The 113075-nt window shown below is 57.1% G+C and carries 110 protein-coding genes, 6 tRNA genes, 1 other RNA gene, 2 pseudogenes and 2 riboswitches; of the genes and pseudogenes, 66 read left to right on the top strand and 53 right to left on the bottom strand.

What is annotated here, in order from left to right; translation table 11 throughout:
- Positions 1-100 precede the first annotated feature (100 nt).
- The 3 genes from A3K90_RS08045 to A3K90_RS08035 form a co-directional block, all read right to left on the bottom strand.
- Entirely contained in the window at positions 101-280 is a 180-nt protein-coding gene (locus A3K90_RS08045; protein ID WP_303682099.1) for a hypothetical protein, read from the bottom strand.
- A gap of 130 nt (positions 281-410) precedes the next feature.
- Positions 411-635: a hypothetical protein gene (locus tag A3K90_RS08040; RefSeq protein ID WP_303682097.1), complete on the bottom strand. Its 225-nt coding sequence runs from the start codon at positions 633-635 to the stop codon at positions 411-413.
- Between the two features lie 145 nt (positions 636-780).
- Positions 781-1683 (bottom strand): GvpL/GvpF family gas vesicle protein, encoded by a 903-nt coding sequence (locus tag A3K90_RS08035; protein ID WP_303682096.1) that lies wholly within the window; start codon positions 1681-1683, stop codon positions 781-783.
- Between the two features lie 309 nt (positions 1684-1992).
- Here A3K90_RS08035 and A3K90_RS08030 point away from each other — a divergent pair, with 309 nt between their 5' ends.
- The 4 genes from A3K90_RS08030 (at position 1993) to ahcY (ending at position 6511) form a co-directional block, all read left to right on the top strand.
- Complete coding sequence (locus tag A3K90_RS08030) at positions 1993-2241, top strand: hypothetical protein (RefSeq protein WP_303682094.1); 249 nt, start codon at positions 1993-1995, stop codon at positions 2239-2241.
- A 284-nt stretch (positions 2242-2525) separates the two neighbouring features.
- Positions 2526-3503 (top strand): sugar phosphate nucleotidyltransferase, encoded by a 978-nt coding sequence (locus tag A3K90_RS08025; protein ID WP_303682092.1) that lies wholly within the window; start codon positions 2526-2528, stop codon positions 3501-3503.
- A 273-nt stretch (positions 3504-3776) separates the two neighbouring features.
- Positions 3777-4991 (top strand): methionine adenosyltransferase, encoded by a 1215-nt coding sequence (gene metK / locus A3K90_RS08020; protein ID WP_303682091.1) that lies wholly within the window; start codon positions 3777-3779, stop codon positions 4989-4991.
- 104 nt (positions 4992-5095) lie between these two features.
- Entirely contained in the window at positions 5096-6511 is a 1416-nt protein-coding gene (ahcY, locus tag A3K90_RS08015; RefSeq protein ID WP_303682090.1) for an adenosylhomocysteinase, read from the top strand.
- Positions 6512-6635: 124 nt separating this feature from the next.
- Here ahcY and A3K90_RS08010 read toward each other — a convergent pair.
- Positions 6636-6707, bottom strand: a tRNA-Gln gene (locus tag A3K90_RS08010).
- Positions 6708-6869: 162 nt separating this feature from the next.
- Here A3K90_RS08010 and A3K90_RS08005 point away from each other — a divergent pair.
- A complete protein-coding gene (locus A3K90_RS08005; RefSeq protein ID WP_303682088.1) occupies positions 6870-7520 on the top strand; it encodes a phosphoribosylanthranilate isomerase in 651 nt (216 codons plus the stop codon).
- A gap of 4 nt (positions 7521-7524) precedes the next feature.
- Here A3K90_RS08005 and A3K90_RS08000 read toward each other — a convergent pair whose 3' ends face one another.
- Entirely contained in the window at positions 7525-8487 is a 963-nt protein-coding gene (locus A3K90_RS08000) for an alpha/beta fold hydrolase (RefSeq protein ID WP_303682087.1), read from the bottom strand.
- Between the two features lie 88 nt (positions 8488-8575).
- Positions 8576-10330, bottom strand: coding sequence for a cation:proton antiporter (locus A3K90_RS07995; RefSeq protein ID WP_303682086.1), 1755 nt, complete (start codon positions 10328-10330; stop codon positions 8576-8578).
- 276 nt (positions 10331-10606) lie between these two features.
- Here A3K90_RS07995 and A3K90_RS07990 point away from each other — a divergent pair, with 276 nt between their 5' ends.
- The 4 genes from A3K90_RS07990 (at position 10607) to A3K90_RS07975 (ending at position 13852) form a co-directional block, all read left to right on the top strand.
- Positions 10607-12319 (top strand): SulP family inorganic anion transporter, encoded by a 1713-nt coding sequence (locus tag A3K90_RS07990; protein ID WP_303682085.1) that lies wholly within the window; start codon positions 10607-10609, stop codon positions 12317-12319.
- A gap of 183 nt (positions 12320-12502) precedes the next feature.
- A complete protein-coding gene (locus A3K90_RS07985) occupies positions 12503-12811 on the top strand; it encodes a hypothetical protein (protein ID WP_011357419.1) in 309 nt (102 codons plus the stop codon).
- Between the two features lie 127 nt (positions 12812-12938).
- Positions 12939-13346, top strand: a complete 408-nt coding sequence (locus tag A3K90_RS07980; RefSeq protein ID WP_303682083.1) for a TspO/MBR family protein — start codon at positions 12939-12941, stop codon at positions 13344-13346.
- 62 nt (positions 13347-13408) lie between these two features.
- Entirely contained in the window at positions 13409-13852 is a 444-nt protein-coding gene (locus A3K90_RS07975; RefSeq protein WP_303682081.1) for a PPC domain-containing DNA-binding protein, read from the top strand.
- A gap of 61 nt (positions 13853-13913) precedes the next feature.
- Here A3K90_RS07975 and ald read toward each other — a convergent pair whose 3' ends face one another.
- Positions 13914-15017 carry an alanine dehydrogenase gene (gene ald, locus A3K90_RS07970; RefSeq protein WP_303682079.1) on the bottom strand — a complete coding sequence of 368 codons (1104 nt, stop codon included), beginning with the start codon at positions 15015-15017 and terminating at the stop codon, positions 13914-13916.
- Between the two features lie 160 nt (positions 15018-15177).
- Between ald and A3K90_RS07965 the strand changes: the two genes are divergently transcribed.
- Positions 15178-15462, top strand: coding sequence for a hypothetical protein (locus tag A3K90_RS07965; RefSeq protein WP_303682077.1), 285 nt, complete (start codon positions 15178-15180; stop codon positions 15460-15462).
- Between the two features lie 27 nt (positions 15463-15489).
- On the opposite strand, the gene A3K90_RS07960 is transcribed toward A3K90_RS07965, so the two are convergent.
- The gene (locus A3K90_RS07960; RefSeq protein WP_303682075.1) at positions 15490-16221 is read right to left on the bottom strand and encodes a M48 family metallopeptidase; all 732 of its coding nucleotides are present in this window, start codon (positions 16219-16221) and stop codon (positions 15490-15492) included.
- Between the two features lie 470 nt (positions 16222-16691).
- Between A3K90_RS07960 and A3K90_RS07955 the strand changes: the two genes are divergently transcribed.
- The 4 genes and pseudogenes from A3K90_RS07955 to A3K90_RS10340 form a co-directional block, all read left to right on the top strand.
- On the top strand, positions 16692-16934 hold the full coding sequence (locus A3K90_RS07955) for a type II toxin-antitoxin system RelE/ParE family toxin (protein ID WP_369690416.1): 243 nt from the start codon (positions 16692-16694) through the stop codon (positions 16932-16934).
- Positions 16935-16939: 5 nt separating this feature from the next.
- Positions 16940-17068: a type II toxin-antitoxin system RelE/ParE family toxin gene (locus A3K90_RS07950; RefSeq protein ID WP_303682073.1), complete on the top strand. Its 129-nt coding sequence runs from the start codon at positions 16940-16942 to the stop codon at positions 17066-17068.
- A complete protein-coding gene (locus tag A3K90_RS07945) occupies positions 17043-17336 on the top strand; it encodes a helix-turn-helix domain-containing protein (protein WP_011357402.1) in 294 nt (97 codons plus the stop codon). The genes A3K90_RS07950 and A3K90_RS07945 overlap by 26 nt, the downstream gene beginning before the upstream one ends.
- 715 nt (positions 17337-18051) lie before the next feature.
- Positions 18052-18153 (top strand): annotated as a pseudogene (locus A3K90_RS10340) (integrase); the annotation flags it as partial.
- A gap of 75 nt (positions 18154-18228) precedes the next feature.
- On the opposite strand, the gene A3K90_RS07940 reads toward A3K90_RS10340, so the two are convergent.
- The 3 genes from A3K90_RS07940 to A3K90_RS07930 form a co-directional block, all read right to left on the bottom strand.
- Positions 18229-18468 carry a hypothetical protein gene (locus tag A3K90_RS07940; protein ID WP_303682072.1) on the bottom strand — a complete coding sequence of 80 codons (240 nt, stop codon included), beginning with the start codon at positions 18466-18468 and terminating at the stop codon, positions 18229-18231.
- A 52-nt stretch (positions 18469-18520) separates the two neighbouring features.
- A complete protein-coding gene (locus A3K90_RS07935; protein ID WP_303682071.1) occupies positions 18521-19375 on the bottom strand; it encodes a Bro-N domain-containing protein in 855 nt (284 codons plus the stop codon).
- 73 nt (positions 19376-19448) lie between these two features.
- The gene (locus A3K90_RS07930; RefSeq protein WP_303682069.1) at positions 19449-20096 is read right to left on the bottom strand and encodes an N-6 DNA methylase; all 648 of its coding nucleotides are present in this window, start codon (positions 20094-20096) and stop codon (positions 19449-19451) included.
- 422 nt (positions 20097-20518) lie between these two features.
- Here A3K90_RS07930 and A3K90_RS07925 point away from each other — a divergent pair.
- The 3 genes and pseudogenes from A3K90_RS07925 to A3K90_RS07915 all read left to right on the top strand — a co-directional run.
- A pseudogene (locus tag A3K90_RS07925) lies at positions 20519-20836 on the top strand (integrase core domain-containing protein); the annotation flags it as partial.
- A 24-nt stretch (positions 20837-20860) separates the two neighbouring features.
- Complete coding sequence (locus tag A3K90_RS07920) at positions 20861-21004, top strand: hypothetical protein (RefSeq protein WP_157858125.1); 144 nt, start codon at positions 20861-20863, stop codon at positions 21002-21004.
- A complete protein-coding gene (locus tag A3K90_RS07915) occupies positions 21001-22059 on the top strand; it encodes a virulence RhuM family protein (RefSeq protein ID WP_303682067.1) in 1059 nt (352 codons plus the stop codon). The genes A3K90_RS07920 and A3K90_RS07915 overlap by 4 nt, the downstream gene beginning before the upstream one ends.
- Before the next feature lie 681 nt (positions 22060-22740).
- Here the strand turns inward: A3K90_RS07915 and ssrA are convergent.
- The 3 genes from ssrA to bcp all read right to left on the bottom strand — a co-directional run bounded on the left by ssrA (position 22741) and on the right by bcp (position 24406).
- Positions 22741-23141: a transfer-messenger RNA gene (gene ssrA, locus A3K90_RS07910) on the bottom strand.
- Positions 23142-23353: 212 nt separating this feature from the next.
- Positions 23354-23917, bottom strand: a complete 564-nt coding sequence (locus tag A3K90_RS07905; protein WP_303682119.1) for a YqgE/AlgH family protein — start codon at positions 23915-23917, stop codon at positions 23354-23356.
- A gap of 18 nt (positions 23918-23935) precedes the next feature.
- Positions 23936-24406 (bottom strand): thioredoxin-dependent thiol peroxidase, encoded by a 471-nt coding sequence (gene bcp, locus A3K90_RS07900; protein WP_303682065.1) that lies wholly within the window; start codon positions 24404-24406, stop codon positions 23936-23938.
- Between the two features lie 98 nt (positions 24407-24504).
- Between bcp and A3K90_RS07895 the strand changes: the two genes are divergently transcribed.
- A complete protein-coding gene (locus tag A3K90_RS07895) occupies positions 24505-25017 on the top strand; it encodes an NUDIX hydrolase (protein ID WP_303682063.1) in 513 nt (170 codons plus the stop codon).
- Here the strand turns inward: A3K90_RS07895 and A3K90_RS07890 are convergent.
- The 4 genes from A3K90_RS07890 to A3K90_RS07875 all read right to left on the bottom strand — a co-directional run bounded on the left by A3K90_RS07890 (position 25003) and on the right by A3K90_RS07875 (position 29861).
- Positions 25003-26307 carry a mechanosensitive ion channel family protein gene (locus A3K90_RS07890; RefSeq protein WP_303682061.1) on the bottom strand — a complete coding sequence of 435 codons (1305 nt, stop codon included), beginning with the start codon at positions 26305-26307 and terminating at the stop codon, positions 25003-25005. The two genes, A3K90_RS07895 and A3K90_RS07890, sit on opposite strands and share 15 nt — an antisense overlap.
- Before the next feature lie 3 nt (positions 26308-26310).
- Positions 26311-28101 (bottom strand): ATP-binding protein, encoded by a 1791-nt coding sequence (locus tag A3K90_RS07885; RefSeq protein WP_303682059.1) that lies wholly within the window; start codon positions 28099-28101, stop codon positions 26311-26313.
- Positions 28101-28802 (bottom strand): response regulator transcription factor, encoded by a 702-nt coding sequence (locus A3K90_RS07880; protein ID WP_303682058.1) that lies wholly within the window; start codon positions 28800-28802, stop codon positions 28101-28103. Before A3K90_RS07880 ends, A3K90_RS07885 begins: the two co-directional genes overlap by 1 nt.
- Before the next feature lie 93 nt (positions 28803-28895).
- A complete protein-coding gene (locus A3K90_RS07875) occupies positions 28896-29861 on the bottom strand; it encodes an ABC transporter ATP-binding protein (protein ID WP_303682057.1) in 966 nt (321 codons plus the stop codon).
- Positions 29862-29952: 91 nt separating this feature from the next.
- On the opposite strand from A3K90_RS07875, the gene mfd reads away from it, so the two are divergent.
- The 4 genes from mfd to A3K90_RS07855 all read left to right on the top strand — a co-directional run bounded on the left by mfd (position 29953) and on the right by A3K90_RS07855 (position 36061).
- Positions 29953-33252: a transcription-repair coupling factor gene (mfd, locus tag A3K90_RS07870; RefSeq protein ID WP_303682056.1), complete on the top strand. Its 3300-nt coding sequence runs from the start codon at positions 29953-29955 to the stop codon at positions 33250-33252.
- 104 nt (positions 33253-33356) lie between these two features.
- Positions 33357-33953: a 2Fe-2S iron-sulfur cluster-binding protein gene (locus A3K90_RS07865; RefSeq protein ID WP_303682055.1), complete on the top strand. Its 597-nt coding sequence runs from the start codon at positions 33357-33359 to the stop codon at positions 33951-33953.
- Positions 33954-34118: 165 nt separating this feature from the next.
- Positions 34119-34799, top strand: a complete 681-nt coding sequence (locus tag A3K90_RS07860) for a 2Fe-2S iron-sulfur cluster-binding protein (protein ID WP_303682054.1) — start codon at positions 34119-34121, stop codon at positions 34797-34799.
- Between the two features lie 26 nt (positions 34800-34825).
- The gene (locus tag A3K90_RS07855; protein ID WP_303682053.1) at positions 34826-36061 is read left to right on the top strand and encodes an alanine dehydrogenase; all 1236 of its coding nucleotides are present in this window, start codon (positions 34826-34828) and stop codon (positions 36059-36061) included.
- A 16-nt stretch (positions 36062-36077) separates the two neighbouring features.
- Here the strand turns inward: A3K90_RS07855 and A3K90_RS07850 are convergent, their stop codons facing one another.
- Positions 36078-37601 (bottom strand): FAD-dependent oxidoreductase, encoded by a 1524-nt coding sequence (locus A3K90_RS07850; protein WP_303682052.1) that lies wholly within the window; start codon positions 37599-37601, stop codon positions 36078-36080.
- Positions 37602-37741: 140 nt separating this feature from the next.
- Here A3K90_RS07850 and A3K90_RS07845 point away from each other — a divergent pair, with 140 nt between their 5' ends.
- From A3K90_RS07845 to pscD, 6 genes are all read left to right on the top strand, one after another.
- Entirely contained in the window at positions 37742-38371 is a 630-nt protein-coding gene (locus A3K90_RS07845) for a sigma-70 family RNA polymerase sigma factor (protein ID WP_303682051.1), read from the top strand.
- A gap of 35 nt (positions 38372-38406) precedes the next feature.
- On the top strand, positions 38407-38664 hold the full coding sequence (locus A3K90_RS07840; protein WP_011357382.1) for a zf-HC2 domain-containing protein: 258 nt from the start codon (positions 38407-38409) through the stop codon (positions 38662-38664).
- 153 nt (positions 38665-38817) lie between these two features.
- The gene (locus A3K90_RS07835) at positions 38818-39207 is read left to right on the top strand and encodes a helix-turn-helix transcriptional regulator (protein ID WP_303682049.1); all 390 of its coding nucleotides are present in this window, start codon (positions 38818-38820) and stop codon (positions 39205-39207) included.
- 227 nt (positions 39208-39434) lie between these two features.
- Complete coding sequence (locus A3K90_RS07830) at positions 39435-39833, top strand: Hsp20/alpha crystallin family protein (RefSeq protein ID WP_011357380.1); 399 nt, start codon at positions 39435-39437, stop codon at positions 39831-39833.
- Between the two features lie 86 nt (positions 39834-39919).
- On the top strand, positions 39920-41833 hold the full coding sequence (dnaK, locus tag A3K90_RS07825; protein WP_303682046.1) for a molecular chaperone DnaK: 1914 nt from the start codon (positions 39920-39922) through the stop codon (positions 41831-41833).
- A gap of 139 nt (positions 41834-41972) precedes the next feature.
- Positions 41973-42407: a photosystem P840 reaction center protein PscD gene (gene pscD, locus A3K90_RS07820; RefSeq protein ID WP_303682045.1), complete on the top strand. Its 435-nt coding sequence runs from the start codon at positions 41973-41975 to the stop codon at positions 42405-42407.
- A 317-nt stretch (positions 42408-42724) separates the two neighbouring features.
- Here pscD and A3K90_RS07815 read toward each other — a convergent pair whose 3' ends face one another.
- The 9 genes from A3K90_RS07815 to A3K90_RS07775 all read right to left on the bottom strand — a co-directional run bounded on the left by A3K90_RS07815 (position 42725) and on the right by A3K90_RS07775 (position 49108).
- On the bottom strand, positions 42725-43081 hold the full coding sequence (locus A3K90_RS07815; RefSeq protein WP_303682044.1) for a DUF2023 family protein: 357 nt from the start codon (positions 43079-43081) through the stop codon (positions 42725-42727).
- A gap of 48 nt (positions 43082-43129) precedes the next feature.
- On the bottom strand, positions 43130-43732 hold the full coding sequence (locus A3K90_RS07810) for a ferritin (RefSeq protein ID WP_303682042.1): 603 nt from the start codon (positions 43730-43732) through the stop codon (positions 43130-43132).
- Between the two features lie 60 nt (positions 43733-43792).
- The gene (locus A3K90_RS07805) at positions 43793-44299 is read right to left on the bottom strand and encodes a flavodoxin (protein WP_303682040.1); all 507 of its coding nucleotides are present in this window, start codon (positions 44297-44299) and stop codon (positions 43793-43795) included.
- Positions 44300-44345: 46 nt separating this feature from the next.
- Positions 44346-44699 (bottom strand): hypothetical protein, encoded by a 354-nt coding sequence (locus A3K90_RS07800; protein WP_303682039.1) that lies wholly within the window; start codon positions 44697-44699, stop codon positions 44346-44348.
- Positions 44700-44765: 66 nt separating this feature from the next.
- Positions 44766-45050, bottom strand: a complete 285-nt coding sequence (locus A3K90_RS07795; protein ID WP_303682038.1) for a FeoC-like transcriptional regulator — start codon at positions 45048-45050, stop codon at positions 44766-44768.
- A 31-nt stretch (positions 45051-45081) separates the two neighbouring features.
- Positions 45082-47469, bottom strand: a complete 2388-nt coding sequence (feoB, locus tag A3K90_RS07790; protein ID WP_303682037.1) for a Fe(2+) transporter permease subunit FeoB — start codon at positions 47467-47469, stop codon at positions 45082-45084.
- Positions 47466-47693 (bottom strand): FeoA family protein, encoded by a 228-nt coding sequence (locus A3K90_RS07785; protein ID WP_303682036.1) that lies wholly within the window; start codon positions 47691-47693, stop codon positions 47466-47468. The genes feoB and A3K90_RS07785 overlap by 4 nt, the downstream gene beginning before the upstream one ends.
- Entirely contained in the window at positions 47690-48016 is a 327-nt protein-coding gene (locus tag A3K90_RS07780; protein ID WP_303682035.1) for a ferrous iron transport protein A, read from the bottom strand. The genes A3K90_RS07785 and A3K90_RS07780 overlap by 4 nt, the downstream gene beginning before the upstream one ends.
- 24 nt (positions 48017-48040) lie before the next feature.
- Positions 48041-49108 (bottom strand): LbtU family siderophore porin, encoded by a 1068-nt coding sequence (locus A3K90_RS07775; RefSeq protein WP_303682034.1) that lies wholly within the window; start codon positions 49106-49108, stop codon positions 48041-48043.
- 349 nt (positions 49109-49457) lie between these two features.
- On the opposite strand from A3K90_RS07775, the gene A3K90_RS07770 reads away from it, so the two are divergent.
- Positions 49458-50324 (top strand): DUF2914 domain-containing protein, encoded by an 867-nt coding sequence (locus A3K90_RS07770; protein WP_303682032.1) that lies wholly within the window; start codon positions 49458-49460, stop codon positions 50322-50324.
- Positions 50325-50333: 9 nt separating this feature from the next.
- Here the strand turns inward: A3K90_RS07770 and ybgF are convergent, their stop codons facing one another.
- The 8 genes from ybgF to A3K90_RS07730 all read right to left on the bottom strand — a co-directional run bounded on the left by ybgF (position 50334) and on the right by A3K90_RS07730 (position 57446).
- Positions 50334-51119: a tol-pal system protein YbgF gene (gene ybgF / locus A3K90_RS07765; protein WP_303682031.1), complete on the bottom strand. Its 786-nt coding sequence runs from the start codon at positions 51117-51119 to the stop codon at positions 50334-50336.
- A gap of 90 nt (positions 51120-51209) precedes the next feature.
- Positions 51210-51725: a peptidoglycan-associated lipoprotein Pal gene (gene pal / locus A3K90_RS07760; protein WP_303682029.1), complete on the bottom strand. Its 516-nt coding sequence runs from the start codon at positions 51723-51725 to the stop codon at positions 51210-51212.
- A 102-nt stretch (positions 51726-51827) separates the two neighbouring features.
- Positions 51828-52292 (bottom strand): peptidoglycan-associated lipoprotein Pal, encoded by a 465-nt coding sequence (gene pal / locus A3K90_RS07755; RefSeq protein WP_303682027.1) that lies wholly within the window; start codon positions 52290-52292, stop codon positions 51828-51830.
- Between the two features lie 59 nt (positions 52293-52351).
- Positions 52352-53662 carry a Tol-Pal system beta propeller repeat protein TolB gene (locus A3K90_RS07750; RefSeq protein WP_303682025.1) on the bottom strand — a complete coding sequence of 437 codons (1311 nt, stop codon included), beginning with the start codon at positions 53660-53662 and terminating at the stop codon, positions 52352-52354.
- A gap of 143 nt (positions 53663-53805) precedes the next feature.
- Positions 53806-54666 carry an energy transducer TonB gene (locus A3K90_RS07745; RefSeq protein WP_303682023.1) on the bottom strand — a complete coding sequence of 287 codons (861 nt, stop codon included), beginning with the start codon at positions 54664-54666 and terminating at the stop codon, positions 53806-53808.
- Complete coding sequence (tolR, locus tag A3K90_RS07740) at positions 54663-55094, bottom strand: protein TolR (protein WP_303682118.1); 432 nt, start codon at positions 55092-55094, stop codon at positions 54663-54665. Before tolR ends, A3K90_RS07745 begins: the two co-directional genes overlap by 4 nt.
- A gap of 9 nt (positions 55095-55103) precedes the next feature.
- Complete coding sequence (gene tolQ / locus A3K90_RS07735) at positions 55104-55772, bottom strand: protein TolQ (protein ID WP_303682021.1); 669 nt, start codon at positions 55770-55772, stop codon at positions 55104-55106.
- 93 nt (positions 55773-55865) lie between these two features.
- Positions 55866-57446 carry a DUF92 domain-containing protein gene (locus tag A3K90_RS07730; RefSeq protein WP_303682019.1) on the bottom strand — a complete coding sequence of 527 codons (1581 nt, stop codon included), beginning with the start codon at positions 57444-57446 and terminating at the stop codon, positions 55866-55868.
- Positions 57447-57730: 284 nt separating this feature from the next.
- Here A3K90_RS07730 and A3K90_RS07725 point away from each other — a divergent pair, with 284 nt between their 5' ends.
- The 11 genes from A3K90_RS07725 (at position 57731) to radC (ending at position 70000) form a co-directional block, all read left to right on the top strand.
- Positions 57731-57877, top strand: a complete 147-nt coding sequence (locus tag A3K90_RS07725) for a hypothetical protein (protein ID WP_303682017.1) — start codon at positions 57731-57733, stop codon at positions 57875-57877.
- A gap of 119 nt (positions 57878-57996) precedes the next feature.
- Entirely contained in the window at positions 57997-59694 is a 1698-nt protein-coding gene (gene ilvD / locus A3K90_RS07720; protein ID WP_303682016.1) for a dihydroxy-acid dehydratase, read from the top strand.
- A 7-nt stretch (positions 59695-59701) separates the two neighbouring features.
- The gene (gene ilvB / locus A3K90_RS07715; protein ID WP_303682116.1) at positions 59702-61423 is read left to right on the top strand and encodes a biosynthetic-type acetolactate synthase large subunit; all 1722 of its coding nucleotides are present in this window, start codon (positions 59702-59704) and stop codon (positions 61421-61423) included.
- A 10-nt stretch (positions 61424-61433) separates the two neighbouring features.
- The gene (gene ilvN, locus A3K90_RS07710; RefSeq protein WP_131358376.1) at positions 61434-61910 is read left to right on the top strand and encodes an acetolactate synthase small subunit; all 477 of its coding nucleotides are present in this window, start codon (positions 61434-61436) and stop codon (positions 61908-61910) included.
- Between the two features lie 44 nt (positions 61911-61954).
- The gene (ilvC, locus tag A3K90_RS07705; RefSeq protein WP_303682015.1) at positions 61955-62947 is read left to right on the top strand and encodes a ketol-acid reductoisomerase; all 993 of its coding nucleotides are present in this window, start codon (positions 61955-61957) and stop codon (positions 62945-62947) included.
- A 22-nt stretch (positions 62948-62969) separates the two neighbouring features.
- Positions 62970-64031 carry a 3-isopropylmalate dehydrogenase gene (gene leuB, locus A3K90_RS07700; protein ID WP_303682014.1) on the top strand — a complete coding sequence of 354 codons (1062 nt, stop codon included), beginning with the start codon at positions 62970-62972 and terminating at the stop codon, positions 64029-64031.
- A gap of 27 nt (positions 64032-64058) precedes the next feature.
- Positions 64059-65627: a 2-isopropylmalate synthase gene (locus A3K90_RS07695; protein WP_303682012.1), complete on the top strand. Its 1569-nt coding sequence runs from the start codon at positions 64059-64061 to the stop codon at positions 65625-65627.
- A gap of 5 nt (positions 65628-65632) precedes the next feature.
- A complete protein-coding gene (locus A3K90_RS07690) occupies positions 65633-66928 on the top strand; it encodes a 3-isopropylmalate dehydratase large subunit (RefSeq protein WP_303682011.1) in 1296 nt (431 codons plus the stop codon).
- 59 nt (positions 66929-66987) lie between these two features.
- Positions 66988-67560 carry a 3-isopropylmalate dehydratase gene (locus A3K90_RS07685; RefSeq protein WP_303682010.1) on the top strand — a complete coding sequence of 191 codons (573 nt, stop codon included), beginning with the start codon at positions 66988-66990 and terminating at the stop codon, positions 67558-67560.
- Positions 67557-69167, top strand: a complete 1611-nt coding sequence (cimA, locus tag A3K90_RS07680) for a citramalate synthase (RefSeq protein ID WP_303682009.1) — start codon at positions 67557-67559, stop codon at positions 69165-69167. Before A3K90_RS07685 ends, cimA begins: the two co-directional genes overlap by 4 nt.
- A gap of 161 nt (positions 69168-69328) precedes the next feature.
- Positions 69329-70000, top strand: a complete 672-nt coding sequence (gene radC, locus A3K90_RS07675) for a DNA repair protein RadC (protein WP_303682008.1) — start codon at positions 69329-69331, stop codon at positions 69998-70000.
- A 5-nt stretch (positions 70001-70005) separates the two neighbouring features.
- On the opposite strand, the gene A3K90_RS07670 is transcribed toward radC, so the two are convergent.
- The gene (locus A3K90_RS07670) at positions 70006-70284 is read right to left on the bottom strand and encodes a cold-shock protein (protein WP_303682007.1); all 279 of its coding nucleotides are present in this window, start codon (positions 70282-70284) and stop codon (positions 70006-70008) included.
- Positions 70285-70501: 217 nt separating this feature from the next.
- Here A3K90_RS07670 and A3K90_RS07665 point away from each other — a divergent pair, with 217 nt between their 5' ends.
- The 3 genes from A3K90_RS07665 (at position 70502) to serS (ending at position 73103) form a co-directional block, all read left to right on the top strand.
- The gene (locus A3K90_RS07665; RefSeq protein WP_303682006.1) at positions 70502-71233 is read left to right on the top strand and encodes an SDR family oxidoreductase; all 732 of its coding nucleotides are present in this window, start codon (positions 70502-70504) and stop codon (positions 71231-71233) included.
- 94 nt (positions 71234-71327) lie between these two features.
- A complete protein-coding gene (locus A3K90_RS07660; protein WP_303682005.1) occupies positions 71328-71783 on the top strand; it encodes a GatB/YqeY domain-containing protein in 456 nt (151 codons plus the stop codon).
- A 27-nt stretch (positions 71784-71810) separates the two neighbouring features.
- Complete coding sequence (gene serS, locus A3K90_RS07655) at positions 71811-73103, top strand: serine--tRNA ligase (RefSeq protein WP_303682004.1); 1293 nt, start codon at positions 71811-71813, stop codon at positions 73101-73103.
- Here the strand turns inward: serS and metX are convergent.
- Complete coding sequence (gene metX / locus A3K90_RS07650) at positions 73087-74151, bottom strand: homoserine O-acetyltransferase (RefSeq protein WP_303682003.1); 1065 nt, start codon at positions 74149-74151, stop codon at positions 73087-73089. The two genes, serS and metX, sit on opposite strands and share 17 nt — an antisense overlap.
- 8 nt (positions 74152-74159) lie before the next feature.
- Positions 74160-75455: an O-acetylhomoserine aminocarboxypropyltransferase/cysteine synthase family protein gene (locus tag A3K90_RS07645; RefSeq protein ID WP_303682114.1), complete on the bottom strand. Its 1296-nt coding sequence runs from the start codon at positions 75453-75455 to the stop codon at positions 74160-74162.
- 83 nt (positions 75456-75538) lie between these two features.
- A riboswitch (SAM riboswitch) is annotated at positions 75539-75684 on the bottom strand.
- A 106-nt stretch (positions 75685-75790) separates the two neighbouring features.
- Between A3K90_RS07645 and rsmB the strand changes: the two genes are divergently transcribed.
- The 3 genes from rsmB (at position 75791) to A3K90_RS07630 (ending at position 78237) form a co-directional block, all read left to right on the top strand.
- Positions 75791-77119 carry a 16S rRNA (cytosine(967)-C(5))-methyltransferase RsmB gene (gene rsmB / locus A3K90_RS07640; protein ID WP_303682002.1) on the top strand — a complete coding sequence of 443 codons (1329 nt, stop codon included), beginning with the start codon at positions 75791-75793 and terminating at the stop codon, positions 77117-77119.
- Positions 77119-78039: a site-specific tyrosine recombinase XerD gene (xerD, locus tag A3K90_RS07635; RefSeq protein WP_303682001.1), complete on the top strand. Its 921-nt coding sequence runs from the start codon at positions 77119-77121 to the stop codon at positions 78037-78039. The genes rsmB and xerD overlap by 1 nt, the downstream gene beginning before the upstream one ends.
- A gap of 124 nt (positions 78040-78163) precedes the next feature.
- Positions 78164-78237, top strand: a tRNA-Lys gene (locus tag A3K90_RS07630).
- 13 nt (positions 78238-78250) lie between these two features.
- On the opposite strand, the gene A3K90_RS07625 is transcribed toward A3K90_RS07630, so the two are convergent.
- The 3 genes from A3K90_RS07625 to A3K90_RS07615 all read right to left on the bottom strand — a co-directional run bounded on the left by A3K90_RS07625 (position 78251) and on the right by A3K90_RS07615 (position 81966).
- A complete protein-coding gene (locus A3K90_RS07625) occupies positions 78251-78706 on the bottom strand; it encodes a DUF2721 domain-containing protein (protein ID WP_011357347.1) in 456 nt (151 codons plus the stop codon).
- A gap of 30 nt (positions 78707-78736) precedes the next feature.
- Positions 78737-80131 carry an MBL fold metallo-hydrolase RNA specificity domain-containing protein gene (locus A3K90_RS07620; protein WP_303682000.1) on the bottom strand — a complete coding sequence of 465 codons (1395 nt, stop codon included), beginning with the start codon at positions 80129-80131 and terminating at the stop codon, positions 78737-78739.
- A gap of 62 nt (positions 80132-80193) precedes the next feature.
- Positions 80194-81966 (bottom strand): DEAD/DEAH box helicase, encoded by a 1773-nt coding sequence (locus tag A3K90_RS07615; protein ID WP_303681999.1) that lies wholly within the window; start codon positions 81964-81966, stop codon positions 80194-80196.
- 334 nt (positions 81967-82300) lie between these two features.
- Here A3K90_RS07615 and A3K90_RS07610 point away from each other — a divergent pair, with 334 nt between their 5' ends.
- A complete protein-coding gene (locus tag A3K90_RS07610; protein ID WP_303681998.1) occupies positions 82301-83650 on the top strand; it encodes a 3-deoxy-D-manno-octulosonic acid transferase in 1350 nt (449 codons plus the stop codon).
- Here A3K90_RS07610 and A3K90_RS07605 read toward each other — a convergent pair.
- A complete protein-coding gene (locus tag A3K90_RS07605) occupies positions 83604-84845 on the bottom strand; it encodes a LuxR family transcriptional regulator (RefSeq protein ID WP_303681997.1) in 1242 nt (413 codons plus the stop codon). The two genes, A3K90_RS07610 and A3K90_RS07605, sit on opposite strands and share 47 nt — an antisense overlap.
- Before the next feature lie 170 nt (positions 84846-85015).
- Here A3K90_RS07605 and A3K90_RS07600 point away from each other — a divergent pair, with 170 nt between their 5' ends.
- The gene (locus tag A3K90_RS07600; RefSeq protein WP_303681996.1) at positions 85016-85465 is read left to right on the top strand and encodes a Fur family transcriptional regulator; all 450 of its coding nucleotides are present in this window, start codon (positions 85016-85018) and stop codon (positions 85463-85465) included.
- Positions 85466-85640: 175 nt separating this feature from the next.
- On the opposite strand, the gene A3K90_RS07595 is transcribed toward A3K90_RS07600, so the two are convergent.
- From A3K90_RS07595 to A3K90_RS07585, 3 genes are all read right to left on the bottom strand, one after another.
- Entirely contained in the window at positions 85641-86141 is a 501-nt protein-coding gene (locus tag A3K90_RS07595) for a rubrerythrin family protein (protein ID WP_303681995.1), read from the bottom strand.
- 48 nt (positions 86142-86189) lie between these two features.
- On the bottom strand, positions 86190-86684 hold the full coding sequence (locus tag A3K90_RS07590) for a ferritin-like domain-containing protein (protein ID WP_303681994.1): 495 nt from the start codon (positions 86682-86684) through the stop codon (positions 86190-86192).
- Between the two features lie 145 nt (positions 86685-86829).
- Positions 86830-87504 (bottom strand): peroxiredoxin, encoded by a 675-nt coding sequence (locus A3K90_RS07585; protein WP_303681992.1) that lies wholly within the window; start codon positions 87502-87504, stop codon positions 86830-86832.
- Between the two features lie 254 nt (positions 87505-87758).
- Between A3K90_RS07585 and A3K90_RS07580 the strand changes: the two genes are divergently transcribed.
- Genes A3K90_RS07580 through A3K90_RS07570 form a run of 3 tightly spaced genes read left to right on the top strand, consistent with a single transcriptional unit; the run spans position 87759 to position 89935 of the window.
- Complete coding sequence (locus tag A3K90_RS07580) at positions 87759-88223, top strand: DUF4293 domain-containing protein (RefSeq protein ID WP_303681991.1); 465 nt, start codon at positions 87759-87761, stop codon at positions 88221-88223.
- Positions 88224-88226: 3 nt separating this feature from the next.
- Positions 88227-89243, top strand: coding sequence for a 4-hydroxythreonine-4-phosphate dehydrogenase PdxA (pdxA, locus tag A3K90_RS07575; RefSeq protein ID WP_303681990.1), 1017 nt, complete (start codon positions 88227-88229; stop codon positions 89241-89243).
- Positions 89240-89935, top strand: coding sequence for a cell division ATP-binding protein FtsE (locus tag A3K90_RS07570; RefSeq protein ID WP_303681989.1), 696 nt, complete (start codon positions 89240-89242; stop codon positions 89933-89935). Before pdxA ends, A3K90_RS07570 begins: the two co-directional genes overlap by 4 nt.
- A 114-nt stretch (positions 89936-90049) precedes the next feature.
- Here A3K90_RS07570 and A3K90_RS07565 read toward each other — a convergent pair whose 3' ends face one another.
- The 4 genes from A3K90_RS07565 to A3K90_RS07550 form a co-directional block, all read right to left on the bottom strand.
- Positions 90050-94615 (bottom strand): LAGLIDADG family homing endonuclease, encoded by a 4566-nt coding sequence (locus A3K90_RS07565; protein WP_303681988.1) that lies wholly within the window; start codon positions 94613-94615, stop codon positions 90050-90052.
- Positions 94616-94815: 200 nt separating this feature from the next.
- Positions 94816-95098: riboswitch (cobalamin riboswitch) on the bottom strand.
- Positions 95099-95122: 24 nt separating this feature from the next.
- Positions 95123-95884 carry a hypothetical protein gene (locus tag A3K90_RS07560; protein ID WP_303681987.1) on the bottom strand — a complete coding sequence of 254 codons (762 nt, stop codon included), beginning with the start codon at positions 95882-95884 and terminating at the stop codon, positions 95123-95125.
- A gap of 41 nt (positions 95885-95925) precedes the next feature.
- The gene (gene nadA / locus A3K90_RS07555; RefSeq protein WP_303681986.1) at positions 95926-96891 is read right to left on the bottom strand and encodes a quinolinate synthase NadA; all 966 of its coding nucleotides are present in this window, start codon (positions 96889-96891) and stop codon (positions 95926-95928) included.
- Between the two features lies 1 nt (position 96892).
- Positions 96893-97264, bottom strand: a complete 372-nt coding sequence (locus tag A3K90_RS07550; protein ID WP_303681985.1) for a co-chaperone GroES family protein — start codon at positions 97262-97264, stop codon at positions 96893-96895.
- 174 nt (positions 97265-97438) lie between these two features.
- On the opposite strand from A3K90_RS07550, the gene mreC reads away from it, so the two are divergent.
- The 9 genes from mreC (at position 97439) to nadB (ending at position 106999) form a co-directional block, all read left to right on the top strand.
- Positions 97439-98293 carry a rod shape-determining protein MreC gene (gene mreC, locus A3K90_RS07545; protein WP_303681984.1) on the top strand — a complete coding sequence of 285 codons (855 nt, stop codon included), beginning with the start codon at positions 97439-97441 and terminating at the stop codon, positions 98291-98293.
- A 5-nt stretch (positions 98294-98298) separates the two neighbouring features.
- Positions 98299-98790: a rod shape-determining protein MreD gene (locus A3K90_RS07540; RefSeq protein WP_303681983.1), complete on the top strand. Its 492-nt coding sequence runs from the start codon at positions 98299-98301 to the stop codon at positions 98788-98790.
- A 3-nt stretch (positions 98791-98793) separates the two neighbouring features.
- Positions 98794-100698: a penicillin-binding protein 2 gene (gene mrdA / locus A3K90_RS07535; protein ID WP_303681982.1), complete on the top strand. Its 1905-nt coding sequence runs from the start codon at positions 98794-98796 to the stop codon at positions 100696-100698.
- Positions 100688-102175, top strand: a complete 1488-nt coding sequence (locus A3K90_RS07530; RefSeq protein ID WP_303681981.1) for an FAD-binding oxidoreductase — start codon at positions 100688-100690, stop codon at positions 102173-102175. The genes mrdA and A3K90_RS07530 overlap by 11 nt, the downstream gene beginning before the upstream one ends.
- Positions 102176-102183: 8 nt before the next feature.
- A complete protein-coding gene (gene smpB, locus A3K90_RS07525) occupies positions 102184-102657 on the top strand; it encodes an SsrA-binding protein SmpB (protein ID WP_303681980.1) in 474 nt (157 codons plus the stop codon).
- 25 nt (positions 102658-102682) lie between these two features.
- Positions 102683-103900 carry a tyrosine--tRNA ligase gene (tyrS, locus tag A3K90_RS07520; protein ID WP_303681979.1) on the top strand — a complete coding sequence of 406 codons (1218 nt, stop codon included), beginning with the start codon at positions 102683-102685 and terminating at the stop codon, positions 103898-103900.
- Positions 103901-104010: 110 nt separating this feature from the next.
- Positions 104011-104556: a pyruvoyl-dependent arginine decarboxylase gene (locus A3K90_RS07515; RefSeq protein WP_303681978.1), complete on the top strand. Its 546-nt coding sequence runs from the start codon at positions 104011-104013 to the stop codon at positions 104554-104556.
- 105 nt (positions 104557-104661) lie between these two features.
- Positions 104662-105300, top strand: coding sequence for a DedA family protein (locus A3K90_RS07510; protein WP_303681976.1), 639 nt, complete (start codon positions 104662-104664; stop codon positions 105298-105300).
- Between the two features lie 103 nt (positions 105301-105403).
- On the top strand, positions 105404-106999 hold the full coding sequence (nadB, locus tag A3K90_RS07505) for an L-aspartate oxidase (protein ID WP_303681975.1): 1596 nt from the start codon (positions 105404-105406) through the stop codon (positions 106997-106999).
- Between the two features lie 45 nt (positions 107000-107044).
- On the opposite strand, the gene A3K90_RS07500 is transcribed toward nadB, so the two are convergent.
- Genes A3K90_RS07500 through A3K90_RS07490 form a run of 3 tightly spaced genes read right to left on the bottom strand, consistent with a single transcriptional unit; the run spans position 107045 to position 109737 of the window.
- Complete coding sequence (locus A3K90_RS07500; RefSeq protein ID WP_303681974.1) at positions 107045-107878, bottom strand: NAD+ synthase; 834 nt, start codon at positions 107876-107878, stop codon at positions 107045-107047.
- Between the two features lie 13 nt (positions 107879-107891).
- Positions 107892-108428, bottom strand: coding sequence for a hypothetical protein (locus A3K90_RS07495; protein ID WP_303681973.1), 537 nt, complete (start codon positions 108426-108428; stop codon positions 107892-107894).
- Between the two features lie 16 nt (positions 108429-108444).
- Positions 108445-109737, bottom strand: a complete 1293-nt coding sequence (locus A3K90_RS07490) for a murein hydrolase activator EnvC (protein ID WP_303681971.1) — start codon at positions 109735-109737, stop codon at positions 108445-108447.
- Positions 109738-110059: 322 nt separating this feature from the next.
- Here A3K90_RS07490 and murA point away from each other — a divergent pair, with 322 nt between their 5' ends.
- From murA to A3K90_RS07460, 6 genes are all read left to right on the top strand, one after another.
- Positions 110060-111334: a UDP-N-acetylglucosamine 1-carboxyvinyltransferase gene (murA, locus tag A3K90_RS07485; protein ID WP_303681970.1), complete on the top strand. Its 1275-nt coding sequence runs from the start codon at positions 110060-110062 to the stop codon at positions 111332-111334.
- 88 nt (positions 111335-111422) lie between these two features.
- A tRNA-Ile gene (locus tag A3K90_RS07480) sits at positions 111423-111496 on the top strand.
- Positions 111497-111525: 29 nt separating this feature from the next.
- A tRNA-Glu gene (locus tag A3K90_RS07475) sits at positions 111526-111599 on the top strand.
- 50 nt (positions 111600-111649) lie between these two features.
- Positions 111650-111723, top strand: a tRNA-Arg gene (locus A3K90_RS07470).
- Positions 111724-111778: 55 nt separating this feature from the next.
- Positions 111779-112672: an AEC family transporter gene (locus A3K90_RS07465; RefSeq protein WP_011357318.1), complete on the top strand. Its 894-nt coding sequence runs from the start codon at positions 111779-111781 to the stop codon at positions 112670-112672.
- Between the two features lie 81 nt (positions 112673-112753).
- Positions 112754-112826: transfer RNA gene (locus tag A3K90_RS07460), tRNA-Gln, on the top strand.
- The last annotated feature ends 249 nt before the right edge of the window (positions 112827-113075 follow it).

The following is a 113075-nucleotide window of genomic DNA, read 5'->3' as shown; positions in this document are numbered from 1 at the left end:
GTATGCGGGCCCCGGAGCCGGGACGATCGCAGACAGGTAGGACGTGCGCCAATATAAGCTATGGAGTGCTACCGCACAAAATCCGGAATGGGAGTTCCCCTCACATGAGGTCCCCGAGCGGGCCGAGGTTTGGAATGAAGCTGAAGGTTTTCTTGAGCCTGTCCATCAATTCATATCGAGCTTCATGTCGAGCTTCATGTCGAGCTTCATGATCGGTCAGCACCAGCCTGGCAAGACCGGATTCCTCATTGTCCGGGGTCTGCCCCGATGCGCGGCTCATTCCCCGTCTTCATTCCCTCAGACTGTCGGAGCGCGTCCTTCACAGATGTGGACTGAAACTGTGTACCGTATCTTCATGACATTCAGAGCCGCCTTGACAGGGTGGAGGGTATCATGGATGAGCGACTGTTTCAGAGCGCCCCCGGTGACCATACCGCATCGACCCGGTTCTGGCCCGATACCCCTTGATCTCCCGATACATTCCGCTCTCTGTCCTTGCAGATCACGGTCATGTCCGCGCCAACGGCCAGTTTACAATGAACTCTACGTGGTGACTGCAGCCTTGCAAGCCGTTCGGAAAGCTCACCGTAACGGCAGTCGAGACGGTTGCAGACTTCCGTCGGAAGTTGGCGCAACCGTGCAGAACCTTACCGGAATGACGCATTCGAGCTCGTTCATGACCTCCCCGATGACCCGCTGATGCAGTAAGCCGCCTGTCGGGGCCGACTACGGCAAGGATTGAAGGGATGGCCACTCTCGACTAAGCTGTCCCGTAGAACCCTATGGTGGAGACCCCTCACCCTCTTCCGATGCTGCCTGCCTGTCCGGATACTCCACCCTCACCTGCAGATGACCGGCCTTCTTCAGCTCCTCCTCTCCGGCTGCGTCCTCAAGGCCGATGATGCTCCGCGCTTCTGAAATGGTGCCCGGGGACAGCTCCCTAAGCTCCAGCGTAAAGAAACTGTAGCATGGCAGGGGGCCCACGATCCTGAAATGCAGGGCGTGCTGATACCGGCGGTCCAACGCTTCAACAGCCCCGACAAATGCATCGACCTCAAGGCGGTTGACGAGGAATGCGGCGTTGAGCACGATATCACCGTCCATGGAGTCGTGCCGCTTTGACTGCATTGACCATGTGCCGAGCTGCCCGAAAACGTCGGCACCAACGGTTGCGTTGCGCTGGTCGATCTTTTCCTTAATCAGCCTGCCGACTGCGATTGCGTCTTCAGTAGTGGCGGGTTGACGGGCCTCCTTCACCCGTTTCAATTCCTGCACATCGCCCTCTGCATCCCACTGCTGCAAAAGAGAGGGGAAACTGCTCCATGTAACAATCACGTCGAGTTCATGCGCATCTTCCGTTTCACGGAAAATGCTGTCGATCAGTTTGTATCCGTCTTCAATGATGCCCGCCGCATCGATTGCCGAGGAAACGAAGGTCCCGGATTTGATCGGAATAAGCTGCATGCCGCTTGCGAGAAGCCGTTCAAGGGTTGTCTGGTGCTCAAGATGCATCCGGGCGAATGATTCACGGTCGTATTCCCCGTTGGCGGAGTCTGCCCGGTTGGTGACGATGGCCGAACAGCCCATCCTGGGAACGACATAGATGTCAGGATTTGCTTCGGCGGATGATGTCGGCAAAGCGACTTCTTTTGCAATGCCGTAGACGTAGAGACTCTGATGCATAAGTCTGCTTAAAAATTATCTTTATTCTCCCTTGTTCCTATAACGGGAGGAACGTCGACGGACAGCCTTTTCGGCTTCCCCGATGAAGCGGCAGACGATGTCGGGGCCTTTCACCGAAATGATAGCGCCCCCAGTCACGAGGGCCTTAGATGCCCGGGTCCTGCCGAACCGTTCCCGGGTACCTGACCGACCAATCGTCCTCTTCGCGTGTAAGGGGCCTCAGGGTCGGCGGCTTCGAATCCGTGCCTCATGGAGGAAATCCGCACCAGATCGACATCTTTGCAGGGAAGCGCCCCCCCGTGTATCAATATGGACGATTTCCAGACAGCCGTCCATCATGGAGAAGTGACGGGCTACGCCGCGCTGTTCCACCGGCTTCTCGCCTCCTATGACGATACCCGCTCCCGGACGCAACAGGTACAATCAGGCATGCGCTTATGCGGCCAGAATTCCGGGAGAACGTACTGCCAGACGGAAATAACGGGGAAACGGATGTCAATGATAGAAGTATTTACTGAAAAGGAGCTGTGCGGGGACTACGCATTGGTTACTGGCTGAAGATTGGGGCACCGCAGTCACATATACAACAGAGTACATAAGCCTCCATCGCATCCGCACGCCAGCGCATTTTACGGTACTTTACCATAAAAAAAACAAGCCGATATATATAAAATATATACCATATTCACAACCGCAACACACCGCACCCATCCATCAACAAGCGTAAAGTGCCTACACATCATCATAGCAGTTCAGTTTTACGCCCCTTTTTAGTAACATGCAGAAGCAATGCAGGCAACTTCTGCCGGCCGAACAATGAACCACGCTAAAGAGCAAAACCCATGAAAGCGATCATTCCTGTTGCAGGTGTCGGCTCACGCCTCCGCCCGCATACTTTCTCCCACCCGAAAGTGCTGCTCAACGTTGCGGGAAAACCGATCATCGGCCATATCATGGACAAGCTCATCGCAGCAGGAATCGATGAGGCCATCGTCATCGTCGGCTATCTCGGCGACATGGTCGAGGAGTGGCTGAAAAAACACTATGACATCAAGTTCACCTTTGTCAACCAGCCCGAACGGCTCGGCCTCGCCCACGCCATCTGGATGTGCCAGCCCTTCATCGAAGAAGAGGACCCGCTGCTCATCATCCTCGGCGACACCATCTTCGACGTCGATCTTCAGCCCGTCATAGAGAGCCCCGTCTCCACCCTCGGAGTCAGGGAGGTGGACGATCCCCGCCGATTCGGCGTTGCAGTCACCGAAGGAGGCCGCATCAGGAAGCTGGTCGAAAAACCCGATACTCCGGTCAGCAACCTCGCCATCGTGGGCCTCTACTACCTGCAGAAAGCCACTCCGCTTTTCACCGCCATCGAGCATCTCATCAACCATGAGATCAAGACCAAGGGCGAGTACCAGCTCACCGACGCCCTGCAGCTGATGATCGAGGGCGGAGAACCGTTCTCGGTATTCCCCGTCCACGGCTGGTACGACTGCGGCAAACCCGAAACCCTGCTCTCGACCAACGAGATTCTTCTCAGGAAAGCCACCCCCGCAAAGCCCTATCCCGGCTGCATCATCAACGAGCCGGTGTTCATTGCCGACAGCGCGCGCATCGAGAACGCCATCATCGGACCAAACACCACCATCGGCGAACAGGCAGTCATTACCGATGCCATCGTACGGGACTCCATCATCGGCACAAGCGCAAAGGTGGCCCACATCATGATCAACAGCTCGATTGTCGGCAACAACGCCTCGATTTCAGGAAATCCTCACGAAATCAACATCGGCGATTACTCCGAAATACGGGTCGGCTAAGCCTCCCCGACGAACGGGGCGATGCACGGAAAAGAGAATTTTGCATACATCGCCCTGAATGCTTACATTTAAAACTGTTTTATCTAAAGGCATCCCCATTACCTATGGACACGGTGCCGCAGGCTCACTCCCCTGGAATTCAGTTTCCCAGTGACCTGCCGGAAAGGTTTTCCGTGTCCAGTCGGCCCATCTCTGTCCGCCCGTCCGAAAAACCTCCCGTACCGATTTTTCTGTTGTTCCTGTTGTTCGTTTAACCATAATCTTATTGCAAACATGTCACAGTCAAGGTATTTCTTTACCTCGGAGTCCGTATCGGAAGGACATCCGGACAAAGTAGCGGACCAGATTTCAGATGCAGTCCTCGATGACTTCATCCGCCAGGACCCCAACTCCCGCGTAGCCTGCGAAACCTTCGTCACCACCGGCCAGGTCATCGTCGGCGGTGAGGTCACCACCAAGGGCATCGTCGATGTCCAGAAAATCGCCCGCAAGGTCATCACCGAAATCGGCTACACCAAGGGTGAATACATGTTCGAGGCAAACTCCTGCGGCGTGCTCTCCGCACTCCACAGCCAGTCGGCCGACATCAACCGCGGCGTCGACCGCAAGGAAGAGATCGCTGACGAGTTCGACCGTGTCGGCGCCGGCGACCAGGGCATGATGTTCGGCTATGCCTGCACCGAGACCCCGGAACTGATGCCTGCCGCCATCCAGTTCGCACAGCAGCTGGTGAAGGTCCTTGCCGACATCCGCAAGGCCGGCAAAATCATGACCTACCTCCGCCCCGATGCAAAAAGCCAGGTCACGCTTGAGTATGTCGATGAGAAAGTCGCCCGCGTGGATGCCGTCGTCGTCTCCACCCAGCACGATCCCGAACCGGCCGGCATGTCGGAAACAGAGTTCCAGGAAGTCATCAAAAAGGACATCATCGAGAACGTGATCAAAAAGGTGATTCCGGCCGACCTGCTCGACCTGAACACCAAGTTCCACATCAACCCGACCGGCCGCTTTGAAATCGGCGGACCACACGGCGACACCGGTCTGACCGGCCGCAAGATCATCGTCGATACCTACGGTGGTGCAGCTCCCCACGGCGGCGGCGCATTCAGCGGCAAAGACCCGTCGAAGGTTGACCGCAGCGCAGCATACGCCTCGCGCCACGTTGCAAAGAACATCGTTGCCGCAGGGCTTGCCGAGAAGTGCACCGTGCAGGTTTCCTACGCCATCGGCGTGGCACGCCCCGTGTCGATCTACATCAACACCCACGGCACCGCCAAGCACGGACTCTCCGACGAGCAGATCCAGGAGAAGGCCGAGAAGATCTTCGATCTCCGTCCGCTGGCCATCATCCGCCGCTTCAGCCTCGACAACCCTCAGGGCTGGTGCTACCAGCAGACTGCCGCATATGGCCATTTCGGCCGCGACATCTTCCCCTGGGAGAAAACCGAGAAGGTCGCAGAGCTGAAGACTGCCTTCAGCATCGCCTGAGACCCCGTCACCCACCAGGAGGGACCCGCCAGAAACGGGTCCCTCCTGTTATGGAGCAGAGAGAGAGAGATACAACATCCACAAACCACTGAGGAACTATCCAAATGACTATCGAAGCCACTGCGCTTGCCTACAAGGTAGCCGACATTTCCCTTGCCGAATGGGGCCGCAAAGAAATTGATATCGCTGAAAAAGAGATGCCCGGTCTCATGGCCATCCGCAAGAAATATTCCGGCCAGAAGCCCCTGCAGGGCGCCCGTGTCTCAGGCTCTCTCCATATGACCATCCAGACCGCAGTCCTCATCGAAACCCTCGTCGACCTCGGTGCCGACGTCCGGTGGGCCAGCTGCAACATCTTCTCCACCCAGGACCATGCCGCTGCGGCCATCGCTGCTACCGGCGTACCGGTCTTTGCCTGGAAAGGCGAGACCCTTGAAGACTACTGGTGGTGCACCCGCCAGATCCTCGACTTCGGCGACGGCCTGGGCCCGAACCTGATTGTCGACGACGGCGGCGACGCTACCCTCATGATCATCCTCGGCTACAAGATCGAAAACAACCCCTCGATGCTCCAGAACACCGGCGGCAACGCTGAAGAGCGCGCGCTGTTCGGACAGCTGAAGGCCATCTACGAAGAGGACAGCAACCGCTGGCACAAGGTCGCAAAAGAGATGAAGGGCGTGTCGGAAGAGACCACGACCGGTGTCCACCGTCTGTACCAGATGATGGAAAAGGGCGAACTGCTCTTCCCCGCCATCAACGTGAACGACTCCGTCACCAAGTCGAAGTTCGACAACCTCTACGGCTGCCGTGAATCGCTTGCAGACGGCATCAAGCGCGCAACCGATGTGATGATCGCCGGCAAGGTCGCCGTCGTCCTCGGCTACGGCGATGTCGGAAAGGGCTGTGCCCATTCGATGCGCTCCTACGGCGCCCGCGTGATTGTCACCGAGATCGATCCGATCTGTGCACTGCAGGCTGCAATGGAAGGCTTTGAAGTCACCACCATGGAGCGCGCGGTCACCGAGGGCAACATCTTCGTCACCACCACCGGCAACAAGGATGTCATCACCCTTGAGCACATGAAACAGATGCCCGATGAAGCGATTGTCTGCAACATCGGCCACTTCGACAACGAAATCCAGGTCGAACCGCTCAACGAGTACAAGGGCGCCACAAAGCTCAACATCAAGCCGCAGGTCGACAAGTACACCTTCGAAGACGGCCACTGCATCTACCTTCTGGCCGAAGGACGCCTCGTGAACCTCGGATGCGCCACCGGCCACCCGTCGTTCGTCATGAGCAACTCGTTCACCAACCAGACCCTGGCGCAGATCGAGCTCTGGAAGAACGACTACAAGGTTGATGTCTACCGTCTGCCCAAAGCGCTCGACGAAGAGGTTGCGCGCCTGCACCTCGAGCAGATCGGCGTCAAGCTGACCACCCTGTCAAAGGAACAGGCCGAGTACATCGGCGTTCCGGTACAAGGCCCGTACAAGCCCGAGCACTACCGCTACTGATTTGCATGACAGCAGTCCCTCCAGCGGGACACGGAAAAAGGCGGCTTTCGGGCCGCCTTTTCTGTTTTCAGGAGGAAAACAGGGAGAGGAAGAGGGACACGGCCGGAGAGGGTGTCCGGAAGGGCTGGGGCGGCAGGATTCGAACCTGCGGATGTCGGCTCCAAAGGCCGATGCCTTACCACTTGGCGACGCCCCAAAAGAAGGGTTCCAGTATACGCATATTCACCGAAATTCCCAACCGCCTGGCCACGGCAGCTCCCCTCTCCATTGAGGTTCAGCACTTTTCGTGTATCTTTATCAAAATGCGGCGGGGCGCCACTCCCCCGCAGTAGAGAGCCACCGCCAAACCATTTCCCCGATGACCAGAATAAAGATCTGCGGCATAACCCGGATGGAGGACGCCCTCTCGGCCGCCCGCTGCGGCGCCGATGCCCTAGGGTTCAACTTCAGCCAGCAAAGCCCCCGCTGTGTCACGACGGATGCGGCCCGGAGCCTCGTTCGCGGCCTGCCCCCTTTTCTGGAAGCGGTCGGAGTGTTCGTTGAACAGCCGCCCGAAGAGGTGGAGGAGATCTGCCGGTACTGCGGCCTCGGGATGGCGCAGCTGCACGGAAGCCGGTACGGGGACATGGAGACGAATGCAGTGAAAGGGGTACGGGTGCTGAAGGTATTCCGGCCGGAAGCGGGATTCACTCCCGATGTGGTTCGGAGTTTTCAGCAGGCCACCGGCGTCAGTGCATTCCTGTTCGACACCTACCGCCCTGGCATGGAAGGAGGAACGGGAGCGCTGATGGAAGAGACCATGGCGGAGATGATCTTCAGCGCTCTACCGGAGGGATGCTTCGGTGTTCTGGCCGGAGGCCTGAACCCGGACAACGTCGGGGAAGCCATCCGTACCCTCCACCCCTACGCAGTCGACACGGCCAGCGGCGTTGAAGCGGCTCCCGGCCGTAAGGACAAGCTGAAAATGCAGGCGTTCGTTCAGGCGGTACGCCAGGCCGACAGAAGCTGAACTGTCAGCCGACGAAGCGAATCTGTTCGAGAATCAGCTCGGAAGCCGTATCGGGCAGTTCGAGCGTTATGAGGTGGCCGCACTCCGGAACCCCTACATACCGTCCTTTTCCTGTCATCTCCTGCAGTTTGCGGGTATTTTCAGCCGTCATGATACCATCACCCTCGCCCGCCACAAAAAGAATAGGGGCGCTCACCGCCATGACCATGTCGGGCACTGAATCAGTGGTTTCCTGCGCGGTGATCTGGCCGGTGGTCTGTTCGATGGCTTCGGAGGCGCAGAGACCGAGGCTCTGGAACCCGATCAGGATGTCATGCTGTGTCACGGTATTGCGGGCAAGCACCAGACGCGCAAACACATAGGCGGGAAACCACCAGGTGAGCTTGCGGAGCATGATGTTGAAGACGAAATTGATGGTGCCGGGAGCAAAGCTTGCAATGAATTCACTGTTCGGCAGGTAGCCGAAGTTGAAAAAGGTCATGGAGCGCACCCTGTCAGAGTGGTTGCGCGCGTAGTCAAGCGCAACAAGCGCGCCGAAGGAAAACGCCGCCACATGGAACCGCTCGATTCCGAGCGCATGCTGGAGTCCGTCCAGATCGTGGGCGAACGAGTTGATATGGTAGTGGTTCGAGGGGTCGTTTGCCGACCAGCCGTGGCCGCGCATGTCGTAGGCGATGGTGCGCACTCCCGCCTTGTTGAGCGAGTGCACCACGTGGTGCCACCACATCCACCAGCAGTCCCATCCGTGGATGAGCACGATGGTCTCTTTGGCGTCCTCGGGCCCTGAGACGTGGTAGTGGTGGACGATGCCGTTCACCTCGATGAAGCGGCTGCCCGCCGCCAGCTCCAGCTCATAGGCCGCCCGCCGGGCTGCATCCCGGTCATCGGAAGCCACATCGCGACGAAGCCGGTCGCAGTATGCAATGAATTTTTCTGTCTGAGGTGCAGATGGGGGAAGGGGTGCCATATGAAGTCGCGTCTGGTGAACGAATCAACTGCTGCAACATTGCAATATAGGGGAACCGTGCCGAATCCCGCAATACTTCGGCATCGCTTTATTTCAGCATCCCCGGAGAGTGGCGGAAAATCTTTTCGCACTCGCGGCGGATGATCTCCTGCTGCTGCAGAATCAGCTCCGGATCGACCGTAAAATGGTTGAGCAGCTGTGAGAAGATCTGGATGGATGTCTCGAATTTCTCCGTCACCACCACATCCGCCCCTGCCGAATAGAGCTCATCGATCCGGTGAAGGGTACGCGAGCGCACGATGATGAATGCTTTCGGGTTGATCTGGCGGATCATGCCGATACTGCGCCGGACGGCCGTCATGTCGGAAATGCCGAGCACCACGGCGCGGGCGTGGTCGATGCCGGCACGGAGCAGCGACTTCTGCTCGGTGCAGTCGCCGTAATAGATCGGTTCACCTTTGCGGCGCATGGTCCTGACGAGCTCCCGATCGATTTCAAGCACGGAATAGGAGATGTTCGTGGCGTGCAGCACCGCAGCCACGTTCTGGCCGTTGACACCAAAGCCGACGATGGCTGCGTGGATTTCACCGGCACAGATGATCGTGCTGTCGGCCGGGCGGATGGTAGAGAGCGGGGCATCGCGCGACACAAGGGGAATGAAGCCGAGGGCGGGAGCGACCTGGTCGGCAATGCGGGGGGCCAGGGCGATCATGGCGGGAGTGACGATCATCGTCACCACGATGATGGCCAGCATCGCCTGAAACACCTCATGGTTGATGACCCCGTTGGAAAGACCGCTATCGGCAAGTACGAACGAGAACTCTCCAATCTGCGCAAGCGCCATGCCGGCCATCAGGCTCACCCGTATCGAATTGCCGAGAAAGACCGACACAATGGTCACAAGAAGCCCCTTGACGAGCAGCACCCCGAGAGCCATTGCGGCAAACAGCGGAAGATTGAGCATCTGCACGTCCAGAAGCAGACCGACCGAGATGAAAAAGATGCTGGTGAAGGCTTCACGGAAGGGATCGATTGTCACGCTGATCTGGTGGCTTTCATCGGTACTGGCGATGACCATGCCGGCAACGAACGAACCGAGCGCGAGCGAAAGCCCGGCCAGAGAGGTCAGATAGGCCGCACCGAAACAGATGACGAGTGCACCGATGACGAGCACCTCACGGGCGTGCAGGGAGGCGATGATGCGCACCATTTTGGGCATGAAGATCCGGAAGCCCAGAAAGATCCCCGAAGCAAACAGCACAATGAAGCCGATCTTGCGCAGCACGGTTTCAAGCGAAGGCACCGCGTCGGGGTTGAGGAAACTGATGCCGATAATGAGCGGTACGATGGCCAGATCCTGAAAAATCAGTATGCCGAGCGCGATTCGGCCGTGCGGGAGTCCCAGCTCGTCGCGGTCGGTAAGTATCTTCAGGCAGATGGCCGTACTGCTGACAGAAAAGGCGAAGCCGAGGAATATGGCGGCCGACGTGCTGATTTCGTGGCCGATGGCAAGCATCAGCCAGTATGCCAGAAAGCTGATGGCCAGGCCGGTGAACACAATCTGCACCACCCCGCCGACAAGCACGATCCGCCGGAGCCGTTTGAGGTCGTCGAGGGAAAACTCAAGGCCGATGGTGAAGAGCAGGAGCACCACACCGAGCTCGGCAAGGGTGGAGATGAGTTTTTCGTCATACACGACACCGATGCCCGAAGGGCCAAGGAGAATACCGGTAAAGATGAGACCGATGACGGGCGGAATCTTCAGCCGCTGGAACACCAGAATGATGGCGACGGCCATCGCGCCGATCAGGACCAGTTCGCCGAGAAAATCGAATTCGTGCATAAGAGGAAGTGCTTTATCGAGAGGGAGGGGGCTCCGCTCAATGGTAGCGTTCGCCCGTACTAATAGGTACTGTTTCCGCAGTGAAATACCAACAACTTTCAGCCCTTTGGCAGCATACGGGCACACAGAACCACCAGGGGGAACTGAAGCAGAAAGAAATTGCACTGCAGGGTGCCGTGATATTGATAAAACACTCAAAAACGTTATATAGAAATCCTCCCGTCGGCCTTTGTGGGCCGGCGGAGCTGTTCATTTCCATTTTTCCGGCGCACAACCATGTTCAAACCCAAGTTCTTTACCGTTCTTCCCGGGCTGACGAAAGAGCAGATTGCCAAAGATGTCATCTCGGGCATTCTTGTCGGCATCGTCGCTCTGCCGCTCGCCATCGCATTTGCCATCGCCTCGGGGGTCTCCCCTGAAAAAGGCCTTATCACCGCCGTCATCGGCGGGTTCATCGTCTCGTTCCTCGGCGGCAGCCGGGTGCAGATAGGCGGACCAACCGGGGCGTTCATCGTCATTCTGTACGGCATCGTCCAGCAGTACGGCGTCAACGGCCTCATGCTCGCCACCCTCATGGCCGGTGCCATCCTCATCCTGATGGGTGTGGCGCAGTTCGGCTCCCTCATCAAGTTCATCCCCTACCCGGTCATCGTCGGCTTCACCACCGGTATCGCCGTCATCATCTTCTCTACCCAGGTCAAGGACCTCCTCGGCCTCGACATGCCAACCGTCCCGGCGGAGTTCATCGAGAAATGGCATGCCTACGCCACCCATCTCACCTCATTTGATCCGGCCACAACCCTCACCGGCGCCCTCGCCCTCCTCATCATCGTCTTCTGGCCGAAAGTCTCCAGGAAAATCCCGGGCTCCATCATCGCGCTCCTCGTCACCACCGTCCTCGTCCAGGTGCTGCAGCTCGACGTCGCCACCATTGAAAGCCGGTTCGGAGAGATCCCATCCAGCCTCCCCGCACCCTCCCTTCCTTTTTTCGACTTTGAGACAATCCGCAACCTCATCATGCCGGCAACGACCATCGCCCTGCTCGGAGCCATTGAAGCGCTGCTCTCGGCAGTCGTGGCCGACGGCATGATCGGCAGCCGGCACAAGTCGAACATGGAGCTGATTGCACAGGGCGTGGCCAACATCGTCACCCCGCTCTTCGGCGGCATCCCCGTCACAGGCGCCATAGCCAGAACCGCCACCAACATCAAGAACGGAGGGAGGACCCCGATTGCCGGCATCGTCCATGCCATTACGCTGCTGGCCATCATGCTGCTCTTCGGCCAATGGGCAAAACTCATTCCCATGCCGACGCTTGCAGCAATCCTCATCGTCGTTGCATGGAACATGAGCGAATACCATGTCTTCCGCCAGCTCCTGAAAAGCCCCAAAAGCGACGTCATCGTCCTTCTGACCACCTTCAGCCTCACCGTGCTCTTCGACCTCACCGTCGCCATTGAAATCGGCATGCTGCTTGCCGTCATCCTCTTCATGCGCCGCATAGCAGAACTCACCAACGTCGGCGTCATCACCCGGGAACTCAAGGACCGGGACGAAGAGGACGATCCCAACACCATCGTCACCCGCCGTGTCCCCGAAGGGGTCGAGGTGTTTGAAATCAACGGCCCGTTCTTCTTTGGTGCCGTATCGAAGTTCCGCGACGCCATGCACATCATCGAAAAAGCTCCCAAAGTACGCATCGTCAGGATGCGCCAGGTCTATTCGATTGACGCAACAGGCCTCAACATGGTGAAGGACATGCTGGCCGACTGCCGAAAGAGCGGCACAACCCTCGTCCTTTCGGGCGTCCATGCCCAGCCGATGTTTGCGCTGCAGCAGTATGAGCTCCATGACCAGATCGGCGAAGAGAACATCTTCGGCAACATCGACGATGCACTCGACCGCTCACGCGAAATTCTCGGGCTTCCCAAAGAGGGCCGGAAACGCGACTTCGTACCCTCAGTGCAGAGCGAGAAACAGGAAGACTGATGACCCCCGACAAAAGAAACCCACCCATAAAAAAGACCGACCCGAAAAGCGGTCTTTTTTTATTTATTCCGGAACGAATAGATTTTACATTAAATTATTAATGCTTTAAGCGCTTTGCATATAAATTAATTCAGCGAAAGACCGAATAGAGATAAAAACAAACAATATCAGGAGCATATCACCATGAACATACCATTCCGCCCGCTTGGCCCCGTCATGCAGCTCCTTCTGGAGCTCGGACATGAAGTGACCTACGCCTACGATGACCTTGTCTTCATCAACAACAACGAGTTCCTGCTCCAGTTCGGCAGCACGGGGCCGTCGCTCAACCTGTTCTTCAACCATGAGTGCCCGAAACAGACCATCGAGCACATCGAGCAGAGCATCATACCCGCCGCCGACCGCAAAGGGATTTCAATTACCCGCAAAGGCGCCTACAAGCTGACAGGACAGGATGACGAAACCATGCAGGTTGAATTTTTCGACCACTGAGGGCTGCGACCATCAAACGAAGCAGCGCTCCGGCTCTCTATAAACCGGCCGGCAGGGGAACCATTTGCCCCGGCCGGCCGGTTTTTTATTTTACAGTGTCTATGCATTTCAAGACAACCCTGCACCGATGTCAACCTGGTACGACAGCCTCATCAAGCCGCCCCTGACTCCTCCGAAACAGGTGTTCGGACCGGTATGGGCGGTGCTCTACATCCTGATATTCACCTCCCTCATGCTCTACTTCCTGACTCCCGCAAAACCGCAGTTCACCTTGACCACCATCGTTCTCATCGTCCATTTCACGGCAGGGTTCAGCTGGACCAGCCTGTTCTTCGGGCGGAAACAGATACTGCCGGCTTTGGCGGACATCGTGCTTATGGACATCACCCTCATCGCCATCATCCTGCTCTTCCTCCCGGTGAACCCTCTTTCCGCATGGCTCCTTCTCCCCTATCTCCTCTGGTCGCTTCTGGCCACCTACCTGAACCTCGGCTTCTGGCGGCTCAACAGAAAATCTCCGCCCGGACGCGCTTGAAGAACCGTGGGGGTTTGCTAGATTCCTTGAAAAGAGCCTTAAAAACCACCCGACACCCCGTCATGAAACATGCAGAAGCCCGACCCGGAAGAACCTTCGTCATCCGCCTTGAAGATGGCGAAATTCTCCATGAACAACTTGAAGCCTTTGCTGAAAGAGAGGGCATCACGCGAGCCTCGCTCATTGCCGTGGGAGCGGCCGACAAGGGCAGCCGCCTCGTCGTCGGGCCGGAGGAAAGCAGGGAAAACCCGCCGAAGCCGATGACGCTCGAGCTCTACGACGCCCACGAAATCACCGGTACCGGCACCCTGTTCCCCGACAGCAGCGGCAAACCCATCCTGCACATGCACATGGCCTGCGGACGGGAGGAAAACTCCGTTACAGGGTGCGCACGGGCAGGAGTGAAGGTATGGCATGTGATGGAGGTGGTGCTGACGGAACTCCTCGACACCGAAGCCCGGCGCATGGTTGACCCTGTGACGGGCTTCGAGCTGCTGGAACCCTGAGCACCTCCGCGGAGCACTCAGGGAAAGAAGAGAGAAACAGAGAGCGATACCCCTGGCCTCGTCAGGCGAAAGGGTTCAGGTGCACCTGCAGCGAAAGGGATTCGGCGATGGCAGGATGGACCACCCTTCCCTGCCAGGTGTTGAGCCCCGCCACCAGACCCGGCATCATCACCATGGCGCTCTCGAGACCGAGATCCGCCATTCTCCGGATATAGGGAAGGGTCACGCCCGTAAGGGCTTCGGTCGAAGTCTGCGGGTAGGCGGCCGGCATGTTGGTCACGCAGTAGTGGAGCACCCCCTCTTCGATGAACACAGGGTCTTCATGGGTTGTCGGCCGGGACGACTCGAAGCATCCCCCCTGATCGATGGCGATGTCGACCAGCACCGACCCACGCTTCATGCTCCGGAGCATTGAACGCAGGACCAGTTTCGGCGCTGCGGCACCCGGCACCAGCACCGCGCCTATGACCAGATCGGCGGAAGCCAGCTGTTCTTCGATATGCTGGCGGGTTGAATAGAGGGTATGGACCTGGGCAGGAAGAGCGGATTCGAGGAACCGCATCCGCTCCTGTTCGAGTTCAAGCAGGGTTACCGAAGAGCCGAGACCGGCAGCAACTTTTGCAGCATGCATGCCGGCCGAACCGCCGCCAAGCACCACGACACTGGCTGGAAGCACACCCGGCACGCCGCCAAGCAGCCTGCCCTCTCCGCCAAACCGGCTGCTGAGGAAATAGCCGCCCATCAGGACACTCATTTTCCCCGCAATTTCACTCATGGGAGAAAGAAGCGGCAGGCGGCCGTTCTCCTGCACCGTCTCGTAGGCAATGGCGGTCACCTCCGCCTCAAGCAGCCTCCGGGCCAGCTCCGGGTTGCCGGCAAGGTGCAGATAGGTGAAGAGCACCAGCCCCTTGCGGAAATACTGGTACTCCTCCTCCACCGGTTCCTTTACCTTCACCAGGAGATCGCACCGCCACACCTTGTCAGCAGAAGCACTCACCATGGCTCCGGCCCTGCGGTACTTGTCATCCGTAAAGCCGCTCTTTGCACCTGCACCGGACTGCACCACCACCCGGTGGCCGCCCGCCACAAGGTGGCGCACGCCTGAGGGCGTGCAGGCAACCCTCGTTTCAGCCGTTTTGATTTCCAATGGAATGCCGATCTTCATGCCGCCGCTCCGTTTATCGGGTGCAACAACCCCGGTTTCCGTCGTTATCCTTCAATATACGGATTCAGCCGCCACAACACCCGAATCCGGATTTTCACTACATTGGAAAAACAGTCAACCGGAGCATGCACTCCATAACCCTGCGCCAATGCCTGCGCCAATGCCGCCACCGATCCCGCAGTTCATGCTTGAGCTCCCCTGGTGGCTGGCTCTCGGAGCCGCCATCCTCGGCGTCTCCCTTCCCTCCATCCTTAGAAGCTTCCGCCCCCGGACCCTCATACCCTCGATACTGCTGACGCTCGCATCCATCGGTGCTTCGGCCATATTGGCGGGACCCGCTGCGACGGCCGCTGTCATTGTAATTTCGGCAGTATGGGGTGTCATAGCGGCCCTTCTCGCCATCTTTTTCGCAGGGCTCGGGGACCTGACGAAAAAACGCTACTGACGACTCTCCGATCTTACCCCTCAGACGTCACTTCACCCCGACCCAGGCCGGCACGTATTTCCATGCGTGGCGCATCGCCAGGTCGTGTTCCCGGAAATCGGGGTCGTGGCGGGCAACGAGCTCCCAGAATGCTTTTGAATGGTTCATGTGCACCGTGTGGCAGAGCTCATGCACGATGATGTAACGGACCAGTTCCGGGGGGAGAAAGATGAGCTTGGTGTTGAGGGTGATGCGCCCTCTGGATGAACAGCTCCCCCAGCGGGAGTGCTGGATCCTGACGCCGGAAGTGACAAAGCTGAACCCCAGGCTTGAAGCAGTAGATGCAAGCAGGGGCAGGAGACTCTCCCCCGCTTTCTTTTTGATCCACATCTGCAGCACGGCAATGGCGGTATCAGGATCCGAAGCATCAGCTGGAAGGACAAGGCCGAAGGGCAGGGTGCAGAGATCCTCAAGCAGGCGGCGCCGATTCCCCTCATACGACACCAGCCACTCCTCCCCGATGGCGTTCAGCCGGACCATGCAGGGCAGACCGTTCTCCAGCTCCGGCTGCGCTTCTGGCCGGTGCCTGTCGAGCTTCAGCGATGTGCGCTCGATCCACTCCCGGTGGCGCTCGACAAGGGCGGGAACCTCCCGCCGGTCGAACCCCAAGGGAATAACCACCACCAGCCCCTCATGCGGCATCATCCTGAGCCGGGCGCTGCGGGCACGACGGCTGACCTTCAGCGTATAGGCAATGGGGTCTGTAGAGGGTTTATGCATCGGTGAAGTCAATGGGGGATAAGGGCAGTACTCCGGAGGAAATGCGCAGGCGAGCCAAACTCATGGGCGCCCCCGTAATGCGGGTTACAACAGGCTCCGTCAAACGAACACCCGACCCGGCACATGACCTATACAAAATAACACAAGCCGGCACCATCAACAACATGGGGATCAACGCGCTTTTGCATGAGTGCGGGCAGAAGAAAAACATCAGCATCATTCTCGCAGAATTGTCCCCCGAAAACACCCTCATGACCTCGTATCCGGATAAGGCGAAGCGAGAGGGTTTCGATCATTTTTGCGACGCATATGCGACGTTAAGTTGGCTCTATGATTGTGGCTCATTATCAGCATCAGGTCGACTTGTTGCTCCGGGTGTTACCGCTCGTTGCATCCGAAGCCGTGTTTGCGTTGAAGGGTGGGACCACCATCGGGATGAAACCTTTCTTTCTTGCAGAGAGTTGATATAGATGTTAACTTTGGCCATGCGCTCAATCATTTTTTATACAACGCCATCGGGTCAGTGCCCGGTAAAGGATTACCTCACCAGCCTCCCGGACAAGGATAGACAGAAGGTTGCCTGGGTGCTGACACTTATCAGGGATTTTCAGATTGTTCCGAAGGAGTACTTCAAGAAACTGCAGCGCACAGAAGGCATCTGGGAGGTGCGCTCCTCGCATGGAGGCAATGCGGTCAGGCGGTCAGGCTGTTAGGATTCATGCACGAAGGCAACCTCGTCGTCCTGACCAACGGTTTTTCCAAGAAATCACAAAAGACACCGGCGCAGGAGATCGCGCTGGCCGAACAGAGAAAAAAAGATTATGAGAAGCGACAGGAAAAGGGATGAACTGCAGGCGTTCATCGATGAACAAAAAGCCACCCGCCCCGGCTTCGCTGAAGGCTATGACGAGGGGTACCGGAATTTCCGCATCGGCGTCATGCTCAAACAGGCCCGACTCAATACCGGCATGTCACAGGTCGAGGTGGCAGAGAGGCTGAAAACCCACAAGTCGGCAATATCCCGCATAGAGAACCATGCCGAAGACGTCAAGCTCTCCACCCTCGTCAACTACGCCGAAGCGCTTGGCAAGAAACTTGACCTCCTCATTCATTGAATGGCCGCCAGCCTTGAAACAGGGCTGGCATCCATACCTCTCCTCTCTCATTACAGCAAAGCCCTATTCAGTATTTGAATAATCAGTCATTATGTGCTGTAAGTGATTGTAATGCATGATATATCATTCCATCATGCATGAGGCTGGATTGGGCATTGATCGTGTCGCCGAAGGCCCGGGACGCCCTGTCGAAAAGGGGAACACAGTCTTGGTTGGCAGCTCTTGCCAGCGGTTTGATCCGAATGACTCTCTATGGCCCGATTGAATCGGGTGCGGCCCATGATCAGGCCCATGATGAGGCCCATGACCTGAGCGCTTCCGGGGGCAGAAAAGGGGGTCCGCAAGGCCTTGGCGCATCTGTTCCAGGGTCACATATCCGATGCGTGAATGGCAGTGTTCCTCGTCAGGAGAGAGGTTCCGGAACGATGTCAAAACAGCCGAAACCCTTTGAATACAAGGGGAAAAAGAAAACCCGTCTACCCAGAGGATCACTCTGGAGAGACGGGTTGTCATTTTCAAAATGGTGGAGATGCCGGGATGTGAAGTCTCCCTTTTCACAGGCGTCTCCGGCAGTAAAAAAAAAGCTGGTACCCAAAACGGTACCCAAAAAAACCGGACAAACCGGAACTCAACTTGGAGTCGAACCAATATAATATGGGACTTTTTTCTCAAGAAATAGAGATAGCTCAAAAAATTCCCGCCGAAGCATGGCAGGAGAGATAGACCCGGCTCCGCCTACAACCGGGCACAGCACCTTGAAGAACGCACAAGGATGATGCAGACATGGGCCGATTACCTTGACGGGCTCAAAGCCTGACCGCTGAAATATTCTATTCGAAAAAGTCGATATTTTACAATTAGTTACGAACTCAGCCGGCACAATCGAGAGTACCTATACCGATAACCAGTTGAATTTATTTGACTTATAACCGGACACTAGTGATGCTTTATATATGCCACTGACTTCGTCTGTGTAGCCGAGAATAAAAGTTTTGCCTGCGGTCAAAACGGGCGTGACGAACTCATCACTGTAATTTGTTGATGTCACCAAGTATTCAGTCGGCAGCTCATATTGTGTCACGTCACCGAGAGGTAACCACGCCACCTCAACCCCATCCAGCAGCTTTTCCATAAAGTCATTTTTCTGTGTCTTCCGTGTATTCCGTGGTTCCTTTTCCATAAGATTACTCATGGCCATCCTCCTGACCATGATCAGGCAGATGCAGCATAGGCGCATCTTTGGCATTCAGGGAAGAAACCACTTTTTTTCCGGTTTTGGCCTCAAGCTCCAATCGTGCGTTTCGGGCGACTTCCCCGCCTTGCCGGGCAACCTGCTTATGCTCTTGAAATGAGTCCGGATCGGTCACTTCGGAAATTTCTTTGGTGGAGAGTTCAGCCAGCATATTGAGAACCAGTTCTTTATTGGTCATGTTGTCCCGCAGGTTTTCCTTCTTGAGTCCCTTGAATTTTTTGTACTCCCTGGCTGTCTTGTCCGCCCATGTTTTATAGATAATGTCAGTGAGTGCAGCGAACTGTACCCCTTCCTCCAGACCGTGCTTTTTCCATTCGTCCGTGAGTTCCTTGCGGATTTCAATGGATTTCAAACGCTGGTTGATCCAGTTGTCCGAATAGCCCAGGCGTTTGTAGTCTTTCATTGCCTGTTCAATCGAGAGTTCCGGGTCCTGAATCTGGTCGATACGTTGGCTGGCGACCTGTGCCATCCACAGCTTGAACGGCTCCGCTTTGGGTGACGGAATGGATTGGATCAGGCGGAAGAGCTGCCCGGTATCGGCACAATCGGTTTTTCGCATTTTGCCGTCAGCCGCCTGCATTTTGAAACCGTGACAATCTGTCACGGTTTGATTTCCCTCTTTTTTCAGACGTTCTTTGAGTTTACGCCAATATGCAGTCGGGTTCACGCTGTCGGTTAATACGGCCACCACATCAACAATGGAAAAATACCATTCTTCCGTATCATCATCCCACAAGGTACGAACCTTGCGGTCTTCAAAAACTTGAATCGCCTCTTTTTTGCTCATGTTTTACTGCCCTCCGACCTGTTTTCTAATCCCGTTGAATTCGACGGGATTCATGTAACTGGATTCCGTTAGATTAAAGACGCGACGAATCATTTTCGTCACCTCCTTCAATCTCTGAAACAATGGTATCAATGTCCGAGCGTAGCTGGTTAATCCTGGCGACGGTGGTTTTCAGCTCGGCATTGAGCTTTGCAATATCAATCACTTCACGGGGATCCTTGCCATCGACATAGTTGGAAACCGAGATATTGTAGTCGTTTTCGGCAATGAATCTGTTGTCTCTGAACGAGGCAAAATGCTCGGCATCAGTGCGGGCAATGTAGGCCGCAAGGATTTTTTTCCGGTTGTCGTCACTGAGCTTGTTCTTGTTCCCATTGCGGACAAACTCAGCGGTGGCATCAATAAACAGGACCTTATTGCCGGTCTTGCTCTTTTTGAGCATGCGGTACCTGGTGAGTTGCAGCCCTGAGGCTATTTCGGCTCGGTGGGCGTTGAGGAGCTGGAATTCGGTTTTGATGGCTTCGCCGCTGTGGGGCTGGGTGCAGACGCTACGGATAGAGGTGAGGTGCGGCAAGTCCAATTTCCAAGTATAGCCTTCCACCGTCAAAAAGAGCCTACGGACATGACGCAGGCGTTCCCGCTTTAACCTGTAGTGTTGAGAGTGCGCAATTTTCTTTAGCATTGGCACCAAAAATTTCGGGTTCTGGAATCCGGTATCCATAAAGGTCCCCAGAAAAGCGGGACAAGAGCAAACCATGAGGGACTCATGGGGAGAGGACAGAAACGCCAAGACACCATCAGAATAGGGGGCCTTGGAGTTGACAGAAATAAGAAGGAATGTGTGACGGGTGGAGCTTAGGGGATGTGAATTCTCCCTGTTCACAGGCCTCTCCAGCAACCAAAAAAAATCTGGTACCCAAAACGGTACCCCAAAAAACCGGACAAACCGGAACTCAGCTCCGATTCGAACTCATCGAAATATGCAACTTTTTTCTCAAGAAATAGAGCAGGCTCAAAAAATTCCCGCCGAAGCATGGCTGGATAGATAGACTCGGCTCCGCCTACAACTGGGCAACGCCTAGAGGAACACCATCCTCATTTATTTCGCATCGGACAGGTATTGTCCTTCGTCTCCCCCTACACGCGTTTATCGGCGCACTCAAAAAGTACCCGACACTTCGCATCAGCATGGACGGCCGGGGTAGGGCCCTTGATAACATTTTCGTCGAGCGCCTCTGGCGCAGTGTCAAGCATGAGGATCTCTATGTGAAGGGGTATGGCTCCCCGGCAGAATTACAGCAGGGATTAAAGGAGTATTTTGTAGATTACAACAGTGTGCGTTCACATCAGTCTCTGGACTACAGCACTCCTGATGAAGTGTATCGTTCAGGCCAAGGCGGCGGGGCCCACATCGTTGACTATAGTGGTCCCCGATTTTTAGACAGCTGTTTAAGTTGGTAACTTGCTCAAAAAAGAAACAATTAAATGACCAAAAGGAAATGCTACAGCTCCAACCACCGCGACCCTGAAGGGCCGATGGTTGAGTACCAGCAGGTCGTCCACCAGCTCGAAGCGGCACAGGCAGCCTTGAAGGCCGAGTTGATGGCCTGCCTGGGGGGGAAGGCTTGAGCAGGAAGAAAAAGACCGGCAAGGAAGTATCTATCGTTCGCTCTTCGGCGGCGGAATACCTGACCTTTGTCGCGGCCAGCGGCAGCGGTGGTGTCGAAGCGGTGTATGCCGACGAAAGCATCTGGCTGACCCAGAAAATGATGGGTGTGCTTTACGATGTTGAGACCCACACTATCAACTACCACCTGAAAAAGGTGTTTTCAGACAGTGAGTTGCAGGAGGATTCAGTTATTCGAAATTTTCGAATAACTGCCGCAGACGGCAAAAACTACAACACCCTGCACTACAAGCTTCCCGCCATCATCGCCGTGGGCTACAAGGTCAACTCCGAGCGCGCCGTGCAGTTCCGCAAGTGGGCTACGACCATCATCGACGAGTACACCATTAAGGCCTACGTGATGGACGACGAGCGCATCAAGGCCGGAGGCTCCATCCTGACGGAACAATATTTTGAAGAGCAGTTGCAGCGCGTCCGCGAGATTCGTCTCTCCGAGCGCAAGTTCTATCAGAAGATCACTGACATCTACGCCACCGCCATCGACTACGACGTCACCGCCCAGGCCACCAAGCGCTTCTTCGCCACCGTGCAGAACAAACTCCATTGGGCCATCCACGGCCAGACGGCGGCGGAGGTCATCGTCAACCGCGCCGACGCCGAGAAGCAGCACATGGGGCTGACCACCTGGACGGATGCCCCGAAAGGGAAAATCCAGAAGTTCGATGTCAGCGTGGCCAAGAACTACCTGACCGAAGATGAGATGACGCAACTGTCCCGGCTGGTCAACGCCTATCTGGATGTGGCCGAGGACATGGCCCTGCGCAGGATACCCATGACCATGCAGGACTGGGAAATCCGTCTGGACAAGTTTATTGAAGCCACCGATCGTAAAATTTTGCAGGATGCAGGCAAGGTCACGGCCGAGATCGCCAGGGCCCATTCTGAAAGCGAGTTCGAGAAATACCGCATCGTCCAGGACCGGCTGTTTGAGAGCGACTTCGACCGGATGCTGAAACAGATCGAGGCCATTCAGAAACCGGAGGGCGGCGATGAATAGGTAGGCTGCCCAACTGCTGGAACAGCACTTCGACACCGCCTTTGTCGTGCCTGACCTGCCTGCCGGGACCAGCAAGGGTGTGATCAATACCGTCTAATGAATCTTCAGGGGAAATGAATTGACACTCGGACATTCAACACTCCGCGGCCACGTTAGCCAATCAAGGACACTGGGAAGTGGCCCCCAATTTTTAGACAGCAGTTTAAGTTGGTAGCTTGCTTGTGCGTATTTGATCTTCCCAGGTTTTGGGCTGCTTTGTGAAGGGGGATGCCATATATAATACAGCATAAAAAAATAACCCGCCAGTTTGAGGGCACGCTTGCGCGCATAGCCTTAACGGGTTTTGTTACCTAAAATGTAAAAAATGGCCCCAAGTAATTCAAGCGAAATACGCGAGGACAAGTTAAGAGAGAGTGGTAAATGACGAGTGCAAAGGTGAACGGGAAACGTGTTCATCCCAGGAACCAGCGCGGGAATCATGTCGATACCGCTTAATTCATCACCATAAAATGATTTAACTATTATTCAGCAAGCCCTATCTTAGGCATTGGTACCCAAAAAGATTGGAACACCAACAGAAAAGGTGGCACACGGAGGGAAGAGCAGGAACGAGAAAACCCCCAAGACGCTTATAGAATAAGGCGTCTTGGGGGTTTGTCGGTAAAACCAGGGACATGTGACGGGTGGAGATGCCGGGAGTCGAACCCGGGTCCAGAACATTGCTCGATAAAGCCACCACACTCATCTCCGGTGCTCGGAGTTTCGCGGGCCGGAACTGCACCGGCAAAGGCCGTTCCGCTAGCCCGAATTGATACCCGCCTGCCCCTTCGGGCGAAAACAGACGGGGCTTACTTGCGCGAGCTGAAGCTCAAGCGCGGTTATGCCATCCTGCGGTTTCAGAGTAAGCGCCTCGGCCGCAGGACGATGGCTGATTAATTAACTTTTGCTAATCAGGCAGCCATTGCATACGAATAATCGTCTGCATGTATTGTTTGCATAGACTTCTTTAACGAGTCCATCCATGCTGAAACTCGGAGTGCAACTCTATCTTACACCTGCCCTGTCGAAAGCCTGTCATCCCCAGTAAAATCAAAGAACATGTTGCCTTTCGGCAATGGTATATATACTTTTCATTCAACACTAACAACAGCAATAACCAGGCAAGCGTTCCCCATGCTGAAAAAGCTCGACGGAAAGAAAGTCCTCCTGTGGGGAGTCATTTCATGGCTGGCAGCCATCGTGCTGCTCGTCATCTTCGGGGGATAGCCCCCCACAAAGAGAAGGCACGCCGGACTCAGTTCAGTCCCGGCAATTCAGGCGAGTTGGCAATCAACTGGTACTCCCCTCCTTTCGAGCGCACCGTACGGCTCCACATCCTCTCGTACTCACCGCTGAATACCATTGCAGGTGTTGCATCGGCCGTGTACCACGACCCCTCTTCGAACTCCGCCTCGAGCTGCCCGGCACTCCACCCGGCATAGCCGAGAAAGAAACGGATTTCTGATGGCTTCAAAACCCCGGTATTGAGCAGATAACCGAGTTCCTCACGGTCACCGCCCCAGTACAGGCCCGGAAGAATCTGCTCCGAACCGTCAATGAGGTCGCCGCGCATGTGCAGGAAGTGCACCGTGTTGGACTGCACCGGTCCGCCCATGTGCAGCGGCTCGTCGACTTCGTCGAAGCCGGCAACGGCCTCCCGCACCTGAAACTCCATCGGCCGGTTGAGGATAAAACCCAGTGAGCCCTCGGGGTTGTGCTCGCACATCATGAGCACGGTCCGCTTGAAATTGGATTCCAGCAGATTTGCCGAAGCGATCAGCAGTTTGCCGGCAGCAAGCCGCTTATATTCATTGAACACACCCATCCCTCACATACCTCAGTGTTTCGTTCCCAGCCACTCGAGCACTTCCCGCGGATGATCCGCAGCCTTTACCTTCGGCCAGACTTTCTCGATTATTCCCTGTTCATCGACAAGATACGAGACCCTTGAGGTACCCATGTACTCCCTGCCCATGAACTTCTTCTGTCCCCAGACACCGTAAGCCTCAACCGTCTTTTTCTCCTCATCGGCCAGAAGCCGGAAGGGCAGGCTGTACTTGTCGGCAAACTTCCGGTGGCGGGCCTGGGGATCGACACTGACCCCGATGACATCCACGCCTCCAGTGTTAAAGTTAGGCAAATTATCACGAAAAGCGCAAGCTTCGGCCGTACAGCCGGGCGTATCGTCCTTGGGATAAAAATAAATGAGTACCTTCCTGCCTCGGTACTCTTCAAGGTTCACTTCTCTGCCGTCCTGGTCCCTGCCATAAAGAGGGGGAGCCGGAGTACCTGGTTCTAGCAATGTCATATGTACTGTCTGTTGCTGTTTAAGAATGCATGATTTATACTGGAAGAATCGGGATGCGGGGTAAATAGTTTCCCCGTCGAACCACTGACACTCTTGAAATGAAGCCCTACGCATACTGCCCGCTCTGCGGCAAAGAACTCAACCCGTCATTCCTTGAAGGGCGCCATCGGATGGTCTGCAGGGAATGCGGATGGATACACTACAGCAACCCGCTTCCGGTGGCGATAGCCTGCACCCTGAACCCGAAAGGAGAGCTCCTGCTCATACGCAGGGCACATGAACCGGCCCTCAACGAATGGGCGCTGCCGGGCGGGTTCCTGGAATCGGGAGAGCACCCCGAAGAGGGGTGCCTGCGGGAACTGAAAGAGGAAACCTCGCTTGATGGCAAAATCGACCGCCTCATCGGCGTCTACCACCGGGAAAGCACCATGTACGGCTCGCTGCTCGCCGTCGCCTACGCCGTCACAGCCTCGCATGAAGACATCCGGATCAATCACGAGGTATTCGAAGCCGGATTCTACCCCGTTGAGCGGATGCCGGAAGTCCGCATCCCGCTGCACCTGCAGATCATCCGGGAACACCGGGACGCCATGGAGTCAAAGAGCGCCTGAAGCCGCCCCCTCCCCACGACTTTCCGGACTGAGGGCCCCGGCAAGACGGCTCCCCGCACGCTCGATATCGTACCCGCCGGGATTCTGGAAGACCCGCAGCTCAAACCATGGAAGCACTGCCAGCACATGGTCGAAGATGTCGGCCTGCACCCCTTCATACGCCGCCCACTCCTTTTCCCGGCAGAATACGTAAATCTCGATCGGAATGCCCCCTGCGGTCGGCTGCAGCTGGCGTATGATGAGGGTCATGGAGGTGTTGATATTGGGATGGCTCCTGAGGTAGGCTGCAAGATAGGCACGGAAAGTACCCAGGTTGGTGAGCCGGCGGGCGTTCACCGGGGAGGTGTTGCCGTCCTGGAACCTGCTGTTCCACTCGCTGAGCTCCCGTTCCTTTTCCTCAAGATAGCCTTTCAGCAGGCGCACCTCCCTGAGCTGCATGAGCAGCGCTTCGTCGCAGAAACGGACGCTATGCATATCAATCTGCACCGAGCGCTTGATGCGCCGCCCTCCGCCCTCGCTCATCCCGCGCCAGTTCTTGAAGCCCTGGGAAATCAGTGAATAGGCCGGAATGGTACTGATGGTCTTGTCCCAGTTCTGCACCGACACCGTCACAAGCGAAATATCGATAACATCACCGTCTGCCCCATACTGGGGCATTTCGATCCAGTCGCCGACCCGTACAAGGTTGTTGGCCGAAAGCTGCACGCCGGCTACGAGGCCGAGAATCGAATCCTTGAACACCAGCAGCAGCACGGCCGTGAATGCACCAAGGCCGCTGAGGAACACCACCGGAGACTTGCCCATCAGCTTCGACACCACCACAACGAGAGCCACTGCGAGGGCCAGCGCCTTCAGCACCTGCATGAAGCTCTTCACAGGAAGACGTGCGGCTGAAGGACGGGTTGAGAGAAAATCCTGCATGGCATCAAGCAGGGAAAATACCAGCATGACAAGAGCAACCGTCAGGTAGAGGACGGCAGCGTCCTTCACGAACGGCACAAACGCCGGGTAGTACTGGAGGAGTGGATCGGAAAGGATGTGCAGGAAAATCGGCGGCAGAAGCCGTGCCAGCCCCGAAAACACGTTGCGCCGGACCAGGATATCGTCGAACGTCGTCACCGTCCTCAGGGCAAAGGCGCTTATCATTTCAAGAAGCACCCGCTTGAAGCCGAGTTCGAGAACGATGATGAGAAGAAGGGCGACGGCCACGGCCGAAAGGGTGGCGAACAGGGCGGAGAGGCCGGCGTCAAGACCGTAGGAAGAGAAAAAATCAAAGAGCAGCTGCATCATGAATCAGGTTCTCGTGTTTGAAAAGTCACTGGCCATCGGCAGTGTGACGCTGAAGGTCGAACCGCGATTGAGGCGGGAACGCACCTTGATGTCGCCCTTGTGGGAAAGGACGATATGCTTCACGATGGAGAGGCCGAGGCCGGTGCCGCCCAGCTGGCGGGACCGGGCCTTGTCGACACGGTAGAAGCGCTCGAAAATCCGGTCGAGGTCCTGGTGCCCGATCCCGCTGCCGTTGTCCTCCACGTCGAACTGGACCGAGTCACCGGTGCGGAACGCGCTGAAGCGAACCCTGCCGGTACCGGCTTCAACGTACTTGACTGCATTGTCAAGCAGGTTGCGGACGACAATGCCGAGATAGGCTTCATCTGCCAGGACCGGAGGAAGACCCTGCGGAATGCTCAGTTCAAACGTCACCTCTTTTTTGGCGAATGCCGGCCGGAGCATCTCCATGGAATTCTCGACCACCTTCGAGAGATCAACCGGGCCATACGTATACTCGATGCGCCCGGACTCGATTTTCGAGAGATCAAGCACATCGTTGACGAGCGCGGTAAGCTGCTCGCTCTCCTGCAGGATGATGCGCAGGAACGCCTGGGCGTGTTCGGGATCATTCATGGCGCCGTCAAGGAGGGTTTCGGCGTACCCCCTGATGCTGGTAAGGGGGGTTCGCAGCTCGTGCGACACGCTTGAAACGAAATCGCGCCGGATCCGCTCAAGGTTCCTGAGGCGGGTAATGTCATTGAGTACGAACACCGAACCGTCGAACTCCCCGTCCCGAACCACCGGCATGGAACTGATCTGCATGGTCCGTATCCCCTTGACCGTCGTTACCGCCATTTCCTCCTTCAGAACTGCGGTACGGCTCCGGTGAACCCTATCGATGAGGGCGCGGAGCCCGCTGTCGCCAAGCATGGTGAGCGGCCGCGACTGGAACATTGCGCCACTCAGACGAAACATGCGGGCGGCTGAAGGGTTCAGAAGAATGATGTCGCAGGCGGAGTCGGTAACGACAATCGCCTCACGGATGCCGGAAAAAACCGCCCGGTACCACTCTTCACTGCGGCTCATTTTCCGGATCTCTTCCGACATGAAATTGCAGGCCCGGGCCAGCATGCCGATTTCATCGCGACGGTGCGAGGGAATCGTACCGGAGAAATCCCCATGAACACGCTTCTCTGCCGTTTCGGCAATGCGCCGCAACGGGCGGGCGATGAAAAATGCGGTAAGAAGCACCACCCCGAGAGAGAACAGCAGGGCGAAAAAGAGCCCGCGCTCTATCCCCTTACGGACACCGGCTTCGAACAGACGGATATCGTAGAGCGGCTTGGCAAAACGCAGAACGGCAAACGGACGGGGAGAACCAACGGCAACAGCCATATAGAGCATCTGCTCCTTGATGGTCCGGCTGTAGCGGGCATTCTGTCCGAAACTGCCGGACAGCGCCCCCCTGACCTCAGGCCTCATGCCATGGTTCTCGATGCGGGAGAGCTTGTCCCTGTCGATGTATGAGTCGCCGATGACCCGTCCATCGATTGCAATGAGCGTCACCCGTAAGTCGAGAATGGAACCGATTCGGTCCGCCCAACCGTCGGGGTCGGCCTCTACGCCTGCACGGGCTGCCCCGCTCTTGAGCATTTCACGGTTCAGCGCAAGCTCGCGCTTGAGCTCCATGCCGATGCTCGTCTGCAACACCTCGCGCAACTGGCGGCCGAGCGTCAGGTAACTGACGATGACCGTCAGAAAAACAATGACACCAAACACAGCACCAAGCCTGAAGGAAACCCTAGCCTGCATCAGCCTCGTCCCCCGTCTTCCTCGAACTTGTAGCCAAGACCCCTGACCGTCTTGATTTTCGCCCCCACGGCTCCGAGCTTTTCACGGAGCCTCGTGATATGGGTATCTATCGTACGGGTGTTGATGGTGCGGTCGACGTCCCAGACGTCGCTGAGCAGCATTTCGCGCGACTGTGCCTGCCCTTTGCGCTTCAGGAGCGCGACGAGGAGCTTGAACTCCATCAGGGTGAGCACCAGTTCCCGGCCATCGAGGGTGACGGCATGGCGGGAGATGTCGACGTCGAGAGCGCCCGAGCGGAGAGCATCGCGGAACACGCCGCCCTGCCGGCGGTCTCTTTTCAGGACGGCCCTGATGCGCAGCGTCAGCTCTCTCGGGCTGAACGGCTTGACCACGTAGTCGTCTATTCCCAGCTCGAAGCCGAGGATCTTGTCGATCTCCTCACCCTTGGCCGTCAGCATGATGATGGGAATATCCTTATAGATCTGGTGCTGGCGGATCTTGCGGCAGACATCGAACCCGTCGATACCCGGCAGCATGATGTCGAGCAGGATGAGATCGAAACTCCGCATCGAGAGCTGCTCGAATGCATCTTCGCCGTTTTCTGAAAACTGGCATTTATAGCCTGCCTTTTCAAGGTTGTAGCCGACCAGCTTGGCCAGATTGCGGTCGTCCTCGACAACGAGAATCAATGGATCAGACATGGGAATGGGGGGGATGGTTACGGTTTTTTTGCAATGTACGCATAAATACCTGCTAATCCAGAGCGTTACGGCAGCAGGGAACCCGGGGGATCATCACCCGGCCTTCCAGCACGCAGCCTCGTGGCCGGGAGAATAGGCAACGAGTTCAGGCTGCTCTTTGAGGCAGTGGCTATCGGCCATGGGGCAGCGCGGCGCGAACCGGCAGCCGGGCGGGATATGGATTGCGGAGGGCACGCTGCCCTCGATCACATGCAATCGTTCCTCATTCGAGCCAATCCGCGGAATGGATTTCAGGAGCCCTCTGGTATAGGGATGGAGGGGGTTGTCGAAAATCTCCTTTACCGGCCCTTTTTCCACAACTCTGGAAGCATACATCACCAGCACCTCTTCACAGAGTTCAGCAACGACACCGAAATCGTGGGTGATGAGCATCACGCTCATCGCGGTGTCAGCCTGAAGGCGGGCGATGAGGTCGAGGATCTGCGCTTGAACGGTGACATCGAGCGCTGTTGTGGGCTCGTCGGCAATCAGGAGCGACGGGCTGCAGGAAAGCGCCATGGCGATCATCACCCGCTGGCGCATCCCGCCGGACAGCTCATGCGGCCAGGCCGAAAAACGGCGTGCAGGATCTGCAATGCCGACCAGGCGCAACAGCTCGACGCTACGATCTTTTGCTTCAGCCTGGCTGATATCCTGATGAATGAGGATCTGCTCCATGATCTGCCGCCCGCAGGTAAAGACGGGATTGAGGGAGCTCATGGGCTCCTGGAAAATCATGGCAATCTCGTTGCCGCGGACCGCCCGCATTTCCTCCTCATGCAACTGCAGAAGGTCGCGGCCCTTCCAGAGGATCTCGCCTCCGGCGAAATACCCTGGGGGGGTTGGAATAAGACGCATGATGGAAAGCGCGGTCACCGACTTGCCGCTTCCCGACTCGCCTACCACACCGAGTGTCCGGTTCGGGGCAATGGAAAACCCTACCCCGTCCACAGCCTTTGCCGTACCGGCATCGGTCGAGTAGTAGGTCCTGAGGTTTTTCAGTTCCAGAATTTTTTCCATATATAGGAGTCTTTCCTGCCCAGCCGGTTACGCACCACCTTTGCCCTGCCCGGTGCGGATCATGGATGAAAATATGGTTTGTACGCATCATATGAAAACAATTACGGGCCAAGCCCCCCCAAGCACCCTCCTTGTCAGGAAAAAAACCGGATTCCTTACCGAGGCCGTGCGCCGTTCCGAGCCCTTCATCCGACTGCTTGATGCCCTCGGAGCACCCTTTGGCAGCGCTGAAAAGGTCCCCATTTCCGGCATACGCGGCTCACTCGGACCGCTGCTTGCCGCAGCGCTGCACGACGTATGGAAAGGTCCTGTTCTCGTGATTGCAGGAGCGCAGGCCTTCGACGTCTACGACCACGACCTTCCTGCCCTCACCTCCGAAAAAAAGGCCTGCAGCACGGCCGACGGGATTCCTGCAGCCATCGGAGCGCTCCGGGGAAAGGGCCTGCCTATCATCCTCTCCTCGTTCAGCGATCTTCATACGTCGCTCTGCCGGCCTGAGGATGCCTCCGGCCGGATACTCCGCATCGAAAAGGACCGGGACGCCGGCTATATGAAGCTGAAAACGTTTCTTGAAAACAACCGATTCGTGCACCGCGAGTTCGTCGAGGACGAGGGCGAGTATTCCGTCCGCGGCTCCATTGTCGATGTATTCCCCTACGGAACGGGTGAACCGGTCCGGATTGAATTTTTCGGTGACACCGTCACCTCGCTCCGAAGCTTTGACATCAACAGCCAGCTTTCCGGCAAAACGCTCGATGCGGCCGAACTCTCGGCAGACCTTGCCGGGGAAGGTACGGAAGCGGCGGCGACGATGCTCGACTACCTACCGCCCTCCACGCTCGTCATAATCGACAGCACTCCTGAACTCCGGGCTGAGGACGACGACCGGGAGCTCGAGGCGGCACTCGGACAGTTCCTGCAGATCGAGATCGGGCCCGCCAGAGATCGGTCCATCGACTTCCAGTCAGTCGAACAGACCCGTATCAACGCCAACTTCCGCATGTTCGCCACCATGCTCAGCCGACGGGAGGATCCGCAGCGCCAGAGGGTGTTTGCCGCCTCCAGCGAACGGGAAGTCGGTGAGCTCGCCGACTTCCTCACCGAGGAAGCTGCCGAAGCCGGAGAAGGCGCACTCGAGGAAATCTTCTGGGTGCCGGTAAACCTGCACAGCGGGTTCCGCTATGCAGGGATCGACCTCTATACCGAGGCTGATATCTTCGGCAAACTGCACTCGCGCAGGGTGCGCAGAAAACGCAAGATCAAGGGAATCTCCCTCAAAGACCTCCAGAAGCTCAAGGTCGGAGATCATGTCGTGCATGAAGACTACGGGGTCGGAATCTTCCGTTCGCTGGAAACCATCACCGCGGGGAACTCCGAGCAGGAGTGCGTGCTGGTGGAATATGAGGGGGGAGATCAGCTCTTCGTCAATGTCCAGAACATCAACCTTCTCTCCAAATACGCGGCATCCGAAGGATCCAAACCGGTCCTCTCCAAGCTCGGCAGCCCGAAATGGGCGGCAAGAAAAGAAAAGGTCCGCTCGAAGATCCGTGACATCGCCATCAACCTCATCAAGCTCTATGCCCAGAGGAAAATGCAGGCCGGATTCGCATTCGGTCCCGACTCCATCTTCATGCGCAAATTCGAGTCTTCGTTCATCTTCGAGGAGACCCCCGACCAGCTGAAGGCCATCGAAGAAGTGAAAAAGGACATGCAGGAACCGCATCCGATGGACCGCCTCATCTGCGGCGATGCCGGATTCGGCAAAACCGAGATCGCCATGCGGGCGGCGTTCAAGGCCGTCGAATCCAAAAAGCAGGTGGCCATACTCACGCCGACCACCATCCTTGCGCACCAGCACATGGAGACCTTCAGCCGGCGATTCCTGAACTTCCCCATCACCATTGCAATCCTGAGCCGCTTCGTCCCCCGTGCGGAGCAGCAGGAGACCATCCGCCGCATCAAGGAAGGCAAGGTAGACATCGTCATCGGTACCCACCGCCTCGTTTCAAAAGACGTCCTGTTCCGGGACCTTGGCCTGCTCGTCATCGACGAGGAGCAGCATTTCGGCGTGGAAGTCAAGGAAAAGCTGCGCGAACAGTTCCCGGGCGTCGACACCCTCACCATGTCGGCAACCCCGATTCCGAGAACCCTTCAGTTCTCAATGCTCGGAGCCCGCGACCTCTCCATCGTCTCCACCCCGCCAAAAAACCGGCAGCCGGTGGAAACCGTCGTGACAGACTTCGACAGCGAGCTCATCGCATCTGCAATTGAGCGGGAGATTGCAAGAGAGGGCCAGGTCTTTTTCCTCCACAACCGGGTTGCCAGCCTCGGTGAAATGCAGCAGATGCTCCATGACCTGGTACCACGCGCCCGGATTGTCTTCGCGCACGGGCAGATGCCGGCACGCGAACTCGAAAAGATCATGATGGATGTCATGCAGGGCGAGGTCGATGTCCTCATCTCGACCACCATCATCGGCTCGGGCATCGATATATCAAACGCCAACACCATCATCATCAACCGGGCCGACATGTTCGGCCTATCGGACCTCTACCAGCTCCGTGGACGTGTCGGGCGCAGCGACCGGAAGGCCCACTGCTACCTGATCACCCCGCCACTGCATACCCTCAAGCGCGAAGCCATACAGCGCCTGGCCGTCATTGAAAGCTTTACCGAGCTCGGTTCAGGCTTCAGCATCGCGCTCCGTGACCTCGACATCCGCGGCGCCGGCAACCTCCTCGGTGCCGAACAGTCCGGATACATCCATGACCTCGGCTTCGACCTCTACCAGAAAATGCTCGAGCAGACTGTTGCCGAACTGAAATCAGGCGATTTCAGCCACCTCTTCACCGGTGAAGCCCGGCCTGACCTGCCGGAGAAGTCGACCGACATGTCCTTCTTTTTCGACGCCCTCATTCCCGAACACTACGTCACGGCAACCCACGAGCGGTTCATGTTCTACGAGAAAATCTCCCGTGCCGCCGCAGCCCGGGACGTCGAGGCCGTCGGGACGGAACTGCGGGACCGGTTCGGCCCTCTTCCCGAAGAGGTCGAAACCCTTCTGCTTCTGGCAAAGCTGAAGATCACGGCCTCGCCGCTCGGTCTTGAGAAAATCGAATTGCAGAAAAAAACCGCAACCCTCATCCTCCCCGACGCCAGAGAGGAAGGCCCCGTACAGGGCAAGGAGTTCCTGCAGCACCTTTTCACCGCCGTCCAGGAGCCGATTCTCCAGCCCTACGCCCCGGCATTCAGTTTCGAGAAGAAAATGAAACTTGTCCTCCATCACCCGCCGGGATCCGACACCTCACCGACTGAGCTTCTGAGGCGCTATACCGCGCTGCTTGGAGAGCTCGACACCGCCTCCAGGGAAGAGAGGGCAACGGAAAACTGATTCACTTCGCTGTTTTTTTCACGGCAACTTTTTGGCGTGCACCCAGGGTTACTGTGTCTATTGGATCCAACTGTATGAACAAGAGAACAATAGACCATATACCCATGAAAATCATCATAAACGACAGGGAACATGACGCAGAGACCGGTGAACGCCTCATAGACGTGGCCCGGAGCGGACATGCCCATATAGGATACTTCTGCGGAGGCAACGCCATCTGCCAGACCTGCTATGTCAAGGTCCTTGAAGGAGCCGAACTCCTCTCTGCTCCCGGTGAACCAGAAAAAGCGATGCTTTCTGAACGGCTGCTTGCGGAAGGAAACCGGATGGCATGCCTCGCAACCATTGAAAAGCCCGGAACCATCAGGGTGCTCTCAGCCGTGGAGGAGGTCAAGCGGATGGCCGAAACCGATCCGCTGCAGCTGCCGGCCTACTCGGCAAAGATGGGATGGGAAGCCCTCGTTGCTTTTCCGTCCACCATCGCAATGCAGTTCGAGAGAACCCGGGAAGGCCATCTCGATGCGCCCGGCATCCTCCGGGACATGGCCGGAGCCCTGCTCGGGGCGTTTGAGCTTGCCCTGGCCCTGCTCTTCGGCTCAAAAGCCGGAAAAGAACCCGCCGGCGACTGCTGCAATGCCGACAAGGCGGAGGGCTGCAGCTGCAGCTCCACCAACGGCCACGGCGTCCGCAGGGCTGCATGAACGTCAGGACCCCCGCCGGCCTCTGCATGAAAAAAAGGGCCGGTGGGGCCTGTCCTGAAATTGATTATATTTTCATCGATCCCCACCATGACGGCAACCCATGTGACACTGACGGACAGCGAAGCGCAACCATAAGGCAACCAACAAAGACAAACGGAGACGATCATGATCATCCATGTGAACCAGAGACCCTGTGAAGCACAGACAGGCGAACTGCTGCTCAAGGTAGCCCAGCATAATAAAAGCCATATCGGCTACATCTGCGGAGGCAACGGCATCTGCCAGAGTTGCTTCGTATATGTACAGGAGGGAATGGAGCACCTCTCGCCCTTGAGCAACGTCGAAAAAGCCTGCATTTCCGGGAAACTGCAGGCCGAGGGCGGAAGGCTGGCCTGCCAGACCGTCATTACGGGAGAGGGCACCATACGGGTGCTCACCCGCGCGGAGAATCTCCGCCGCATCGTGCTCGGCCTGAATGTACCGGGCTTCATCACCTATGCACAGACCATCGGCTACAACGTCCTGAACAAACTGCCGGACTGTGCGGGAAGCGCATTCGGACGTATCAGGAGCGGTGAACTCAATCCGGGCGACTCGCTGCGCAAAATCGGAGCCGGGCTCGGCCATGCATCCCTCTTTGTCTCGGCAAGTTTCATGGAGACCTTCGCATTCATGCAGCTTCCGGCTTCCCTCGTCACCAGCGGAGCCAAAGGAATGTACGACATGGCCTCCGGCGCCGTCTGCACGGTTTCGGGCGGAGCACTGCACCTGCCGGGCTCCACCTGCGGGCACCATGAGCCGGATAAAACGGCTTCGGTTCATACGGTAACAATCTCCGGGCGCTGAAGGGCGCCCGCCATCCCCGAACCCCGATGGGCTATTCCTCAGACCTGGAGAGCATCGAGTACGAACTCGGAGCCAAAACCCTTGAACGCTGGCTGCTGAAGCCGGAGAAGACCATGAACATCGTCATGGGCATCCCCAAAGAGCGAACTCAGGACGAACGGAGGGTTGCCATCTCCCCCGCAGGGGCACAGATCCTCAGCGAAAACGGTATCAGGATCATGGTGGAGGCGGGCGCAGGACGGTTCTGCAACTTTACGGATCAGGATTATGCCGAGGCCGGTGCACAGGTTGCCGAAACCCCGGAAAAACTTTACGGGGAATCGAACGTCATCGTGAAAGTCGCCCCCCCCCGACCTGAAGAACTGCCGCTCTTCATGCCGGGCCAGATGCTCATCTCCGCACTGCACCTCGGAACCCTCTCGGAAAACCTCATCAAGACGCTCATCGACAAGAACATCACCGCCCTTGCGTTCGAGTTCATCGAAACCCGCGACGGAGAGCTGCCGATTGTGCGCACCCTTTCTGAAATTGCCGGTTCTCTGGCCATACAGACCGCAGCCAAGTACCTTGAAACCGGCTACGGCGGCAGCGGAATACTCCTCGGCGGCATAGCCGGAGTACCGCCGGCCCACATCACCATCATCGGTGCCGGCACGGTAGGGCTCTTCGCAGCGCAGGACGCACTCGGCCTCGGAGCGCAGGTCACGGTCATTGACAAGGAGATCAACCGTCTGAGAAGATTCGAGGCGTTCTTCAACCGCCATCTGGTCACGGCCATCGCAAACGACCATTACATCGCAGAGCTTGCCAGAATGTCGGATGTCATGATCGGAGCCCTGAGCCCGAAACAGAAAGTGCAGAAACCACCGGTCAGTGAAGCGGTGGTCAAAACCATGAAACCCGGATCCGTCATCGTCGACGTCTCGATAGACCAGGGCGCATGCTTTGCCACAAGCCGCCACACCTCTCACACCAATCCGATCTACGTCAAGCACGGCGTGACCCACTACTGCGTACCGAACATTCCCTCCGCCGTCGCCAAAACGGCATCCTTCGCCCTTACAAACACACTGCTCCCATTCCTTCTGAAAATGACGGAGCATGAAACCATCTCCGACATCCTCTGGAAGAGCCACAGCCTCCGCAAAGGCACCTATGTCTACAAGGGGTACATCACCAGAAAGATCCTCAGCGAACTCACCTTGTTCCCCTACCGCGAGATTGACATGCTGCTTGCATCCTCCGGAAGAGCCATGCCCTGAAGGTCGAGTGGCCCCATTACTCCAGCGGCACGAGCGGCCGGCCGAATCGCGAGGCGACGAGTGAAGCGCATGAGACTCCGGAATAGGTCACGGCAATCACGCCCTGCCCCGGGAAGGTGCTGTCGCCGACCATAAACAGATTCCTCAACCGAGTAAGATTCTGCGGCTTCAGGAGGATGTTCTGACCCGGCTTCAAGAGCGGACCGTAGGAGCCCTTGTACCGGTTCAGCCAGCGTTCATGCGTCAGCGGCGATGCCGATACCCGTACCTTCACGCCGCTTCCGATCCCCGGCATGAGACCCTCAAGACGGCCCATAAGCTCCGCCTCCATGGACTGCTTCCTGCGGGTGTACGCTTCGCTTCCCCGCTCCATGCCTTCCCACCGCTCCGCCTCGTCCGTGACGAATGCATGCACGACATGGTGGCCCGGAGGAGCCAGCGAGCGGTCGAGGAGCGACGGCACCGAGCAGTAGAGCGTCCCGCCCGGCCGGTCGAACCCCTCCCATGCATCCACCTGCACGTGGTGGACATGCATCCCCTCGGGCACCACTCCGGCCTCGACGCCGAGATAGAGCTGGAACCAGCTCGGTGCCCGAAGGAACCGGTGTTCAGGGACCCTGAAGCGGCTGTCATCGACAAGGCGGTTGAAGGTATCCCAGATGGTGGCATTGCTCAGAACCGCGCCGGCCCGCAGTTCCTCTCCACCCTCAAGGCGCACGCCGACGGCCGCACCGCCCTCGACCAGGATCCGCTCCACCCCGGCCCCGTAACGGACCACGCCGCCGAACTTTTCCAGCCCCTCGACAAGAGCCCGGGGAATCGAACCCGATCCGCCGAGGGGATAGTTGATGCCACCGTGGTGGCGGTCGGCCAGGCAGATGCCGGCATTGACGAGTGGCGTTCCGATTGCGTCCTGCAGGGCCCATGAGTATGCCTCGATGTCGATGAAGCGCAAAAGGGCCGGATCGCTGATATGACGCCTTGCCGTACGGCCCATAGAGCGGAAGGTCTTCAATGCCAGCGCGGCGGTTTTGAGCGGGTATGCCGCACCGACCGAAAGCAGGTGACGGGGGTCTTCAAGGGAACCTGCCGGCAGGGAACTGAGAATGTCGTATACGGCTTCGAGCTCCCGGTAAAAGCGCTCGATGCCCGCGGCCTCATGCGGGAATGCGGCGGAAAGCTCCCCGAGAAACCGCGCCCGCTCGAAATGCGCCCGGAGGTCCAGCCCTCCGGGCAGGTGGTAGTGTATCTGGACCGGATCGGGAACCGATGGAACCTCGACACCAAGTCGACGGAACACCCTGGTGTGGAGGTTGAGGGTTCCGCTGCGGCCGTTTTCGGCGAAACCGTAGAAGACCGAAGCCCCGGCATCGAACGTATACCCCTCACGCCGGAACGACGAACAGCTGCCGCCGGGCTGGCGGCTCTTTTCAAGGACGACGACCCGGAACCCCCGCTCCTGGAGCAGGGCAGCGGCAGTCAGACCACCGATGCCGGCACCGATGACCAGGATATCTGCAGTTGCATCAGCCAGACTCATAAAAGGCGGATTTAATGGTGAAGGGGTGTGATGGGATGCACTCGCTTAAAAATAAATCATTTAATTTTGTTTAATTTACTCATGAAGAGCGAACTGCATATCATCTGAAACGATTTCTGAACCAGGAAGCCTACAAGCACATGACCAGAACCGATCCGACCAGACAAAGCTCCCCCGAACAGAAAAAAAACACGCTGAGCGCCGAAGAACAGAAAAAACAGTCCGAATTTCAGCAGGAAGCCGTCGTTCATCTCAATGCGCTCTACAACTACGCGCTGCACCTCACGATGAACCCCGATGACGCCAATGACCTTGTTCAGGAAACCTATCTCAAAGCTTATAAATTCTTCAGTTCCTTCGAGCGGGGAACAAACTGCAAGGCCTGGCTGTTTAAAATCCTCAAAAACAACTATATCAACCGATTCCGGAAAAACTCGAGAGAGCCGGGCAAGGTAGATTATGACCTGATCAAGGATTTCTACCATACCATCAAAGACACCCGCAGGGATTCAAGCGAAACGGAAACCGACTATTTCCACACCCTGCTGCATGAAGAAGTCTATACGGCGCTGCAGTCACTTCCCGAAGAGTTCAGGGAGGTCATCCAGCTCTGTGACATCGAAGGCTTCACCTATGAAGAGATTGCAAATATGGTCGAAAGCCCCATCGGAACAGTCCGCTCCAGACTTTACAGGGGCCGCAAGCTTCTTCGGGAGCAGCTGGAAGGATATGCAAAAAAGTTCGGCTTCAACACCGAAACAGGCAGATAGCACACAACACCCATACAGACACAACCCATTAATCTATGAACTGTAAAACAGCCCGGGTACTGATGAGCGCCGCAGTGGACGGCGAACTCACAGGAAAGGAGGAAGAGGGGCTCCGCCTTCATTTATCCCAATGCAGCGACTGCAGGATGGAATACGAGGAGGCGAAAAAGACAAAAATGATCGTTAAAGAAAAGATTGTCCGCTTCAAAGCCCCCCAGTCTCTGGTCGACTCCATCATGGACCTCTCGTTCACGTCTGAGAAAGAAGAACAAAACACCCTCGTTTCCGAATGACTTCCAGTGGTCATTCGGACCGGGATCTAAATGCCTTTTTGGTTTGAATTGTATGAATTTATAGCTATATAGGCTAAGCATGTCCGAAAAAGGATACTGCGTAACACTTGACAGACAGCGGCCGGCAGACGCCGCGCAACAATAGCCTTGAGCATGAGCAAAACGGTCAGCATCTCAGAAGAAGAAGTTAAACGGTGGAACCTCAACATGCCGGACGAAATGCTTGAGGCGGTATCTAACCGCTTCAAACTGCTCTCCGAGCCGATGAGGCTTAAAATCCTCCGTGTACTCTGTGAAAACGAACGCACGGTACAGGAAATCGTCAATGCCGTCAATGCCAGCCAGGCGAACATCTCCAAACATCTGGCCCTCATGCACGACAACGGCGTCGTCAACCGTCGCAAGGAAGGCCTCAAGTGCTACTACCGCATTGCCGACGACAGCATCATCTACGCCTGCTTCCTGATTTCAAAAAGCGTTGTCGAAAACCTCCAGGACCGCCTGAGCTGGGTCCAGAAGGTCAACAGCAACCTCAACAGCTGATCCCCCTTCCTGCCGGGCGGCGCACCGATGCCGCCCCGGCTCCCTCTTCATCTGACAGAGAAGACAGACTTTCCTGTCACATATCTGACATTTCCATCCTATATCTGACACCAGTTCGCTGAAAAAGCGGATTGGCACGCTATTTGTACTATTACTCCTGATGAGCGTCACGCTCACGATGAACCATACGGAACACCGAAAACCAGTTGAATAAAAGGAGAATAGACATGCTTGTACAATTGGCAAAAGACCCCCTGAAGCTTTTCGACGACATATGGTCCGGCACCCAGATGCCGTCCGCTCCTGCATTCAAGGTCGACATCTCTGAAGACGCCACGGCATTCCACCTTGATGCGGAACTTCCCGGCATTGAAAAGGAGAAGATTGCCCTGAACATCGAGGATGACGTGCTCACCATCAAAGCCGAAAGGAAGAAGGATGCCGTCGAGACGGAAAAAGATTACCACCGGGTCGAGCGCACCTACGGAAGCTTTTCGAGGAGTTTCAACCTTGGAGAGATGATTGACCAGGAGAACATCGGTGCAGAATTCGACAACGGCGTTCTGCATGTCACACTGCCTAAAGCGCAGCCGGTCAGGAAAACGAAGGAGATTTCCATCTCCTGAGTGTAAGGATAAAACCGCAGAGGGGCCCCCGCGGTTGAATGAGGGGGCCTTTGGATTAAACATCATAACAAAAGGATACTTTCATCATGGGAAAAATCATCGGCATTGACCTTGGCACGACCAACTCATGCGTGGCGGTCATGCAGGGCACACAGCCAACCCTCATAGAAAACTCTGAGGGCAACCGCACCACCCCGTCAATGGTGGCCTTCACCAAAACCGGCGACCGCCTTGTCGGACAGGCAGCCAAACGCCAGGCCATCACCAACCCGAAAAACACCATTTTTTCAATCAAGCGTTTTATCGGCCGCAAGTTCGACGAAGTGCCGAACGAAAAGAAAATCGCACCCTATGAGGTCGTTAACGAAGGCGGAGAGGCCCGCGTAAAGATCAACGACAAGACCTACTCCCCGCAGGAGGTCTCGGCAATGATCCTGCAGAAAATGAAGCAGACCGCAGAGGACTTCCTCGGTGAAAAGGTCACGGAAGCCGTCATCACCGTGCCGGCATACTTCAACGACGCACAGCGCCAGGCGACCAAGGATGCAGGACGCATTGCAGGGCTTGAAGTCAAGCGCATCATCAACGAACCGACGGCAGCCGCGCTTGCCTACGGACTCGACAGAAAACAGACCAGTGAAAAGGTTGCGGTCTTCGACCTTGGTGGCGGAACCTTCGACATCTCGATTCTCGAGCTCGGAGACGGCGTCTTCGAAGTGAAGTCGACCGACGGCGACACCCATCTCGGTGGTGACGACTTTGACCAGAAGATCATTGACTTCCTTGCCGATGAGTTCAAGAAGCAGGAAGGCGTCGATTTGCGCAATGACGCAATCGCTCTCCAGCGCCTGAAAGAAGCCGGTGAAAAAGCAAAGGTCGAGCTCTCCTCGAGGACCGACACTGAAATCAACCTGCCCTTCATTACGGCGACGCCCGAAGGACCCAAGCACCTTGTCATCAACCTGACCCGGGCCAAGTTCGAAGGCATGTGCTCTGACCTCTTCGACAAGATCCTCGAGCCCTGCCGCCGTGCGGTGAAGAACTCGAATGTTGATATGAAGGATATCGATGAGATCGTCCTCGTCGGCGGCTCGACCCGCATCCCGAAAGTACAGGCCCTCGTCAAGGAGTTTTTCGGCAAGGAGCCCAACAGAAGTGTTAACCCTGACGAGGTCGTAGCCATCGGTGCTGCAATCCAGGGCGGCGTATTGAAGGGTGATGTCACCGACGTCCTCCTGCTTGACGTCACACCGCTCTCGCTCGGCATCGAAACCCTCGGCGGCGTCATGACGAAGCTGATCGACGCCAACACCACGATTCCGACCCGCAAGCAGGAGGTGTTCTCCACCGCCGGCGACAACCAGACCTCGGTCGAGGTTCATGTGCTGCAGGGTGAGAGGCCGATGGCTGTCGACAACAAGACGCTCGGACGTTTCCACCTTGGCGATATCCCGCCGGCACCGCGCGGCATGCCCCAGATCGAGGTCACCTTTGACATCGACTCCAACGGCATCCTGAACGTTTCGGCCAAGGACAAGGCCACCGGCAAGGAGCAGAGCATCAAGATCGAGTCATCGAGCAAGCTGACCGATGCCGAGGTCGAGAAGATGAAGGAGGACGCCAAGGTCCACGCCGAAGAGGACCTGAAGCGCAAGGAAGAGATCGAGATCAAGAACTCGGCCGATTCGCTCATCTTCAGCACCGAAAAGCAGCTTTCGGAACTCGGCGAGAAAATCCCCGCCGACAAGAAGCCGGTAATCGAGGGTGCGCTTGAAAAGCTCAAAGACGCGCACAAGAACGGCACCATCGAGTCGATCAAAGGCGCGATGGATGAACTCAGCAAGGTATGGGGAGAGGTCGCATCGAACCTCTACCAGGCTGAAGCGGCCGGAACCGGAGCTCCGGAAGCCGACGCGCCTCAGGACGGCGGATCGAAAAAAGGCGGTGAGGGTGCCGTTGAAAACGCCGAATATGAGGTGATAGACGGCGACGGTAAATAACCGCCGGCTGCACCGAAAGAGACACAAAGGGATTCCGGAGGGAATCCCTTTGTTATTTAATCCTGTTTTACTAATTTAGAAGTTGTTGAAGGCCTGAAGTCAGGAAGGCGTCAACTTTGCTAATCAAACTGCGCCAGAAATGCAATCTCAGCTCAGCCGACCCTTCACCGCCCCGAACCAGGTCCGGGCCAGCACTTCGGGACCATGGTCGGGCAATGCCGTCCATAAAACGGAAAAGTACTTCATCACCTCCGCCAAAAGGGACCGCAGCAACGCCCTTCAGCTTACCATCAGCCCCGCATCGGGCCGGAAAAAACTGCTCCCGACCAAAGAGATGATCAACAAGGTCATTGCCGGCGAAATCGAGCTCACCATCATGAGCACCCTTCCCGACATCGGCATCAACCTCAGCCAGAAGATCCTCGACAACGAGAACCGCTACGTCATTGACTTCGACAACCGCGGCGTCAAGTGGACCATGCGCGACATTCCGGTATTTTACAATTCCATTACGCGCCAGCTCTCCGTTGAGATCGACCGCCGCACCTATTCGCTTGACGAGTTCTTCAAATAGGAAGACCCGCCTTCAGGAACATCATACCAACAAGCCATCTCCCTGATGGCTTGTTCAGTTTTACCCCGACCGCTCCTCGCGCGCGCGCTCTCTCTCTCTCTGCCTGGGACTTGAAGGACCCCTCTCAGGGTATTGTCCTGTTGTATTGAACGGCACCACCCACAGAGTCCCTCCACAGCACCATATCAGGCATCAATACCATCAGCGCCGGAGATGATGTCTACCCGATTGATGCATCGGAATGCAGCGGGTGCCTGGAAATTGGACCAACAAAAAAATAATCTCCACCCCCGGTGAAGAAGCAGAACGGGTGGCAATCAGGCGCACTTGTGGATCCTCATGCCGACCGGTGCCACGCCTGTTCTCTTCAGGTATCGCTCGCACTGCTTCTGGATATCGTAGCCAAGCATGGAACCCAGTACGAAATCCTCTTCATGGGTCATCTCTCCGAGCTTTTTGCCGCTGGTGATCTCGCGCACTACAGCCACGCACGCAGATGCTCCGAAGTAGATGTTGACCTTCGCCTGCACACATGGCTGGAGATGGTAGTCGATGCCGTAATGGCGAAGCTTTGCCGTCGCTTCCTCGGTGAGGCGTGAGGGCAGGGTATGCATGACAAGGCTGCGCAGCCCCTTTTGGAACTCGTAGATATGGTGAATAAGTACTTTCATCATGGTTCAGCTTAATGGTTACAGGTAGAGGGGCTGCATGCAGGCCGTTACTCAATGCCTCAAATGCGATGCGGCATGATGAGGATCCTCATGCTTCTCATGATGGCAGGGAGAGGGGCCCATCTGGAGGAACATGGGCTGCTGCTTGTGGTGGTCGTGGCCGAGAACGGACTTGCGGACCTCTTCGTCGAAGCGGAAGAGAGCACGACCCTCAACGGTGTGGATGATGCGGGCCTTGTGCAGCAAGGTGCCGAAAAGGTGCTCCTCTTCATGCTGCTCGGCGACATACCACTGCAGGAACGCGAAAGTTGAATAATCCTTTTCCTGGAGCGCCGCGTCGACGACATCGTTGATGCTCGCCGTAATCTTGAGTTCATGGGCGTAGGCGGCCTCGAGCAGCTCCATGTGCGAAGCCCATGAAGGAGCGGCAACAGGAACATCGCCGATGAGTGCAAGAGCGCCGGTTTCGTTGATGTAGTCGAAGAGCTTCATCATATGGAGCTTCTCCTCCTCGGCATGGCGGCGGAAAAAGGTCGCCGTGCTGTCGAGTTCCTGCGAGAGAAGCCATGCGCTCATCTGCAGGTAGAGATGCGAGGATACCGCTTCGAGGTTGACCTGGCGGTTGAGCTTTTCGAGAATGTTCTGACTGATCATTGTGTGATGGTGTTGAGGTTACGGGAAACATCCGGCATTCCGCCGGCCGAACAGCTCTCTTCAGGAAAGCATCGGGCTGATTGCCGCTGCCCAGGCACTGACCCGAACGGAGGTAAGATGGTCCTGGTTGTCGGCGTCGAGGGCAAGGCCGACGAACTTTCCATTTCGAACGGCCGTCGATTCAGAATGCTGATAATCATCGGTGGGCCAGGACCCTACGACCTCCGCCCCCGCCGCGAGGACGGCGTCGTAGATGCTCCCCATGCCATCGAGATACCAGTCGCCGAAGGAGAGCTGGTCACCGAGCCCGAACAGGGCTACCGGCTTGCCGCCCAGATCCATGGACCCGAGTTTTGGAAGGAACACCGCCCAGTCCTCCTGCAGCTCCCCTGTCCCCCAGGTCGATGTCCCGAGAATAAGCGAGTCGAATGCCATGACTTCGTCCGTACCGGCCGAAGCGATATCGCGGACGTCTGAGGAAGGGATGCCAAGCTCGTCTGCGATGAGCCTGGCGGCGGCCGCAGTGTTGCCGGTCTGTGAACCGTAGAAAATGCCTGTTCTTTTCATGTTCGATACGTTTTGGTTATGATGATGTTTTGAGTAACAAAAGTCTTCAGCCCTCTCTGCCGCCCGGCGGCATGGCCAGCCTGGCGGCAAGCTCCGGAATCCCGATTTCCAGAGACACAGCGTCCTCGACAGCCCTGCAGAACATCGGAAAATCTTTCCAGGGCACCGAGATCGTCACAATCCCGAGCATGATGATGAACGGCAGCGGATATCCGTTCCGATTCATTTCCGGACCTTTCCGCTCCCTCAGAAAGCACTCCTCCATGATGCGCATGAGCGCATTGCGCCCGACCGTGATGACGGCATGGCGGTAATGGAGATGATATGCCCCGCACGCACAGCGGCTCACGAAGCAGCGCACGCCGCAGGATGAGTCCCCTTGATCGCCTGATGCACACATAGTTCTATTTATTTAGATTTTATATAAATAAGATGATGGCCAAATAAAAAAGACGCCCCCTCCCCCCTACGCACCATCTCCCACCCATTCGTACCACACGTGGCTCTCACCGCTGCACTTTCCGCAGCAGCCGGGCCCGTGGGCAAGGGAGGTTCGGGCAACAACCCGACCTTTGAGAATCCAGCGGTCGAGCATAGACTCAACGAGGGAACGGTCGGCATTGAAATGTCGGGCGATTTCCGCCAGCGATGCGCTGCCCTCCCGGGAGAGGTAACTCTTGATGTCTGAGAGGGTCATGATAGGAATGCTGATGGTGATGAACTGATGAAAAATAAGTGGGAAGGGAGCCACACACGCCCCCTTCCCGCAACGGAACCGGCTCTTATTTTGACCCGGTTCCGCTCTTTTTGAACAGGCCGTTTCCGGCCGCATACATGATGGCGACGGTTCCCGCAAGAACGGCGGCCATACCCGCTATCCATGCAACGGATGAGGCGGGATGGGCTGAGAAGGTGCCGATCTGGTAGGCAAGGACTGCAAAGATCCAGGCCAGACCGGTTGTCCATGCTCCCGCGAACAGGGTCCACGCAAGGTTCGTTTCACGGTATACCGCAGCTATGGCGGCCACGCAGGGAAAGTACAGCAGGATGAACACCAGATAGGCGAACGCTCCTGCAGTCCCGTCGAAGAGCGTGATCATGGAACCGAAGATGGTAGACCCTATCTCCTGCTCCTCGGCAAACGCTCCGGAATCGGAGACATCGCCTACCGATATGCCGAGCGGGTCAAGCAGCGAGCCGCCGACGCCTGAGAGGTTGTCGGGAATGGTGGCCAGTGCTTCAGTGAATGCATCGCCAAGCGAGAACGTCTCCTCTTCCTCTTCCACGCCCTCTTCACCGGCCGCGGCCGATGCCGCATCGGCATCCATCTCTGAATAGAGGTTGTCGAGGGTGCCGACAACGGCCTCCTTGGCAAAGACTCCGGTAAAAAGCCCTACAGCAGCCGGCCAGTTATCCTCGCTCACGCCGAAGGGCGCAAACACCGGAGAGATGGCCTTGCCGGTAGCCGAGAGTACCGAGTTTTCCGAATCCTCGTTGCCTAATGAACCATCAGTTCCGATGGAGTTCATGAGACTCAGCACCATGATGACCGGAACAAGCACCTGACCCGCCCTCAGAATGAAGGACTGCAGGCGGTCCCATACCCGTATGAATACGCCCTTGAAGCTCGGCAGGTGCCATGGGGGCATCTCCATGATGAAGGGAGAGACGTCACCTTTCAGAAGGGTGCTCTTGAGGATGAAGCCCGTCATGATCGCTACGGCGATACCCATGAGATAGAGCAGGAACACGAGGTTCTGGCCGCCGGTCGGGAAGAATGCCACCGCAAAGAGCGCGAAGACCGGCATCCTGGCACCGCAGGACATGAAGGGAACCATCATGATGGTCATGATGCGGTCACGCCGGTCGCTCATCGTCCTTGCTGCCATGACAGCCGGCACGTTGCAGCCGAATCCGACAAGCAGAGGAATGAAAGCTTTGCCGGGAAGGCCGATGGCCCGCATGCCGCGGTCCATGACATAGGCCGCGCGCGACATGTAGCCGGAGTCTTCGAGCACCGAAAGGAACATGAACATGAAGGCGATCGGCGGAATGAAGGTCGCCATGGTCTGCAGCGCACCTCCAAGACCGGTTGAGAGGATGGCCGTCAGCCATTCGGGCGATCCCGCTGCTGCAAGAAGAATCCCTAACCCGTCAACGAACAGCGCCCCTGCGGCGATGTCGAAGAAGTCGATGAAGGAACCGCCGACATTGATGGTGAACAGGAACATCAGGTACATGAGGCCGAGAAAGATCGGAATGCCGAGATAGCGGTTGAGCACCACACTGTCGATCATATCGCTTACGGAACGGCCCGCCGCAGCCTTACGGCGCACGGCCATGGAGGTGAGTGATGCGATGAAGCGGTAATGGGCGTCCGCGATGGTGATGTCGGCATCTTCACCAAGGGTGGAGGCAAGCGCCTGGCGTGCATGTTCGCCGATGGCGGCAGCGCTGCCGAGTCTTTCTTCAAGCAGCGGGTCCCCTTCAAGAATTTTGAGGGCGTACCAGTCGGCATCATGATGGGCAATGCCGGCCCTGCCTTCAAGATCCGACGCCAGTCCCTTCACCGCCTGCACGACGTCATCAGGATATGAGACCCTGCATCCCGGAACGCGTTTTTTCTGCATCTCTCCGGCAATAGCCTCCTTCAACTCCTCGATGCCCTCGCCCCGTGAGGCGACCATCGGCACAACCCGGCATCCGAGCCCGGAAGAGAGCGCATCAGTATCGATATCGATGCCGCGGGCAAGCGCTGCATCAAGCATATTGAGCGCCACGAGCACCGGCACGTTCATCTCGAGCAGGCGGCTGGTAAGGTAGAGGTTCCGGTCGGGGTTGGAGGCGTCGACTATATTGATGATCAGTTCCGCCTCTCCCTGAAGAATGTAATCCCGCGCAACCGCCTCGTCCTCGGACATGGCCGACAGCGAATAGATGCCGGGAAGGTCGACCAGTTCATAGGCATCACCCTTGAAGGAGAACATGCCGCTTTTCCTGTCGACAGTCACACCGGGCCAGTTGCCGACCGTCTGGTTCATGCCCGTCAGGGCATTGAAAAGAGTCGTCTTGCCGCAATTGGGGTTGCCGACAACCGCAATCACCCTCGGCCGGCCCGCTTTCGGCACCGGCCGGGTTACGGCGCCTGCCAGTTCTTCAGCCTGCATCATCTTACCTCCTCAACGCTTATGCCCTCAACCTCGTTCTTGCGAAGCGTCAGACGGTAATTTTTAACTGAGATTTCAAATGGATCACCAAGCGGGGCAACCCCCTCCACTTTGATGGTTTCGCCCACAAGCAGCCCCATATCGAACAGGCGGCGCCTGAGCTGCGGAGAGGCCGAGACGGAAAGCACCTTCCCGCTCTGCCCTTTTTTGAGTTCAGAAAGATTCATAGTGTTTTTCTTTTTACGATGATTTCCATTGCTACGTTATGATCAATCGCCATCCTGCCGTCATGCACCTTCACGAGGACCGGCACTCCTCGACCGTTCTGGACGACCTCCACCACCTGCCCGGGACTGAACCCGAGCTCTGAAAGGCGGCGCTCCTGACCCTTTCCATCACGCGGCCTTCCGTGACCGGGGCCCCGACCGGCATGCAGATGCCGACCCGTTCCGTGATGACAGGAGAGCGGCCCGCCGCCGCCCTGCACCCTCCTGAATCCGATGATTTCAGCGGACTCACCTGCTCCAAGCGTACCAAGCGGAACCATCATGACTGCTCCTGTTTTGCGTATTGATTAAAATTCCATTGCAAGCTGCACGGTGAACGTATCGGTATCAGGAGTACCCGTCTGGTTGTCAGCACGCTGGTACTCGAACCCAAGACCCGCACCATCCGTGACATCCCATCCAAGGGTCGCGCCATAACGGGAATCGTTCGTACCGAAATCGTCCGATCCTTCGTAGCGCAGGGCAAGGTGCAGCGGAAGCTTGCACTGGTAGCCGGCCTCAACGCTCCATGCGGAAGGCTGCTTGCCGCTGTTTTCGCCGTCCGTAAAGTTGTCGCAGGCGCCAAGGTACTCGCCGCGGAGCTCAAATGGGCCGAAACCCGTCATCGCATTGACCGACCAGCCACCGACGAAATCATCGGTCGTCCTGCTTGCAGAGCCGTCTTCACCCTGCAGCCCATCGGTATCGGCCATATTGTTCGTCCATGAGCCACCGATGCCGTAGCGGAAGCTGTCAACCTCTTTCTGCCAGCCAATAGAGGCAACGAGGCTGTTGATTTCGCTTTCGCCTGTTTTCTGCACATCGCCCTTGAACACAGAGAGCGATCCCTGGAGGCCGCCCTCTTCATAGCCGGCCTTTACCGACGCATGGAGCTTGGTCTCGCCGAGCTCGAGGGTCATGGGGTCGGAGATCATGCTGCTCTCAAACGTACCGAACGACTGGGTAAGGCGGCCGACCTCGGCGAAGAACGGGGAGGATTCCGACTTCATCCTGATGTAGGCCTGCTCAACAAGGATGTTGTCGCTGTTTTCACCCTGTTCGTACAGCAGGACACCGTAAGCGGTGAGCCACGGGTTCAGGCCTGCTTCAAGACCGAGTTCAAGGGTCGCGAGGGTGATGTCGGTTGTGGATTTTTTGCCTTCGGTGTCAACAGAGTTGGCTTCGACCTCGACAAGACCGCCGAAGGAGAGCGATGGGCCTTCTTTCTCTCGGTCAGCATGGGACGAAGCCTCCGTTTTATTTTCTAACGCCTCAAGGCGCCGCTTCAGCTCTTCCACCTCGCTTGCAGCGAAAGCCTTTGAAGAAACAAGAAGGGCAAGGCATACCATCACGGTGCTTTTCTGAAACATGTTCATGATGCTGTGGTTTGTGTGGTTGTGTTTTAGAAGTTTCCTTATTTTGACTTTGTCTAATTAAACAGATTGAATCTACAGCTATTTAGATAAATTCCAAATAAGGAAACAAAAAAAATACGCCCCAGAGCATAAGAGTACCCCACAACCGATCCACGCACATACCACCAACCACTTATTTTATTACGACATAGCGCAAAAAGACGGAGTGGCATACCTGCTAAATAAACATCATCCGCAGCGAACGTGAAGGGTGCGGCGTATTTTCAATAAGTTTACACTATCTCCATAGCATGAAAACCTGTATCGGGTACCTTCAGTATGACAGCATAAAAACCATAGACGCATCACCATGGAAAACCTGACGGAATTCATCCGGACAGGCCGGATCATAGCCGACTCCCTTCATAAAAAAAGAGTTGAGCTGGGGCTTAGCACGAAAGAAGCCGCGAAGCTGTCGGGAGTAAAAGAGGACCGGCTCATCCGCATGGAATCAGGGGACCTTGAGTTCATCTCTCCCGTTTACCTCATCGCACTGCTCCGGGAATATGCCCTGGCGCTCGGAACCTATGACAGGGAGCTCTTCAAGGAACTGAATCAGACTGCAGGCATTCGGGTGCATCCGGCACAACAAAAATCCCTTGAGCAGTCCCCGGGACAGGACCACTCTCTCTCAATAAATCGGAATGCCGTTGCCGCAGCGGGAATCGCAGCGGTTCTCATCATCGGCGCTCTCTTCCTCAGCCGCACATACCGGACCCCGGCAGAAACCCCGGCCCTGGAGGTCCCGCCCGCCAGAGCCGGATACAGCAGTGCCCCGACGCCGACAGCCGAACTTCCGGGGCTGGAAACGAAGCAGGACGGAGCGCATGCAGCAACGGCACATAACGGATGCTTCACCCTCTCGATCAACAAAGAGACACGCGAGCCGAACGGCCGACTTAACCGCATCCCGTCAGGAGCCGGCGCCATCATCTACTTCAGCGACATTCATAGGCCTTCCGGCAAGCCCCTCTATCATGAGTGGTCGTTCAACGGTAAACAGGTCGATAAAATAGCAGTAGGCAGACCATCGGGCCCTCGATGGAGAAGCTGGTCCAGAAAAACGGTCGGAAAGGAAGGAAACGGAGTATGGAGGGTAAGGGTGCGTGAAGGAGACGGGGTGGTTCTGCGAGCCGACAGCATTCTTTCAGGAAAGCCGCCGGCAGCTGCAGAATGAAGGTGAGGGTCAGTTGAGTTTCTGGCGGGCAAGCCTGGCTTCAGGAGATGACGGGTAGACATTGACCAGATCACGGTAGCGGGTTTTTGCATTGGCCGCATCGCCGATCAGCTCGAATGAGCGCGCCTGCTTGAAAATCGCCATTGGGCGCTTGAGGCTTTTCGGGTATTTGGCAATCACCGTCTGGTAATCGAGGATTGCCTTGTCGTAGGCTTTCTCGGCAAACCAGCTTTCAGCGATGAAAAACTGCGCATCTCCAACCCTCGGTGACTTGGGATAGTCCTTGATCAAAGCCGCAAAACTCTCCCGGGCATCATTGAAACGATCTTTACCGAACATGGCAGCCCCCTCGTTGAAAAGGTCGGAATCGCTTTTGGGTGAAGGGCTGAGAGGTGCGGCAACCGTCGCGGCGGCGGCACTGTCAGGCGATGTTGCCCCGGCACTGCCGGGCACAGCGGGAGGAATGACAGCGTCAGCCTTTGGGGATGGTGTCAGGCCGAGGTATCGCTCAACTGCCTGAATCCTGCGTTCAAGCTCGTCATTTTTCTGCACCAGCAGTGAATCCTCGGCACCAAGCCGCTGAAGATTCCGCTGGCTGCTGTAGCCCACTTCGTCGATGCGGCCATGCAGTCCGCCGACCTGGTCACGGAGCTGCTGCAGGTCCGAATACGACACTGCCGACTGTGTTTTTATGGTTTCAAGGTTGTCCTTGACAACGACAAGGTCCTGCTTTGAGGCACATGCAGAAAGAAGGAAAAAGGGAACAAGAAGAAGCCTGCCGGATATGCTGGTCATGGGCGTCAGGGTGTTTGGCATCAGAAAAAAGCCCCTGAACACACAAAGAGAGAGTGCGCGCTCAGGGGGAGTGTCGTAAGAAGTCGATACTTACTTCAGGATGAAATGCGCACGGCGGTTTTTCGACCAGGCAGCTTCATCGTGACCGGTGGCAAACGGTTTTTCTTCACCGTAGCTTACCGTCTCGATGCGTGATGAAGGAATGCCAAGCCTGACGATATACTCCTTGGCCGTCGCAGCACGACGCTCTCCGAGAGCCAGGTTGTATTCGGATGTGCCGCGCTCGTCGCAATGACCTTCAATCATGGTCGAGGCTGCGGCGTTGCTGCCCATCCATGTGGCATTCTGCTGCAGCTGGGCCTGTGCGTCAGCAGCAAGTTCCGAGCTGTCAAATTCATAAAATACATCTCCGAGCGGACCGGTCTGGTATTCGTCGAAACCGTAGCCGGAGGGTCCGGATGCGACGGAAGATACTGGAGCAGGAGCCTCAGCAGGAGCGGGAGCAGAAGCCTCATCAGCACCGGAGGGAGCAACCGCATTTTTGGATGAACAGCCTGCAGTGAACATCAGCGCCAAGGCAAGAAAACCATACACACTTTTTTTCATGGAATCGGATTGTTTGAGTTAAGGGAAAGGATTGGGTTAAGGCAATCTTACTACAATGCCGCCCGGGAACCGGCGCCACGCCGCCCCGGGCTGCAAAAAACATCACTCAGCGACAAAATGGGCCCTTCTGTTCTGCGCCCATGCCTCCTCGGTGCTGCCCTGGGCAAACGGTTTCTCTTCACCGTAGCTGATGGTTTCAATACGCTCAGGACTGATGCCGAGGCTCACGATGTACTCCTTGGCGGAAGAGGCACGACGCTCTCCGAGAGCCATGTTGTACTCATTGGTCCCCCGCTCGTCACAATGCCCTTCAACAATGACCCGCTTTGAACGGTTGGCGTCCATCCATGCCGCATTGTTTTTCAGCTGGCTTACAGCATCCATGCGCAGAGCCGACTGGTCAAAATCAAAGAACACGTCACCAAGAGCAGGAACAGCAACAGCAGCCGGCGGCGGAGGTGGGGGGGGTTCGGGTGCTACTGCAACATCTTTCTGACAGCTGCATGCCCCGATGAACAGCATCGCCGGCACACACAGGATTCTGGCTAAAGGCTTGAGATTTTTCATGATTTCCCCCTTGTTTAGTTGATTGCAAAAAACTGCTGTACTGCTCAAGAACAGATGCTTCAACGGATGAACGACCATGAGGGTTGCATCTGTTCCCCCTCCATCTGGAGGAGCCGACGCTGGTTTTCCCCGTTCGCATTCATTACATACAGTTTTTTCTGGCCCTGACGACCGGAGGTAAACACGATCATGTCGCCGCAGGGCGACCATGACGGAGATTCGTTCTCGCGTGCCCCCGAAGTCAACTGGGTTGCGCCCGAACCATCCGGCCTTATGGTAAATATATTTATTTCACCGTTTTTCTCCATTGTAGTATAGGCAATTTTATCACCGGCCGGCGACCATGACGGCTGGGTATTGTAATTGCCATTGTAGGTCAGCCGGCGGGTCTGGCCCGTACCGAGATCGAGGATGAAGACCTGCGGGTTGCCGAAACGCGCTGAAACGAATGCCATCTTGGTTCCATCAGGCGAAAACGACGGGGAAAGGTCGATGCCCCTGCTGGAGGTAACCCTGCGGGCCAGGGTGCCGTCCGGCCTTACCAGATAGATGTCCTGGTCACCCTCGAAAGAGAGCGTCGTAGCCACTTCGGCATTGCTCCTCCACCCGGGATCGATGCTGACCCCCGACTGGCGGACAGAAGAAACCCTGCGGTCGGCCATGTTCATGATTTTCAGTCCCGGCCTGCCGGAAGAATAGTCGGTGTATGCCAGACGGGTGCCGTCAGGAGAAAGCGAAGGGGTCAGGGAAATGGAGCGGGAACGGGTGAGCTGACTGAGGGAGCTGCCGTCGAAGGCGCAGGAGTAGATTTCCTTGAACCCGCTCCGGTTCGACACAAACACGATGCTTGAGCCGAAAACCGAACGGCGGCCGGTAAGCAGCTGTACGAGATCGGCCGAGAATGCATGGGCGATGGCCCGGAGGTTATCGGGACGGCCCGTATAGACTTTGCTGAGGATGGGTTTGGCTCCGAAAGTCTCGTAGACGGCCATGGAAAGCTTCACCTGACCTGCCTCGGCGGAGAGCGAACCGCCGGCGAATATTTCCGCGCCGATTGAGTTGAGGGCCCCGAAATTCAGCGTACGCTTGCCGCTGGCGCCCGTCTCAAAGAGGTTCATCGGAGGGGGGATCATATTGAAGATCCCCGTGAAGGCAAGACCCTCGCGGATCTCCCGATCAAGCTCCGCCGACCATGCGGAAGCCTTTCCGCCTTCGGCAAGCGGCTTGCCAAGCACAAGGGCGATACGTCCTGCACCCTCCTTGCGGATGGCGATATACTCGCCCTCCAGGGCCATGGCGGAGAGAGGGAAACTGAAACAGGCGATAAAAGCCAGAAGAAGAGCGGCAGTACGTCGTATGGAATGCCTCATGGATACAGTGGTCTCATTTATGGGTTGAATGTCATTCATCGTTCCGGACGGCAGCAAAACATATATACACATAAGGCCCGCCGGAATGTATATAAAATATATACAATATGTTTATCCGCTGAAACAATCTCTCTTACCTCTTCTCAGCGGTCAATGCCTTTAGGAGTGAATACGAACTTGAACCGCTCGGAAGGGGGACCGTCAGACCTCGGGGGGAGGGGCGATGACTTTTCCAGTGCATTTTTCACCGAGTTGTTCAAGTAAGGACTCAAAGATGACTTTACGAACACGATCTGCTGTATCGTCCCGTCGCGAAGCACCAGTATTTCCACATATACTTCCATACCGTCAGTCCGCTGGAGCATCTGGCTGTTGAAGTTCCAGTTGCGGTTGATAATCTCGACAACCGCTGCCGAATAGGCATCAGCCGTACCGCCTCCGCCGCCGGTCCCGGAACCGCTCCCCTGCGACCCGGAGCCTGAGCCGGAACCCCCGGTCCCCTGCGACACGGATGCCTTCAGCCTGGAGAGCGCCCGCTGCAGATTGTCCTGGCTTGCAGCTTTTTCAGCAGCAGCCCTGGCGTCGACTTTTTTCTTGAGGTCTGCAATGGCTTTCTGGATATCGGGAGCCTTTTCAGCCGGAACGCTCTTGGGATCGGGAACGGTTTTCTTCGGCTTCAGGGGATCGGCCACCTTCAGCACTTTTTTTTCAGGCGCGCTCACTTCCGGCTTCTTCGGAGGCTGAGGTACAGGTGCAGGTTCCGGTTCCCTTGCAGGTGCAGGCTCCGATACCGCTGCGGCCGGACTACCGCCCCCTCCTGGTTCTCCCCCGCCCGGCATGGAGAGCAGGCTTACGGTGACGATCCTCGGTTTGAACGGGCGGACGGCCGCCCACTTCTGGTATGCGAGAAGCCCGGCAAACAGGACAAGGTGCATCACAACGGCAAGAGCAAGCCAGAAAGAAAAAGGTCTCTCTGCCCGGAAGCGGGCGCCGCTTTTTTTCATAAACCCGCCGATTTGCCCCGCTGCGGGCCTGCCGGAGCAGGTTCGGTGACCATGCCGATCTTCTCTATGCCTGCATCCCTTATCTGCGACATCACATCCATGACAAGGCCGTATGGCAATGACTTGTCAGCCTTGAGGTATACCTCCCGGGTCTTTTTGACATCAAGAAGGGAAGGCAGCTTTTCGCGCACCTCGGAGGCACCGAGTTCGTACTGGTTCACGAACACCCGACCTGAAGCATCGATGCTGATCATGAGCCCCTCGGGGTTGACATCCATCTTTTCATGCGTCGTCTCCGGGGTCTCCACCTTGACGCCGTGCGTCATCATCGGGGCAGTCACCATGAAGATGATGAGCAGGACGAGCATCACATCAACCAGCGGTGTGACGTTGATGTCGCTCATGAGCCGCCCTTTTCCGGAAGTCATCATACCTCTTCAGTCCTGCGGTTGGTTAGGTATGCAGACGGCCGTGAACTCGGGAGAAAACTCCTCGATGTCCCTCTCGATGATGCCGACCTGGAGGGAGAGATAGTTGTAGCCCATAACGGCGGGAATGGCTGCGGCAAGACCCGCAGCGGTAGCGACCAGCGCCTCCGAGATGCCGGGAGCGACGACGGCCAGCGAAGCTGACTGCACCATGCCGATGTTCTGGAATGCATCCATGATGCCCCACACCGTACCGAACAGGCCTATGAACGGAGCGGTATTGCCGACGGTGGCGAGGAACGGCACCAGCTGTGAAAGGCGCTTCACCTCGAGGTTCCCCTCCCGTTTCACCGCCCTTGCGATGCGGGCCCGAGCTTCACCCGTGCCGGGGTTTTCACCAAGGGCGCGATACTCGATGTAAGCCGCACGGAACACTTTTGCCAGAGAGGCGTCGCGGTAGTTCTCGCTTTCGGCGAAAATCCGCTCAACGCCCTGCGACTGGAAGAACGTGTCGAGAAACGCTTTCGATTCCTGCATCGACTTGCGGACGAATGTGAATTTCTGGAAAATGATGGCCCAGGAGACAACGGAAAAGAAGATGAGGATACCGAGAACGAAAAGGACGACGGGGCCCGCCTGTGAGAGGAGGGCAAGTATCCCGGAATGAGATTCAGGCATGGGAACGTGGACGGTTAAGGTTCATCATCATTTCGAGTGTGGGAGTGGCCCCCGAAGGGGCCGACAGACAAACATACAACATGCACAGACTAATCAAAAGAGTCCTGCGTTCTGGATCACAAGAAAAGCTAGCGCCGAGCCCGAAAGGGCGCAGAGGGTGTTGACGAGGTCGTTGTTTACAAGAGCGTAGCCTTTCAGGAGGCGGTTCTCCACTTTCGTACCGTCCGCCGCCATGCTATGGGTCCGTTCGGTCACCTTTTCGCGGATCGGGTCATAGTACTGGGCCTGAAGGGTTGCGCCGAAAAAGCTGTCGACAAGGCTGGCAAGCAGGCCGGAAAGACCGACCAGGAGAAAAGAGTTCAGGAGCCCGAAATCATTCAGCCACGGCACGCCGACAGCAACGGCGCCGAGACAGATGAAGAGCGAGCCGATGAATGCGCCTGCCGTCCCGGGAAACGACACCCCTCCCGATGTTCCGACAGCGACGGGCTTCAGTGTGGTGACGAGCCAGGCTTTCGGGTTCGGCCACATGGTCCCGATCTCCGTCGCCCATGTATCAGCCTGAACGGCGGCAAGGGTGCCGAGATAGGCGAAAAAGACCGCCGGGTTCCCGGTGAGTGAATAGACCACCATCAGGATCCATGCAATGCCACCGTTTGCGTACACCTGACCCGCATCGCGCTGCGATCCTTTTTCGAAGACAAGATCGAACTTCGCCTTGCGCTTCCGGCCAAGCTTTGAAAGCACCGAGGAGAGCAGATAGAAGGTCAGAAGCGGCACTGTCCAGACCATTCCGCCGACGCCGAAAATGGTCGTGCCGAGCAGGAAGGTCGCGGTCGCCCCGCTGTTATTGAGGAAACGTACCTTAAGGGAAAACACGGCAAGCAGGAAAGCGAACAGACCTCCCGTAAGGAACCCTATTGGAAGAGCCGCCTGGTTGCCCTCAAGCAGATACAGCACGTAGGCCGTGGCGACTGGAAGAAAGAAATTGTCAAGCCCGAATGAAAGCAGCGCTTCGACTGCCGTGGCGATCAGTGCGAGCAGGAGGGCAAGGAGAAGCAGCGTCAGGAGCGATGCGCCCTCCAGACCGCCATGGAACTCAGGGCGGAAAAACAGAAGCGAGAGCGAGATGAGGAGCAGCGAGACGAAAAACATCGTCGCTGAGCCCTCGACGGTCTTGGTGTTGCGGGTAAGATCGGCAATAGGGTGCTTGCCGAACGCGGAGCCCGCGAGCGCTGCCAGCGAGTCCCCCACTGTGGCGGCAAGAACGGCGGTCTGCAGGATCCAGCGGTGCTCGTCCCAGAGGAGCAGTGCTCCAAGAAGAAACGCAATCGGCAGGTAGATGCTGCCGTAGCTCTTCACAGCCTGCGATGCTCTCCCCTCCCCTTCAGGGCCCGAGAGCATCGAAGTGAACCATCCGAATGAGAGGTTCAGGGAGTTCAGAACCAGAAAAAAAAGCGCAAGGAGCACCGGGTAGAAATTCGAGTCGAAATACGAGGGTACGAAGAAAAGAACCACTCCGGTGCCGAGATGCACGATTTTTCGTGCTACGACCCTGTTGAGGCCGAAACGGCCCGCAAGCAGTTCAGAGAGAGCGATGAACAGGCCCAGAAGACCTATGGAAAGAAGGAAAGCCGGAAGTTCCGGTGCGGAAGGCATTGGGAGGGTCAGCATAGCTGCAGTGTTGATATTATGCAGAATGAGGATGCGGCAGGGCCGCGATATGATGAAAATATACGGCTTTGGAACCGGAAGGCAATGAAAACCCGCCAACCGTGACAAAGCACCGCAACACTATATGGTACGAATAAAACGCGCAATTCAACAGAAATCCCCCGTTGGGGAGGCCGATTATTCTACCGGTTTACTTGTATTAATGAAGGTGAAAATGTAATTTATTGCCGAATTTGGTCCTCAATACGTTTGCCGAAGAAACATCTTTTTCATCTTTTTCATAAATGACTGCACCGTCGCCACATACCGGTCAAGCCAGCCACCACCCTGCAGGCCATCCCGCAGGGGCCACCCTGCTCATGGCGCCCATGCCGATTTCTGCAGCCATCACTCCCGTATCGGGCGTTACCCTGAAGGGTTCAGTACGCTGAATCCGGCGCCGCCCCGAGTCCTCACACTCCTGTTTTTGCACACCACATTCACAGTGACATCGGGACCGGCGATACCGGCCTTAACAGTCAATTGCCAAAAACCACAGAGATAGCAAGCAATGAGATCCGACACCATAAAGACAGGGTTTGAAAAAGCTCCTCACCGCAGCCTCCTGAAAGCAACCGGCACCATACACGAAAAAGGCGACTACCAGAAGCCGTTCATCGGCATCTGCAACTCTTTCAATGAGCTGATTCCCGGCCACGCCCATCTGCAGGAGCTCGGCCGGATTGCCAAGGAAGAAGTCCGCAAAGCAGGTGGGGTGCCCTTTGAGTTCAACACCATCGGCGTCTGCGACGGCATCGCCATGGGCCATATCGGCATGCGCTACTCGCTGGCGAGCCGCGAACTCATCGCCGACAGCGTCGAAACCGTCGCCGAGGCGCACCGCCTTGACGGCCTCGTCTGCATCCCCAACTGCGACAAGATCACCCCCGGCATGATGATGGCTGCACTGCGCATCAACATTCCCGTGATCTTCGTTTCCGGCGGCCCGATGAAAGCAGGCCACACTCCTTCAGGCAAAACCGTTGACCTCATCTCCGTCTTTGAAGCCGTCGGCCAGCGGAGCACGGGTGAAATCTCTGAAGAAGAGCTGGAGACCATAGAAGAGAACGCATGCCCCGGCTGCGGCTCATGCAGCGGCATGTTCACCGCCAACTCCATGAACTGCCTCTCCGAAGCGCTCGGTTTCGCCCTTCCCGGCAACGGCACCATTCTGGCCGGCGACCCGCGCCGCAATGAACTCGTCAGGGAGGCCTCGCGCCGCATCATCGATCTCGTTGAAAAAAATGTCCGGCCCCGCGACATCCTCTCCCGCAGCACCCTTTTGAACGCATTCGCGCTCGACTTCGCCATGGGCGGCAGCACCAACACCATCCTGCACACGCTGGCCATTGCCAACGAGGCCGAGCTTGACTTCGACTTTTCGGAGCTCAACGGCCTGTCGGCAAAAACCCCGTATATCTGCAAGGTGAGCCCGGCAACGATGGATGTACATATCGAAGACGTGGACCGCGCCGGAGGGATTTCAGCCATTCTCCACGAGCTTTCGAAAATCGAAGGGCTCCTGGATCTCTCCGTCCCAACAGTGACAGGAAAGAGTCTTGGTGAAAACATCAAAGATGCTGAAGTGCTGGACCGCAAGGTCATCCGCACCGTCGAGGACCCATACTCGGCAACCGGCGGCCTGTGTGTGCTGTACGGCAACCTCGCCCCTCAGGGAGCAGTCATCAAGACCGGCGCCGTCAGCGCACCGATGATGCGGCACAGCGGCCCCGCAAAAGTCTACGACTCCCAGGACGATGCAATCAAAGGCATCATGGACGGCGATGTCAAGTCGGGTGACGTGGTCGTCATCCGCTATGAAGGACCGAAAGGCGGCCCCGGCATGCCCGAAATGCTCTCCCCCACGAGCGCCATCATGGGCCGTGGACTCGGCGATTCTGTCGCCCTCATCACCGACGGCAGGTTCTCCGGCGGTTCGCGAGGAGCCTGCATCGGCCATGTCTCTCCGGAAGCGGCGGAAAAAGGACCCATCGCAGCACTCCGTAACGGCGACACCGTCACCATCGACATTCCCGGCCGCTCCATCACGATGGAGGTCAGTGATGAGGAGATCGCAGCCCGAACAGCAGCACTCCCGGCTTTCGTACCAAAAATCAGGAAAGGCTACCTGGCGCGTTATGCCGAGATGGTCACATCCGCAAATACCGGCGCCATCCTGAAAACACCCGTTTCCTGTGAACCCAAATAAACTGACCATGCCGCAATCAGGACCGACCATGAATGGCTCTGAAATATTCTTCGAATGCCTCCGTCGCGAAAATGTCGAATACATCTTCGGCTACCCCGGCGGAGCGCTCCTGAAGGTCTATGAAACGCTTTACGACGTCGAGGACATCAAGCACATCCTTGTCCGCCACGAGCAGGGTGCCACGCATATGGCTGAAGGCTACGCGCGCGCTACCGGCAGGCCCGGCGTTGTGCTTGTAACCTCCGGACCCGGCGCGACCAATACCGTCACCGGCATCACCAACGCCTACATGGACTCCTCCCCGATGGTGATCTTCACCGGCCAGGTGCCGAGCTCCCTCATCGGCAACGATGCCTTCCAGGAGGCCGACATCGTCGGCATCACCCGCCCCATCACCAAGCACAACTTCCTCGTGAAGGATGTGCGGGAACTGGCATCAACCATACAGAAAGCCTTTTTCCTCGCCACCAACGGCAGACCCGGGCCGGTTCTTGTCGACATGCCCAAAGACATCCTGAACGCCAGCTGCACGTTCGAGTGGCCGGAGAGTGTCGACATCCGCGGCTTCAAGCCCACCATCAAGTGCCACCAGAACCAGATCGAGAAAGCGGCGCACAAAATTGCCGAGGCAAAGCGCCCGCTGCTGTACATAGGCGGCGGCGTCATCAGCTCCGAAGCTTCGGAAGAACTCCGGAAGCTCGCCATCGAACTGGACATTCCGGTCACCATGACCCTGCAGGGCCTCGGCGCCTTCCCGGCAAGCCATCCGCTCTCGATGGGCATGCTCGGCATGCACGGCACATTCTGGGCGAACCAGGCCGTCAACAAGTGCGACCTGCTCATTGCCGTCGGCGCCCGTTTTGACGACCGGGTCACCGGCCGGGTCGACACGTTCGCCCCGCAGGCATACAAGATCCACAACGACATCGATCCGACAAATGTCGACAAGAACGTGAAGGTCGACCTGCCGATCGTCGGCGATGCAAAAAACTTCCTCCAGGGGCTGCTCGAGGCCATGCCGGAAAAGAGGGAGAAACATGACGCATGGCATGCTGAAATCCTCCAGTGGCAGGAGCAGTGCCCGATGACATATACGGTCGAAGAGGACTCCCTGAAAACAGAGTTCGTCATAGACCAGGTCTCCCGCCAGACGGAAGGCAACGCCGTCGTCGTCACCGACGTCGGCCAGCACCAGATGTGGACCTCGCAGTACTACCGCTTCAACAACCCCCGCTCCATCATCACCAGCGGAGGACTCGGCACCATGGGCTACGGCCTGCCGGCGGCCATCGGCGCAGCCTTCGGAATCACCGACCGCCCGGTCGTCCTCTTCTGCGGAGATGGCGGGTTCATGATGAACATCCAGGAACTCGTCACCGCGGTGCATTACAAGATCCCGGTGAAGATCTTCCTGCTCAACAACAGCTTCCTCGGCATGGTCCGCCAGTGGCAGGAACTGTTCCACGAGGAGAAGTACTCCTTCACCGACCTTGAGGCAAGCAATCCCGACTTCCTGAAGGTGGTGGACGCATTCGGCTGCAAAGCCATGCGGGCCGACACTCCTGCTGAAGCTGAAGCGGCCATCCGCACCGCCCTCGATTACAACGAAGGCCCTGTCTTCGTCGAGTTCCGGGTCATCAAGAAAGACATGGTCTTCCCGATGGTCCCTGCCGGCGGATCCATCTCAGACATGCTTCTCGAGAGGCTGAATCCGAAAACAATGGTTTAACCCGATCATCATGAAACATCTCATATCAGTCCTTGTCGAAAACAAGTTCGGCACCCTCAACCGGGTTGCATCCATGTTCAGCGCCCGGGGATTCAACCTTGAAAGCATCTCGATCGGCGAGACTGAAGATCCTGAAATCTCCCGCATGACCATCGTCACGCGCGGCGACGACCAGATCGTCAGCCAGGTGCTCAAGCAGCTGAACCGGCTCATCGACACCATCAAGGTGACCGACCTGACCCGGCAGCCGCATGTCGAACGCGAACTGCTGCTCATGACCATGAAGCTCAGCAAGGCCACGCAGCACGAGATTTTCGAGCTGATCAACGTTTTTAAGGGAAAAGTCGTGGATATAAAACAAAAATCCATTACTATTGAGGTCATCGGTTCCCCGGATAAAATCAATACCACCATTGATATTTTCAGGCCTTACGGCATCAGGGAGCTCGCCCGCTCGGGGGCTGTAGCCATTCACCGCGGGGAATAACACAAGAGTAACTGCCATTCAATCAATCAAAACCTATTGTCGAGATGAATGTTTATTATGAGCAGGATGCCGATCTCGGGCGTCTTCAGGGAAAAAATATCGCCGTCCTCGGTTACGGCAGCCAGGGCCACGCCCATGCACTGAACCTGAAGGACAGCGGCATGAACGTATGCGTCGGCCTCCGCCCTGACAGCTCATCCTGTGCAAAAGCCCGCGAGGCAGGCCTCCGCGTTGAGCCCGTTGCCGATGCCGTCAAATGGGCGGACATCGTCATGGTCCTGCTCCCCGACCAGACCCAGAAAGCTGTCTATGAAGCCGAAATCGCCCCGAACATGGTGGCAGGCAACACCCTCGCCTTCGGTCACGGCTTCAACATCCACTACAACCAGATTGTCCCTCCGGCCGATGTCGACGTAATCATGATTGCGCCGAAAAGCCCGGGCCACCTCGTTCGCCGCACCTACACCGAAGGCAACGGCGTGCCCTGCCTCATCGCCGTCCACCAGGACGCCACCGGCGAGGCCAAGAAAACCGCACTTGCATGGGCAAAGGGCATCGGCGGCACCAAAGCCGGCGTCATCGAGACCAACTTCAAGGATGAGACCGAAACCGACCTCTTCGGCGAACAGGCCGTGCTCTGCGGCGGCTCGGCAGAACTGATCAAGGCCGGGTTTGAAACCCTCGTCGAAGCGGGCTACCCCGAGGAACTCGCATACTTCGAGTGCATGCACGAGCTGAAGCTCATCGTCGACCTCTACTATGAAGGCGGCCTTTCCAGAATGAACTACTCCGTCAGCGACACCGCCGAGTACGGCGGCATGACCCGCGGACCGCGCCTCATCACCCCCGCCGTGAAGGCCGAAATGAAGAAGGTGCTCGAAGAGGTCCAGGACGGCCGCTTCGCCCGTGAGTTCATCGACGAGTGCAACGGCGGCTACAAGAACCTCAACAGGCTCCGCGAAGAGAACAGCGGCCACGCAATCGAGAAAGTCGGCGCCAAGCTCCGCAACATGATGAGCTGGCTCGTCAGGAAATAAACATCTCCATCACGGGAATACTATGTACAAAATCGTATCCATCCCCGGCGACGGCATCGGCCCCGAGGTCGTTGCGGGGGCTCTTGCCGTCATCCGGCAGATAACGAAAAAGCATGGCTTCGAAATCCAGGTGGAGGAGCATCCGTTCGGCGGCGCCTCCTACGACCTGCACGGCAGCATGCTTACCGACGAAACCCTCAACGCCTGCCGCGACTGCGACGCAGTACTTCTCGGCGCCGTCGGCGGACCAAAGTGGGAGAACCTTCCGCACGAGCACAAGCCAGAGGCCGCCCTGCTGAAAATCCGCAGGGAGCTGGGGCTGTTCGCCAATCTCCGCCCGGCAAAAGTCTACGACGCACTTGTCGACGCTTCGAGCCTGAAGGCCGATGTGGTCCGCGGCACAGACTTCATGGTGTTCCGCGAACTGACCGGCGGCATCTACTTCGGCGAGCCGAGGGGATTCGACGAAAATCGTGGGTGGAACACGATGGTCTATGAGAAGCACGAGGTGGAGCGTATCGCCCGCCTTGCGTTCGAAGCAGCCCAGAAGCGCGGATCGAAACGCGTCATGTCGATTGACAAGGCCAATGTGCTCGAAGTATCACAGTTCTGGCGGAACGAAGTGCACCGCGTACACCGGGATTTCCCCGATGTAGAGCTCAGCGACATGTATGTCGACAACGCCGCCATGCAGATTGTGCGCAACCCGAAGCAGTTCGACGTCATCGTCACCGGCAATCTTTTCGGTGATATCCTCAGCGACATTGCAGGCATGATCACCGGAAGCCTCGGCATGCTGCCGTCTGCCAGCATCGGCCGCGTCCATGCACTCTATGAGCCGATCCACGGCAGTGCACCCGACATTGCAGGAAAGAACATCGCAAACCCGATAGCAACCATCGCTTCGGTCGCCATGATGTTCGAACACAGTTTCTGCATGGCGGACATCTCAAGCGAAATCCACGCCGCCATCGAAGGTGCGCTCTCGGAGGGTCTCCGGACCGCCGACATAGCCGCCCCCGGCCAGAAAACGGTATCGACGACGGAAATGACTGAAGGAATCATCAGGCACCTCGGCGCCTGAACTAACGAAGAAAGGCGGAAAGATACGGTGAAAGAGAAGATCCTGGTTTTCGATACTACTCTCCGGGACGGAGAACAGTCCCCCGGAGCCTCCCTGAATGTCCAGGAAAAGGTTGAGATTGCCCGCCAGCTTGAAAAGCTCGGCGTAGACATCATCGAGGCGGGCTTCCCCGCCTCATCCCCGCTTCAGTTCGAAGCGGTCGAACGCGTCAGTGCCGAATCAGGCGCAGTGGTCGCCGCTCTCTCCCGGGCGGTCGAGGGCGATATAACATCTGCATGGAAAGCACTGCAGCATGCCCGCCATCCCCGCATCCATACATTCATCAGCACTTCCGACATCCACATCCTCGGCAAGTTTGCAGCCGACCGCTACGGCCGGACCCTCGAGGAGAAGCGACGTACCATCCTCAGGATGGCTGTAGACGCTGTCGCTTTCGCCAAAACCCTTGCCCCGGACATCGAGTTTTCAGCCGAGGATGCCGGAAGAACCGATCCGGGGTACCTCGCAGAAATTGTCGAAGCAGTCATCGCCGCCGGCGCGACAACGGTGAACATCCCCGACACCACCGGCTATACCTGGCCCTCGGAGTTCGGCAGGAAAATCGCCGACCTTCGGGCCCGAGTAGGAAACATCGACCAGGCCGTCATCAGCGTGCACTGCCACAACGATCTCGGCCTTGCTGTCGCAAACACCCTCTCGGCCCTTGAAAACGGCGCCCGCCAGGCCGAGTGCAGCGTGAACGGCATCGGGGAGAGGGCCGGCAACGCCTCCCTTGAGGAGATCGTCATGGCACTCAAGGTCCGCAGCGACCTGCACAACTTCGAAACCGGCGTCACCACTGAAGAGATCTTCAAGACCAGCCGCATGGTCTCGTCCTTTACCGGCATCATCGTCCAGCCGAACAAGGCGATCGTTGGCGAAAACGCCTTCTCGCACGAATCCGGCATCCATCAGGACGGCATGCTGAAGAACCGCCAGACTTACGAAGTCATGACCCCGGAATCGGTCGGTGTGCAGAAAACCAGCATCGTCCTCGGGCGCCACTCCGGCAAACACGGCCTCAAGGCCCGCCTCGAATCCCTCGGATATGCACTTGCCGAGGGCGACCTTGAATCGGTCTACCGCAGGTTCATGGAGATCGCCGACAAGAAAAAAGAGGTGTACGATGACGACCTCCGCTTCCTCATGGGGGATGAACTCTCAAGCCCCTCATCGCTCTTCACCCTTGACTACCTGCACATCAACAGCGGTACAGCCTCGATTCCTACGGCCACCGTACGGATCCTGCACCGGGACAAGGTCTTCGAAGAGTCGGCAACGGGTGACGGACCGGTCGACGCCTGTTTCAGGGCGATTGAGCGGGCACTCGGCATCACCTCAATGGTCTCAGGCTATACCGTCCGCTCCGCCACTGCAGGGCGCGAAGCGCTTGGGGAAGCACTCGTGCGCATCAAGGACAAAAACCGCACATACAGCGGCAGGGGCGTTTCCACCGACATCATTGAAGCCAGTGCCAGAGCCTACATCCAGGCGCTCGGCCTCCGCCTTGAACACGAAGAAAACAATACAACCGAAACCACAGAGCACGGGGTTTAAGAATTATGGCACAGACAATAACCCAGAAAATCCTCTCCAGGGCAGCCAACCGCAAGTTTGTTGACGCCGGCGAAAACGTATGGCTCAATGTCGACATTCTCCTCACCCATGACGTCTGCGGCCCGCCGACCTTCGACATCTTCAACCAGGAGTTTGGTCTTGGCGCAAAAGTCTGGGACCCGGAAAAGATCGTCGTCCTGCCGGACCATTACATTTTCACTGCCAACGAGCATGCACGGCGCAACATCGACCTGCTCCGCAAGTTCGCCGCCGAGCAGCACCTCCCGCACTACTATGACGTCGGCAGCGAGCGCTACAAGGGCGTCTGCCATGTCGCTCTTGCCGAAGAAGGGTTCAATATCCCCGGCACCGTACTTTTCGGAACCGACTCTCATACCTGCACATCGGGTGCGTTCGGCATGTTCGGCTCCGGCATCGGCAACACCGATGCGGCATTCATCCTCGGGACCGGCAAACTCTGGGAGAAAGTTCCGGAATCGATGAAGTTCACATTTGATGGCCAAATGCCCGCCTACCTCACAGCCAAAGACCTGATTCTGCAGATCCTCGGCGACATCGGTACCGACGGAGCAACCTACCGTGCCCTTGAGTTCGACGGTGATGCCATCCACAGCCTGCCGATGGAAGAGCGCATGACGCTCACCAACATGGCCATCGAGGCCGGCGGCATGAACGGCATCATCGCTGTCGATGAAGTCACCGAAGCATTCGTCAAGGCGCGCACCACGAAATCCTACGAGATCTTCCACAGCGACCCCGACGCGAAATACCACAGCCTATACCGCTACGATGCTTCGAAGCTCGAGCCCGTAGTAGCAAAGCCGCACAGCCCCGACAACCGCGCCACCGTGCGGAGTGTTGCCGGAACGCCCATCACCAAATCCTACATCGGTTCCTGCACAGGAGGCAAGCTTACCGACTTCAAAATGGCGGCACGGATCCTCAACGGCCGTAAGGTTGCGGTGACGACAAACATCGTACCGGCAACCGTCCAGGTAGCCCGTGACCTCGAGCAGGAAATGCACGATGGAAAGACGCTGAAGCAGATATTCATGGAAGCCGGCTGCAATATCGCACTTCCCTCCTGCGCAGCCTGCCTCGGCGGCCCTGCCGACACCGTCGGGCGCTCGGTGGACCACGATGTCGTGGTTTCAACAACCAACAGGAACTTCCCCGGCCGCATGGGCAGCAAGAACGCCGAAGTCTATCTGGCTTCACCGCTCACCGCTGCAGCATCGGCAATCACCGGCAAGCTTACCGACCCGAGGGACTTCATCTGAGCCCCTTAAGAAAGCCTCCGGAATACCGAACAGAACAGAACCTGAACCTGACTAATACCATGGAAAGCATCATACAGGGAAAAGCCTTCGTACTCGGCAAAAATATCGACACTGACCAGATCATTCCCGCCGAGCACCTCGTCTACAGCCTCTCTGATCCTGAAGAGGTCAAGCTTTACGGCAAATACGCCCTCTCCGGAGTCCCCCCGGCCCAGTCCGGTCTGCCGGAAGGCAACATCCCCTTCGTCCGGGAAGGCAGCTTCAAGAGCGACTATACCATCATCATCGCCGCCGAGAACTTCGGCTGCGGCTCTTCAAGGGAGCATGCCCCCTTTTCCCTGCAGGTTGCAGGCGTGAAGGCAATCATCGCAGAGTCCTACGCCAGGATCTTCTACCGCAACTGCGTTGACGGCGGATTCGTCATACCCTACGAGACCGCAGAGCATCTCGCCGAGGTGGTCAAAACCGGTGACGAGCTCAAAATCGACATCAAGGCCAACACGCTCGAAAACCTGACTGCAGGTAAAACCTACACCCTCAACCCGCTCGGCGACGTGTTCAGCATCGTCGAGGCAGGCGGCATCTTCGCCTACGCACGGCAGGAAAACCTGATGAACAGAACCGATTCATGAAGGGCGGCACGAAAAAGATAGAGCTCTACGACACGACGCTTCGCGACGGAACTCAGGGCGAGCACGTCAACCTCTCCGTTCAGGACAAGCTCCTTATTGCTGGACGGCTGGACGAGTTCGGAATGGACTGCATCGAAGGGGGCTGGCCAAGCAGCAACCCGAAGGACGAAGAGTTCTTCAAGCGGGCTATGGACCTGGAACTGCGCCACGCAAGGCTTGCGGCATTCGGCTCTACGGCAAGATATTCCGACCGTATCGAAACTGACCCGAACCTGCTCGGGCTTGTGGGCTGCGGTGCACCTGTCATAACCATTTTCGGCAAGACCTGGCAGGCACATTCCAAAAAAGGGCTCGGGATTTCCGATGAAGAGAACCGGGCGCTGATCAAAAACTCGGTAGCCTTCCTCCGGAATGCAGGCCGCGAAGTCTTTTTCGACGCCGAACATTTCTTCGACGGATGGAAAGACAACCGCGCATTCGCACTCGACATGCTGAAGGCAGCAGAAGAGGGCGGGGCAAGCAGGCTTGTTCTCTGCGATACCAACGGCGGATCACTACCGCATGAAATCACGGCCATCGTCGAAGATGTCCGCAATCATACCAATGTCGCCATCGGCATCCACTGCCACAACGACGGTGACCTTGCTGTCGCAAACTCCATTGCGGCCGTCATGGCCGGTGCCACCCATGTGCAGGGCACAGTCAACGGCATCGGGGAACGCTGCGGCAACGCCAACATCATCAGCATCATTGCGAACCTCGTTTTGAAGCTGCCTGAAACCGGCGCCTCGGTCAGAGACCTCACGCAATTGACTTCGCTCTCTAACTTCGTCTTCGAGATCCTCAACCTCCCCCCCGACTCCAAAGCGCCTTATGTCGGCCGCTCTGCATTCGCCCATAAGGGCGGCATCCATGTCAGTGCCGTCATGAAGGAGAGCTCGCTCTATGAACACATTGATCCGGCTCTTGTCGGAAACCGCCAGCGGGTCCTCGTCTCCGAACTTGCCGGTCAGAGCAACATCCGCTACAAAGCCCAGGAGCTCGGCATCACCATTCCCGAAAGCGGGGAACAGATCAAGAAGATTGTCAACCATGTCAAGGACCTCGAACACCGGGGCTACCAGTTCGACGGCGCAGAGGCCTCGTTCGAACTGATCCTGCAGAAAGAGCTCGGAACCTTCACCCCCTACTTTGAAGTCATTGAAAGCAAGGTCTATGTCGAATCCGGCATCGGAGGACGCAATGTCGACCAGGCGGTCCTGAAAGTCCGGGTCGGTGAAGAAATCGAACACATCGCCGCTGAGGGCGACGGCCCCGTCAACGCGCTCGACAAGGCGCTGCGCAAGGCCCTTATACGGTTCTACCCTGAGATAAAGGGCATCAAGCTCGTCGACTACAAGGTCCGGGTGCTTGAAGAAAAACGGGGAACAAGCGCCAGGGTCCGCGTCCTCATCGAAACCGGCAACGGCAGGACCACATGGGGAACCGTCGGTGTATCGACCAACATCATCGAGGCAAGTCTGCGCGCCCTCGAAGACAGCATGAACTACCACCTCTTCACCCTGCAGGCAACGGAACCCAAGCCCGCTGCCGAAAAGAGTCACTGAAGGCCGGCATTCCTGCCGGCCTCCATTTGGCACTCCCCTATTTTCTGCGTATTATCCTATTATATCCGACGAGGGAACCCCCGCAGCCGGAATCCAATCCCCCATGGCGCAAGGTCGCCGGATCACCGGGGCGTCCTCTTTCACCCCATGATCCAAGAGAGATGCGAATCCACGATCTCGACCCGGAAAACCGCCCGAGGGAGCGCTTTCTTTCAAGCGGCCCCTCAGCCCTCAGCAGCGCAGAACTCCTCGCGCTCGTGCTCCGTTCAGGCACCCCCCGCCTCAACATCGTCGACACCTGCCAGCGCATCATCGCTGAAAACGGGCTTGAAAAACTTGCATCGATGACGCTCGGTGAGCTGCAGAAGACACCGGGGATCGGACAGGCCAAAGCCATGCAGATTGTAGCTGTCTTCGAGCTCAACAACCGCCTGCACCACACCCGGAACACGAACCGGCGGGTACAGGGTGCAAAGGATGTGTTCGAGTACATGTCGGGCAGGATTCCCGACGAGACGCAGGAACACCTGTTCGTGCTCCATCTGAACACGAAGAATCAGGTAACAAAGTGCGTAAGGGTCACGGTCGGGACCCTCAACGCCTCTCTCATTCACCCGAGGGAGGTGTTCAAGTCGGCCATCCGCGAGAGCGCGCACGCCATCATCCTGGTTCATAACCATCCATCAGGCGACACCGAGCCGAGCAACGCCGACCGCCAGGTGACCACGCTCCTCAAACAGGCGAGCGCCGTCATCCAGATCGACCTGCTTGATCACGTCATCATCGGAAAAACCGGCTGGTTCAGTTTCAGGGAAAGCAACCTGCTCGGCTGAACGATCTACAAAAGAGGCTCCACAGGCGGAACTGTTTCCGCTATGCCTTCTGCGGAAGCAGGAAACCCTCCATCGGCCGTCAGCTCACGAACGTTTTTTGCCTGCAGGCCCTTCTGGGTGGTATCGATGTCAAAATCAACATCGGCGTCCTGATTCAGGACCTTGAAGGGCTGATCGGATTCGATTGCAGAAAAATGGACAAAAATGTCCTCCCCGCCTTCTGGATGCAGGATGAAACCGTACCCCTTCTTCCCGTCAAACCATTTCACTTTACTTCTTGCCATAACGAGCACACTGATTTATCATTGTTCAAACCGCAGCAACGCGGAATGGGGGTATGCAGTTGCGTCTTTATTTATGTCAGAATATATGTCTTTTTCCCCGGCATTCCACACCATACAAGGATTGTGCACCTATTATACAACAATAACTGCAGGAAATACACCAACGGAGCATTACTCCCAAAAAAAACATATATAAAACACTGAACCCGCTTATAGTATGCAGCACGTCATCATCATTACAGGAGCAGGAAAAGGCATCGGCCGGGCCATTGCCCTCGATTTCGCAAACGCGCACCAGCGGAACCCGCAGTTCAGGCCGGTACTCATTCTCGTTTCACGAACAGCAGCCGATCTCGAGCCGCTTGCCGTGCTCTGCAGGAGTGCCGGAGCCGAAGCCGAAACGGCAGTGCTGGACATAGCAGACATCGCGGCACAGGAGCGCCTTGTCGAAAGTCTCATCGAGCGGTACGGCCGTATTGACTGCCTCGTCAACAACGCCGGAGTAGGCAGCTTCAAGCCGATCGGAGATATCACCGAAAAAGACTACGACCTCATGGCCGCAGTCAACATGAAAGGCACCTTCTTCCTCACCCAGAAAGTCTTCCGGCACATGCAGCATCAGCGTGCGGGCCATCTCTTCTTCATTACATCTGTCGCCGCAGAAAAAGCATTCCCGTCATCCTCCGTCTACTCGATGACGAAGTTCGCTCAGAAAGGGCTCGTCGAAGGGATACGGCTTCATGCAAGAACATGCGGGGTGCGGGTGACCAATGTCATGCCGGGCGCCGTCCTCACCCCGATGTGGGGAGAGGTCGATGATGCCATGCGAAAGGTGATGATGTTGCCCGAAGATATTTCCAGACCGTTGGTCGATGCCTATCTGCTGCCTGCCCGCACGGTGGTCGAGGAACTGGTGTTCCGGCCTGTCGGCGGCGACATCAATGAATGAGCGAATGGAAATAGAATCGGCGGCATCTGGGAAAGCTCCGGTTTTTGCCTTATTTTCTTGAACTTACCGCCAACCGACAAGACACCATACGACCATGAGCCTGAAAGAACAGATAGACGCCGACCTGAAAGCCTCCATGAAAAGCGGGGACAAGACCCGCCTCAACGCCATCCGCTCCATCCGGGCCGCACTGATTGAGAAGGAGGTCTCCATTCGAGTCGGCGGCAAAGCCGAACTCAGTCTGGACCAGGAGATGGATGTGCTCTCGAGCCTCGCAAAGCGGCGACGTGACGCCATAGAGCAGTTCACCCTGGGCGGAAGAGCAGACCTGGCCGAGAACGAACAGGCGGAGCTCTCGGTCATTGAAGAGTACCTCCCGGCACCGGCCAGCCAGGAGGAGATAGAGGCCGTCGTACGTGAGGTCATCACAAAGACCGGCGCCGCCTCGATGAAAGACATGGGACGGGTCATGGGTGAATCAATGAAAGCCTTGAAAGGCAAAGCCGACGGAACGGCAGTCCAGCAGACGGTCAAGGCGCTCCTCTCCTAAGAAAAACTTTCAGATACCATACCGATCATGCTCGACATCAACTATATACGCCAGAACCCGGAAGAGGTTGCAAAAATGCTTCATGACCGGCAGCTTCAGGGTGATGAACCCAGGCTCCGCCGTCTGCTCTCGATTGATACGGAGCGCAGGGAGCTGGTGCAGAAAACCGACGAACTGAAAGCAGTCAGGAACAGGCGGTCGAAAGAGATTGCCGAACTGAAAAAAAGCGGCAGCGATTCAGCCGGCCAGCTGATTGCGGACATGCAGTCCGTCGGAGAGGAAATTGCCGGGCTCGACAGCAGGCTCTCGGCCCTCAACCTTGAGATGGAAGAGATCCTTCTAGCCCTTCCGAACCGCCTCGACCCATCCGTACCCATCGGGCGGACAGCAGAAGACAATCTGGTCTTCGGGGAGCCGGTGCACTTCCCGCACCCGCTGGAGTTCGAAGTGAAAAACCATCTTGAGCTTGGCAAGGCTCTCGGCATCCTTGATTTTGAGCGCGGCGCAAAAGTCACCGGAGCCGGCTTCCCCGTCTATGTAGGCAAAGGTGCCCGGCTGGAACGTGCACTCATCAACTTCATGCTTGACCGCCATACAGAAGAGCATGGCTACACCGAAGTATTTCCGCCCTTCATGGTGAACCGCGACTCGCTCCGGGGTACAGGCCAGTGGCCGAAGTTCGCCGACCAGGTCTACCATATGGAGGAAGACGAGCTCTATGCCATCCCCACCGCGGAAGTACCCGTCACGAACCTCCACCGCGACGAAATGCTCTCTGCAGCCGCCCTCCCCATCTCCTACGCAGCCTATTCAGCCTGCTTCCGCCGCGAAGCCGGCAGCTACGGAAAGGATACCAGGGGGTTTCTCAGGGTCCATCAGTTCAACAAGGTGGAGATGGTGAAGTTCACCCGGCCCGAAGAATCATACGCGGCGCTTGAAACCATACGCGGCCACGCCGAAGCGATCCTTTGTGCATTGGAAATACCCTACCGGGTGCTCCTGCTCTGCAGCGGGGACATCAGCGCCAATGCGGCGAAATGCTATGATATCGAAGTGTGGTCGCCGGCAGAAAGAAAGTACCTTGAAGCATCGAGCTGCTCGAACTTCGAGGATTATCAGGCCAGGCGTGCCAACATCCGCTTCAAGGCGGACGGTAAGTCAAAACCTGAATTCGTGCATACCCTGAACGGCTCCGGCCTTGCGACATCGCGACTCATGGTCTCCATCATCGAGCACTACCAGACTCCCGAGGGAGGCATACGGGTACCTGAAGCGCTCGTACCCTACACAGGGTTCAAAGACATCAGCCCTTTAGGCTGACGCCGTCGATGAAGTCACGGACCATCCTGCTGACCCGTTCGACATCGATCAGGAAAGCATCATGACCGTAAGGTTCGTCGAGGTAAAGGATTTTTGAATTCGGGAGCAGGCAGGCAAGCTCCTGCTGCTCCGATTTCGGATAGAGCACATCCGAATCGATGGAAAGAATCTCAACGGGCTGGATAAGGGCACACACCGCCTCCTCGTAACCGCTCCTCCCCCGTCCAAGGTCATGCATGTCCATGGCCCTGGTCAGGGTGATGTAGGTATTGGCGTCGAACCGCTCGACAAGCCTTTTTCCCTGATGGTGCATATAGCTGACCGCCTTGAAGGTGCCGTCATCCTGCCGTTGCCGGCCGAACTTCTCCTCGAAGTTCCTGAAGCTCCTGTAAGTGCACATGGCCATCATGCGCGCCGCCCCGAGCCCTCTGGCCGGAGGGGCGTCTTCTTCATACCACCCGTCTTTCCAGAGAGCATCGGCCATGATGGCCTGCCGCTGGGCTTCGCTCTGGGCGATGCACCATGCCGAATGCCGCCCTGAAATCCCCATCGGCATGAGCGCAAGTGCAACCTCCGGATAGAGCGCCCCCCACTCAAGCACCTGCATGCCGCCGAGCGAGGCACCGACAACAAGCTTCACGCGCTCGATGCCAAGATGCCGGAGCAGGTGCCGCTGCACATGGACCATGTCACGGATGGTGATCGAGGGGAAATCGGGCCCGTAGTGACGTCCGGTCGCGGGGTTGCGGGAGAGAGGGCCGGTGGTGCCATAGCAGCTGCCGAGCACGTTGCTGCATATGATGAAGTCACGGGATGCGTCAAAGCCTCCTCCCGGAGCGAACAGACCGCACCACCACTGGTCAGCGTCAGCAGAGCCTGTCAGGGCGTGACAGATGAGGACTACGTTGTCGCGGGTATCACTGAGGGTCCCCCATGTCCTGTAAGCCACCTCCACGGAAGGGAGAGTTGCGCCAAGTTCGGTCTCGAAGGGTTCGGTGAATGAAAAATACTTGGTGTCGGACGAAATAAGTTCGTTGATCGGTTTCATGCCTCGGTTCATGCCAGTGTTCTAAGTGCCTGTTCAAAATCCTCACGGATATCGTCGATATGCTCAAGCCCGACCGATACCCGAACCATGTCGGGGGTCACGCCGGCTGAAGCCTGCTCTTCGACTGAAAGCTGTTGATGGGTGGTGGATGCAGGGTGGATGACAAGAGTCTTGGCGTCCCCCACGTTCGCTACGTGGCTGGCAAGGCGGACCCCGTCGATGAACGACACCGCTTTGGCATAGCCGCCCTGCAGACCGAAGGTGAGCACGCAGCCGAACCCGTTTCGAAGATAGCGTGCCGCATTCTTGTGGGTCGGATGCGACAGAAGACCGGGATAGTTGACCCATGCAACCTCAGGGCGCTTCAGAAGCCACAGGGCAAGGGCCATTGTGTTCGAGAGATGGCGCTCCACCCGAAGCGAAAGGGTTTCAAGGCCCTGCAGCAGGAGAAACGAATTGAACGGGCTTATGGCCGGCCCGAAATCGCGCAGTCCCTCCACCCGGGCCTTCACGATGAAAGCCATATCCCCGAATGTTTCGTGGAAACAGAGCCCGTGGTAGCCTTCTGATGGCTCGCTGAGCATAGGAAAGCGTCCATTGCCCCAGTCGAAGGTTCCGCCGTCGACGATGACGCCTCCCATCGAAGTGCCGTGTCCACCGATCCATTTGGTGGCAGACTCCGTCACAATCGAAGCTCCGTGCTCGAGCGGACGGCAGAGACAGCCTCCACACCCGAAGGTGTTGTCGACGATGAGGGGTATGCCGTGCTCGTCTGCAACTGCGGCAACAGCCTCGAAATCGGGGACATGGAAAGCAGGATTGCCGATCGACTCAAGGTAGAGAGCCTTGGTGTTTTCATCGATGCAGTGCCGGAAATCCTCCGCTTCAAGCCCCCGGGTGAAGTGCACCCCGATGCCGAGGCGGGCGAAGGAGACCTTGAACTGGTTGTAGGTACCACCGTAAAGGTAGCTGGAAGAGACGATGTTGTCACCCGCCTGGCAGAGGCTCGTCAATGCGATGAACTGCGCAGAGTGGCCGCTGGATAGAGCAAGTGCGGCTTTTCCGCCCTCAAGCGCGGCCATCCGCTGCTCGAAAACATCGGTGGTCGGATTCATGAGGCGGGTATAGATGTTGCCCGCCTCTTTCAGGGCAAAAAGGTCTGCCCCGTGCCGGGCGCTCTCGAACGTATAGGCCGTTGTCTGGTATATGGGTACGGCACGGGAGTGTGTCAGGGGATCAGGCTCCTGGCCGGCATGGACCTGCAGGGTCTCAAAACGGTACGGCGTTGGTTTTTTATCTGTCATGGAGGCGATATGGTTCACCTTTGGCGCCACCATCAGTCGGAAGGAAAAAATACGGGGTACGTCTGAAACGGAGGGATCGTATCTCTTCATCTTTCCCGGTCTTCAACCGGGATGGAATTGGCACCAATCATTGTATCATTAAAGCGATCAATTGCGGTTAACAATGACGTTAACAATGACGGTTGCCAAGGCTTCTCAGGGCCAGTCCCTCCACCTTTCTCGATGATAGCGTAAAAACTTGAAAAGAACATTAGTCCAATGAATCTACAACAGCAAAGAGTATTTTACAAGCGGCCCCAATGAGACCGCACACCCGCAACACCTAATCAGTACCGATGACATCAGCAAGGGAACTAGCCTTCAACATCCTGCAGCAGCTTGAGGCAGGCACTCGCCACTCCGACTCCCTTCTGCATGAACTGCTGGAGGCATCATCCCTGAAAGGGCCTGATCGGGCCCTCACTACTGCCCTCACCAGCGGTGTGCTCCGCCAGCGCCTCCAGCTCGACTTCATCATCTCGAAGTTCTACAGCCACGACATCAAAAAAGCCTCCCCCGCCGTCTTGAACATCCTCCGCCTCGGCGTGTGGCAGCTGCTCTTTCTCGACCGTGTGCCGCGCTGGGCCGCCGTCAACGAGTGTGTCCGCCTCGCCCGTCGCTACAAGGGCGATCGAATGTCGAAACTCACGAACGCCGTCCTGCGGAAAATCTCGCCCGAAACCATCGATTTCGACCTATGGCTCAAGGATGCCTCTTTATCCGAACGCCTGTCGGTGCTGCACTCCCATCCGGAGCCGCTCGTACGCCGATGGATCGGGAACTACGGAGAGCAGCAGGCGGAATCGATGCTTCGCTATGACAATGGGCACCCGCTCTTCGGCATCCGCCATAACCCGCTGAAAGGGACGGATGGCAAGGGTGCGGAGGGCGAAGAACCCGGATGGCAGGAGAGCGGAATCCCCGGCATCCGCCTTGCCGCTGATTTCCACCTGTTCGAGCCGCTCCTCAGGCAGGGACTTGCCTCCGTCCAGAACCCGACCCAGGCGCTTGCTGTCCTGCTTCTCGACCCCCGGCCCGACTGGAAGGTGCTAGACCTCTGCGCGGCTCCCGGCGGCAAGGCGGCACACGCAGCCGAACTGATGGGAAATCGGGGAGAAATCATCGCTCTTGACCGTTACCCGCAGAAAACCCTTCGCATCCAGGCCCTTGCCGATACGCTCGGGATGTCCATCATCGAGGCCCGGACCGGAGATGCCCGGGAGTTCACGCCCCCGTTCCAGCCGGACGCCATTCTCGTTGACGCTCCCTGCACCGGAAGCGGCGTGCTCGGACGGCGGTCGGAGCTGCGCTGGAAAACCGGTCCGGAAAAACTCCGGGAACTGAGCGGGCTCCAGGAGGAGATCCTCCGGCATGCCGCAGGACTGCTTGCGGAAGGGGGCCTGCTCCTCTACTCGACCTGCTCGGTGGAACCCGAAGAAAACCAGCTGCAGATAGAAGCATTCCTTCAGCAGCATCCGGCGTTCAGAATCGAACAGGCAACAGGAAAGGTTCCGGAACCATTCTGCCTTGAACGCACACCCGAAGGCGGGATTCTGACACTCCCGGGTGCGAGGCCCGGATTTGACGGAGGCTATGCCGTCCTCCTGCGGAAACAGGGAGGATAATGCCCATGGCGGAACTGGACACTGCCTACAGCCGGGTGCTTGAGGGGTTCCTCGACTATCTTTTCATTGAGAGAAACTTTTCCGGCAATACGAGGGAGTCCTACCGCAACGACCTCGTCCGCTACCTTCTTGCCATGCAGGAGGACGAGGTTTCGCTGGAGGCCATCACGGCGGAACGAATCGGCCACTTCATTCAGGAACTTCACCAGACCGGCCTGGAACCGAGTTCCATTGCACGGAACGTCTCGGCAATCCGTTCACTGCACCGCTTTCTCTTCAATGAACACCGCCTCGCATCCAACCCCGCAGAAACCCTCCACCAGCCGAAAAAAGCACACTACCTCCCCGCCGTCCTCACGCTCCAGGAAACCGAAAGGGTGCTGGAAGCGCCGATGCTCCAGTCCCCCCCCGGCCGCTTCGTGCTCCGCGACAGAGCAATCCTCGAGCTCCTCTACGCATCCGGCATCCGGGTCACAGAACTGGTGGAGATGACCCAGCAGAACCTCTATCTTGACGAACGCTTCATCAGGATTTTCGGCAAAGGCTCAAAAGAGCGCCTCGTGCCAATCGGAGACAGCGCCGCAGACTGGATACGACGCTACCGGGAGGAACTGCGCATGAAGCTCTCCAACCGAAACTCCCTTGACCACCTGTTCCTCAATGCCCGGGGAAGAAAACTCACCCGCATGGCGGTCTACAACATGGTCAAGGAGTACGCCCTCCTTGCAGGGATAGAAAAAAACATCAGCCCGCACACCTTCCGCCATACCTTTGCAACCCACCTGCTCGAAGGGGGTGCAGACCTGCGCGCCGTGCAGGAGATGCTCGGTCACAGCTCGATCGTCGCCACCCAGATCTACACCCATATCGACCGCACGTTCGTCAAGGAGGTGCACCGCACCTGCCATCCCAGGGGATAACGGGGTGAACGCACCATGCCCTGCCGGGAACCAATTCCGGAGGCAGGCAGGTTAGGGAAAAAATAAGGATTGAGAGGGTCGGCACTGAAGGAAAAAGCCGCACCAAAGCATGGCACGGCTTCTTGAATGCGTAGCTCAGCTGGTTAGAGCATCTGCCTTTTAAGCAGAGGGTCGCAGGTTCGAATCCTGCCGCATTCACCCTTTTGCCGCCTTATCGCAGTTTCGGATGAATCTCCTGCTCGATTTTGAGCGCCGTCAGGGTGAGGTTGACATCGAAAATAAAATATACCAGCGAGACTGAGAGCGAAGCCATGCAGAAAAAGAACAGCACGGCAATCAGGATCGTGGTATCGATATTGGCCAACACCGAATAGAACAGCAGCATGATCATCACCGAAGCCCCGAGGCAGGTCAGGGTGGAGAGCAGGATGGCCATTCTTATGAAGCGGGCACGTTTCCAGAGGATGTCGAGCTCGCGGTTGAGGGTATCGGCACTCCGCTCAACCGATGAGTCAAGGCCGGCAAGCAGCGCCCGCGAGCGGTCGATGATGCGCCCGAGGCGGTTCGTCATGGTCAGCAGCAGAAGGCCGATGCCGGAGATGAGGATGACAGGACCGATGGAGGTCTGAAGGATCGGGATAAACTCCCTGATTGATGAATCGGGCATTGTGTGGTTAATGGATTGCTGGAGAGAGTATCATGAACTGAAATCATATCTTTCGCCGGACCGGGGAATCGAGACCCTCACCTGCAGTCGTTCCTCGATTGAGTTCCTGAACGACTCCTTTACCGCCGGATCGCCATGCACTAAGAAAACACGCGGCGAGCTTTTGAACCCTGACAACCACCGCAACATATCCTCACGGTCCCCGTGGGCCGAGAGCCCCCCAACGGTATGCACAGCAGCCGCCACCGGGTATTGCCTGCCGTGGATCTCGATCACCTCTGCCCCCTCGACGATTTCGCGACCGAGCGTTCCCTCCGCCTGATACCCTGTAATGAGCAGATGACACTCGGGCCGCGAGATGTTGTGCTTCAGGTGGTGCAGGATTCTGCCTCCGTTGCACATCCCGCTGCCGGCGATGATGATGGCGCCGCTCCGTTCTTTGTTGATGGCCTGTGACTGCTCGACCTTCGGGGTAAAGTGGAGGTTTTTGAGGGTCGGCAGCAGTCGTTTGTCGTTCCTGGAGGCAAGCGCCTCCTGGTCAAACAGCTCGCTGTGCCCCCAGTAGATCATGCTTGCCTCGATGGCCATCGGGCTGTCGAGATAGACCTGCCAGCGCGCCATCCCCCACTCCTCATAATGTTGCGCAAAGAGGTAAAGAAGCTCCTGGCTGCGCCCTATCGAAAACGCAGGGATGAGAATGTTGCCAGAGCCCCGGGAGGCGCTGGTGAAAATTTCGTCGAGCTCCTGAAGGGTCCGGTCATAATCCCGGTGGAGCCTGTCCCCGTAAGTACTTTCGATGATGACGGCGTCAGCATCCGTAACCTCCTCCGGATCGTTCAGAATGGGACTGCCGTACTGACCGAGATCCCCGCTGAACACCAGCTTTCTGGAAACGCCTTTTTCAGTGAGCCAAAGCTCCACGACCGCCGAGCCGAGGATATGGCCGGCATCGCGGAAACAGGCATCCAGGCCGGGCACGACCGGGAATCGATGAGCGTATGCAACCGGCTTGAAGGAATTGAGTGCACGGACAGCATCCTCCCGGGTGTAGAGCGGTTCGGCGTGCCGGTCGGAGGCTTTACGCGGATGTTTCTGTCGATAGAGGGCATCGCGCAGGGAAAGTGATGCACTGTCGAGCAGAAGAACGCGGGCAAGGTCCGCCGTTGCTTCCACGGTGAACACCGGGCCGCTGAACCCACGCTTCACTAAAAGGGGAATGCGGCCGGAGTGGTCGATATGTCCGTGGCTGAGGATCATGGCATCGACCCTCTCCGGGTCGAAGGCGAAGGACTCCCGGTTCAGCGCCTCCTCGACATCCGACCCCTGGATGAGGCCGCAGTCAAGAAGGACGGTGAACCGACCAACCCTGAGAATATGGCATGAGCCGGTGACCCGCTCAGTCGCTCCGTAGAACTCGATTTCCATGTAAGGCTATATTCCCCTGTTCAACCGTTTAGACGCAGAGCCGCCGTACCGGGCTGAGGAATTCAGCCCTTGCGCTTCTTTTTCGGTCCTGTGAAAAAGCCACCATCCTTTCCGGCAGGCCGTGCCGGCCGTTTCGAACTCTTGCCGCCGTAAGGAGATCCACCACCCTGGCCGCCTTCCATTTTCGACACCCTGAGCTGGCGACCGCAGACACGGACCTTGCGAAGTTCCTGGAATATATCGTTGGGCATGCCTGCCGGGAGCTCGACGGTCGAGAACGCATCGGAAATGGAGATGCGCCCGATCGCTTCAGGATCGAGACCGATCTCGTTGATGATGGCGCCGAGGATGTTGCCGGCCTGGACACCGTGCTCACTGCCAACCTCGATACGGTATACCTCGCGCCTCTCGTCGCCGTACTGATCGTCGCGGCGGGGCTTTTTGCGGAACGGAGCCTCATCGGAAGGACGGTCCCGCTCTTCACGGCGCACCTGTTTTTCCGGCTTTGCCGTGAAGAGAAGCGGAGTGTCGCCCTGCACCATAGAAGCAAGTGCGGCAGCAGCCTCAAGTTCCGACACATCATGTTCGTGGCAGTACTGCTCGATGAGGCGGGTAAAGAATCCAAGGTCTTCGGCGGCAACGGTATCGCTGATGCGCTGCTTGAACTTTGCGATGCGCTTGTCATTGATGATCTCCGTCGAGGGAAGCTCCATCAGCTCGATCCGCTTGCGGGTAGCTTTTTCAATGGCGTAGAGCATGTTCTTCTCCCTCGGGGCGACAAAGAGGATTGCCTCGCCGCTCCTGCCGGCACGACCGGTGCGGCCGATGCGGTGCACGTAGGACTCGGTGTCGTAGGGAACGTCGTAATTGATGACATGGCTGATGCGCTCCACGTCAAGGCCTCTGGCCGCCACGTCAGTGGCAATTACAATGTTCAGCGACCCGTCTTTCAGCTGGTCGATGGTGCGTTCGCGCTGGTTCTGCACCATGTCGCCGTTGAGGGCGGCGGCGGCATAGCCGCGGGCCTGGAGTTTTTCAGCAAGTTCCAGGGTCATCGTCTTCGTCCGGACGAAAATAATCATGCCCTCGAACGGCTCCACTTCGAGAATGCGGGTCAGAATATCGAGCTTATGGCTGCCGCCGACTATCCAATAGCGCTGGCGGATGGTTTCAACGGTGGTCGTCTTGCCCTCGATGGTCACTTCAGCGGGGCTGTTCAGATATTTCTGGGCGATGCGGCGGATCGGGGCCGGCATTGTTGCAGAGAAAAGTGCGACCTGGCGCTCTTTGGGAGTCTCGCCAAGGATCCACTCCACATCGTCAATGAAACCCATGCGGAGCATTTCATCGGCCTCGTCAAGTACGAGGCACTTCAGGGAATCAAGGTTCAGCGACCCTCTGCGCATATGGTCCATGACACGGCCGGGGGTACCGACGACGACATGTACGCCGCGCTTGAGCATACGGAGCTGTCCGCCGTAATCCTGACCGCCGTAAATGGGCAGCACATGGAACCCCTTCAGGTATTCGGCATACTTATGAAAGGCCTCGGCAACCTGGATGGCCAGTTCGCGGGTCGGAGCGAGCACCAGCACCTGGGGATCCGTCTGGGAAAGGTCGATGCCCGAAAGAATGGGAAGGGCGAATGCCGCTGTTTTGCCGGTACCGGTCTGTGCCTGTCCAAGGACGTCGCGTCCTTCAAGCATCAGCGGTATGGTACGGGCCTGTATCGGTGTGGGAGTTTCATAACCGACTTGCTGCAATGCCCGCATAATGGGCTCGCTAAGACTGAGGTCGGTAAAAGTCCTGATGGGTTCTGATGTCTCTCGACTCATGCTGTGATGTCCTGTGTGGTAAATTGTTTGCAATACCTCTTTTGGGTCCATTGAGGTGTGGCAACAATGCAGGAAAGCACTGAAATGAAGGAAGAAGTCTCACCCCCTGCAGTACGGGCTGCATCCGGGGCCACAATCATCGTAATAACTGAAGCACACGACACCTACTCTTTCTCGGCATATCCACCACGCGGTCAATGCGATGCAATACTACGAATTAAATCTACCATTACCGCATAGTATTTCATACCCCTCTATCTACTTTTTTCTTAAGTTGGAGAATGAAACACCCTCACCCCCCGAACATTGCCCCCCGCCGAACCCTTTGCGCCACATGAAACTGAGCCCTGTATCCCTCTACACCCGCCTGGTACCCGCCGCCGCTGCCGTTCTGGAAGCGGCCGGACGCTTCAGCCCCAAACTCCGGGAGTTCTTCGCTGCCCGCCGGAGCGTGTTCCGGGAGCTTGAGGAAAAGAGCCGGAACGTGGCGGAGGGAAGAGCCCGCCTCTGGGTCCACGCCGCTTCGGTCGGGGAGTTCGAGCAGGCGCGCCCGCTCATCAGCCTTTTGAAAGAGAGTGTCCCGGATCTGGCAGTGTTTGTCTCTTTCCTCTCCGACTCCGGCTATAATGCCCGCAAAGACTACCCCGATGCCGACGCCGTCTTCTACCTCCCGCTCGATACGCCGGCCAATGCCCGGAAAACAACATCGATTGTCCGGCCGGACCTGTTCATGCTCATGCGCTATGACTTCTGGCCATGCCACCTTCTGGAACTGAAACGTCACGGCGCAGGTATGATCCTCGCCGCCGCAGTGCTGCAGGAAGGTTCACCCTACTTCAATCCGCTCCTGAAGGCTTTCTACCGACCGCTCTTTCAACTCTTCGATCATATCTTCACCGTTGCTGAAAAAGATGCCCGGGCGTTCAGGAATGTATTCGGATGCAGGGCAGCCGAACGAGCCGGCGAGCCGAGAATCGACCAGGTCATCCATCGCAGCCGGAACGGTGAAATGGTTCGGCACATCGCACCGTTCTTCAGGGATCGCTCGGTACTTGTGGCAGGCAGCGTATGGGAAAAAGATGAAGAAGTGCTGCTTACGGCATGGATGAAACTTTCCAACAGGCCATCACTGGTGCTCGTCCCCCATAAGGTCGGTATTGAGAACATCCTCCGCATCGGCCGTGAACTGGAACGGCTGCAGATAGGATGGAAAAAGGTCTCGCAGCTTGGGGCGTCATTGGGGGCGTCATTGGAGGCGCCATTGGAGGCGCCATTCGATGCCTCCAGGGATGTGCTCGTCATCGATCAAACCGGCTATCTGGCGGAACTGTACACCATCGCATCCATGGCCTATGTCGGCGGCGGATTCGGCGTCAACGTGCACAACACCCTCGAACCGGCCGTTTACGGGATCCCGGTCATCTTCGGTCCGCATCACCATAACTCACCGGAAGCCGAAGGACTGCTTGAAGCGGGCGGAGCTTACACCATCCGGAACAGTGAGGAGCTCGGCGCCGTCCTCCGAAGGCTCGTCGATGGAACAGGTGAAATGCAGAAAGCGGGAAAAGCGGCATACGGGTTCATCCACAGCCAGTCGGGAGCCGCCTCACAGATTGCGGCCGCGGCCCGGGAAATACTTACCCAAGGCAGGCCTCAGAGGCCAACATCGAAAAATAATTCTTGAGCGACTGGTGACGCTGAAGCCCAAGCTTTTTGTGGAGGCGATAGCGGATGTTCTCCATCCCGCGGAGCGAAACCCCTGCCGAGCGGGCAATATCCCTCGTCGCATAGTTCAGTTTGATGAAGAGGCTCAGCCGCCGCTCTCGCTCACTCAAGCCGGGATGTCGATCCCTCAGCGCTTCAAGAAAACAGGTGTCCGCATCGGTCAGCTCGGTGCTGATTTCCATTTCGGCGTTTTCCCGCTTCGAAAGTTTTCTGCAGAGGCTTGAGATGGTCTCACGCAGCTCCGGGGCGGCATCGACCCGGTCGATCTCCTGGCAGAGCTTTGCAAGTGAAGTGATTTTCATGTCGAACATCCTGGCCACACCCGCGAGTTCATTCTCCTTTGCTGTCATGATCGAGCGCAGTCTGGACAGCTCCGCATCATACTGTTCCATTCCCCTACGGTTCTGATCCTGCCGGAGGTTGATCTGGATCCTGCACTCCTCCTCACGCCGCCGGTATTCATCGCGCAGCTGCCGAAGCTTCTCCTGATGCTGCTCTTCACGAATCATGAGGTCCTTTCGCATCTCTTCAAGCGCCGTAAAAAGCACCCGGAATTCGTTGCCCTCAGGTGGTGCTTCAACCGGCTGGTCAAGCATATCGAGCCAGGTGAGGCGGGATACCGCAGCAAAAAAACGGCACACAATGTCCTCCATCGAATCCGCAACGGGCGGTTCGGGAAGCTCTGAAGAACCAAACTGCCGTTTGTGGTCGGCGATATAGTCCATCGCCTCCCGATAGCTGCCGACAATGAGCGCCTCGGAACGGGCAGGACAGAGCGCGCCGAGGCCGAGCATGTGAGCCGTGATTTCAGGGCGTACATTATAGACAACAAGCACGGCGATCCACGGTCCCCAGTTGTAGAACAGGTTGCCATAGTCCCTCTTATAGCTCAGACGGACCTCATTGATCGGGCCATAGTCGATCACCACAAAAACCTTGCGGTCTTTGAGATGCATTTCCTCGCATATGGACTGGAACAGGTCTGCGTCGATGTAATCCAGGTAGGTCGGCTTTTCACCGACAACCCGCGCATGAATGATGTCGGGACCGATGACCTCGAAAAAAACCCGGTATCCGGGCTCCGGATGCTCAGCCTGCCACCTGGGGTTCTCAGTAACGGGAAGCTTCGTGACGGGACACCGTTTCATGGACATAGGGGAGAAGGTGTAAAATTATAAAGATAAAATATATGTTCTGCAGCTGAGAACAAAACATCGCAGCGAGCTATTGTTTCCATTATTAAATAAGAATTGCTCTTTATGAAAAGTTTCGCTACCTTAATAGTAACATAGATTTTATCCTGTTTCTACAACGAGGACAAATAATGATGAACCAAGCCACAGAGAGCTCAATGACAGAAGAGTTCATGCTGCGATGCAGGGCACACGGGCTGAAAATCACCCCTCAGCGTCTTGCAATATTCAAAGCGCTGGCAGGCTCGAAAGAACACCCGTCGGCAGACGGAGTCTATAGAAAACTCATAGCCCAGAACCCCACGATCTCTTTTGATACCGTGAACAGGACACTGCTTACCTTTGCCGAAATCGGCATCATCGAAACCGTGGAATCCCACTCAGGCGTCCGGCGATTTGACACAGACCTCATGAGCCACCATCACCTCCACTGCGTGCAGTGCGGTAAAATCATTGACTTCACCGATGAAACGCTGGACAAGGTGCCCGTGCCGGAGAAAGCCATCGGCAACTTCACCGTACTCGGCAAGCGCATGGTGGTCAGCGGAATCTGCGAGAGCTGCAGGAAGAAACATGCATGAACAGTCTTCCTCTCCCCTCAATAAACAACCTGCACTGAAACTCAGGCAACAAAAAGCCTCCGGACTTCCGGAGGCTTTTTGCATTGCTGCTGAGCAATTGATGCACGAAGAAAGGCACGAAGAAAGGCACGAAGAAAGCCCCCGATAGAGGCTTTTAACGGCCATTCTTCTGCGTTCAGGCTACCTGCACGTAGACTTCAGCCTTGACGTTGCAGATCGGGCATTTTTCCGGAGGGGTCACAAGCTCGATGTGCCCGCAGACAGGGCAGAGCCACACAGCGGTCTCGACGATATCGTGTCCGTTCTTCACAGACTCGAGCGCATGGCGGTAGAGCGCTGCATGCACCTTTTCGGCCTCAACGGCGAAACCGAACATGCGCTTGGCCTTGTGATTCTCGCTAACGGCCTGCTCATACATCGGCGGATACATCTCATTGTGCTCATAGGTCTCTCCACCGATGGCGGTTTCAAGGTTCTCGGCAGTCGAACCGACGGCGTCGTCGGCCATGAGGTGGGCTTCGGCATGGATCCTCTCGGCTTCTGCCGTGGTCCTGAACAGCTTGGCGATGTTCTTGAATCCATCCTTTTCGGCCTTCTTGGCAAAGGTGACATATTTCATGAACGCCTGGCTCTCTCCGCCAAACGCGCTCTTGAGGTTTTCATGGGTCGTGGGCATACAGGTCAATCTCCTTCTTTCAGTTTGATTCAGATGAGTTGCAATACTTCATTTCCTGAGGAACAGCCCCAGATCCTCGAGCAGCGACTGGAGGTCCTCCTCGTGCTCAACCTCGTCCTGCATGATCTGCACGGCAAGGTTGTAGGTGATCGGATCTTTCATGCCGATCTCCTCAATAATGCTGTGGTAGGTCGAAATGGCACACTGCTCTCCTGAAATATTCTGCTCCAGGATGTTCCTGACAAACGGGTTGTCGGGGGCATCGTAGCCGCAGTTGGTCCATTCGAACCAGAGCTTCGGGCTTACCAGCGGCTTTCCGCCGAGCTGGATGATTCTTGTAGTGACCATATCAGCATGGCGAAGTTCATCGGCTGCATGCTGCAGCAGCTCTGCCATGACGGCATCCTTCATCGGGCCTTCGACGATTTTCGCGCCGATCCAGTACTGATAATAAGCAAGCCACTCATCGGCAAAAGCCTTGTTGAGCAGTTCAAGCACGCGGTCAATATGCTCGCCGACAATTTCACGTCCTCTTGTTCCCATAGTGCAGTTCTCCTCGTTGGGGGTGTTGGTTTTTGTTCGGGTACCGCAATAAGAAACAATTTTCTACAGAAAAAAACACTTTCATTCCACAAAAAAACCCGGGGCGCCCTCACGGGGCGCCTCAGGGAAGGGGCAAAGAGACGGGTTATTTCTCCATAGCCTTGTGGCAGAACCACCAGTCATAGCACTCGTACTGGCTCGGGCGCTTTTTGGCGTCGGCAACGTTGTTGGCCGGAGGAATGATGACACGGTCCTTCAGCATGGTGTTGTTCGGCCAGTCTGCAGGCATTGCAACCTTGTGCTTGTCGGAATACTGCAGCGCGGTCACGGCGCGAAGGATTTCATCCATGTTACGACCGATTTCCTGCGGATAGTAAAGCACGAGGCGCACTTTTCCCTGAGGGTCACCGACGAAGACGGCACGAACGGTGTTGGAGCCCTTGCCGGGGTGCAGCATGCCGAGCTTGTTTGCGATCCGGTCATTGGCTGCGACGATCGGGAAGGTGATCTCCACATTGAGCTTCTCCTCGATCCACTCGACCCACTTGATATGCGAAAATACCTGGTCGACGCTCATGCCGATCAGCTTGCAGCCGATTTTATCGAACTCCGGTACCCTCTCCTGGAATGCAATGAACTCTGTGGTGCAGACCGGGGTGTAATCTGCAGGGTGGCTGAAGAGCACGAACCAGGAGCCCTTCAGGTCCCCGGGAATGTTCATCGGACCGTGCGTGGTCTGTACATCAAGCTCAGGAAACTCGTCACCGAGCAACGGCATGGAAATATCGTAGTACAGTTCTTCTTCAGGATGCTGAGACATGGTATGTTCTCCTTGTTGAGGTTTTATTGATTGGTTTGTTGCAGAAAAAAAATGTTCAAGTCAACTACTGAAATCAATATACGATACTCCGGCAAATAATCAATAATAAATATTAAATAGGAATAATTATTTATTAAAAAACCCACCGGGACCGATCCACGGCACATCGCCCCCATATCTTTTTAAGCGCTTTATGTATATTGACTGCAATTCAGGGACATCAACACGAAAACCGTACCGAAACACTTACCGTCATGCTGGCACGAATCCAGACCCTCTACCTTTTTCTCGTCGCGCTTCTCGCCTGCGGCAGCATGCTTTTCCCGTTCTGGGGCTTCAGTGCTCTGGAGTATTTTCCAATTGGCGACTTCACCCCGTTCGAGGGGGCCGGCATACTCTTCACCGCAGGTACCCTCACCTCCGGCATCTTATCACCTCTCACCGCCATTGCATCCCTGGCAGCGATATTCCTCTACAAGCAACGCGCGCTCCAGCAGAAGGTGATTGCACTCGGCGTCATTCTCTTTGTCGGCGACCTGCTCTCAGCCCTCACGGCAGCACACTTCATGAACCAGTACTTCCTCGCCGGCGGGGCAAGCTTCATACACGGACCTGAAACCGGGTTCTTTATGATCCTCCCGGAGCCAGTCCTCTTATGGCTCGCCATGAAAGGGGTGCAGAAGGATGAAAAAATCGCCAACGCATACAAGCGACTCTAAACAATGCGAATCGTTTTCTCGCTCGGCGATCCCCACGGCATCGGCCCGGAAATCATTCTGAAAGGGTTCCTTGAACTCCAGAAGAGCGGGCACCGGTTCGCCGTTGCAGGCTCATACCGGGTTCTCGAACACTACCGCCAGACACTCGGCCTCCCGATAGAGCTGGAGCGGGTTGAAGACGCCCGGGCGCTTGAGCACCTGCCCTCATGCAGCTGCGGGGTCCTCCCGGTGCTGAGTGTTGCCGAACCCCTCTCGATAGAGCCCGGGACCCTCACGGCTGAAGCAGGAAGCATCGCAATGCAGTCCGTCAAGGTTGCCGCGGAACTCTGCCGGAACGGGCAGTTCGACGCACTTGTCACAGCCCCCCTTCACAAGGAGTCGCTCGCCCTTGCCGGCTGCCCTGACTCAGGACACACCGGCATGCTCGGAAGGATGTTCAGTGTCCCCTCCCCCATCATGCTTTTTGCCGACAGGGTATCCGGCCTGAAGGTGGCGCTCCTTACCATCCATGAACCTCTTGAACGCGTTCCTCAGCTTGTCAGAAACACGGATATCGATCTGTTTCTCCTCCGCCTCTCAGCATGCATCGAAACAGATTTCGGCATAGAGCACCCCTCCATTGCTGTCCTCGGCCTCAACCCTCACGCCTCCGATGGAGGTGTCATGGGCTGCGAAGAGGAGGAGCTGATCCGCCCCGCAATCCTGCGGCTGCAGCAGAGGATGCACCTTGAGGGACCTTTTCCGGCTGACGGGTTTTTCGGAGCCCGGATGCAGAGCCGCTTTGACGTCGTTCTGGCCATGTACCATGACCAGGGGCTGCTCCCCTTCAAGGTACTCGCCTTCCACAGCGGAGTCAACGTAACCCTCGGCCTGCCGATCGTACGCACATCTCCCGACCACGGCACGGGATTCGACAGAGCGGGCAAAGGCACGGCTTCGGCCGAAAGCCTGCACGAAGCCGCACTTCTTGCCGCTACCATTGCTGAAAACAGGAAAAAGAAAACAGGATTGTCCCTATGATTTCATTCGTCAATCTGGATATCGAGCTCAACAGAAAACCGGTATTCTCAAACCTCAACCTGACCATCCAGCCGGGTGAGCTGGTCTTTGTGGCAGGTAAAAGCGGAAGCGGAAAGTCGACACTCCTGAAAACGATGTATATGGAGATCAAGCCGATAAAAGGAGAACTCATCATTGCCGGCTACAACTCCAGAACCATCAGAAAACGGGAGATCCCGCTTCTGAGGCGTAAACTCGGCATCGTCTTTCAGGACTTCAGGCTGCTTGAAGACCGGAGCGTATACGACAACCTCGCGTTCGTTTTGAAGGTGACCGGCACGAAGGAAAAACTGATCCGGGAAAAGGTGATGCACGCGCTTGAAAGCGTCGGCCTCTCGGATGCCGCCCGGGAGCTTCCGCTTCGTCTATCAGGCGGCGAGCAGCAGCGGGTCTCGATTGCACGCGCCCTGGTCCGGGAACCCCTGGTGATCCTTGCCGACGAACCGACAGGAAACCTTGACCCCGACACCTCGCTTGAAATCCTCGAGTACCTGAAAAAGATCAACCAGAAAGGCATCATCGTCGTCATCGGTACCCACGACTATGAACTCATCCGCCACTCCCCCTCTCGAACCCTCCTGATACAGGACCGCGGACTTCTCGAAGCATCAATCGAGGAACGCACGACCGGATACAGGCCCGTCCCGGCATAACGGGCGAAAGGGTTCGTTCCCCCCGGAACCCTCAACAGACACCAGCTAAAAAGCCCCCATATGCAGAATGCATATGAGGGCTTCAAGCTATGTCGCCATAATGCCGCAACCCTCTCAGGAGCAACCGGTCGTCATGCCGCAGTCTTCGCAGACTTTGCAGGTTCCGTTCTGCTTTACGCGCATGGATCCGCAGTTCTCGCACTGCTCGCCCGTGTAACCCTGCACCTTTGCCTGCATGACCTGGCTCTTGAGCGTGCTGGAGTACTCAGACCCCGCATGATGGGCGCCAGAGGCTGCCTCGGCTTCCAGAGCGCTCAGTGGCGAGGCGTGCCCGTTGCTCTTCTTTGCTTCCGCGCCATGTTCGGGGACTTCATCTACTGCTTTCACATGGACGAAGTCCTTGCGTCCGAGGTAGTCGTACCCGATTGAGCGGAACACGTAGTCGAGAATCGAGGTCGAGTTCTTGATGGCATTGTGCCCCTGAACGGCACCGGCCGGTTCGAAGCGGGTGAAGGTGAAGCTGTCGACCAGCTCCTCGAGAGGCATGCCGTACTGCAGGGCCTTTGAGGCTAGCACGGCGAAACAGTTGAGCAGACCCTTGAAGGATGCACCCTCCTTGTACATGTCGATGAAGATCTCGCCAAGCGCACCATCCTCGTATTCGCCGGTACGGAGGAACACCTTATGGCCGCCGACGTATGCTTCGCGGATGAAGCCTTTCCTGCGCTTCGGCAGAACGCGGCGCTCGCTGCGGTGATAGACCCGCTCGATGATCCGCTCCTGGACTTCGCGCGGCCCTTTCGTCTCATCAAGATCCTCCTCGTTGCCGAGCATGATGACCTCGTCCAGATCCTGGTAACTTGAAATATTGAGCGGCTGGGAGAGCTTAGACCCGTCACGATAGACGGTGATGGCCTTCACCATGTGCTGCCAGCCGGACAGGTATACCTCACCGATTTCAGCGGTGGTGGCGGTGGCCGGCATATTGACTGTCTTGGAGATCGCGCCGGAAATGAAGGGCTGGACCGACGACATCATACGCACATGGGCCATGTGATTGATGAAACGGAGCCCCTTCTGCCCGCAGCGGCTGGCGCAGTCGAACACCGGCAGGTGCTCCAGCTTGAGGTGCGGCGCACCCTCGATCGTCATGGTGCCGCAGATGAAGTCATTGGCCGCTTCGGCGTCCTCGGCGCTTGCGCCAAGAGCCTGAAGCATGTCGAAGCCGGGATCGTTCAGCTGGGCTTCCGTGAAGCCGAGCGACTGACAGAATTCCTCTCCGAGAATCCACTTGTTGAATGCGAACCGGATGTCGAATACCGCAGCAAGGTTCGACTCGAGCAGGGCGATTTTCTCTTCGGTGAAGCCCCGCTTGACGAGCCACTGGCGGTTGATCGACGGGCACCCGTCAAGCGAACCGCTTCCCTTGCAGTACTTTTCGATTTCGTCGATCTCCTTGGCGCTGTAGCCGAGACGGCCAAGGGCCTTGTGCACCGACTGGTTGACGATCTTGAAATAGCCGCCGCCTGCGAGTTTCTTGAACTTGACGATTGCGAACTCAGGCTCGATGCCGGTAGTGTCACAGTCCATGACGAGGCCGATCGTGCCGGTCGGAGCGATGACGCTGACCTGGGCATTGCGGAACCCGTACTTCTTTCCCTTCTGCAGCGCTTCGTCCCAAACACTGCCGGCTGCGTCGAAGAGCTCTTTCGGGCAGTACTCGGAATCGATTCCGCGCGGCTTGACCGACAGTTCCTCATACTCCTCCTCCGACTCGTTGCGGGCTGCACGGCGATGGTTGCGGATGACGCGGAGCATCTCCTTCGAGTTCGTCTGGTAACCGTCGAAGGGACCGAGGTCGCGGGAGATCTCTGCTGAGGTGACATAGGCCTGGCCGGTGATGATGGCCGAAATGGCACCGGCAAGCGCAAGCGCTTTCGGGGAGTCGTAGGGGATGCCGAGCACCATCAGGACGGTGCCGAGATTGGCGAACCCGAGACCGAGGGTGCGGTACTCATAGCTGAGACGCGCAATTTCCGGCGAGGGGAAGTGGGCCATGAGAACCGAGATCTCGAGCACGACGGTCCAGAGTGCCGCGGCGTGCCGGAGTTCGTTGATCTTGACATGCCCGGACTCTTCGTCGATAAAGTGGATCAGGTTAAGGCTGGCGAGATTGCAGGCCGTATTGTCGAGGAACATGTACTCGCTGCAATTATGAACACCGATGCCGTTGGCAATAAAGTGCTGGTTCTCAGGCTCAGTAAGATCGAAAACCGGCTGCCGGCCGATACTCCTCAGTGATGCCACCCTGTCGACCAACGGGTCAGGATAGGTGTCGACCGTCATGTTCAGACGTGCGAGCGCTTCAGCCTTCCGGCTCTCCTCCATGAATCCGATGGACTCCTGAAAAAGAACCCTGGAGCTGCGGCTGATGCGCAGGCTGTGCATCTCCTGCACCGTATATTCCCTCATGCCGCCCTTGCCGTCCGGAAGCATAGAGACAAGGTCCCCGGCCCGGCGATTCTCGTAGATTCTGGCCTTGATGCCGAAATTCAGGAGCAGCAGCTGTACCTGCAGAAGCAGGTCGAGCGAGGTGGAATCGAGCGCGACATACCGGGATTTGACGCCATAGTTGGCAACCGTACCGTCGGCAGTGAAAAGTCCACGGAGCAAAGCCGCCTGTTCAGCCTGCTGAAGACGGAACACCGCATCGGGAAACATTTTCTTTTCGCTTCCACCATCGAGAACCGCATAACGCTCAAGCAGATTGAGAATTCCGGGACTGCCGACAGCGACGCGGGACGAGGTGAGGGTCTGGGTGAGGGATCCCTGCTTATTGTGCCCGCCAAGCTCCGGACGAAGATCGTTAATGAGCGTATTTGCCCATCCGGCAATCTCCGCTTCAGCCTTGTCCATGGCAAGAAAATCAACACTGCCTTGCTCTTTGGAAGCCGTGAGTTCAGCATTCCGGGTAATACAGCCATCCCCGACAAGCAGACCGATCAGCTGGGCAACATCGACAGAGCCTGTCGATTCTTTACCAAACTCTGCCCCGACAAGTCGGACCACATCGTCCTTGGAGAGTTCACAGGCCTTGACATCACCGCGATTTTCAGTATAAACGGGATGATCTCCGGTGAGTTTCAGGCGATATCCGGCTTTCGTCCGGAGCTCGTATACTTCTTTCGTGCCGGTCGGGAAAATCTTTTCAACCCAGTGCAGCTTGCCCTCAATACCCCTAATACCTCTCGACTGTCCGACAAGTTCCCCGATACGCTCAAGTCCCCGGTCTGTGGCGACCAGTGTCTCTGCAGTCACACAGGGGTTACTCGCATTGATCCTGCCGGCTGCCGGGCAGGTGTGCCATTCGTTGATGGTGGTGTCGAACTGAAGGCCAGGATCGGCGCACTTCCATGCGCTCAAGAGAATCTTTTCCCAGAGTTCACGGGCGTTGACCGCACGGGCGGTCCTGCCGGTGGTGCGCTCCTTCAGCATCCAGAGTTCGTTGTTCTCGACCGCCTTCATGAAGGCGTTCGTCACCCTGACAGTGTTGTTCGAGTTCTGTCCGCCGACAGTCTGGTAGGCTTCCGATTCGTAATGCGTGTCGTACTCTTCAAAATCAAGCGTCGTATAGCCCTGCTCGACAAGTGCAAGCACACGGATGATGTAGCTCATCGGCACGGCACGGTGCAGGGCGTTCTCGATCAGGCGCTGGAGTTTAGGGTTCTCAAGCCTGTCGGCTCCATTCAGGATGGCCTCTTCGACAATGGCCTGCAGGAAGCGGGAACATATTCTGGAGCCGGCAACGAGCGAGGCGACCTTATCCTCTTCACGGGCCTTCCACTCAATGAATTTCTCGACATCCGGATGGTCGATATCGATGATGACCATCTTCGCCGCCCGGCGTGTGGTTCCGCCCGACTTGATGGCGCCGGCAGCAGAATCGAAAATCTTGAGGAAGCTCATGAGGCCCGACGAGCTGCCGCCGCCGCTGAGCTTTTCGCCCGAAGAGCGGAGGTTGGAATAGTTGGTGCCCGAGCCGCTTCCGAACTTGAAGACCCGGGCCTCGCGTACCGCAAGGTCGAAGATGCCGCCTTCATTGACCAGATCATCATTGACGGACTGGATGAAACAGGCGTGCGCCTGCGGACGGGTGTATGCGTCCAGGGACTCGACCACCTTCTTCGTGGCAGGATCGACATGGTAGTGTCCCTGAGCAGGACCGGTGATGCCGTAAGCAAAATTCAGTCCGGTATTGAACCACTGGGGGGAGTTTGGAGCACCCTGCTGCGCAATGAGCATGTAGGCGACCTCATCGTAAAACGCCTCAGCGTCCTCAGGAGTATCGAAATATCCGTGTTTTTCACCCCACTCCCGCCAGCATCCGGCAAGGCGGTGTACGACCTGGCGGATGGAGTGCTCACTGCCGGTGACCGGGCGTCCCTCTTCATCAAGCACGGGATTTCCGTTCTCATCAACCTGCGGAATGCCCGTCTTGCGGAAATATTTCTGGGCAAGGATGTCGGCCGCCATCTGCGACCAGTGCTTCGGGACCTCAAGTTCATTCATCTCGAACACTTTGGAGCCGTCGGGGTTCCTGAGGACCGAAGACTTCCGGGTATATTCGAACCGGTCATAGACGTTTTCACCGGGAGATGTGAAGAGGCGGGAGATTTTCATGGAAGCGCTCCGGGATCAGAGTTTGAGGGAAACTTAAAATATTCTTTTAAAATAGCTTACATACAATACCAAACCATATCGCAAACCGGGTGCAATACGTGTTTCATGCCGGAAAGAAAGAATATAACATAAATCAGAAAGTTGACACGGGCCCCGAAACGGGGATTATGGACAGCTGCCGGGCCTTCATCCCGAAGCCTTCTGGGCAGCGTCTTTCCGGCAGGTTTCCTGACTTTCGATGGCATTGCAGCCTGCCCCGGAGGGCCGGCAATCATTGTGCTCAAGTCCTTCCCACGCCATCCCTGCGGAAGTATTGCGGTTGGCGAAGTGGACTTGATGCATACCATCAGAAAACATCGGCAGAGCTGCCTTGTTTACTGACGGCGAACCATCATACAGTTGCGGGCACAGTGTACGGTTTTCGCGTACTTCCCTATTATCCGGACCACTGGGGCGTCCGGCACCGGAAAGAAAAAAGAACAGGCTCAAGTTTAAGTATTTTTTACATCATTCGCAACCCGCCGAAACCAAAGGAGCCAACGTACTTTCAGGGGGATCAAGGACGGGGCATCCTGCATAAATGAGGATAGCCTTCAGGAGCGAGGCGGAGTGCACCGCCTGCCCGAGAGCCTCTGTCCTGGTCATATTGCGGCCCTCTCGCTGCATCCGGAGGGCGAGCTGGCGGGAGAGTTCGGCGATGCGGGCGATTTCAGAAGCAAGCTCATCCTCGTTCCCGATGCGTATGGGGTAGATGCGGCTCCGGAGAAGGGCGGCATCCCGGAACACGCTCTCTTCGATGACGCCATCATTGGCATGGTGGCGTGCACGGTTGAAGTCATCGTAGGCTACGTTGTGAAGGGGCATCGAAAGGTCGCCGGCATAGTGGGCGGCGTAGACCATCGGGTAGTCCGCGAACTTTCCTCTGGCCCGAAGCGCCAGGTACTCCTGAACCGAAGCCACGATGGCTCCGTAGAGGTGCCCATCCGGATCATCGGCACGGTCATGGCGGCCGGCCTGCCGCTGCACCATCTCCCGGGTGACCTCTATGTTTTCAGGGTTATGGAAGTAATGGTTCTTCCCTTCATAGGCACCGCAGGGATACTTCGACTTTGCAACGTCGGGAGCCGCAGCGCTGTACCAGCGTTCAAACCCTGCCGCCCATGCAATGGCCACATGGGTCCGGTCATGCCAGCCAAAGGCCTCTCTGGGAGAAAGCAGCAAGGGAACAGTCAGTATGAGTGCCAGTACGGACGACAGGAATGTATGCATGCGACTCTTTCTGGAGGTGACGCCCCTTTTCCGCCGCCGGCTCAGGCGGACATGTCGAGCATCCTGCGGATCGGCTTCAGGGCGGCAAGCCGCAGGGGTTCCGGAACGGTTATTTCTGGTGAACGATTCAGCATGCAGCTGTAGAGCTTTTCGAGTGTGTTCTGCTTCATCTGGGTACAGACGCTCCTGGGATTCGTCATGTCACGGGGAGCGGGAATGAAGATTTTATGTGGCGATCGGCGCTGCATTTCGTAGAGGATACCGGGCTCGGTGGCTACGATGAAGGCTTCGGACGGACTTTTCAGGGTGTATTCGAGCAGCGCCTGGGTCGAGCCGACGAACGATGCGAGCTCCAGCACCTCACGGCGGCACTCCGGATGCGCAATGAGCTCAGCGCCGGGATGCTCCCTCAGCGCCGTCTTCATCATCTCCGCCCTATAGGCATCATGAACATAGCAGAACCCCTGCCAGAGGATGATGTCGCGACCAAGCTGGCGGGCGATGTAATCGCCGAGGTTCCTGTCGGGTCCGAATATGATCGGCTGGTCCGGGGGAATCTGGCGGACGATTGAAAGGGCGTTCGACGAGGTGCAGGTGATGTCGGACTGGGCCTTTGTTGCAGCGGTGGAGTTGATGTAGGTGATGGCGATGGCCCCGGGATGGCGGCGGCGGAACTCCGCAAAATCCTCCTCCGGACAGCTGTCGGCAAGAGGGCATCCCGCATTGCGGTCCGGCATCAGCACCATCCTCGAGGGGTTGAGTATCTTTGCCGTCTCGCCCATAAAATAGACACCGGCAAAGACGATCACATCGGCATCGACCGTTTCGGCCGCACGGGCAAGGGCGAGGCTGTCGCCTACGATGTCAGCGACAGCCTGTACTTCGGGAAGGGTGTAGTAATGGGCCAGAATGACCGCATGCATCTCTTTTTTCAGTTCCCTGACGCGCCCCTGCAGCTCGGTTATGGACAGCGCTTCAGGCTGGCTGCCGACATTGGCTGTTTTCATGTCATTTCAGATAGTATTCAAGATTGTCATCCTCCCGGACAAGGAGCAGGATGGCTGAATTGGGAACAATGAGAAAGCGCTCACCATCGTACTCGATCTCATGGGCGCTGGCCTGCAGGAAAATGGCAAGATCCCCGACACGGGCCTGGAGGGGGATGTACTGGGGCGTGGAGACGCTCTCCTTCCAGGGCTCATCCACTGAAGGCGGAGCTACGGGATATCCCGGTCCCGCCTTGAGGATGTAGCCGCTCTGGATCTTCTCTTTCTCCTGGACGCCGGGCGGGAGATAAATGCCCGATTTCGTCTGTTCCTCAAGGGATTTAGGTTTGACGAGGACCCTATCGCCGACAACGACAAATTTACTTATATTCATGTTCCCGAACCGGTCAAGCTGATTACCCCTGAGTTGCTGCGGGCCATTGTCCCCGCCTCCTGAGGAAGAGTGAAAATGTAAAAAAATTCCGTGTCCGGCAAATCCGGCGGACCACCGGCATGAATCGGATCCGGCGGCCGGGGCCCGGAAGATGCCGCATAACCATTCCAAACCGTGAACAATTCTTTCAAGATATTCCTCAGATACAATTCCTGGATTCTCGTCAGCCTCCTCTCGGGGATATCCTTCATCATCACCGCGATTGAACAGAACGATGTTCCCTCAAAAGTCGCCGTTGCCGGCTATGACCTTCGGGGCTACGTTGCAGAGAAAATCCAGGGCTTCGGCTATGTCCTGCACCTGAAGAAGGAGAATGACCGGCTGCTGGCCCAGAACAGCCGCCTTCTGACGAAGCTCCTCGTTGCTGAAACCGCCCTGCAGCGCCAGAACGCGCTGCTGAACATCCATGCAGCCACGCCCCCCGCCATGCAGGGCTTCAAAACCGCCCGTGTCATCGACAGGACCTTCAGCGAGCGTGAAAACATGCTCCTTGTCGACAAAGGAAGGAACGAGGGCATCAGAAAAGACATGACGGTGCTGACCCCCGACGGACTTGTCGGACGGGTGGTGTCGGTATCGGCACACTATGCTTCCATCATGCCCCTCATCCACTCCGACTTCAAGGTAAGCGTGGTGTCGGCAGGGACCAGGACCACGGGCCTCGTCTCCTGGGACGGGGGACGCGCAGACATGGCCAATGTCGAGCACATTCCCATCAGCAGCACCCTTGCCACGGGCGAAGAACTGCTCACCACCGATTTCAGCACCTTTGCCATTGCAGGGCTCCCTGTCGGCCGGGTGACGTCGGTAATGCCGGGACGGTTGTTCAGCATGGTCAAAATGAAACCCGCCGTCGATTTTTCCAGGCTGGACTATGTCCTCCTGGCGCCACTCAACAATGAGCCGGAAAAGCTCAGGATGCTCAGCACCCCGGGTCCCGGAAAAAGAGAACCATTAACGCAACAATAAGCACTGTGGCCAGAAACGTTTTCGTCCTTCTTCTTGTGCTCCTGATCGTCTGCATCATGCAGGTGCTCGGGTTTTCACGCCTTACCCTGTTCCATACTGCCCCGGATGCCCTCGCCGTCTTTCTCGGCTTCAGTGCCGTTACCCTCGGCCGCAACGCAGGCACGGGATTCGGTTTCCTCGGTGGCATGCTCTGCGGCATCTTGACGGGAGACATAGGACTCCATATGCTGGCAGGAACTACCGGTGGATTTATCGCGGGCTCATTCCACATCCCCCGCGACAGCCATGCCACCCCAAGCCAGAAAATGCGGCGCATATACGGTGCAACGGCCTCCGCGGCATTCGTTTCCCATACCGTCCTTGCCATCGGACTGAACCCCCTCGGCCTTTCCCCCGTCTACCGCATCGTCGTGCTCGGACTCCTTGCCACACTCTTCACCCTCATGCTGGCATTCGTGTCAAACCTGCTCATCCTGAAAAACACAATTTCAGACTGAGAGATGGACAGACTGCAGCACAGCACCAGGATCGTTTCAATCCTCATCGTGGCCGCCTTTGCCGTCCTCCTCGGCCGGCTGTTCTGGATCCAGGTGCTTGACTTCCAGCAACTCGGCTCGATATCCTCGTCGAACAGCATCCGCAGGGTCTGGATCCAGCCTCCCCGGGGCCGCATGATCGACCGCAACGACATCATCATGGTCGACAACAGACCGCTTTACTCCGTTAAAGTCATCCCGGCAGAGTTCAACGATTCCGGAACGGAGGCCCTTGCATGGCTGATCCGAAGGCCTATGGAGGAAGTCGCACAGAAAATCGAGAGGGGGCGGAACTTCAACCGTTTCTCGGCCGTCACCCTCCGTCGGGACCTTGAGAGCCAGGACGTTGAACGCCTCGGCGAAAACCTCTGGGAACTGCCCGGCGTCCTCATCGAAGCTGAGAACAAACGCAAATACGCCGACTCCCGCTACGGAGCACACCTCTTCGGCTACCTGCGCCAGATCGCCCGAAAGGATGTCGCCGAACTGGTGCTGCAAGGATATGCCCAGGATGATAAAATCGGCTTCAGCGGCCTTGAAAAACAGTATGAAGACCGCCTGAAAGGCACGAAAGGCGCACGGTTTGAAATGGTCACTCCGCTCGGGCGCTACGCAGGAAAGTACGACGACGGCCGGAGCGACATCCCCGCCGTCAGGGGGGACGACCTCTACCTCACCATCGACTTACAACTCCAGCAGCTGGCAGGGGAGCTCCTTGCTGCCACTGGCCGCTCGGGGGCGATCGTCGCCATCGATCCATCCACAGGAGGGATCCTTGCGCTCGAGAGCTCCCCGGGGTACGATCTGGAAACGTTCAACGGCGCCACCGATCCCGAAGGGTGGCGCGCAATCATCACGGATCCCCGAAAACCGCTTTTCAACAGAACCGTTCAAGCCGTATACCCTCCCGGCTCGATCTACAAGATGGTGCTCGCCATGGCAGCCCTGGAGGGAAACAGGATCGATCCGGAGAAAAAAGTTCTTGACAACGGCGTCTTCACCTACGGCCGGCGGCGGTTCCTCAGTCATGGAGGAAGAGGGCACGGCTGGGTGGATATGCGGCGCGCCATCACCGTATCCTCGAACCTGTATTTCTACAGCCTTATGTTCGACGTGGGGTTTGCCGAATGGACCCGGTATGGTGCCATGTTCGGGTTCGGAACCCGGACCGGCATAGACCTGCCCGGCGAGCGGAGCGGGCTGCTGCCATCGGCAGCCTACTATGACCGCCGCTACGGCAAAGGCCGCTGGACCAAAGGGTACCTGGTCAGCCTTGCCATCGGCCAGGGTGAACTCGGCGCCACACCCGTCCAGCTTGCGACCTATGCAGCAGCCATCGCCAACGGCGGTACCGTTCACCAGCCCCATATCGCAAGCGGCTACCGCGACACCGAATCCGGCCGGTTCGTCCCCATCCAGCACACCAGCCGAAAGGTCCCCATATCGGATGCTACCTTCCGGCTCATCGGCGAAAGCATGGCAGACGTCGTCAAGGAAGGCACCGGCCAGCTCGCTGCAGTGCCTGGAGTGCGGGTCGCGGGAAAAACCGGCACGGCCCAGAATCCCGGGGGTAAAGACCACGCCTGGTTCATCGCCTTTGCTCCGGTCGAAAAACCCAGAATCGCCATCGCCGTCCTCGCGGAGAACGCAGGATTCGGCGGCACCATCTCGGCACCGATTGCCGGAAAGCTCATCCAGCGCTACCTGCAGCCTGTACTGCCCAAACCCCCCGCAGCCGACTCCCTCAGAGGAACCGGCTCTCTTCAGGAAACATCTCCCGACTCGCTGAGCGAGTCTCTTCCCGTCATTGAAACCGCCCCTCCACCTCAGGAAGCGCCGGCAGCCGAACCCGTACCCCATGATCCATAAACAGGACCCTGCATCCATACAGAGCTATCTGGAAGACACCAGCAACCTGAAAACAGGCCATACCGAAGGTGTCTACATACCCGAAACCCCGGAAGAGATCTCGGCCCTGCTCCGTGATGCCGCAGCTCTCGGGCGGAGATACACCATCTCCGGCAACGGTACCGGCACCACAGGCGGCAGAATACCGCTCGGAGGGTACATCATATCAATGGAAAAGCTCAACGCCATCGGCGAGCCGCGGCAAACTGAGCCCGGCAAAGCCCTTATGAGGGTACAGGCCGGCGCCATGCTCGAGGATGTACAGAAAAAAGCCGAAGCCGCGGGATGGTTCTACCCGCCGGACCCCACTGAAAAGCTCTGCTTCATCGGCAGCACCATCGCCAACAACTCCTCAGGTGCCAGAAGCTTCAAGTACGGGGCCACGCGCCGCCACATAGAGCGCATCACCGTCATCCTGCCTGAAGGCGACATGCTCAGCCTCCGTAGAGGTGAGCACTGTGCAAACGACCAAGGCATCTTCCGGCTCGAGCGCCCCTTCAGGAGGAGCATTGAGTTCCACCGGCCAACGTACCGCATGCCTGAGACGACAAAGCACAACGCCGGTTACTATACCCGGGAGCGGATGGATGTCGTCGACCTCTTCATCGGCTCAGAAGGCACCCTTGGAGTCATCGTCGAAGCGGACCTCATACTCATTCCCCTGCCGGAGAAAATTATCTCTGCAATACTCTATTTCACCGAAATGGAAGGGCTTATGAGATTCACCGAAACCCTTCGAGCGACCGAACGCTCCCAGCGCCCCCGTGCCCTCGAACTCTTCGAAGAGCATGCGCTCGGATTTCTTCGCCAGCAGTACCCCGACACACCCGAACACACGGCCGGTGCGATATTTCTCGAACAGGAAACCACCGCCGAGGATGAAGAGCAGGACCTGGAAGCCCTGTTCACTCTCGTTGAAGAGCACAGCGGCATGGCTGATGAGTCCTGGATCGCCCTCGACCGGGAGGAGCAGGACCGGATGCGGGAGTTCCGCCACAGCCTCCCGCTCCTGGTCAACGAATGGCTCAGCCGACAGGAAGAGAGCAAAGTAAGCACCGACATGGCCGTCCCTGTCCCCCGGTTCAGGGAACTGTTCGATTTTTACCGCACCTCTTGCGAACAGCAGGGCTTTGTCTATATTATTTTCGGCCATATCGGTGACGGCCACGTGCACCTGAACATCCTGCCGCGCAGCCACATGGAGTTCCTCAAGGCCAAGGCGCTCTATCTGGAGTTTATAGCGAAGGTGCTTGAACTCGGGGGCACGCTTTCTGCCGAACACGGCATAGGCAAGCTCAAGAGCGGATACCTTGCGGCGATGTACGGAGAGGAAGGGCTGAGGGAAATGGCTGCGCTGAAGCGCACACTCGACCCGTTCCTTATACTCAACATCGGCAACATCATTCCTGTCGAATATCTCGAAAACCGCAACCAGTAACCGCCCCGGTGGCAAAAAAGCAGCAGACACGTTCATACACAGAGGCCATCCAGAACCGGAAAGCCCGTTACGAGTACCAGATCCTCGAGACCCTCGTCGCCGGCATTGAGCTGCTCGGCAGCGAAGTCAAATCGGTGCGCCTCGGCAAAGCGAGCCTCAACGAAAGCTTCGCAACCATCCATCACGACGAGGTATGGCTCGAGAACATGCAAATCACCCCTTACGAGTTCAACCACCTCGACGCCCTTGAACCCAAGCGGAGCCGGAAGCTGCTGCTGCACAAAGAGGAAATCCGGCGCCTCCAGTCGAAAATCAATGAAAAAGGGCTGACCCTCATCCCCCTGAAAGCCTTCTTCGACAAGAATGGCCGGCTTAAGGTGGAACTCGCTATGGCCAAAGGCAAAAAGCTTTACGACAAGCGCGAAACCATTAAGGGCAGGGAGAACGAGCGTCAGCTTCAGCAGCTCAGGAAACAGTACTGACCACCATTTAGATACCTACCGCACCATGTCCTTTCCCTCCCTGCAGGAACAGCTTGATGTCATCACCGCAAACACGGTTGAAATCATCAGCCCCGCCGAACTGGAACAGAAGATCCAGCACAGCCTCAAGACCGGAGCGCCCCTCAAGGTGAAACTCGGCGCCGACCCCTCCCGCCCCGATCTCCACCTCGGCCACTCCGTCGTGCTCCGCAAACTCCGTGAGTTCCAGGATCTCGGCCATGAGGCCATCCTCATCATCGGCGACTTCACCGCCATGATCGGGGATCCCTCCGGAAAAAGCAAAACCCGCCCCCAGCTCACCGCCGAAGAGGCCCGCCAAAACGGGGCAAGCTACTTCGAACAGGCATCCAAGATTCTCGACCCCCATAAAACGACCATCTGCTACAATGCAGACTGGCTCGGCAAAATGACCTTTGCCGATGTCATCCGCCTGTCCAGCCACTACACCGTAGCCCGGATGCTCGAGCGCGACGATTTTGAACGCCGCTACCGCTCAAGCGAGCCCATATCCATTCACGAGTTCCTCTATCCGCTCGCCCAGGCCATGGACAGCGTCCACCTCCGCAACGACGTGGAACTCGGCGGCACCGACCAGAAGTTCAATCTCCTCGTCGGCCGTGATCTGCAGCGCGAATACGGCATTCTGCCGCAGGTATGCATCACCATGCCCCTGCTTGTCGGCACTGCCGGCGAAGACAAAATGTCGAAATCGCTCGGCAATGCAGTCTGTTTCAACGATCTTCCTTCCGACATGTACGGCCGCGTTCTCTCCATCCCCGACAACCTCATCGAAAACTGGTGCCGCCTGCTGCTTCCGCATAACGGAGAAGGCCGCCGCGCCATCCTGGAAGGGTGGGAAGAAGAGCCCCGCAGCGCCAAACGGAGGCTCGCCCGAGAAATCGTCACACAGTACTACTCAACCACTGAAGCCGAAGCTGCCGAAGAGCACTTCGATCGGCTCTTCGTCCACAAGAAAGCCCCTACAGAGATTGAACTGACCCTGTTCAGCGAACCCGAGCTTCCGCTCGTCGACCTCCTTTTAGCGCTTGGAGCCGCAGCCTCGAAGAACGATGCACGGCGAATGATCCAGCAGAACGCCGTGTCCATCGACGAGGAACGGATCCTGGACATCAAGGCTGTCATCACGCTTTCAGAAGAGCCGAAAACCCTAAAAGCCGGCAAGCGAAAGTTTTTCAGGATTGCAACAGCCGCAAACAGCTGAATTGCGGGAGCACTCATAAAAAAACATTTTGAATGCCATCCCTTTTTCCTATACTTGCTCAAATTCGGTAGCGTCAAAATTTCAGCAACAATTTATCCGGAGGAACTGCATTGTCATTCGTCCCGACAAAAGTCTTCTTCACCAAAGGCGTGGGAAGGCACAAGGAATATCTCTCCTCGTTCGAGCTGGCGCTGAGGGATGCCAAAATTGAAAAATGCAATCTGGTTACCGTCTCAAGCATCTTCCCCCCCAAATGCGAGCGAGTAAGCGTTGAAGAGGGAGTGAAAATGCTCACCCCGGGCCAGATCACATTCGCGGTAATGGCACGCAACTCCACCAACGAGTACAACCGCCTCATAGCAGCATCTATCGGTGTGGCAATACCGGCAGATGACACCCAGTACGGCTACCTGTCCGAGCACCACCCGTTCGGAGAAGACGAAGAGCAGTCGGGCGAATACGCCGAGGATCTGGCCGCCACAATGCTTGCAACCACGCTCGGCATCGAGTTCGACCCCAATAAAGACTGGGACGAACGCGAAGGCATCTACAAGATGAGCGGCAAGATCATCAACTCGTACAATATCACGCAGTCGGCCGAAGGAGAAAACGGCATGTGGACGACCGTGATATCATGCGCGGTCCTGCTTCCCTAAGCATCCAGAGAAAGCAAGCAGAGACCCCAGCAACAGCAACAGGAAACGGCACCTTCACCGCGCCAGCCGGCCGGAGAGGGTGCCGTATGCTTTCAACCCACGCCAATGCCCCTGTCCGACGCCCTTCTCCATATCGGGTCCCTGGATGAACTGATCCTCCAGGGCGGGTACCTGTTGCTCTTCCTGCTCGTTTTTGCAGAGACAGGGCTCTTTGCAGGCTTCTTCCTCCCGGGTGACTCGCTGCTTATCACGGCAGGGCTCATAGCCGCTTCAGGCAGGCTCGAACTTTCACTCGTCATGCTCACCCTCGCATCCGGGGCCGTCATCGGCGACCTCACCGGGTGGCTTATCGGCAAACACCTCGGCAGGCGGCTTTTCATGAAAAGCGACTCGCGTTTCTTTCATCGCGAACACCTTGAAAAAACCGAAGCCTTCTACCAGAAACACGGGCCGAAAGCCGTGCTCCTCGCCCGCTTCATCCCTGTCGTCCGCAGCTTTGCCGCCACGCTCGCCGGCGTCACCGGTATGCCGCTTCATTCGCTCCTTTTCTTCAGCATCGCCGGAAGCACCGTCTGGGTATCCGTCTTCACCCTCATCGGCTACTTTGTCGCGAGCCTTTTTCCGGAACTCGTCACATGGGTCCATGCCATTATCGTCATGGGCATCATCGTCATCGTGGCCAGCGCCCTGAAGCACCTCGCACCACCCCGAAAAAGCCTAAAAAAACAACCCGAAGGCAGCTAGGAAACAACGGCTGAGAGAAAGCCGCAGGGAAAAATGCCTGCGACGTGGTATTTTCCCCCAGACACAACCGCACCCGAACAGCAATGCGACACCACACACACCCATGACCGAAGAGATCAAGACGGACGTCCTCGTGATAGGCAGCGGCATCGGCGGCCTCTATTTCGCCATTCACATGGCAGACCACGCCCAGGTCACCATCATCACGAAAAAAGAGAGTTCAACCTCCAATACCAACTGGGCCCAGGGCGGAATAGCTGCAACGATAGACCAGAACGACAGCACCGAGTTCCACGTCGCCGACACCCTTGATGCTGGAGCGGGTCTCTGCAACCAAGCAATGGTGGAAACCATGGTCCGGGAAGGACCGCGGCACATCCAGCGGCTCATAAGCCTCGGCGTGCAGTTCACCACATCAGACCATGACCACCTCCATCTCGGCAAGGAGGGCGGACATTCGCATAGCCGAATCGTTCATGCCCAGGACCTCACCGGCCGCGAAGTCGAAACAGCACTCCTGAACCGCGTCAACAGCCACCCGAACATCACACTGCTCGAGCACCATTTCGCCATTGAGCTGATCACCGAGCACCATCGGGGCATCAAGACCAACGACATCACCTGCTACGGTGCCTATGTGCTCGACTCCCTGCAGCGGAAACCAAAAAAGATCCTCGCAAAGATCACGATGGTAGCCTCAGGAGGACTCGGCCATGTCTACCCGCACACCACCAATCCCGACATCGCCACCGGTGACGGCGTTGCCATGGCCTACCGGGCAGGGGCAGAAATAGCCAACATGGAGTTCATCCAGTTCCACCCCACCTCGCTCTACCACCCGAAAGCCAAGTCGTTCCTCATCTCCGAAGCGGTCCGGGGATTCGGCGGCATACTCCGGTTGAAAAACAAAGAGGCCTTCATGCATAAGTACGATAAGCGGGAGAACCTCGCCCCGCGCGACATCGTAGCGCGGGCCATCGACTCGGAAATCAAGAAAAGCGGCGAAGAGTGCGTATTCCTCGACGTCACCCACATCGAGGCGGAAAAAACAATCGAGCACTTCCCGAACATCTACGAAACATGCCTCGAGTTCGGCATCGACATGACGAAGGAGATGATCCCCGTTGTTCCTGCAGCTCACTACTCCTGCGGAGGAATACGGACCGATGACCGAGGAAGAACGACCCTGAACCGCCTCTATGCCTGCGGAGAGACCAGCTGCACGGGAGTGCACGGCGCCAACCGCCTTGCCAGCAACTCGCTGCTCGAGGCTCTCGTGTTCGCATGGCGGTCGTACGAACAGATCCAAACGGAGCTGCACAGCATCCAGAACACCGTCAGCTTTCCCGACTGGGACGACAGCGGCACCGTCAACCCCGAAGAGTGGATCCTCGTCTCTCACAACAAGCGGGAGGCGCAGCAGGTGATGAACGACTATGTAGGAATCGTTCGCAGCGACCTTCGCCTGCAGCGGGCACAGCGCCGCATCGACTTTCTGAAAGAGGAGACCGAGTCATACTACAAGAAGACCAAGATCACCACCCAGACGCTCGAATTGCGCAACATCATCAAGGTAGCGAGCCTCATCATCGAAGGGGCCATAAAGCGGAGGGAATCACGGGGACTGCACTACACGACCGACTACCCCGAAACCGATGACCGGCACTTCCATATGGACACGGTGCTGCGCTCGTTCTGATAAGGCAAAAAGAACGGGGGAGGCCTTAAGCCTCCCCCGCTTCGACTACCGTACTTCCTGCCAGTCCCTTGCATACCGGAAATCGATGCCGGGCGTTCGGCCTGAAATCTTCGCAATCACCGGCATCAGCCGTTTGTACTGGTTGCGCACCACCATCTTACGGACCCGGTCATAGAAGGATGCTGCAACCCCTTCACCGAGTATGGCTGCGCGGTCCATGCGCAGTTCAAGCATCATGTAGAGCAGGAGATCAACCTCCCCGTAGGAGAAGCCCAGATCGCTTTCGTCGCTCTGCCCTTCCCAGAGGTCGGCTGAGGGCGCTTTATCGATAAGGATGGAAGGAATGCCAAGATGGCGGGCCAGCCCGCGGACCTGGGTCTTGTAGAGGTCGCCAAGCGGATTGACGGCCGAGGCCATGTCGCCGAACATGGTGCCGTAGCCAAGCAGGAGTTCAGTCTTGTTGCTCGTTCCGGCCACCAGGCTCCCGTCCCGGGCGGACACATCATAGAGCAGCACCATACGGGTTCTGGCCATGATGTTGCCCCTGCGCAGCCGCTCCCCTTCCGGTACGTCCCGGAAAAAGGCATCGGCCATCGGCGTCACGGGAAGTTCTTCAGCCTTGATATTCAGACGCCGTATCATGATGTCGGCATGCTCGAGACTCTCGCGGCTGCTCTCTTTGTAGGGCATTTTAAGGGCGAGAACATGCTCAGGGCCGAGTGCACGGACGGCAAGCTCGGCGACGACGGCAGAATCAATGCCGCCCGACAGGCCGAGCACAACGGAGGAAAATCCGAACTTCCGGATTTCGTTCTGGAGGAAGGCCTTGAGAATATCTTCGAGAAGGCCGTAGTTGAGATCGAGGTCCTGAGGCTGCATGAAAAAGGAACAATTAAAAATTGAACAGCCGCACAAGCGACATATAGAGCACGAACACCGACGCCTGAAGGACGCCGGCAAAAAGTGCGGCGGTTTTCATTGACCGGCCGGAAAGGCTGAACAGCGAGGAAAATCCGGAACTCGAGATGAGCAGCATGTGGCCGAGCGCCAGAAGGGCGAAAATCCAGCTCCAGCTGCCTGTGAAATAGAAAAGTTCAAACAGCCAGACCGGAGTCATGGCATAGGACAGCACCGTCACCACGCCGCCCTCCATCTCCCCGGCCTTCTCCTGAAAAAGTATACGGGAGGTGGCGCCGGAAAGAACGTAGAACGCCGCCACGTCAATGATGAATGAGGCAATGGCGAAAAACATCGCGGGACGCGGAACGCCGATGAGCGGAAACTTCAGGAGCTGCACCATGGCGATGACCGGTACGGCGTAAGCCCGCTGCACGTCAAGTCCTTCAGGCCAGGCGCCTGCCTTCAGCTCCAGCCAGAACCTCCTGTACCGGAACAGGACGGCGACCATTGCGCCGAACAGTTGCTTCAATCCTCCCTGCATCTGCCTATCTGAGCCATTTTTCAGGGTTCTGCTTCACGCCGGCCTTCCAGATCTCGAAATGCACGACGGAACCGCCATCCGGGTTCCTGCCGGAAAGTCCGATCAGCTGCTGGGAAGCAATGAGGTCGTTCTTGGTAACCCGAAGGTCTCCAAGGTTGGCGTACACCGTGAGGTACGAATTGGGGTGGCGGATGATGACGATGTTGCCGAATGTCGGCATGAAGGCGATCTGGGCAACCTTGCCGCCGGACACCGCCTTCACCGGGGTGCCGGCAGGTACGGCGATGTCGATGCCGTTGTTCGTTGTAACGATTTTCAGCTCAGCATCAGTCACCGATCCGAAACGCTGCGATACCCTGCCGTTTGCGACCGGCCAGGGCAACTGGCCGAACGCCCTGTCGAAATCCGCTGAAACCTTACGCAGTTCTGGTGAATCCGGAGGAGGCGGCACCCTGCGCCCCGCTGCCGGAGCAGGCGCTTTTCCTGGAGCAGGGGCCTTTTGCGGAGCAGGCTGTGCGGCCAGACGACGAGCCTGTTCAGCCTCGATGGCACGCTGCTCCGCCCTGATGAGGGCTTCGATCCGGCCCTGCAGCTGCCGCCGTTTGCGTCTGGCGGCAAGCACCTTTTCGGTATAGGCGGCCTTTTCCTCTTTCAGCTTCACAAGTGCCGTCTCTTTCTCCGATTTGCTGGCGGCATAGTTTTTCAGCTGCCGCTCCTGATCCTTCACGGCCTCGGCTTTCGCCCTGTAACTTTTTTCCAGCTCGGCCCGGTTGTGCTCCAGTTCCCGGGCGACCTGCTGGAGTGTGTCGACATGGCCATGTACCGCTTGAGCGAAAAAGCCTATGTATTGAGCCTTCACGATGGCATCGTTGACAGAACGTGCGGCAAACACATTCTCCATCTCCCTGTCGACGCCGTATTTATACACGGCAACCGCTGTTCGGCCAAAAGCGGACGAGACCCGTCCATATACCTGCCGGTTCTCCTTGAACTGTCCCTCAAGACGGTCGATGTCCCGGTCAAGCACCGCAAGATAGCGCTGATTCTCCCTGATGAGTTCACCAAGTGCCGTAATCTTGTTCTGAAGGGTCTTCAGGCGCCTCAGTGAGGTCGTTTCCTGCCGTTTGGTGGCATTCAGCTTCTTCTGATAGACATCAAGCTCTTTTTTCAGGTTGATGAGCGTCCGCTCTACATCCTGACGCTCCCGTTTGATCTTTGAGAGTTCCCCGGCCGTGGCGCCATATGCCGCGGGAGGGAAAGCAGCGAGATGAAACAGGAAAAATATGACGGACAGCACAAACAGGCGGGCTGCGGAATGAGAAAACGAAAACGGGCGAAAGCGGCCCGGGATGGAAGATTCAGTCACGTTTAGGGGAATGGGTTGGCGTCTCTCTATACTCATCACTGGTGCATTCGGTGCCGGAGGCCCGGTGTTCAGGCACCCCTCTCCGGCGGCTCCTTCGGGAGGTCGGCGGACCCGGGCGCAAGGGAATGTTTCAAGGTACAGCATTAAATCTTTTCTTCGCAAACCGCCGGGGAAAATTTAATTTGTTTTTCTGGCGACGAAAGCATTAACTATCCGTTTTTCAAGGCGCCGCCGCACACACACCACACACCCAATGGACAAGCTTGTCATCACGGGAGGAAAGAGAATCGAGGGCGAAATAACAGCCTCCGGCTCGAAAAACTCTTCGCTGCCGATCATCGCCGCCACACTGCTTTCCGGCAGCGGCACCTTCACCCTGCACCGGATCCCCGATCTGCAGGACATCACCACCTTCCGACAGCTGTTCGACCACCTCGGGGCAGAGACCGCTTTTTCCCACAATACCCTCACGATTACGACAGCCAATGTCCAGAGCGTCCTTGCCCCCTATGAACTCGTCAAAAAAATGCGGGCCTCGATCTACTTGCTCGGCCCCCTGCTTGCCCGGTTCGGGCACGCCAGAGTATCACTGCCGGGCGGCTGCGCGTTCGGACCGCGCCCGATAGACCTGCACCTGATGGCTATGGAAAAGCTAGGAGCCCGTATCACCATTGAGACCGGCTTCATCGATGCCGTTGCCGAAGGCGGCAGACTCAAGGGTGCAACCATAGATTTTCCGGTCTCGTCAGTCGGCGCAACCGGCAACGCCCTCATGGCGGCTGTCCTTGCCGAAGGCACCACCATTATCAGGAACGCTGCGGCTGAACCCGAAATCGAGGCCCTCTGCCATTTCCTTCAGGCCATGGGCGCCGATATCCGGGGCACCGGCACCACCGAGCTCATCATACACGGCTGCGACTCCCTCCGGCATGTGGAATTCAGCAACATCTTCGACCGAATCGAGGCCGGGACAATCCTGGCAGCGGCCGCCATCACCGGCGGATCCGTCACCATCCGGGGCGTCATCCCATCCCATATGGAATCCGTGCTCCAGAAATTCAGTGATGCCGGCTGCCGGATCGAGACCACCGACGACACCGTGATCCTCAAAAGCACCGGCCGGCTCAAGGCTACGGACATAACCGCCGAACCCTTTCCCGCCTTCCCCACCGACATGCAGGCCCAGTGGATGGCGCTCATGACCCAGGCTGAAGGCACCAGTGAGATCACCGACCATGTATACCATGAACGCTTCAACCACATCCCGGAACTCAACCGGCTCGGGGCACATATCGACATAGAAGGCAACTGGGCCGTCGTACACGGACCTCAGGCACTCTCGGGAACAAAAGTCATGTCGACAGACCTCCGGGCATCGGCAAGCCTGGTGCTTGCGGGACTGGTGGCAGAAGGAACGACTGAAGTGCTCCGGGTCTACCACCTTGACCGCGGCTATGAACGAATTGAAACCAGGCTCCAGAACCTTGGTGCCGAGATCAAGCGCGAAAAGTACAGTGAATTCGGCTAAAGCAGGACAATTCTTTGAAAAAAGAGATTTTTGCTTTGCATTTTATCATCAGCGCGTTATATTAACAGCCTCTAAAGCCAAGCGCTGAGGGCCCTTAGCTCAGTTGGTCAGAGCAAGCGACTCATAATCGCTGGGTCGTAGGTTCAAGTCCTACAGGGCCCACTGGTTATGACGGCAATAGAGAAATACCTGGCGTGTTCGTCTAGTGGCCCAGGACATCGCCCTCTCAAGGCGAAGATCACGGGTTCGAATCCCGTACACGCTACATATCACATGAACCTCTGCTGGCAAAGGCAGGCAGAGGTTCATCTATATGCACCCGTAGCTCAACTGGATAGAGTATCTGACTACGAATCAGACGGTTAGAGGTTCGAATCCTCTCGGGTGCACGAGAAAGGCATACAACACAGGACTCCTCTCCAAACCGTATCGTTCATAACTGCTATGTTCGATCTCGCCTTTCTTCTAGCCCCTACATTTGCGACGTTCGCCATCGGGATTCTGCTCCGCAAGCTTGGCGTTCTTGACACAGTGGCCATCGACTCCCTTTTCAAGATCATCTACAACCTCGCACTGCCGGCACTGCTCCTCTCCGTCCTGCCTTTTGTATCCCTTGAACCCGGAATGCTCTTCCTGCCGCTTTCGGCAATCATCATCATAATGCTTTCGGCTGGCGGCGCTGCTGTCTCGGGACGCCTGCTTCATCTTGAGAACAAGACCGAGGGAGTACTTTTTGCCGGCTCGATCATCATGAACCTCGGCTTCGTCGTTCCCTTCGTAAAATCATTTTACGGTGATGAAGGACTGGCCCGCCTCTTTGTCTTTGACCTCCCCAACAGTCTTTCAGCCTACACCATCGCCTACGGATTCGCCTGCCGCGGCAACGGAGCGGGAAGCTTGGCCATTGCACGGAAAATCGCGCTCTCCCCTCCTGTCTGGGCCCTCATGGCGGGACTCTTCCTCAACCTTGCCTCACATAGACCCGGGCCGATTGAAGCAGGTATCATCAACTCGCTTTCGGCACTGGCCGTCCCCCTTCTGCTCCTGGCACTCGGAGCATCGGCCCGCTTCGCAAAAGTCCGGATGAAGGACATCATCGCCGGCATCGGCGTCCGGATGGTGCTTGGACTGGCTGCAGGGTTCCTGCTTGCCGACCTTTTCAACCTCAGGGGACTTGACAGGGCCATCCTCATCATCGCAGCCTCGGCACCCGCAGGCTTCAATACACTCACCTTTGCCGCCATCGAAAACCTCGACCGCGACTACGCCGCATCACTGGTCACCACGTCCATGCTGCTCTCGCTTCTCCTCATCCCCATTCTGCTCACAATCCTCTGAAACCGAGGCCCGGTAACCCTGTCGCTCAAAAAATTGTTTTGAATTGGAAATTTTTCCTATATTCACAACTCTCAAGCTGATTGAGGAGTGGCCAAATTGGTAAGGCACCTGATTCTGGATCAGGCAATTCCAGGTTCGAGTCCTGGCTCCTCAGCACCGAAAAGCCCCGCTGCAGAATATGTCACGGGGCTTTTTCCGTTCGTACCCAATCACCCCATTTTCTTGGATAGTGAGCTGAAAGGGTGAACTTCGTCCTGCATGATCAACTATAATTGCAGATCATGGGCTCCAAGTTTATATTTCAGAACTGTATCTCCCCTAACAATCTGACCCCCGGACAATGTCAACGAAGATGACGCATTTTTTTGAAAAAAACATTCACTTTTCAGCCGGGTTCAGCACC

This window comes from Pelodictyon luteolum (genome assembly GCF_001622165.1).
GTDB classification, from domain to species: domain Bacteria; phylum Bacteroidota; class Chlorobiia; order Chlorobiales; family Chlorobiaceae; genus Chlorobium; species Chlorobium luteolum_B.
Note: the sequence above shows the minus strand (reverse complement) of the source record. Positions and strands in the feature narration are given on the sequence as shown.

Bases quoted from the DNA above. Each gene is read 5' to 3' on its own strand.
- A3K90_RS08045 (WP_303682099.1), bottom strand. From the start codon at position 280: ATGAGCCGCGCATCGGGGCAGACCCCGGACAATGAGGAATCCGGTCTT.
- A3K90_RS08035 (WP_303682096.1), bottom strand. From the start codon at position 1,683: ATGCATCAGAGTCTCTACGTCTACGGCATTGCAAAAGAAGTCGCTTTG.
- A3K90_RS08030 (WP_303682094.1), top strand. From the start codon at position 1,993: ATGGACGATTTCCAGACAGCCGTCCATCATGGAGAAGTGACGGGCTAC.
- A3K90_RS08025 (WP_303682092.1), top strand. From the start codon at position 2,526: ATGAAAGCGATCATTCCTGTTGCAGGTGTCGGCTCACGCCTCCGCCCG.
- metK (WP_303682091.1), top strand. From the start codon at position 3,777: ATGTCACAGTCAAGGTATTTCTTTACCTCGGAGTCCGTATCGGAAGGA.
- ahcY (WP_303682090.1), top strand. From the start codon at position 5,096: ATGACTATCGAAGCCACTGCGCTTGCCTACAAGGTAGCCGACATTTCC.
- A3K90_RS08005 (WP_303682088.1), top strand. From the start codon at position 6,870: ATGACCAGAATAAAGATCTGCGGCATAACCCGGATGGAGGACGCCCTC.
- A3K90_RS08000 (WP_303682087.1), bottom strand. From the start codon at position 8,487: ATGGCACCCCTTCCCCCATCTGCACCTCAGACAGAAAAATTCATTGCA.
- A3K90_RS07995 (WP_303682086.1), bottom strand. From the start codon at position 10,330: ATGCACGAATTCGATTTTCTCGGCGAACTGGTCCTGATCGGCGCGATG.
- A3K90_RS07990 (WP_303682085.1), top strand. From the start codon at position 10,607: ATGTTCAAACCCAAGTTCTTTACCGTTCTTCCCGGGCTGACGAAAGAG.
- A3K90_RS07985 (WP_011357419.1), top strand. From the start codon at position 12,503: ATGAACATACCATTCCGCCCGCTTGGCCCCGTCATGCAGCTCCTTCTG.
- A3K90_RS07980 (WP_303682083.1), top strand. From the start codon at position 12,939: ATGTCAACCTGGTACGACAGCCTCATCAAGCCGCCCCTGACTCCTCCG.
- A3K90_RS07975 (WP_303682081.1), top strand. From the start codon at position 13,409: ATGAAACATGCAGAAGCCCGACCCGGAAGAACCTTCGTCATCCGCCTT.
- ald (WP_303682079.1), bottom strand. From the start codon at position 15,017: ATGAAGATCGGCATTCCATTGGAAATCAAAACGGCTGAAACGAGGGTT.
- A3K90_RS07965 (WP_303682077.1), top strand. From the start codon at position 15,178: ATGCCGCCACCGATCCCGCAGTTCATGCTTGAGCTCCCCTGGTGGCTG.
- A3K90_RS07960 (WP_303682075.1), bottom strand. From the start codon at position 16,221: ATGCATAAACCCTCTACAGACCCCATTGCCTATACGCTGAAGGTCAGC.
- A3K90_RS07955 (WP_369690416.1), top strand. From the start codon at position 16,692: ATGTTAACTTTGGCCATGCGCTCAATCATTTTTTATACAACGCCATCG.
- A3K90_RS07950 (WP_303682073.1), top strand. From the start codon at position 16,940: ATGCACGAAGGCAACCTCGTCGTCCTGACCAACGGTTTTTCCAAGAAA.
- A3K90_RS07945 (WP_011357402.1), top strand. From the start codon at position 17,043: ATGAGAAGCGACAGGAAAAGGGATGAACTGCAGGCGTTCATCGATGAA.
- A3K90_RS07940 (WP_303682072.1), bottom strand. From the start codon at position 18,468: ATGGAAAAGCTGCTGGATGGGGTTGAGGTGGCGTGGTTACCTCTCGGT.
- A3K90_RS07935 (WP_303682071.1), bottom strand. From the start codon at position 19,375: ATGAGCAAAAAAGAGGCGATTCAAGTTTTTGAAGACCGCAAGGTTCGT.
- A3K90_RS07930 (WP_303682069.1), bottom strand. From the start codon at position 20,096: ATGGATACCGGATTCCAGAACCCGAAATTTTTGGTGCCAATGCTAAAG.
- A3K90_RS07920 (WP_157858125.1), top strand. From the start codon at position 20,861: ATGACCAAAAGGAAATGCTACAGCTCCAACCACCGCGACCCTGAAGGG.
- bcp (WP_303682065.1), bottom strand. From the start codon at position 24,406: ATGACATTGCTAGAACCAGGTACTCCGGCTCCCCCTCTTTATGGCAGG.
- A3K90_RS07895 (WP_303682063.1), top strand. From the start codon at position 24,505: ATGAAGCCCTACGCATACTGCCCGCTCTGCGGCAAAGAACTCAACCCG.
- A3K90_RS07890 (WP_303682061.1), bottom strand. From the start codon at position 26,307: ATGATGCAGCTGCTCTTTGATTTTTTCTCTTCCTACGGTCTTGACGCC.
- A3K90_RS07885 (WP_303682059.1), bottom strand. From the start codon at position 28,101: ATGCAGGCTAGGGTTTCCTTCAGGCTTGGTGCTGTGTTTGGTGTCATT.
- A3K90_RS07880 (WP_303682058.1), bottom strand. From the start codon at position 28,802: ATGTCTGATCCATTGATTCTCGTTGTCGAGGACGACCGCAATCTGGCC.
- A3K90_RS07875 (WP_303682057.1), bottom strand. From the start codon at position 29,861: ATGGAAAAAATTCTGGAACTGAAAAACCTCAGGACCTACTACTCGACC.
- mfd (WP_303682056.1), top strand. From the start codon at position 29,953: ATGAAAACAATTACGGGCCAAGCCCCCCCAAGCACCCTCCTTGTCAGG.
- A3K90_RS07865 (WP_303682055.1), top strand. From the start codon at position 33,357: ATGAAAATCATCATAAACGACAGGGAACATGACGCAGAGACCGGTGAA.
- A3K90_RS07860 (WP_303682054.1), top strand. From the start codon at position 34,119: ATGATCATCCATGTGAACCAGAGACCCTGTGAAGCACAGACAGGCGAA.
- A3K90_RS07855 (WP_303682053.1), top strand. From the start codon at position 34,826: ATGGGCTATTCCTCAGACCTGGAGAGCATCGAGTACGAACTCGGAGCC.
- A3K90_RS07850 (WP_303682052.1), bottom strand. From the start codon at position 37,601: ATGAGTCTGGCTGATGCAACTGCAGATATCCTGGTCATCGGTGCCGGC.
- A3K90_RS07845 (WP_303682051.1), top strand. From the start codon at position 37,742: ATGACCAGAACCGATCCGACCAGACAAAGCTCCCCCGAACAGAAAAAA.
- A3K90_RS07840 (WP_011357382.1), top strand. From the start codon at position 38,407: ATGAACTGTAAAACAGCCCGGGTACTGATGAGCGCCGCAGTGGACGGC.
- A3K90_RS07835 (WP_303682049.1), top strand. From the start codon at position 38,818: ATGAGCAAAACGGTCAGCATCTCAGAAGAAGAAGTTAAACGGTGGAAC.
- A3K90_RS07830 (WP_011357380.1), top strand. From the start codon at position 39,435: ATGCTTGTACAATTGGCAAAAGACCCCCTGAAGCTTTTCGACGACATA.
- dnaK (WP_303682046.1), top strand. From the start codon at position 39,920: ATGGGAAAAATCATCGGCATTGACCTTGGCACGACCAACTCATGCGTG.
- pscD (WP_303682045.1), top strand. From the start codon at position 41,973: ATGCAATCTCAGCTCAGCCGACCCTTCACCGCCCCGAACCAGGTCCGG.
- A3K90_RS07815 (WP_303682044.1), bottom strand. From the start codon at position 43,081: ATGATGAAAGTACTTATTCACCATATCTACGAGTTCCAAAAGGGGCTG.
- A3K90_RS07810 (WP_303682042.1), bottom strand. From the start codon at position 43,732: ATGATCAGTCAGAACATTCTCGAAAAGCTCAACCGCCAGGTCAACCTC.
- A3K90_RS07805 (WP_303682040.1), bottom strand. From the start codon at position 44,299: ATGAAAAGAACAGGCATTTTCTACGGTTCACAGACCGGCAACACTGCG.
- A3K90_RS07800 (WP_303682039.1), bottom strand. From the start codon at position 44,699: ATGTGTGCATCAGGCGATCAAGGGGACTCATCCTGCGGCGTGCGCTGC.
- feoB (WP_303682037.1), bottom strand. From the start codon at position 47,469: ATGATGCAGGCTGAAGAACTGGCAGGCGCCGTAACCCGGCCGGTGCCG.
- A3K90_RS07785 (WP_303682036.1), bottom strand. From the start codon at position 47,693: ATGAATCTTTCTGAACTCAAAAAAGGGCAGAGCGGGAAGGTGCTTTCC.
- A3K90_RS07780 (WP_303682035.1), bottom strand. From the start codon at position 48,016: ATGATGGTTCCGCTTGGTACGCTTGGAGCAGGTGAGTCCGCTGAAATC.
- A3K90_RS07775 (WP_303682034.1), bottom strand. From the start codon at position 49,108: ATGAACATGTTTCAGAAAAGCACCGTGATGGTATGCCTTGCCCTTCTT.
- A3K90_RS07770 (WP_303682032.1), top strand. From the start codon at position 49,458: ATGGAAAACCTGACGGAATTCATCCGGACAGGCCGGATCATAGCCGAC.
- ybgF (WP_303682031.1), bottom strand. From the start codon at position 51,119: ATGACCAGCATATCCGGCAGGCTTCTTCTTGTTCCCTTTTTCCTTCTT.
- pal (WP_303682029.1), bottom strand. From the start codon at position 51,725: ATGAAAAAAAGTGTGTATGGTTTTCTTGCCTTGGCGCTGATGTTCACT.
- pal (WP_303682027.1), bottom strand. From the start codon at position 52,292: ATGAAAAATCTCAAGCCTTTAGCCAGAATCCTGTGTGTGCCGGCGATG.
- A3K90_RS07750 (WP_303682025.1), bottom strand. From the start codon at position 53,662: ATGAGGCATTCCATACGACGTACTGCCGCTCTTCTTCTGGCTTTTATC.
- A3K90_RS07745 (WP_303682023.1), bottom strand. From the start codon at position 54,666: ATGAAAAAAAGCGGCGCCCGCTTCCGGGCAGAGAGACCTTTTTCTTTC.
- tolR (WP_303682118.1), bottom strand. From the start codon at position 55,094: ATGACTTCCGGAAAAGGGCGGCTCATGAGCGACATCAACGTCACACCG.
- tolQ (WP_303682021.1), bottom strand. From the start codon at position 55,772: ATGCCTGAATCTCATTCCGGGATACTTGCCCTCCTCTCACAGGCGGGC.
- A3K90_RS07730 (WP_303682019.1), bottom strand. From the start codon at position 57,446: ATGCTGACCCTCCCAATGCCTTCCGCACCGGAACTTCCGGCTTTCCTT.
- A3K90_RS07725 (WP_303682017.1), top strand. From the start codon at position 57,731: ATGACTGCACCGTCGCCACATACCGGTCAAGCCAGCCACCACCCTGCA.
- ilvD (WP_303682016.1), top strand. From the start codon at position 57,997: ATGAGATCCGACACCATAAAGACAGGGTTTGAAAAAGCTCCTCACCGC.
- ilvB (WP_303682116.1), top strand. From the start codon at position 59,702: ATGCCGCAATCAGGACCGACCATGAATGGCTCTGAAATATTCTTCGAA.
- ilvN (WP_131358376.1), top strand. From the start codon at position 61,434: ATGAAACATCTCATATCAGTCCTTGTCGAAAACAAGTTCGGCACCCTC.
- ilvC (WP_303682015.1), top strand. From the start codon at position 61,955: ATGAATGTTTATTATGAGCAGGATGCCGATCTCGGGCGTCTTCAGGGA.
- leuB (WP_303682014.1), top strand. From the start codon at position 62,970: ATGTACAAAATCGTATCCATCCCCGGCGACGGCATCGGCCCCGAGGTC.
- A3K90_RS07690 (WP_303682011.1), top strand. From the start codon at position 65,633: ATGGCACAGACAATAACCCAGAAAATCCTCTCCAGGGCAGCCAACCGC.
- A3K90_RS07685 (WP_303682010.1), top strand. From the start codon at position 66,988: ATGGAAAGCATCATACAGGGAAAAGCCTTCGTACTCGGCAAAAATATC.
- cimA (WP_303682009.1), top strand. From the start codon at position 67,557: ATGAAGGGCGGCACGAAAAAGATAGAGCTCTACGACACGACGCTTCGC.
- radC (WP_303682008.1), top strand. From the start codon at position 69,329: ATGCGAATCCACGATCTCGACCCGGAAAACCGCCCGAGGGAGCGCTTT.
- A3K90_RS07670 (WP_303682007.1), bottom strand. From the start codon at position 70,284: ATGGCAAGAAGTAAAGTGAAATGGTTTGACGGGAAGAAGGGGTACGGT.
- A3K90_RS07665 (WP_303682006.1), top strand. From the start codon at position 70,502: ATGCAGCACGTCATCATCATTACAGGAGCAGGAAAAGGCATCGGCCGG.
- A3K90_RS07660 (WP_303682005.1), top strand. From the start codon at position 71,328: ATGAGCCTGAAAGAACAGATAGACGCCGACCTGAAAGCCTCCATGAAA.
- serS (WP_303682004.1), top strand. From the start codon at position 71,811: ATGCTCGACATCAACTATATACGCCAGAACCCGGAAGAGGTTGCAAAA.
- metX (WP_303682003.1), bottom strand. From the start codon at position 74,151: ATGAAACCGATCAACGAACTTATTTCGTCCGACACCAAGTATTTTTCA.
- A3K90_RS07645 (WP_303682114.1), bottom strand. From the start codon at position 75,455: ATGACAGATAAAAAACCAACGCCGTACCGTTTTGAGACCCTGCAGGTC.
- rsmB (WP_303682002.1), top strand. From the start codon at position 75,791: ATGACATCAGCAAGGGAACTAGCCTTCAACATCCTGCAGCAGCTTGAG.
- xerD (WP_303682001.1), top strand. From the start codon at position 77,119: ATGCCCATGGCGGAACTGGACACTGCCTACAGCCGGGTGCTTGAGGGG.
- A3K90_RS07625 (WP_011357347.1), bottom strand. From the start codon at position 78,706: ATGCCCGATTCATCAATCAGGGAGTTTATCCCGATCCTTCAGACCTCC.
- A3K90_RS07620 (WP_303682000.1), bottom strand. From the start codon at position 80,131: ATGGAAATCGAGTTCTACGGAGCGACTGAGCGGGTCACCGGCTCATGC.
- A3K90_RS07615 (WP_303681999.1), bottom strand. From the start codon at position 81,966: ATGAGTCGAGAGACATCAGAACCCATCAGGACTTTTACCGACCTCAGT.
- A3K90_RS07610 (WP_303681998.1), top strand. From the start codon at position 82,301: ATGAAACTGAGCCCTGTATCCCTCTACACCCGCCTGGTACCCGCCGCC.
- A3K90_RS07605 (WP_303681997.1), bottom strand. From the start codon at position 84,845: ATGTCCATGAAACGGTGTCCCGTCACGAAGCTTCCCGTTACTGAGAAC.
- A3K90_RS07600 (WP_303681996.1), top strand. From the start codon at position 85,016: ATGATGAACCAAGCCACAGAGAGCTCAATGACAGAAGAGTTCATGCTG.
- A3K90_RS07595 (WP_303681995.1), bottom strand. From the start codon at position 86,141: ATGCCCACGACCCATGAAAACCTCAAGAGCGCGTTTGGCGGAGAGAGC.
- A3K90_RS07590 (WP_303681994.1), bottom strand. From the start codon at position 86,684: ATGGGAACAAGAGGACGTGAAATTGTCGGCGAGCATATTGACCGCGTG.
- A3K90_RS07585 (WP_303681992.1), bottom strand. From the start codon at position 87,504: ATGTCTCAGCATCCTGAAGAAGAACTGTACTACGATATTTCCATGCCG.
- A3K90_RS07580 (WP_303681991.1), top strand. From the start codon at position 87,759: ATGCTGGCACGAATCCAGACCCTCTACCTTTTTCTCGTCGCGCTTCTC.
- pdxA (WP_303681990.1), top strand. From the start codon at position 88,227: ATGCGAATCGTTTTCTCGCTCGGCGATCCCCACGGCATCGGCCCGGAA.
- A3K90_RS07570 (WP_303681989.1), top strand. From the start codon at position 89,240: ATGATTTCATTCGTCAATCTGGATATCGAGCTCAACAGAAAACCGGTA.
- A3K90_RS07565 (WP_303681988.1), bottom strand. From the start codon at position 94,615: ATGAAAATCTCCCGCCTCTTCACATCTCCCGGTGAAAACGTCTATGAC.
- A3K90_RS07560 (WP_303681987.1), bottom strand. From the start codon at position 95,884: ATGCATACATTCCTGTCGTCCGTACTGGCACTCATACTGACTGTTCCC.
- nadA (WP_303681986.1), bottom strand. From the start codon at position 96,891: ATGAAAACAGCCAATGTCGGCAGCCAGCCTGAAGCGCTGTCCATAACC.
- A3K90_RS07550 (WP_303681985.1), bottom strand. From the start codon at position 97,264: ATGAATATAAGTAAATTTGTCGTTGTCGGCGATAGGGTCCTCGTCAAA.
- mrdA (WP_303681982.1), top strand. From the start codon at position 98,794: ATGGACAGACTGCAGCACAGCACCAGGATCGTTTCAATCCTCATCGTG.
- A3K90_RS07530 (WP_303681981.1), top strand. From the start codon at position 100,688: ATGATCCATAAACAGGACCCTGCATCCATACAGAGCTATCTGGAAGAC.
- tyrS (WP_303681979.1), top strand. From the start codon at position 102,683: ATGTCCTTTCCCTCCCTGCAGGAACAGCTTGATGTCATCACCGCAAAC.
- A3K90_RS07510 (WP_303681976.1), top strand. From the start codon at position 104,662: ATGCCCCTGTCCGACGCCCTTCTCCATATCGGGTCCCTGGATGAACTG.
- nadB (WP_303681975.1), top strand. From the start codon at position 105,404: ATGACCGAAGAGATCAAGACGGACGTCCTCGTGATAGGCAGCGGCATC.
- A3K90_RS07500 (WP_303681974.1), bottom strand. From the start codon at position 107,878: ATGCAGCCTCAGGACCTCGATCTCAACTACGGCCTTCTCGAAGATATT.
- murA (WP_303681970.1), top strand. From the start codon at position 110,060: ATGGACAAGCTTGTCATCACGGGAGGAAAGAGAATCGAGGGCGAAATA.
- A3K90_RS07465 (WP_011357318.1), top strand. From the start codon at position 111,779: ATGTTCGATCTCGCCTTTCTTCTAGCCCCTACATTTGCGACGTTCGCC.